Annotated in this window: 93 protein-coding genes; 52 read left to right on the top strand and 41 right to left on the bottom strand. The window is 67.7% G+C overall.

Features of this window, described 5'->3' with window-relative positions:
* Window positions 1–1,263, bottom strand: a 1,263-nt coding sequence (locus P3W75_RS20040; RefSeq protein ID WP_276229054.1) for a cation:proton antiporter, incomplete at its 3' end; no start/stop codon positions are given.
* Window positions 1,264–1,880: 617 nt separating this feature from the next.
* Between P3W75_RS20040 and P3W75_RS20035 the strand changes: the two genes are divergently transcribed.
* The gene (locus tag P3W75_RS20035; protein WP_276229053.1) at window positions 1,881–3,044 is read left to right on the top strand and encodes a type III PLP-dependent enzyme; all 1,164 of its coding nucleotides are present in this window, start codon (window positions 1,881–1,883) and stop codon (window positions 3,042–3,044) included.
* 248 nt (window positions 3,045–3,292) lie between these two features.
* On the opposite strand, the gene P3W75_RS20030 is transcribed toward P3W75_RS20035, so the two are convergent.
* The 3 genes from P3W75_RS20030 to P3W75_RS20020 all read right to left on the bottom strand — a co-directional run bounded on the left by P3W75_RS20030 (window position 3,293) and on the right by P3W75_RS20020 (window position 6,681).
* Window positions 3,293–5,089 carry a phosphoethanolamine transferase CptA gene (locus tag P3W75_RS20030; protein WP_276229052.1) on the bottom strand — a complete coding sequence of 599 codons (1,797 nt, stop codon included), beginning with the start codon at window positions 5,087–5,089 and terminating at the stop codon, window positions 3,293–3,295.
* Window positions 5,090–5,204: 115 nt separating this feature from the next.
* Window positions 5,205–5,999: a tetratricopeptide repeat protein gene (locus P3W75_RS20025; RefSeq protein WP_276229051.1), complete on the bottom strand. Its 795-nt coding sequence runs from the start codon at window positions 5,997–5,999 to the stop codon at window positions 5,205–5,207.
* A 1-nt stretch (window position 6,000) separates the two neighbouring features.
* Complete coding sequence (locus tag P3W75_RS20020) at window positions 6,001–6,681, bottom strand: Fe2+-dependent dioxygenase (RefSeq protein ID WP_276229050.1); 681 nt, start codon at window positions 6,679–6,681, stop codon at window positions 6,001–6,003.
* A gap of 203 nt (window positions 6,682–6,884) precedes the next feature.
* Between P3W75_RS20020 and P3W75_RS20015 the strand changes: the two genes are divergently transcribed.
* Together P3W75_RS20015 and P3W75_RS20010 are read left to right on the top strand one after the other, a co-directional pair.
* The gene (locus P3W75_RS20015) at window positions 6,885–9,125 is read left to right on the top strand and encodes a TonB-dependent receptor (RefSeq protein ID WP_276229049.1); all 2,241 of its coding nucleotides are present in this window, start codon (window positions 6,885–6,887) and stop codon (window positions 9,123–9,125) included.
* A gap of 90 nt (window positions 9,126–9,215) precedes the next feature.
* Entirely contained in the window at window positions 9,216–11,756 is a 2,541-nt protein-coding gene (locus tag P3W75_RS20010; protein ID WP_276229058.1) for a sulfite reductase flavoprotein subunit alpha, read from the top strand.
* A 154-nt stretch (window positions 11,757–11,910) separates the two neighbouring features.
* On the opposite strand, the gene lpxO is transcribed toward P3W75_RS20010, so the two are convergent.
* Window positions 11,911–12,810 carry a lipid A hydroxylase LpxO gene (gene lpxO / locus P3W75_RS20005; RefSeq protein WP_276229048.1) on the bottom strand — a complete coding sequence of 300 codons (900 nt, stop codon included), beginning with the start codon at window positions 12,808–12,810 and terminating at the stop codon, window positions 11,911–11,913.
* A gap of 145 nt (window positions 12,811–12,955) precedes the next feature.
* Here lpxO and P3W75_RS20000 point away from each other — a divergent pair, with 145 nt between their 5' ends.
* Genes P3W75_RS20000 through P3W75_RS19990 form a run of 3 tightly spaced genes read left to right on the top strand, consistent with a single transcriptional unit; the run spans window position 12,956 to window position 15,302 of the window.
* The gene (locus P3W75_RS20000) at window positions 12,956–13,711 is read left to right on the top strand and encodes a 5-oxoprolinase subunit PxpA (protein WP_276229047.1); all 756 of its coding nucleotides are present in this window, start codon (window positions 12,956–12,958) and stop codon (window positions 13,709–13,711) included.
* Window positions 13,708–14,385, top strand: a complete 678-nt coding sequence (gene pxpB / locus P3W75_RS19995; protein WP_276229046.1) for a 5-oxoprolinase subunit PxpB — start codon at window positions 13,708–13,710, stop codon at window positions 14,383–14,385. Before P3W75_RS20000 ends, pxpB begins: the two co-directional genes overlap by 4 nt.
* A complete protein-coding gene (locus tag P3W75_RS19990; protein ID WP_276229045.1) occupies window positions 14,382–15,302 on the top strand; it encodes a biotin-dependent carboxyltransferase family protein in 921 nt (306 codons plus the stop codon). Before pxpB ends, P3W75_RS19990 begins: the two co-directional genes overlap by 4 nt.
* On the opposite strand, the gene P3W75_RS19985 is transcribed toward P3W75_RS19990, so the two are convergent.
* Window positions 15,299–15,781 carry an Lrp/AsnC family transcriptional regulator gene (locus P3W75_RS19985; RefSeq protein ID WP_276229044.1) on the bottom strand — a complete coding sequence of 161 codons (483 nt, stop codon included), beginning with the start codon at window positions 15,779–15,781 and terminating at the stop codon, window positions 15,299–15,301. The two genes, P3W75_RS19990 and P3W75_RS19985, sit on opposite strands and share 4 nt — an antisense overlap.
* Window positions 15,782–15,918: 137 nt before the next feature.
* On the opposite strand from P3W75_RS19985, the gene P3W75_RS19980 reads away from it, so the two are divergent.
* Entirely contained in the window at window positions 15,919–16,545 is a 627-nt protein-coding gene (locus P3W75_RS19980; protein WP_276229043.1) for a LysE family translocator, read from the top strand.
* Between the two features lie 110 nt (window positions 16,546–16,655).
* Here P3W75_RS19980 and P3W75_RS19975 read toward each other — a convergent pair whose 3' ends face one another.
* The 8 genes from P3W75_RS19975 to P3W75_RS19940 all read right to left on the bottom strand — a co-directional run bounded on the left by P3W75_RS19975 (window position 16,656) and on the right by P3W75_RS19940 (window position 26,246).
* Entirely contained in the window at window positions 16,656–17,627 is a 972-nt protein-coding gene (locus P3W75_RS19975; protein ID WP_276229042.1) for a peptide ABC transporter ATP-binding protein, read from the bottom strand.
* Window positions 17,627–18,598, bottom strand: coding sequence for an ABC transporter ATP-binding protein (locus P3W75_RS19970; protein WP_276229041.1), 972 nt, complete (start codon window positions 18,596–18,598; stop codon window positions 17,627–17,629). Before P3W75_RS19970 ends, P3W75_RS19975 begins: the two co-directional genes overlap by 1 nt.
* 127 nt (window positions 18,599–18,725) lie before the next feature.
* Entirely contained in the window at window positions 18,726–19,637 is a 912-nt protein-coding gene (locus tag P3W75_RS19965; protein ID WP_276229040.1) for an ABC transporter permease subunit, read from the bottom strand.
* A 9-nt stretch (window positions 19,638–19,646) separates the two neighbouring features.
* Complete coding sequence (locus tag P3W75_RS19960) at window positions 19,647–20,657, bottom strand: ABC transporter permease subunit (RefSeq protein ID WP_276229039.1); 1,011 nt, start codon at window positions 20,655–20,657, stop codon at window positions 19,647–19,649.
* A gap of 63 nt (window positions 20,658–20,720) precedes the next feature.
* Window positions 20,721–22,307, bottom strand: coding sequence for an ABC transporter substrate-binding protein (locus tag P3W75_RS19955; RefSeq protein ID WP_276229038.1), 1,587 nt, complete (start codon window positions 22,305–22,307; stop codon window positions 20,721–20,723).
* A gap of 10 nt (window positions 22,308–22,317) precedes the next feature.
* Entirely contained in the window at window positions 22,318–23,694 is a 1,377-nt protein-coding gene (locus P3W75_RS19950) for an OprD family porin (protein ID WP_276229037.1), read from the bottom strand.
* Window positions 23,695–23,836: 142 nt separating this feature from the next.
* Complete coding sequence (locus P3W75_RS19945) at window positions 23,837–25,459, bottom strand: ABC transporter substrate-binding protein (RefSeq protein WP_276229036.1); 1,623 nt, start codon at window positions 25,457–25,459, stop codon at window positions 23,837–23,839.
* Between the two features lie 223 nt (window positions 25,460–25,682).
* Window positions 25,683–26,246, bottom strand: coding sequence for a helix-turn-helix domain-containing protein (locus P3W75_RS19940; protein ID WP_276229035.1), 564 nt, complete (start codon window positions 26,244–26,246; stop codon window positions 25,683–25,685).
* Window positions 26,247–26,397: 151 nt separating this feature from the next.
* Here P3W75_RS19940 and P3W75_RS19935 point away from each other — a divergent pair, with 151 nt between their 5' ends.
* Window positions 26,398–27,615, top strand: coding sequence for a M24 family metallopeptidase (locus P3W75_RS19935; protein WP_276229034.1), 1,218 nt, complete (start codon window positions 26,398–26,400; stop codon window positions 27,613–27,615).
* A 72-nt stretch (window positions 27,616–27,687) separates the two neighbouring features.
* Here the strand turns inward: P3W75_RS19935 and P3W75_RS19930 are convergent, their stop codons facing one another.
* From P3W75_RS19930 to P3W75_RS19915, 4 genes are all read right to left on the bottom strand, one after another.
* Entirely contained in the window at window positions 27,688–29,067 is a 1,380-nt protein-coding gene (locus P3W75_RS19930; RefSeq protein ID WP_276229033.1) for an OprD family outer membrane porin, read from the bottom strand.
* A gap of 360 nt (window positions 29,068–29,427) precedes the next feature.
* A complete protein-coding gene (locus P3W75_RS19925; protein ID WP_276229032.1) occupies window positions 29,428–31,026 on the bottom strand; it encodes an ABC transporter substrate-binding protein in 1,599 nt (532 codons plus the stop codon).
* A 60-nt stretch (window positions 31,027–31,086) separates the two neighbouring features.
* Entirely contained in the window at window positions 31,087–32,688 is a 1,602-nt protein-coding gene (locus P3W75_RS19920) for an ABC transporter substrate-binding protein (RefSeq protein ID WP_276229031.1), read from the bottom strand.
* A gap of 212 nt (window positions 32,689–32,900) precedes the next feature.
* Complete coding sequence (locus P3W75_RS19915) at window positions 32,901–33,614, bottom strand: SIMPL domain-containing protein (protein WP_276229030.1); 714 nt, start codon at window positions 33,612–33,614, stop codon at window positions 32,901–32,903.
* A gap of 194 nt (window positions 33,615–33,808) precedes the next feature.
* Between P3W75_RS19915 and P3W75_RS19910 the strand changes: the two genes are divergently transcribed.
* The 7 genes from P3W75_RS19910 to P3W75_RS19880 all read left to right on the top strand — a co-directional run bounded on the left by P3W75_RS19910 (window position 33,809) and on the right by P3W75_RS19880 (window position 40,538).
* Window positions 33,809–35,065 (top strand): ATP-binding protein, encoded by a 1,257-nt coding sequence (locus tag P3W75_RS19910; RefSeq protein ID WP_276229029.1) that lies wholly within the window; start codon window positions 33,809–33,811, stop codon window positions 35,063–35,065.
* Window positions 35,066–35,086: 21 nt separating this feature from the next.
* A complete protein-coding gene (locus P3W75_RS19905) occupies window positions 35,087–35,647 on the top strand; it encodes a response regulator transcription factor (protein WP_276229028.1) in 561 nt (186 codons plus the stop codon).
* Between the two features lie 208 nt (window positions 35,648–35,855).
* A complete protein-coding gene (locus P3W75_RS19900) occupies window positions 35,856–37,589 on the top strand; it encodes an ABC transporter ATP-binding protein/permease (protein WP_276229027.1) in 1,734 nt (577 codons plus the stop codon).
* Window positions 37,590–37,777: 188 nt separating this feature from the next.
* A complete protein-coding gene (locus P3W75_RS19895; RefSeq protein WP_276229026.1) occupies window positions 37,778–38,725 on the top strand; it encodes a M23 family metallopeptidase in 948 nt (315 codons plus the stop codon).
* Complete coding sequence (locus tag P3W75_RS19890; protein ID WP_276229025.1) at window positions 38,706–39,068, top strand: hypothetical protein; 363 nt, start codon at window positions 38,706–38,708, stop codon at window positions 39,066–39,068. Before P3W75_RS19895 ends, P3W75_RS19890 begins: the two co-directional genes overlap by 20 nt.
* A gap of 17 nt (window positions 39,069–39,085) precedes the next feature.
* Entirely contained in the window at window positions 39,086–39,523 is a 438-nt protein-coding gene (locus tag P3W75_RS19885) for a bactofilin family protein (RefSeq protein WP_276229024.1), read from the top strand.
* Window positions 39,524–39,596: 73 nt separating this feature from the next.
* Window positions 39,597–40,538: an AEC family transporter gene (locus P3W75_RS19880; protein ID WP_276229023.1), complete on the top strand. Its 942-nt coding sequence runs from the start codon at window positions 39,597–39,599 to the stop codon at window positions 40,536–40,538.
* A 6-nt stretch (window positions 40,539–40,544) separates the two neighbouring features.
* Here the strand turns inward: P3W75_RS19880 and P3W75_RS19875 are convergent, their stop codons facing one another.
* Window positions 40,545–40,898: a type II toxin-antitoxin system RelE/ParE family toxin gene (locus P3W75_RS19875; protein ID WP_276229022.1), complete on the bottom strand. Its 354-nt coding sequence runs from the start codon at window positions 40,896–40,898 to the stop codon at window positions 40,545–40,547.
* Window positions 40,895–41,185: a type II toxin-antitoxin system ParD family antitoxin gene (locus tag P3W75_RS19870; RefSeq protein WP_276229021.1), complete on the bottom strand. Its 291-nt coding sequence runs from the start codon at window positions 41,183–41,185 to the stop codon at window positions 40,895–40,897. The genes P3W75_RS19875 and P3W75_RS19870 overlap by 4 nt, the downstream gene beginning before the upstream one ends.
* Before the next feature lie 199 nt (window positions 41,186–41,384).
* On the opposite strand from P3W75_RS19870, the gene P3W75_RS19865 reads away from it, so the two are divergent.
* Genes P3W75_RS19865 through P3W75_RS19840 form a run of 6 tightly spaced genes read left to right on the top strand, consistent with a single transcriptional unit; the run spans window position 41,385 to window position 51,582 of the window.
* Entirely contained in the window at window positions 41,385–42,191 is an 807-nt protein-coding gene (locus tag P3W75_RS19865) for a YfaP family protein (protein ID WP_276229020.1), read from the top strand.
* Window positions 42,192–42,246: 55 nt separating this feature from the next.
* Window positions 42,247–43,980: a DUF2138 domain-containing protein gene (locus P3W75_RS19860; RefSeq protein ID WP_276229019.1), complete on the top strand. Its 1,734-nt coding sequence runs from the start codon at window positions 42,247–42,249 to the stop codon at window positions 43,978–43,980.
* On the top strand, window positions 43,965–44,609 hold the full coding sequence (locus P3W75_RS19855; protein WP_430765392.1) for a DUF1175 domain-containing protein: 645 nt from the start codon (window positions 43,965–43,967) through the stop codon (window positions 44,607–44,609). The genes P3W75_RS19860 and P3W75_RS19855 overlap by 16 nt, the downstream gene beginning before the upstream one ends.
* A complete protein-coding gene (locus P3W75_RS19850; RefSeq protein WP_276229018.1) occupies window positions 44,606–49,153 on the top strand; it encodes an alpha-2-macroglobulin family protein in 4,548 nt (1,515 codons plus the stop codon). The genes P3W75_RS19855 and P3W75_RS19850 overlap by 4 nt, the downstream gene beginning before the upstream one ends.
* Window positions 49,154–50,779: a DUF2300 domain-containing protein gene (locus P3W75_RS19845; protein WP_276229017.1), complete on the top strand. Its 1,626-nt coding sequence runs from the start codon at window positions 49,154–49,156 to the stop codon at window positions 50,777–50,779. It abuts the gene before it with no gap.
* Between the two features lie 5 nt (window positions 50,780–50,784).
* Window positions 50,785–51,582, top strand: coding sequence for a YfaP family protein (locus tag P3W75_RS19840; RefSeq protein WP_276229016.1), 798 nt, complete (start codon window positions 50,785–50,787; stop codon window positions 51,580–51,582).
* Between the two features lie 149 nt (window positions 51,583–51,731).
* Here P3W75_RS19840 and P3W75_RS19835 read toward each other — a convergent pair whose 3' ends face one another.
* The 5 genes from P3W75_RS19835 to gatC are packed head-to-tail and all read right to left on the bottom strand — an operon-like array spanning window position 51,732 to window position 55,780.
* Entirely contained in the window at window positions 51,732–52,118 is a 387-nt protein-coding gene (locus P3W75_RS19835; protein WP_276229015.1) for a carboxymuconolactone decarboxylase family protein, read from the bottom strand.
* A gap of 8 nt (window positions 52,119–52,126) precedes the next feature.
* Complete coding sequence (locus tag P3W75_RS19830; RefSeq protein WP_276229014.1) at window positions 52,127–52,504, bottom strand: septal ring lytic transglycosylase RlpA family protein; 378 nt, start codon at window positions 52,502–52,504, stop codon at window positions 52,127–52,129.
* 54 nt (window positions 52,505–52,558) lie between these two features.
* Window positions 52,559–54,004, bottom strand: coding sequence for an Asp-tRNA(Asn)/Glu-tRNA(Gln) amidotransferase subunit GatB (gene gatB, locus P3W75_RS19825; protein ID WP_276229013.1), 1,446 nt, complete (start codon window positions 54,002–54,004; stop codon window positions 52,559–52,561).
* 14 nt (window positions 54,005–54,018) lie between these two features.
* A complete protein-coding gene (gatA, locus tag P3W75_RS19820) occupies window positions 54,019–55,473 on the bottom strand; it encodes an Asp-tRNA(Asn)/Glu-tRNA(Gln) amidotransferase subunit GatA (RefSeq protein WP_276229012.1) in 1,455 nt (484 codons plus the stop codon).
* A gap of 19 nt (window positions 55,474–55,492) precedes the next feature.
* Window positions 55,493–55,780: an Asp-tRNA(Asn)/Glu-tRNA(Gln) amidotransferase subunit GatC gene (gatC, locus tag P3W75_RS19815; protein ID WP_276229011.1), complete on the bottom strand. Its 288-nt coding sequence runs from the start codon at window positions 55,778–55,780 to the stop codon at window positions 55,493–55,495.
* A 240-nt stretch (window positions 55,781–56,020) separates the two neighbouring features.
* Here gatC and mreB point away from each other — a divergent pair, with 240 nt between their 5' ends.
* The 8 genes from mreB to tldD all read left to right on the top strand — a co-directional run bounded on the left by mreB (window position 56,021) and on the right by tldD (window position 67,026).
* The gene (gene mreB, locus P3W75_RS19810; protein ID WP_276229010.1) at window positions 56,021–57,058 is read left to right on the top strand and encodes a rod shape-determining protein MreB; all 1,038 of its coding nucleotides are present in this window, start codon (window positions 56,021–56,023) and stop codon (window positions 57,056–57,058) included.
* Window positions 57,059–57,142: 84 nt separating this feature from the next.
* On the top strand, window positions 57,143–58,180 hold the full coding sequence (gene mreC, locus P3W75_RS19805; RefSeq protein WP_276229056.1) for a rod shape-determining protein MreC: 1,038 nt from the start codon (window positions 57,143–57,145) through the stop codon (window positions 58,178–58,180).
* On the top strand, window positions 58,180–58,668 hold the full coding sequence (gene mreD, locus P3W75_RS19800; protein ID WP_276229009.1) for a rod shape-determining protein MreD: 489 nt from the start codon (window positions 58,180–58,182) through the stop codon (window positions 58,666–58,668). Before mreC ends, mreD begins: the two co-directional genes overlap by 1 nt.
* A 75-nt stretch (window positions 58,669–58,743) precedes the next feature.
* Window positions 58,744–59,328 (top strand): Maf family protein, encoded by a 585-nt coding sequence (locus P3W75_RS19795; protein WP_276229008.1) that lies wholly within the window; start codon window positions 58,744–58,746, stop codon window positions 59,326–59,328.
* Window positions 59,329–59,378: 50 nt separating this feature from the next.
* On the top strand, window positions 59,379–60,836 hold the full coding sequence (rng, locus tag P3W75_RS19790; RefSeq protein ID WP_276229007.1) for a ribonuclease G: 1,458 nt from the start codon (window positions 59,379–59,381) through the stop codon (window positions 60,834–60,836).
* A 14-nt stretch (window positions 60,837–60,850) separates the two neighbouring features.
* A complete protein-coding gene (locus P3W75_RS19785; protein ID WP_276229006.1) occupies window positions 60,851–64,675 on the top strand; it encodes a YhdP family protein in 3,825 nt (1,274 codons plus the stop codon).
* Window positions 64,676–64,732: 57 nt separating this feature from the next.
* Window positions 64,733–65,581, top strand: coding sequence for a carbon-nitrogen hydrolase family protein (locus tag P3W75_RS19780; protein ID WP_276229005.1), 849 nt, complete (start codon window positions 64,733–64,735; stop codon window positions 65,579–65,581).
* Between the two features lie 2 nt (window positions 65,582–65,583).
* Entirely contained in the window at window positions 65,584–67,026 is a 1,443-nt protein-coding gene (tldD, locus tag P3W75_RS19775; RefSeq protein ID WP_276229004.1) for a metalloprotease TldD, read from the top strand.
* 159 nt (window positions 67,027–67,185) lie between these two features.
* Here tldD and yjgA read toward each other — a convergent pair whose 3' ends face one another.
* Entirely contained in the window at window positions 67,186–67,710 is a 525-nt protein-coding gene (yjgA, locus tag P3W75_RS19770; RefSeq protein WP_276229003.1) for a ribosome biogenesis factor YjgA, read from the bottom strand.
* A 119-nt stretch (window positions 67,711–67,829) separates the two neighbouring features.
* Between yjgA and pmbA the strand changes: the two genes are divergently transcribed.
* The 6 genes from pmbA (at window position 67,830) to P3W75_RS19740 (ending at window position 73,184) form a co-directional block, all read left to right on the top strand.
* Window positions 67,830–69,179, top strand: coding sequence for a metalloprotease PmbA (gene pmbA / locus P3W75_RS19765; protein WP_276229002.1), 1,350 nt, complete (start codon window positions 67,830–67,832; stop codon window positions 69,177–69,179).
* Between the two features lie 217 nt (window positions 69,180–69,396).
* Window positions 69,397–69,768: a FagA protein gene (locus P3W75_RS19760; protein WP_276229001.1), complete on the top strand. Its 372-nt coding sequence runs from the start codon at window positions 69,397–69,399 to the stop codon at window positions 69,766–69,768.
* Window positions 69,769–69,782: 14 nt separating this feature from the next.
* The gene (fumC, locus tag P3W75_RS19755; RefSeq protein ID WP_276229000.1) at window positions 69,783–71,159 is read left to right on the top strand and encodes a class II fumarate hydratase FumC; all 1,377 of its coding nucleotides are present in this window, start codon (window positions 69,783–69,785) and stop codon (window positions 71,157–71,159) included.
* Between the two features lie 27 nt (window positions 71,160–71,186).
* On the top strand, window positions 71,187–71,636 hold the full coding sequence (locus P3W75_RS19750) for a hypothetical protein (RefSeq protein ID WP_276228999.1): 450 nt from the start codon (window positions 71,187–71,189) through the stop codon (window positions 71,634–71,636).
* Window positions 71,637–71,644: 8 nt separating this feature from the next.
* Window positions 71,645–72,271, top strand: coding sequence for a superoxide dismutase (locus P3W75_RS19745; protein WP_276228998.1), 627 nt, complete (start codon window positions 71,645–71,647; stop codon window positions 72,269–72,271).
* 22 nt (window positions 72,272–72,293) lie between these two features.
* Complete coding sequence (locus P3W75_RS19740; protein WP_276228997.1) at window positions 72,294–73,184, top strand: ZIP family metal transporter; 891 nt, start codon at window positions 72,294–72,296, stop codon at window positions 73,182–73,184.
* A gap of 25 nt (window positions 73,185–73,209) precedes the next feature.
* Here P3W75_RS19740 and P3W75_RS19735 read toward each other — a convergent pair whose 3' ends face one another.
* The 10 genes from P3W75_RS19735 to P3W75_RS19690 form a co-directional block, all read right to left on the bottom strand.
* A complete protein-coding gene (locus tag P3W75_RS19735; protein ID WP_276228996.1) occupies window positions 73,210–73,482 on the bottom strand; it encodes an HPr family phosphocarrier protein in 273 nt (90 codons plus the stop codon).
* Between the two features lie 30 nt (window positions 73,483–73,512).
* Window positions 73,513–74,370, bottom strand: a complete 858-nt coding sequence (gene rapZ / locus P3W75_RS19730) for an RNase adapter RapZ (protein WP_276228995.1) — start codon at window positions 74,368–74,370, stop codon at window positions 73,513–73,515.
* Window positions 74,371–74,372: 2 nt separating this feature from the next.
* Window positions 74,373–74,837, bottom strand: a complete 465-nt coding sequence (gene ptsN, locus P3W75_RS19725) for a PTS IIA-like nitrogen regulatory protein PtsN (RefSeq protein WP_276228994.1) — start codon at window positions 74,835–74,837, stop codon at window positions 74,373–74,375.
* 12 nt (window positions 74,838–74,849) lie between these two features.
* A complete protein-coding gene (gene hpf, locus P3W75_RS19720) occupies window positions 74,850–75,158 on the bottom strand; it encodes a ribosome hibernation-promoting factor, HPF/YfiA family (RefSeq protein WP_089390615.1) in 309 nt (102 codons plus the stop codon).
* 76 nt (window positions 75,159–75,234) lie between these two features.
* On the bottom strand, window positions 75,235–76,734 hold the full coding sequence (locus P3W75_RS19715; RefSeq protein ID WP_276228993.1) for an RNA polymerase factor sigma-54: 1,500 nt from the start codon (window positions 76,732–76,734) through the stop codon (window positions 75,235–75,237).
* 213 nt (window positions 76,735–76,947) lie between these two features.
* Complete coding sequence (lptB, locus tag P3W75_RS19710; RefSeq protein WP_276228992.1) at window positions 76,948–77,673, bottom strand: LPS export ABC transporter ATP-binding protein; 726 nt, start codon at window positions 77,671–77,673, stop codon at window positions 76,948–76,950.
* Window positions 77,673–78,209, bottom strand: coding sequence for a lipopolysaccharide transport periplasmic protein LptA (gene lptA / locus P3W75_RS19705; RefSeq protein WP_276228991.1), 537 nt, complete (start codon window positions 78,207–78,209; stop codon window positions 77,673–77,675). The genes lptB and lptA overlap by 1 nt, the downstream gene beginning before the upstream one ends.
* The gene (gene lptC / locus P3W75_RS19700; RefSeq protein WP_276228990.1) at window positions 78,196–78,765 is read right to left on the bottom strand and encodes an LPS export ABC transporter periplasmic protein LptC; all 570 of its coding nucleotides are present in this window, start codon (window positions 78,763–78,765) and stop codon (window positions 78,196–78,198) included. Before lptC ends, lptA begins: the two co-directional genes overlap by 14 nt.
* Window positions 78,766–78,773: 8 nt before the next feature.
* Window positions 78,774–79,298 (bottom strand): KdsC family phosphatase, encoded by a 525-nt coding sequence (locus P3W75_RS19695; protein ID WP_276228989.1) that lies wholly within the window; start codon window positions 79,296–79,298, stop codon window positions 78,774–78,776.
* Window positions 79,298–80,272 (bottom strand): KpsF/GutQ family sugar-phosphate isomerase, encoded by a 975-nt coding sequence (locus tag P3W75_RS19690; protein ID WP_276228988.1) that lies wholly within the window; start codon window positions 80,270–80,272, stop codon window positions 79,298–79,300. The genes P3W75_RS19695 and P3W75_RS19690 overlap by 1 nt, the downstream gene beginning before the upstream one ends.
* A 244-nt stretch (window positions 80,273–80,516) precedes the next feature.
* On the opposite strand from P3W75_RS19690, the gene P3W75_RS19685 reads away from it, so the two are divergent.
* The 10 genes from P3W75_RS19685 to hisC all read left to right on the top strand — a co-directional run bounded on the left by P3W75_RS19685 (window position 80,517) and on the right by hisC (window position 88,425).
* Window positions 80,517–81,326, top strand: coding sequence for an ATP-binding cassette domain-containing protein (locus P3W75_RS19685; RefSeq protein ID WP_276228987.1), 810 nt, complete (start codon window positions 80,517–80,519; stop codon window positions 81,324–81,326).
* 1 nt (window position 81,327) lies between these two features.
* A complete protein-coding gene (mlaE, locus tag P3W75_RS19680; protein ID WP_276228986.1) occupies window positions 81,328–82,125 on the top strand; it encodes a lipid asymmetry maintenance ABC transporter permease subunit MlaE in 798 nt (265 codons plus the stop codon).
* Entirely contained in the window at window positions 82,125–82,604 is a 480-nt protein-coding gene (gene mlaD / locus P3W75_RS19675; protein WP_276228985.1) for an outer membrane lipid asymmetry maintenance protein MlaD, read from the top strand. The genes mlaE and mlaD overlap by 1 nt, the downstream gene beginning before the upstream one ends.
* Before the next feature lie 17 nt (window positions 82,605–82,621).
* On the top strand, window positions 82,622–83,275 hold the full coding sequence (locus tag P3W75_RS19670) for an MlaC/ttg2D family ABC transporter substrate-binding protein (protein WP_276228984.1): 654 nt from the start codon (window positions 82,622–82,624) through the stop codon (window positions 83,273–83,275).
* Complete coding sequence (locus P3W75_RS19665) at window positions 83,272–83,583, top strand: STAS domain-containing protein (protein WP_276228983.1); 312 nt, start codon at window positions 83,272–83,274, stop codon at window positions 83,581–83,583. The genes P3W75_RS19670 and P3W75_RS19665 overlap by 4 nt, the downstream gene beginning before the upstream one ends.
* A gap of 113 nt (window positions 83,584–83,696) precedes the next feature.
* The gene (locus P3W75_RS19660; protein WP_276228982.1) at window positions 83,697–83,936 is read left to right on the top strand and encodes a BolA family protein; all 240 of its coding nucleotides are present in this window, start codon (window positions 83,697–83,699) and stop codon (window positions 83,934–83,936) included.
* Window positions 83,937–83,957: 21 nt separating this feature from the next.
* Window positions 83,958–85,223 (top strand): UDP-N-acetylglucosamine 1-carboxyvinyltransferase, encoded by a 1,266-nt coding sequence (murA, locus tag P3W75_RS19655; protein WP_276228981.1) that lies wholly within the window; start codon window positions 83,958–83,960, stop codon window positions 85,221–85,223.
* Window positions 85,224–85,236: 13 nt separating this feature from the next.
* Window positions 85,237–85,872 carry an ATP phosphoribosyltransferase gene (gene hisG / locus P3W75_RS19650; protein WP_276228980.1) on the top strand — a complete coding sequence of 212 codons (636 nt, stop codon included), beginning with the start codon at window positions 85,237–85,239 and terminating at the stop codon, window positions 85,870–85,872.
* Window positions 85,873–85,996: 124 nt separating this feature from the next.
* Window positions 85,997–87,307 (top strand): histidinol dehydrogenase, encoded by a 1,311-nt coding sequence (gene hisD, locus P3W75_RS19645; RefSeq protein ID WP_276228979.1) that lies wholly within the window; start codon window positions 85,997–85,999, stop codon window positions 87,305–87,307.
* Between the two features lie 59 nt (window positions 87,308–87,366).
* Complete coding sequence (gene hisC, locus P3W75_RS19640; protein ID WP_276228978.1) at window positions 87,367–88,425, top strand: histidinol-phosphate transaminase; 1,059 nt, start codon at window positions 87,367–87,369, stop codon at window positions 88,423–88,425.
* Window positions 88,426–88,471: 46 nt separating this feature from the next.
* On the opposite strand, the gene algW is transcribed toward hisC, so the two are convergent.
* A complete protein-coding gene (gene algW / locus P3W75_RS19635) occupies window positions 88,472–89,647 on the bottom strand; it encodes a Do family serine endopeptidase AlgW (protein ID WP_276228977.1) in 1,176 nt (391 codons plus the stop codon).
* Window positions 89,648–89,759: 112 nt separating this feature from the next.
* Here algW and P3W75_RS19630 point away from each other — a divergent pair, with 112 nt between their 5' ends.
* Window positions 89,760–90,518, top strand: coding sequence for a Nif3-like dinuclear metal center hexameric protein (locus tag P3W75_RS19630; RefSeq protein WP_276228976.1), 759 nt, complete (start codon window positions 89,760–89,762; stop codon window positions 90,516–90,518).
* A 15-nt stretch (window positions 90,519–90,533) separates the two neighbouring features.
* On the opposite strand, the gene mltB is transcribed toward P3W75_RS19630, so the two are convergent.
* Window positions 90,534–91,625: a lytic murein transglycosylase B gene (gene mltB, locus P3W75_RS19625; protein ID WP_276228975.1), complete on the bottom strand. Its 1,092-nt coding sequence runs from the start codon at window positions 91,623–91,625 to the stop codon at window positions 90,534–90,536.
* A gap of 378 nt (window positions 91,626–92,003) precedes the next feature.
* Here mltB and cysD point away from each other — a divergent pair, with 378 nt between their 5' ends.
* Together cysD and cysN are read left to right on the top strand one after the other, a co-directional pair.
* Window positions 92,004–92,921 (top strand): sulfate adenylyltransferase subunit CysD, encoded by a 918-nt coding sequence (gene cysD, locus P3W75_RS19620; protein WP_276228974.1) that lies wholly within the window; start codon window positions 92,004–92,006, stop codon window positions 92,919–92,921.
* A 12-nt stretch (window positions 92,922–92,933) separates the two neighbouring features.
* Complete coding sequence (cysN, locus tag P3W75_RS19615) at window positions 92,934–94,835, top strand: sulfate adenylyltransferase subunit CysN (protein WP_276228973.1); 1,902 nt, start codon at window positions 92,934–92,936, stop codon at window positions 94,833–94,835.
* Window positions 94,836–95,097: 262 nt separating this feature from the next.
* Here cysN and P3W75_RS19610 read toward each other — a convergent pair whose 3' ends face one another.
* Window positions 95,098–95,541 carry a YhcB family protein gene (locus tag P3W75_RS19610; RefSeq protein ID WP_276228972.1) on the bottom strand — a complete coding sequence of 148 codons (444 nt, stop codon included), beginning with the start codon at window positions 95,539–95,541 and terminating at the stop codon, window positions 95,098–95,100.
* A gap of 139 nt (window positions 95,542–95,680) precedes the next feature.
* On the opposite strand from P3W75_RS19610, the gene P3W75_RS19605 reads away from it, so the two are divergent.
* The 3 genes from P3W75_RS19605 (at window position 95,681) to zapE (ending at window position 98,904) form a co-directional block, all read left to right on the top strand.
* Window positions 95,681–96,325: an alpha/beta hydrolase gene (locus P3W75_RS19605; protein ID WP_276228971.1), complete on the top strand. Its 645-nt coding sequence runs from the start codon at window positions 95,681–95,683 to the stop codon at window positions 96,323–96,325.
* Between the two features lie 42 nt (window positions 96,326–96,367).
* Complete coding sequence (locus tag P3W75_RS19600; RefSeq protein WP_276228970.1) at window positions 96,368–97,714, top strand: tryptophan--tRNA ligase; 1,347 nt, start codon at window positions 96,368–96,370, stop codon at window positions 97,712–97,714.
* A 95-nt stretch (window positions 97,715–97,809) separates the two neighbouring features.
* A complete protein-coding gene (zapE, locus tag P3W75_RS19595) occupies window positions 97,810–98,904 on the top strand; it encodes a cell division protein ZapE (protein WP_276228969.1) in 1,095 nt (364 codons plus the stop codon).
* 74 nt (window positions 98,905–98,978) lie between these two features.
* Here zapE and P3W75_RS19590 read toward each other — a convergent pair whose 3' ends face one another.
* Together P3W75_RS19590 and P3W75_RS19585 are read right to left on the bottom strand one after the other, a co-directional pair.
* On the bottom strand, window positions 98,979–99,938 hold the full coding sequence (locus P3W75_RS19590) for a hypothetical protein (RefSeq protein ID WP_276228968.1): 960 nt from the start codon (window positions 99,936–99,938) through the stop codon (window positions 98,979–98,981).
* A gap of 91 nt (window positions 99,939–100,029) precedes the next feature.
* Window positions 100,030–100,929, bottom strand: a complete 900-nt coding sequence (locus tag P3W75_RS19585; RefSeq protein ID WP_276229055.1) for a GlxA family transcriptional regulator — start codon at window positions 100,927–100,929, stop codon at window positions 100,030–100,032.
* 250 nt (window positions 100,930–101,179) lie between these two features.
* Between P3W75_RS19585 and P3W75_RS19580 the strand changes: the two genes are divergently transcribed.
* The coding region (locus tag P3W75_RS19580) for an acyl-CoA dehydrogenase family protein (RefSeq protein ID WP_276228967.1) at window positions 101,180–102,311 on the top strand (1,132 nt) is incomplete at its 3' end.

The following is a 102,311-nucleotide window of genomic DNA, read 5'->3' as shown; positions in this document are numbered from 1 at the left end:
GTCGTCGGCCACGGGCGTCGCGCCGCGGTAGAGGGTGCGTACCAGCGGGCCGATGGACAGCCCCTGGAGCAGGATGGACACCAGCACCACCACGTAGGTCAGGCTGAGGATCAGGTCGCGCTGCTCGCCCAGCGGCAGCGACAGCGCCAGGGCCACCGAGACGCCGCCGCGCAGGCCGCCCCAGACCAGGATGCGGATGGTCCCGCTCGGCACCTGGCGGCGCCCGGCCTCGGTCTGGCGCAGCACCAGGATCGCCGGGGCCACGGTGAGCAGGCGCGAGGCCAGCACCGCGCCGCCGAGGGCGAAGGCGGCCACCACGTGCAGCCAGTTGAACGGCAACAGCAGCAGTTCCAGACCGATCAGGGCGAACAGCAGGGCGTTGAGGATTTCGTCGATCAGCTCCCAGAACTTGTCGATGTAGCGCCGCGTCTCGTCGGACATGGCGTACCGGCGCGCCTGGTTGCCGATGATCAGCCCGGCCACCACCATGGCGATCGGCGCCGACACGTGCAGGCGCGCGGCCAGGGCGGCGCCGCCGATGACCAGGGCGAGGGTCAGCATCACTTCCACCTGGTACTGGTCGATGCCGCGCATCATCAGGAACACCCCGTAGCCCAGCACCGCGCCGAACAGCACGCCGCCCACCGCTTCCTGCAGGAACAGCCAGGCGGTGGCCGAGACGGTGGGCGTCTCGCCGGCCATGAGGATGCCCAGGAGGATGCTGAACACCACCACCGCGGTGCCGTCGTTGAACAGCGACTCGCCGACGATGGTCGTGGCCAGCGGCTTGGGCGCGCCGGCCGAGCGCAGGATGCCGAGCACGGCGATGGGGTCGGTGGGCGAGATGAGCGCGCCGAACAGCAGGCAATAGATGAAGTCCACGTGCCAGCCGAACAGGGCGAAGGTGTAGTAGGCCAGGTAGCCGATCACGGTGGTGGCGATCAGCACGCCGAAGGTCGCCAGCAGGCCGATCGGCCACTTGTAGTTGCGCAGGTCGCCGAGGTTCACGTGCAGGGCACCGGCGAACAGCAGCGCGGGCAGGAACCAGGTCATCAGCACTTCGGAGAAGTCGATGCGGCGGATGATCTGCTGCATCTCCACCTCCAGCACCGGATAGCCGGCCATCGACAGGCCCTGGGCGAGGAGCGAGAACACCAGCGCCGTGGCCATCACGCCGATGGTCGGCGGCAGCCGCACGAAGCGGTAGTTCACGTAGGTGAGCAGGGTGGTCAGCGTGATGAACGCCGCGGCGAGGTCGAGCATGTCGCAGGTACTCCTTGGCAAGGCAAGTGGGCCGGCCCCAGTGCCCAATCCCTGGGCGGGGGCGCGCGGAAAAGAGACCGGATGATAACCGGATATGGCGGGCATATTGCCGAGCGCCGGGGCTTCGTCCGACAGGACCGGGAAGTATGGGTCCCAGCCGTGGTTCGGGTTTCCGGGCTTGATGCGCGAGATTTCCGAAAAACCGGGTGGCTGGCGACGATAGGGCTGAACCCTCGCCGCTGTCCCCGGTCTGTCAAAAAGAAGGGGGATGATCGGGGCGTTCCGCGCCCCTGGAAGCCCCGTGCTGTGCGGTATTCCGTGCATTTTGTGGAGTATCTAGAACAGTCAACCGGCAAGGCGACAAAGGGTTTCGAGAAAGCGGCAATTTCTTGTTGAACTCGCCGACTTCAGGTCCTAAAGTTCGCGCCCGAACGTCCATGCTGGAAACGATCCATCCGGCTCAAGTACTGACGACGAGAGGTTTCCGGTATTCCATCAGGTACCGGTGATCCTCGGCGACATGCCTTGGGAAGTAGGCGAACCAAAGTGGGGAAACGGATTAGACGTTCAGCTTCAACCCTACGTATCCATGTGTTTTGCCATTGGGAGTCCCAACCATGTCCATCAAGGTCGAGGATTACTTCGCCCCTGAAACCTTCCAGCGCATGAAGGCCTTCGCCGACAAGCAGGAAACCCCCTTCGTCGTCATCGACAAGCAGACCATCGCCAACGCCTACGACCAGCTGACCCACTGCTTCCCGTTCGCCAAGGTGTACTACGCGGTCAAGGCCAACCCGGCCACCGAGATCACCGAACTGCTGCGCGACAAGGGCTCCAACTTCGACATCGCCTCGATCTACGAGCTGGACAAGGTGATGAAGACCGGCGTCGGCCCGGAGCGCATCAGCTACGGCAACACCATCAAGAAAGCCAAGGACATCCGCTACTTCTACGAGAAGGGCGTGCGCCTGTTCGCCACCGACTCCGAGGCCGACCTGCGCAACATCGCCAAGGCCGCCCCGGGCGCCAAGGTCTACGTGCGCATCCTCACCGAGGGTTCGACCACCGCCGACTGGCCGCTGTCGCGCAAGTTCGGCTGCCAGACCGACATGGCCATGGACCTGCTGATCCTGGCTCGCCAGCTGGGCCTGGTGCCCTACGGCATCTCCTTCCACGTCGGCTCGCAGCAGCGCGACATCTCCGTGTGGGACGCCGCCATCGCCAAGGTCAAGGTGATCTTCGAGCGCCTCAAGGAAGAAGACGGCATCACCCTGCAGATGATCAACATGGGTGGCGGCTTCCCGGCCAACTACATCGCCAAGACCAACGACCTGGAAACCTACGCCGAGGAGATCATCCGCTTCCTCAAGGAAGACTTCGGCGACGACCTGCCGGAGATCATCCTCGAGCCGGGCCGCTCGCTGATCGCCAACGCCGGCATCCTGGTCAGCGAAGTGGTGCTGGTCGCGCGCAAGTCGCGCACCGCCGTGGAGCGCTGGGTCTACGCCGACGTGGGCAAGTTCTCCGGGCTGATCGAAACCATGGACGAGTCGATCAAGTTCCCCATCTGGACCGAGAAGAAAGGCGAGATGGAAGAAGTGGTGATCGCCGGCCCGACCTGCGACAGCGCCGACATCATGTACGAGCACTACAAGTACGGCCTGCCGCTGAACCTGGCCGCCGGCGACCGCCTCTACTGGCTGTCCACCGGCGCCTACACCACCAGCTACAGCGCGGTGGAATTCAACGGCTTCCCGCCGCTGAAGGCCTTCTACCTGTAAGCCTCGCTTGAGTCGAAGAAGCCCCGCGAATGCGGGGCTTTTTCGTGCTGCGGTTGGCGCTCGTCGTCACGTCCCCGTAGGGCGAATAACGCGAAGCGTTATCCGCCGGCCGGAAGGTTCGTCACCCCATGTGCCCATGAGTGCAAGGCGACGGCGTATAACCGCGAACGGTTATACGCCCTACCTGTGACGCGACTGTCATGGAAACGCAAACGCCCCGCGGGGCGGGGCGTTTGCGTGGGGCGGGCTCAGCCCTCGTTGGGCTGGCTCGCCGGGCGCGCCTGGGCTGTCGCCGGCGCCTTGTTGTCCTTGGCGATCTCCTGCTCGCCCACCGCGTTCTCCGCCGGCAGCTTGTCGAACTCGTGCAGGCCGTTCTTCGCGTAGGGGTCGCCGATCCAGCGTGGCGCCGCCACGAAACGCTCGCCCACCAGGCTCTTGGCCGGCTCGTAGCCGTCGTAGCTCAGGCCGGCGAGGTCGGACAGGGTGTGGATCAGGTGCGAGCTGCTGTAGGGCCGCCCGCTGATCGCCTGCAGGTCGCGCGGGTGCGCCTGTTGCCAGCTCGGCGAGGTCCAGACCAGGAACGGGATGGTGTACATCGGCCGGGTCGGGTCGTTCTCGTTGCGCCCTAGGCGGTCGTGCTTGCCGGAGCTGAAGACCTCCTCGCCGTGGTCGGAGAGGTACACCAGGAAGCCGTTCGGGTCGGTGGCCGAATAGCGCTTGATCAGGTTGGCGACCACGAAGTCGTTGTGCAGCACCGCGTTGTCGTAGGCGTTGTAGGTTTCCACCTGGTCGTCCGAGAGGCCGGCGGGCACGCCCTGGCGGTCCTTGAAGCGCGCCGCGTCCTCGGGGTAGCGGTAGCGGTAGTCCATGTGCGTGCCCAGCAGGTGCACGACGATGAGCTTCTTCGGCGCCGGGTCCTTGAGCACCTGCTCGAAGGGCGCGAACACCACGTCGTCGTACTGGCGGGCGTTCTGGTTGCGCTGGTTGTTCAGGTAGAACTGCTCGTCCGTCTGCTGCGAGAAGGTGGTGAGCATGGTGTTGCGCTTGGTCATCGTCTGCTGGTTGGTGATCCAGAACGTCTTGTAGCCGGCCTGTTTCATCAGGTTGATCAGCGACGGATCGGTGAGGAAACGATCCGGATGGGTCTCGTCACCGAAGGTGAGGATCTGCTGCATCACCTCGATGGTGTAGGGGCGCGGCGAAACCACGTCCTTGAACACCGCCAGGTTGTGGTCGGCGGCGGCCAGGGCGTCGAGGTTCGGCGTGGTCGGGCGGCCGTAGCCGTACAGGTGCATGTGCTCGCGGGTGGTCGACTCGCCGAGTACCAGCACCAGGGTGCGTGGCGCTTCGCCGCTGCTGTCCTGCAGGTTCTTCAGCGGCGGCAGGGAGGCGTTGCGATCGAGCAGCTTCTGCATGTTGTCGAGCTGCTGGCGGTACTGCGCGTAGCCCACCACCAGTTGCCAGGGCACCGCCGGCTCCATGCGCTGCTGGACCTTCTCCATGGCCTCGTCGAAGCTGCGGTCCTGGGAAACCATCTGCTTGTAGAAGGGGTACGCCAGGTTCAGCAGCACCAGCAGCACGGCCAGCGGGATGCGTGCCAGCGCCGGCATCCGCACGGGGCGCAGGCGTTTCCAGAGGATCACGGCGACCGCCGTGTAGAGCAGCAGCGCCAGGCACAGCCAGACGCTGAAGTACTGGCTGAAGTACTCGCTGGCTTCGGCGGTGTTCGACTCGAACATCACGAAGATGACGCTCTGCGAGAACTCCTGGTGGTAGATGCCGAAGTAGCTCAGGCCGACCAGCGAGGCGCCCCACAGCACCAGGCCGATCAGCGCCGCCACGCCACGGGTGAAGCGCGGCAGCAGCAACACCGGCGCCAGCCACAGGCTGCTGAGGAAGAAGGCGTCGCGGAAGCCGGCGAAGCCGGTGGTGCCGCTGAGCAGGATCAGCGCCTGGGTGACGCCGGAGAAATACCAGAAGAACAGTAGCAGCCAGCCCAGGCCGGCCCAGTCCACCTTGCGGTGGGAGGGGGAAGAAGTCGACACGCTTTCCTCGCATTGCCAGAAACCACCGCGAAAGCGGGCGGTCAGTGGGCTGCGAGGCTATCGACAGGGGTGTGAAGCCGAGGGCAAGCGGACGTCAAAAGAATGTGAAGCGAGGCTACAGGCGTTTCAGTGCGGCGGCGTAGAGGTCGCCGTCGGGGGTTTCGCCGAGTTCCGCCGCGCGCCGGTAGTAGGCCAGGGCGAGCTCGCGCAGTTCCGGCTGTGGCGCATGCTCCAGTTGTTCGCGGGCCACCCGCAGGAAGTTCAGGTTGCCGCCTTCCAGCGCGCGCAGCAGCCAGTAGCGGGCGTCCTCCACCTGACCCTGCTCGGCCAGCGCCGCGGCGTGGCTGAACTGGCCACGGAAGTCGCCGGCCACCGCCGAGCGGCGGTACCAGTCGCGGGCCTGCCGCGTGTCCCGGGCCACGCACAGGCCTTCCTCGTAGTGGCGGCCGACCAGGTTCATCGACTTGGCGTGGCCGAGGTCGGCGGCGCGGCGGTACAGTGCCAGGGCGTGGGCCGCGTCGCGCGGCACGCCGCGCCCGGTGGCCAGCAGGTTGGCCAGGTTGTACAGGCCCCAGTCGAGGTCTTCGGCGGCGGCGTGGGCGTAGTGCTCGGCGGCCGCGGCCGGGTTGGCGGCGGTGCCCCAGCCGTGCTCCAGGCAACGGCCCAGCATGTTGCGCGCCATGCCGTGGCCGCGCTCGGCGGCGATGCGGAACCAGGTCAGCGCCAGCGCCGGGTCGCGCTCGATGCCCTGGCCGTCGAGGAGAATCTGCCCGAGCAGGGCCTGGGCTTCCAGCTCGCCCAGGCGCGCCGCTTCGAGGATGGCCGCCGCGGCCTGGCGCGGGTCGCTGGCCAGGCGCGTGCGCAGTTGGTCCACCGAGAGTTCTTCGCGGCGGCGCAGGACGAACGCCATGTCAGACCTCGACCCAGCGGCGCAGCAGGTTGTGGTAGGTGCCGGTCAGCTCGACCAGGGCCGGGTGCTCGGGCACGTCGGCGCTGAGCTTCTGGATCGCCTGGTCCATCTGGAACAGCAGCGCGCGCTGGCTGTCCTCGCGCACCAGGCTCTGGGTCCAGAAGAACGAGGCCAGGCGCGCGCCACGGGTCACCGGTTCGACCTTGTGCAGGCTGGTGCCGGGGTAGATCACCAGGTCGCCGGCCGGCAGCTTCACGCGCTGTTCGCCGTAGGTGTCCTGGATCACCAGCTCGCCGCCGTCGTAGTCCTCCGGGTCGCTGAAGAACAGCGTGGAGGAAACGTCGGTGCGCACCCGCTCGCGGCCACCGCGCACGTCGCGCACGGCGTTGTCGATGTGGAAGTCGAAGCTGCCGCCGCCGGTGTAGCAGTTGAACAGCGGCGGGAACACCTTGTGTGGCAGGGCGGCGGACATGAACAGCGGGTTCTGCCAGAGGCGCTGCAGCATGGCCTCGCCGATCTCGCGGGCCAGCGGATGGTCCTGGGGCAGCTGCAGGTTGTGCTTGGCCTTCGCCGACTGGTAGCCGGCGGTGACCTTGCCGTCGGCCCACTCGGCCTGTTCCAGGGCGGAGCGGATGCGGGTCACCTCGTCGCGGGTGAACAGGCCGGGAATGTGCAGCAGCATGGCGGGGCTCGGTCAGATGAAAATCCGCCGCCGATGATAGTCATTTGCATTGCCGCCGCCTAGCCGAGGTGGCGAACGGTCGCGGCGGGGAAAATGTAAATGTTGTAAATTAACTGCGTTTGAGAATTTTTACTAATTGATACGAATTCTTGTTTCGCTTAGATTTCGCGGCCTTCAGCAAGTCCCTGGGGAGGGAACTTACGATGTCGCGTCAATCCGCCGAAGCCGTCAGCGCGCCGCGCCTGCTGGTCTCCGCCGTCGGTGTGGCGATCACCGCCATGTCCGGCAGCCACTTCGCCCAGGCCGCCGAGAGCGCCGAGAAGAAGCCGGAACAGGAAGTCCTGTCGCTCGACGCCGATACCGTCGTCGGCCAGCAGAGCGAAGAGACCTACAACGTCCAGCAGTCGGCCTCGCAGAAGTACACCGCGCCGCTGCTCGATACGCCGAAGACCGTCACCGTGATCCCGCAGCAGGTGATCAAGGACACCGGCGCGCTGACCCTGGTCGACGCCCTGCGCACCACCCCCGGCATCACCTTCGGCGCCGGCGAGGGCGGTAACCCGGCGGGCGACCGTCCGTTCATCCGCGGCTTCAACGCCGAGAGCGACACCTTCCTCGACGGCATGCGCGACGTCGCCTCGCAGACCCGCGAAGTCTTCAACCTCGAGCAGATCGAAGTCAGCAAGGGCCCCGGTTCGGCCTACACCGGCGCCGGTTCCACCGGCGGCAGCCTGAACCTGGTGAGCAAGACCGCCAAGCTCGACGACTTCAATGACGCCAGCTTCACCTACGGTTCCGACCAGACCCGCCGCACCACCCTGGACGTCAACCACACCCTGGGCGACAACGCGGCCTTCCGCCTGAACCTGATGAAGCACGAAGCCAACGTCGCCGGTCGCGACGGCGTCAGCGTCAGCCGCTGGGGCGTGGCGCCGACCATCACCTTCGGCTTCAACACCCCGACCCGCGCGACCTTCTCGTACTACCACCTGGATACCGACGACATCCCCGACTACGGCCTGCCGCTTACCCTCGCCGGGCGCAGCAAGCACAACCCGAGCAAGCCGGTGTCGGTCGACCGTGACAACTTCTACGGCCTGACCCACCGCGACTACCGCAAGAGCACCACCGACAGCGGGACCTTCCGCATCGAGCACGACCTCAACGACGACCTGACGCTGTCCAACAGCTTCCGCATGGTCCGCACCACGCTCGACTACGTGGTGACCACACCGGACGACAGCAAGGGCAACGTCGCCAACGGCTACGTCTATCGCTCGGCGAAGAGCCGCAACTCGACGTCCAAGGGCTGGGTCAACCAGACCGACCTGAAGGCCAGCTTCGAGACCGGCTTCATCAAGCACAGCCTGGTGACCGGCCTGGAGTTCAGCTACGAGGACGTGCACAACCGTCCCTACTCCGTCACGCAGGGCGCCACCGGCAGCGTCTGCACCCCGGCGCTGCTGGCCAGCGGCGACTGCACCAGCCTGGCGAATCCGACGCCCAAGGACGACTGGACTGGCAGCATCACCGACGGCCTGGCCTACACCGATACCGATACCAAGACCAGTGCTGCCTACGTGTTCGACACCCTGGCTCTGAACGAGCAGTGGGACCTGAACCTGGGCCTGCGCTACGACGACTACAGCATCGAGCAGAGCGGCTACGCCACCCGCGCCCCGGTTGGCAACTTCAAGCGCGAGAACGACACCCACTTCTGGAACTACCAGACCGGCCTGGTCTATAAGCCGCTGCCCAACGGCAGCATCTACCTGGCCTGGTCCACCTCCAGCAACCCCAGCGGCGAGACCGCCGGCGAAGGCGGCCAGGAAATCAGTGCGGCCAACACCAACCTCGATCCGGAACGCAACCGCAACGTCGAGCTGGGCACCAAGTGGGACTTCTTCGACGAGGCCTTGTCGCTGAACGCCGCGGTGTTCCGTACCGACAAGACCAACGCCCGCGTCGCCGACCCGGACAACAGCAGCCTCCAGGTGCTCGACGGCGAGCAGCGCGTACAGGGCGTGGAGCTGGGCTTCAACGGCCAGCTGACGCCGAAGTGGAAGGTCTTCGGTGGCTACACCTACCTGGACAGCGAGATCCGCAAGTCGAGCACCAAGACCGACGAGGGCAACCGCATGCCCCAGGTGGCGCCGAACAACTTCACCCTGTGGAGCACCTACGAGCTGGTCAAGGACCTGACCATCGGCGGCGGCACCACCTACGTGGACAAGCAGTTCGGCAACACCGCGAACTCGACCTACATCCCGTCCTACTGGCGCTATGACGCCATGGCGAAATACAAGCTGAGCAAGAACGTCGACCTGCAGCTCAACGTGCAGAACCTGACCGACAAGCGTTACTTCGACCAGGTCTACAGCACCCACATGGCCCATGTGGCCCCGGGGCGCACGGCGCTGCTGGGGGTCAACCTGCACTTCTGATAGCGCGGTTTTCCGTGCACCCCGCCCGTTGCTCCTTCGGGCGGGGTTTTCTATGTTTGGCGCCCCACGACTCGAGGTAAGAGCAAGGTGTTGAAGAAAGTCTGGTTCCAGCTGCATTGGTTCTTCGGCATCACGGCCGGCCTGGTACTCGCCCTGATGGGCGTGACCGGGGCCACCCTGTCGTTCCAGGACGAGCTGCTGCGCGCCTTCAACCCCGCCAGCCTGACCGTGCAGGCGCAGCCATCGGGCACCCTGCCGATGGACGAACTGGTGCGCCGGGTGGAAGCGGCCGAACCGGGCAAGAAGGTGTCCTTCGTCTGGACCACCGTGGACGGCGACCAGGCCTCGCGGGTCTTCTACAGCCCGCCGCCGGGCCAGCGCCGTGGCGAATCGCGCTACGTCGACCCCTATACCGCAGCCTTCCTGCCGGCGCCGTCCGGGGAGGGCTTCTTCATGTTCGTCATGCAGTTGCACCGCTTCCTCGCCCTGGGCGAATTCGGCAAGCAGGTGACCGCCGCCTGCACCCTGATCCTCATCTATTTCTGCCTCTCCGGCCTGTACCTGCGCTGGCCGCGCAAGACGCTGAATTGGCGCGCCTGGCTGGCCCTGGACTGGCGCAAGAAGGGCCGCGCCTTCAACTGGGACCTGCACGCCGTGGCCGGTACCTGGTGCCTGGCGTTCTACCTGATGGCGGCGCTGAGCGGCCTGTACTGGTCCTATGACTGGTATCGCGGCGCGCTGTTCAAGCTGCTCGACGACGCCCCGGCCGGCCAGCAACGCCAGGGCCCGCGCGGCGGCAAGCGCGGCGAGACGCCCAAGGGCCCGCCGCTGGAAGCGGACATCGGCGCCATCTGGAACACCCTGAAGGCCACCGCCGGCCCCGAACTGGAAGCCTACAACCTGCGCCTGCCGCCGGTGGGCGGCCAGCCGGCGACGGTCTTCTACCGCTTGCACGGCGCCGCCCACGAGCGCGCCTTCAACGAAATGCGCATCGAGCCGAAGAGCGGCCGCCTGCTGGGCGACAGCCGCTACACCGACAGCAGCTTCGGCAAGCAGCTGCTGACCAGCGTCTACGCGCTGCACGTGGGCAGCTACTTCGGCCTGCCGGGGCGCATCCTGATGATGCTGGCGAGCCTGTCCATGCCGCTGTTCTTCATCACCGGCTGGCTGCTCTACCTCGACCGCCGGCGCAAGAAGAAGGCTGCGCAGGCGGCCCGCGTCGAGTTGGACGGCGCCGCCGCCGGCGACGCCTGGCTGGTCGGCTACGCCAGCCAGAGCGGCTTCGCCGAACAACTGGCCTGGCAGAGCGCCGGGCAACTCCAGGCCGCCGGCCACGCGGTGCGCGTCGAGCCCCTGGCGCGGCTGGATCGCCAGCAGCTGGAAGCGACCCGCAACGCGCTCTTCGTGGTCAGCACCTTCGGCGACGGCGAGGCGCCGGACAGCGCCCGCGGCTTCGAGCGCAAACTGCTCGGCGAAGCCGCCGGCCTCGGCCAGCTGCGCTTTGCCGTGCTGGCCCTGGGCGACCGCCAGTATCAGGCCTTCTGCGGCTTCGCCCGACGCCTGCAGGGCTGGCTGCAAGGGCAGGGCGCGCAGCCGCTGTTCGACGGCGTAGAGGTGGACAACGGCGACGCCGCTGCCTTGCGCGACTGGCAGCAACGCCTGGCGCAACTGACCGGCGTGGCCGCGCCCGCGCCCCAGGCGACGGCGCAGTTCGAACTGTGGAGCCTGGCCGGCCGTGAGCTCCTCAACCCCGGCAGCCAGGGCGAGTCCACCTGGCTGCTGCGCCTGCAGGCGCCAAGCGGCGGCGCCGACTGGCGCGCCGGCGACCTGGTGGAAATTCTCCCGCAGCACCCGCGCGAGCGCGTGCTCGGCTGGCTGGCGCGCCTGGGCGTGGACAGCATGGCCTGCGTCGAAGCCGAAGGTGGCCGCCTGTCGCTGGTAGACGCTCTGGCCGGTCGCGAGCTGCCGGCCAACCTCGGCCACCTGGTAGGCCTGCACTCGCAGGCGCTGTTCGACGCCCTGGTGCCGTTGGCGCCGCGTGAATACTCCATCGCCTCGCTGCCCAGCGACGGCGCCCTGGAACTGATCGTGCGCCAGGAACGCCACCCCGACGGCAGCCTGGGCGTGGGCTCCGGCTGGCTGACCGAATACCTGCAGCTCGGCGCCGGCCTGGCCCTGCGCCCGCGGCGCAACGCCGGCTTCCATCTGCCCGAGGAGGATCGCCCGCTGATCCTGGTCGGCAACGGCAGCGGCCTGGCCGGCCTGCGCGCATTGCTGCGCGCCAGCATCGGCGAAGGGCGCCAGCGCAACTGGCTGCTGTTCGGCGAGCGCAATCGCGAGCACGATTTCTACTGCCAGGAGGAACTCGAAGGCTACCTGGCGCGCGGCGAACTGCAGCGCCTGGACGTGGCCTTCTCCCGCGACCAGGCGCAGAAGGTCTACGTGCAGGACCGCCTGCGCGAACAGGCCGAGCGGCTTCGGCAGTGGCTGGAAGAGGGCGCGGCGATCTACGTCTGCGGCAGCCTCGAAGGCATGGCCGGCGGCGTCGATGCGGTGCTGCGCGAAGCCCTGGGCGAGCTGGCGGTGGAAGCGCTGCTGGAAGAGGGCCGCTACCGGCGCGACGTTTACTGACGCGCAGGGATAACGCCTCGGGCGTTATCCGCCGCATCGGCGCTCAGGCGTATCGCGGGTATGGCCCGCTGCTACGGGGCGCAGGTATGCCGGGGGTGTCGCCGGGAATGAAAAAGCCCCGCCTAGGCGGGGCTTTTTCGTGGCGCTGCGGGGGTCAGATCCAGAGGATGAACGCCAGGATCGCGCCGAAGAACGCCCACTTCTGCAGGTAGTACAGCTTGCGGTTGCGCTTCTTCAGGGCCTTGCCCTGCAGGCGGATCTTGTACAGCGTGCCGAAGGCGCGGTTGATCCCGCCGGTCTTGTCGCCGGCGTCGTTGGGCGAGGCGGCGGCGGCCATCACGCTGCGGCTGAACCAGCGGTTGAAGGCCTGGGCCCAGCGGTACTTCAGCGGCCGCTCGACGTCGCAGAAGAGGATCACGCGGTCGTGCTGGGTGGTGTTCTCGGCGTAGTGGATGTAGGTCTCGTCGAACACCACGGCCTCGCCGTCCTTCCACGAGTAGCGCTGGCCGTCCACTTCGATGTAGCAGCCTTCGTCGTTCGGCGTGAACAGCCCCAGGTGGTAGCGCAGCGAACCGGCGTAGGGGTCGCGGTGGCGTACCAGGCGCGAGCCCGGCGGCAGCTCGGCGAACATCGCCGCCTTCACCGAGGGGATTTCCCGCAGCAGCGCGGTGGTCTGCGGGCAGACCACGTCGGCCGAGGGGTGTGCGTCGTCGTACCATTTCAGGTAGAAACGCTTCCAGCCGGTCTTGAAGAAGGAGTTGAAGCCGACGTCGTTGTACTGGTCGGAGCGCTTGATGCTGCCGGCCTCGCGCAGGCGCAGGGCTTCGGCGCGGATGGTTTCCCAGTTCTCGGTGAGCTTGCGCATTTCCGGGAATTCGTCGGGAGACAGGTAGGGCGTGTTCGGTACCCGCGAGAACAGGTACATGAAGCAGTTCAGCGGGGCGAGGAAGCTGGAGTGGTCGCTCAGCTGCCGCGACAGCTTGTGGCGAACCTTGCCACGCACGTGCACATACGCGATGCAGGCCGCGTAGGCCGCCAGGATCAGGGCTTTCATCTTCGGATTCGACGGGTATCTGCGGACGGAGGCGGAGGATATTACTCCCCTGCGGCGGCTTGCGTAATGATTTGAGACTAATTGGCCATGCTCTGGTTTAACCTTTGAAGGTTTCCGAAAAGCTGTAGCGAAGTCGAGGCGAGCCATGACAGACCATTCCCCGCGCATCCTGCTCAACTGCGACATGGGCGAAAGCTACGGCGCCTGGCGCATGGGCGACGATGTCCACGCCATGCCGCTGATCGACCAGGCCAACCTGGCTTGCGGCTTCCACGCCGGCGACCCGCTGACCATCCAGCGCACCGTGCGCCTGGCGGTGGAACAGGGCGCGAGCATCGGCGCGCATCCGTCCTACCCGGACCTCGCGGGCTTCGGCCGCCGCCATATGAGCTGCTCGCCGGAGGAGGTGCAGGCCCTGGTGCTGTACCAGGTCGGCGCGTTGGACGCCTTCTGCCGCGCCCTCGGAACCCGCGTCGACTACGTGAAGCCCCACGGCGCGCTGTACAACGACCTGGTGCGTGACGACGCGCTGCTGAGCGCCGTGCTCGAAGCCTGCGCCGTCTACCGCAAGGGCCTGCCGCTGATGGTCCTGGCCCTGGCCGACAATAGCCGCGAGCTGGCCATGGCCGGCGCCGCGGATGTGCCGCTGATGTTCGAGGCCTTCGCCGACCGCGCCTACCTGCCCGATGGCCAACTGGCCCCCCGGCGCCTGGCCGGCGCGGTGCACCACGAGCCGCAACGCATCCTCGACCAGGCCCTGGCCATCGCCCGTGGCGAGCCCTTCCCGGACATCGACGGCAACCCGCTGCAACTGCGCGCCGACAGCCTCTGCGTGCACGGCGACAACCCCGAATCCCTGGCGGTGCTGCGGCGCCTGCGTGGCCTGCTGGACGCCGCATGATCCGCATCGAGCCGCTCGGCGCCGAGGCGCTGCTGCTGACGCTGGCAGAGCAACCCGACGCGCACCTGCCGCTGCGCATCGCCGCGCTCGCCGAGCGCCTGCGCCGGGAGCTGGGCGAGCACCTGAGCGACCTGGTGCCGGGCTGGACCACCCTGCTGCTGCACTACGACCTGCGCTACACCGACCACCTCGACCTGACGCGCCGCCTGGAGAGCCTGCTGGCCGACTGGCCGGGCCCGGCGCCGCGCGCCGACGCCGGTCGCCTGCACGAAATCGCGGTGTGGTACGCCGGTGAGGACCTCGACGAAGTGGCGCGCCTCTGCGGCCTGAGCCGCGCCCGGGTGATCGAGCTGCACAGCGGCCGCGACTACCGCGTCGGCGCCATCGGCTTCGCACCCGGCTTCGCCTACCTCGGCGAGCTGGACGAGCGCCTGGCCCTGCCGCGCCGGGCCAGCCCGCGCACCCGCGTGGCGGCCGGTAGCCTGGCCATTGCCGAACGGCAGACGGCGGTCTATCCACAGGCCTCGCCGGGCGGCTGGCACTTGCTGGGGCGCACCGCGCAGCGGCTGTTCGATCCCCATGACGAACCACCGTGTCCGCTGGCGCTGGGCGATCGGGTGCGTTTCCGGCCCATCGACGAAGTCGCCTTCCGCCGCGCCGGAGGCCAGCCGTGAGTGGCCTGCGGGTACTCAGGAGCGGGCCGCTGAGCCTGCTGCAGGACGCCGGCAGGTACGGCTGGCAACACCTCGGCGTGGCGCCGGGTGGGGCTGTGGATATCCACGCCGCGGCCTGGGCCAATCGCCTGCTCGGCAACCCCTGGGGCACGCCGCTGCTAGAGGTCGCCCTGGGCGGGCTGCGCCTGCGCGCGGAGCGGGATTGCTGGCTGGCGCTGTGCGGCGCCGCGCTGCCGGCCCAGGTGGACGGCGAGCTCCGCGCGGTCTGGTCGCGTTTCCCATTGCGCGCCGGGCAGGTGCTGGAGCTGGGCTTCGCCGCTAGCGGCCAGCGCGCCTACCTGGCGGTGGCTGGCGGCTTCCGCGCCAAGCCGGTGCTGGGCAGCGTCGCCACCCAGCGCCGTGAGGGGCTGGGCGGCCTGCACGGCGACGGCCGTGCGCTGGAGGAGGGCGACCTGCTGCCGTGCGCGGCGAGCGGCGAGGCGTTCACCCAGGGCGCCAGCGTGCCCTGGCCGTACATACCCGACTATCGTGAGACACCCAGGTTGCGTGTATTGCCCGGCGTCGACGCCTTCACCGACCGAGCACGAGAGCACTTCTTCGGTCAAACCTGGCGGCTCAGCCCGCAGTCCGACCGCATGGGCGCGCGCCTGCTCGGCGAGGCCGTGGCCGCGCCGCGTCGGCAATGGTCGCTGGGGGTGACCCGGGGCGCCATCCAGGTGCCGCCGGACGGCCAGCCGATCGTGCTGCTGGCCGACCACCAGAGCATGGGCGGCTACCCGCTGCTCGGCTGTGTCCACCCGCTCGACCTGGGGCGCCTGGGGCAGTGCCCGGCGCACGCCGAGGTGCGCTTTGTCGAGGCGTCGCTGGAGCAGGCCCAGGCCGAACTGCAGCGTTTCTACCGCTTCTTCCGCGGCTAGCCGGGCAGGTGCCGCAGCGGTAGCGGCGCCGACTCCTTGAGGGTGCTGATGGCGAAGTTGCTGCGGATGTCGCTGACCCCGGGCAGCTTGAGCAGGGTGCCGGTGAGGAAGCGCTCGTAGGCGCGCAGGTCCGGCACCACCACTTGCAGGAGGAAGTCCGACTCGCCGGAAACCAGGTGCACCGAGATCACCTCCGGCAGGTCGATCACCGCGTGGCGGAAGGCCTCGGCGTGCTCTTCGTGGTGGCGCTCGACCTTGATCCCGACGAACACCGTCAGGCCCAGGCCGACCTGGTCGCGGTCCAGGTCGGCGCCGTAGCGGCGGATCACTCCGGCTTCTTCCAGCAGGCGCACGCGCCGCAGGCAAGGCGAGGGCGACAGGCCGATCTCCTCGGCCAGCTGCACGTTGCTCAGGCGGCCGTCGCGCTGCAGGGCGGCGAGGATGCGGTGGTCGTAGGCGTCCAGCTTGTGGTTTGACATATCTGCTCGGATATCAGGCTCTGGATTGGTGGATCATGCCAAAACCAACCACATCGGCAAGCAGAATACGCAAGCACCTGCCCTGGCCTTCGGGCATAGAATCCTTGACCGGAATCCCCGACTGCGGAGTGCGAACCATGGATTTCGGTGTCTTCCTGCTGGCCCTGGCGATGGTCTACCTGCTGCCCGGGCCGGACATGCTCCTGCTACTGCATACCGGCGCCGCCCAGGGCGCCCGTCGCGCGCTGGTCACCGCCCTGGGCCTGGCGCTGGCGCGGGCCTGTCACGTGGCCCTTGCCGGTGCCGGCCTGGCCCTGCTGTTCCGCACGGTGCCCTGGACCTTCGACCTGGTGCGCCTGGCCGGTGCGGCCTACCTGGCCTGGCTGGGCCTGCGCATGCTGCTGGCGCGACCGCCCCTGCCGGGCACCGAGCAGCCGGCGCCGGCAGGCTCCGACGGTTGGCGGCGGGCCTTCGGCAACGGCCTGTTGACCAACCTGCTCAACCCCAAGGCGCTGCTGTTCTGCTCGGTGCTGTTGCCGCAGTTCCTGCGGCCGGACGCCGGGCCGCTGGCGTTGCAGTTCGCCGCGCTTGGCGCGCTGCTGGTGCTGGTGGGGATGGCCTTCGACAGCTTCTACGCGCTGAGCGGCGCGCGGCTGGGCCGCTGGCTGGAGCGGCACGCGCTGGCGCGGCGGGTGCAGCAGTGGACCTTTGCCACCCTGCTGATCGGCTTCGGCGCGCGCTTGGCGTTGCTGAGGGAGGTATAGGAGCGAGCTCGCTGGCGAATGGATTCCGCCCACGCGAGTGGCGTTGGGCGGGTTCGCGAGCAAGCTCGCTCCTACAAATGGGCTGTCCTGGTGTCGGGGCCCAGCCCCGGCTACCCAAGAAACTGCTCCGCATGGTGGCAAGCCACCTGCCGCTCATCCAGCACCCGCAGCTCCGGCACCTCCGCCGAACAACGCTCGGTGGCGTAGGGGCAGCGCTTGTGGAAGGCGCAGCCGCTGGGTGGGTTGAGCGGGTTGGGCAGTTCGCCCTGGATGCGGATCTTCGGCTTGCTCGGGTCCGGATGGATCGCCGGGGTGGCCGAGAGCAGGGCGCGGGTGTAGGGGTGCAGCGGGCGTTCGTAGAGCTTGTCCGCCGGGCCCATTTCCGCCGGGCGGCCGAGGTACATCACCAGCACGTCGTCGGCCACGTGGCGCACCACCGCCAGGTTGTGCGAGATGAACACGTAGGCGGTGCCGAACTCTTCCTGCAGGTCCATGAACAGGTTGAGCACCTGGGCCTGGATCGACACGTCGAGCGCCGAGGTCGGCTCGTCGGCCACCAGCACCTTGGGCTGCAGCATCATGGCGCGGGCCAGGGCGATGCGCTGGCGCTGGCCGCCGGAGAACATGTGCGGGTAGCGCTGGTAGTGCTCCGGGCGCAGGCCCACCTGCTGCATCATCGCCTGCACCCGCTCGCGGCGTTCGGCGCGCGACAGGCTGGTGTTGATCAGCAGCGGCTCGCCCAGCTGGTCGCCGATCTTCTGCCGCGGGTTGAGCGAGGCGTAGGGGTTCTGGAACACCATCTGCACGTCGCGGCGCAGTTGCTTGCGCTGCTCGGCGCTGGCGCCCTTCACCTCCTGGCCGGCGATGCGCAGGGAGCCGGCGGTGGGCTCCTCGATCAGGGTCAGGGCGCGGGCCAAGGTCGACTTGCCGCAGCCGGACTCGCCGACCACCGCCAGGGTCTTGCCGGCCTGCAGTTCGAAGGACACGCCGTTGAGGGCGCGGACCAGGGCGTGGGGTTTGAACAGCCCCTGGGCGATGTCGTAGTGGCGGGTCAGGTCGCGGGCGGTCAGTACGGCTTCCATCAGACCAGCTCCTTCAGGTTCAGCGGGTAGAAGCAGCGCACCGCGCCGCGTTCGTGGGCCTCCAGGGCCGGGCGCACGCTGCGGCAGTTGTCCCGCACATAGGGGCAGCGCGGCGACAGCAGGCAGCCCTGCGGCCGGTCGTAGCGGCCGGGGACGATGCCGGGCAGGGTGGCCAGGCGTTCTTCGCCGGCGCTGTGCTCGGGAATCGCCTTGAGCAGCGCTTCGGTATAGGGGTGGGTGGGCAGGTCGAACAGCGCCGGCACCTGGCCGATCTCCACCGCCTGCCCGGCGTACATCACGCAGACGCGCTGGGCGGTCTCGGCGACCACGGCGAGGTCGTGGGTGATCAGGATCAGCGCCATGCCCTGGTCGCGCTGCAGGTTCAGCAGCAGTTCCATGATCTGCGCCTGGATGGTCACGTCGAGCGCCGTGGTCGGTTCGTCGGCGATCAGCAGCTTGGGCTCGCCGGCGATGGCCATGGCGATCGCCACGCGCTGGCTCATGCCGCCGGAAAGCTGGTGCGGGTAGGCATCCAGGCGCTGCGCGGCGCCGGGAATCTCGACCTTCTCCAGCAGCTCCAGGGCGCGCTGGCGCGCCGCCTTGCCGCGCAGGCCCAGGTGCAGGTGCAGCACTTCCTCGATCTGGAAGCCCACGGTGTAGCTGGGGTTGAGCGCGGTCATCGGGTCCTGGAAGACCATGGCGATGTCCTTGCCGACGATGCGCCGGCGCTCGCGGCCCTTGAGCGTGAGCATGTCGCTGCCGTCGAAGCGCAGGGTGTCGGCGGTGATGCGGCCGGGGGCGTCGATCAGGCCCATCAGCGCCATCATGGTCACCGATTTGCCCGAGCCGGACTCGCCGACGATGGCCAGCACCTCGCCCTTGTCGACGTCGAGGTCGAGGCCGTCGACCACGGGCACGGCGTCGGCGCCGCCGAAGCGCACCGACAGGTTGCGGATTTCCAGGAGGCTCATACGGCGGTCTCCGGTGAGTCGTTCTTGTAGGAGCGAGCTTGCTCGCGAAGACGGGCGGCGGGAGGTTGCAGGTTCGCGAGCAAGCTCGCTCCTACGAAGGGCATGAGGGTCGTCATTCGCATTGTCCTCACGCCGCGCTCTTCAGTTTCGGGTCCAGCGCGTCGCGCAGGCCGTCGCCAACCAGGTTGATCGCCAGCACGCTGAGCAGGATGGCCAGGCCCGGCAGGCTCACCACCCACCAGGCGCGCTCGATGTAGTCGCGCGCCGAGGCCAGCATGGTGCCCCACTCCGGGGTCGGCGGCTGCACGCCGAGGCCGAGGAAGCCCAGGGCGGCGGCGTCGAGGATGGCCGAGGAGAAGCTCAGGGTGGCCTGCACGATCAGCGGCGCCATGCAGTTCGGCAGCACGGTGACGAACATCAGCCGCCAGGTGCCGGCGCCGACCAGGCGCGAGGCGGTGACGTAGTCGCGGTTGATCTCGCCGAGCACCGCGGCGCGGGTCAGGCGTACGTAGGACGGCAGCGAGACCACGGCGATGGCGATCACCGTGTTGATCAGCCCGGGGCCGAGCACCGCGACGATGGCCACCGCCAGCAGCAGCGAGGGCAGCGCCAGCATGATGTCCATCAGGCGCATGATCACCGGGCCCAGGCGGTTCGGCGAGAAGCCGGCGACCAGGCCCAGCACCAGCCCCGGCAGCAGCGAGATGACCACCGAGCTCAGGGCGATCATCAGCGACAGGCGCGCGCCGAAGATCAGCCGCGAGAGCATGTCGCGGCCGACCTCGTCGGTGCCCAGCAGGAACTGTCCGTTGCCGCCGGCCAGCCAGGCCGGCGGGGTGAGCAGGAAGTCGCGGAACTGCTCGCTGGGGTCGTGCGGCGCGACCCAGGGCGCGAACAGCGCGCAGAACACGATCAGCGCCATGAACAGCAGGCCGCCGACGGCGCCCTTGTTGTGCGCGAAGGCCTGCCAGAATTCTTTCAGCGGCGAGGGGTAGACCAGGCTCGGGTCGCCGGCGGGAGCGTTGTGCAGCGAAGTCATGGGGGCTCCTCAGCGCTGGTGGCGGATGCGCGGGTTGACCAGGCCGTAGAGGATGTCCACGACGAAGTTGACCAGGATGACCAGGGTGGCGACCAGCAGGATGCCGTTCTGCACCACCGGGTAGTCGCGGCGGCTGATGGCGTCGATCAGCCACTTGCCGATGCCCGGCCAGGAGAAGATGGTTTCGGTCAGCACCGCGCCGGCGAGCAGCGCGCCGACCTGCAGGCCGAACACCGTGAGCACCGGGATCATGGCGTTGCGCAGGGCGTGCACGAACACCACGCGGGCCGGCGACAGGCCCTTGGCGCGGGCGGTGCGCACGTAGTCCTCGCGTAGCACCTCGAGCATCGCCGAACGGGTCATGCGGGCGATCACCGCCAGCGGGATGGTGCCCAGCACGATGGCCGGCAGGATCAGGTGGTGCAGCGCGTCGAGGAAGGCCCCCGGCTCGTCGGCGAGCAGGGTGTCGATGAGCATGAAGCCGGTCTTCGGTTCGATGTCGTAGAGCAGGTCGAGGCGCCCGGACACCGGGGTCCAGCCCAGGGTCACGGAGAACAGCATGATGAGGATCAGGCCCCACCAGAAGATCGGCATCGAGTAGCCGGCGAGGGAGATGGTCATCACCCCGTGGTCGAAGATCGAGCCGCGCTTGAGCGCCGCGATCACCCCGGCCAGCAGGCCGAACACGCCGGCGAAGAGCAGCGCGGCGAGGGCCAGTTCCAGGGTCGCCGGGAACAGCGTGAGGAACTCGTGCCAGACGCTGTCGCGGGTCACCAGGGATTCGCCGAGGTTGCCCTGGGCGAGGTTGCCGATGTAGTCGAAATACTGCTGGTACAGCGGCTTGTCCAGGCCCAGGCGGTGCATGGCTTCGGCGTGCATCTGCGGGTCGACGCGGCGTTCGCCCATCATCACCTCGACCGGGTCGCCGGGGATCATGCGGATCAGCGCGAAGGTCAGCAGGGTGACGCCGAAGAAGGTGGGAATGAGCAGGCCGAAGCGGCGTGCGATAAAACTCAGCATGGTGATGGAGCACTCCTCATCGCGCGGCTGCCCGCCGGGTGGGGCGGACGCCGCTTTTTCTTGTTACTTCACCTGGATGGCGGTGAAGTTGTTGTTGCTCAGCGGGCTGATGGTGTAGCCCTCGATATTGCTGCGGCGCACATTGAACAGCTTAGGATGCGCCAGGGGAATCCAGGGGGCCTGTTCGTGGAATATCTTTGTCGCCTTTTCATAAAGTTCCTGCCGTTTCGACCGTTCGTCGGTGCGCCGGGCCTGCTGGATCAGCGCCTCGAAGCCCGCGTCGCACCAGCGCGCCTGGTTTTCCCCGGACTTCGCCGCCGCGCAGCTGAGGTTGGGGCTCAGGAAGTTGTCCGGGTCGCCGTTGTCGCCGGCCCAGCCGAGTAGCGAGAGATCGTGTTCGCCGGCCTTGGAGCGCTTGAGCAGCTCACCCCATTCCAGCGAACGGATCTGCAGCTCGATGCCGACCCTGGCCAGATCCGCCTGCAGCATCTGTGCCGCCAGCGCTGGGTTGGGAATGGTCGGCGAACTGCCGTTGCGGATGAACAGGGTCAGCTTCAGGCCGTCCACCCCGGCCTCCTTGAGCAGCGCCCTGGCCCGTTGCGGGTCGTGCGGCCAGTCCTGCAGCGCCTTGTTGTAGCCCAGTAGCGTGGCCGGGTAGGGGTTTACCGCCGGGGTCGCCGCGCCGGGGCCGAACACCGCGTCCAGCAGTGCCGGTTTGTCGATCGCCAGGTTGATGGCCTGGCGCACGCGGGCATCGTCCAGCGGCTTGTGCTGGGTATTGATGGCCACGTAGGTGGTCAGCAGGGCGTCGATGCTGTCCACCGCCAGGCCCGCTTCCTTCTGTAGCTGCGGCACGTCGGCGGGCTTGGGGTAGAGCGCGATCTGGCACTCGTTGCGGCGCAGCTTCTGCATCCGCACGTTGGGATCGAGGGTGATGGCGAACACCAGGTTGTCGATCGCCGGCTTGCCGGCGAAGTAGTCCGGGTTGGCCTTGAAGCGCACCTGGGCGTCACGCACGTAGCGGCTGAAAACGAAGGGCCCGGTGCCGATCGGCTGGCTGTTGAGCAGTTCCTGCTTGCCGGCCTTGAGCAACTGGTCGGCGTATTCGGCCGAGTAGATCGAGGCGAAGCCCATGGCCATGTCGGCGAGGAAAGGCGCCTCGGGGTGGTTGAGGGTGAAGCGCACGGTCAGGTCGTCGAGCTTGTCCACGGACTTGATCAGCTCGCCCATGCCCATGGCCTCGAAGTAAGCGTAGCCGCGCGGCGCCGAGGCGTGCCAGGGGTGTTTCGGGTCGAGCGCGCGCTGGAAGGTCCAGAGCACGTCGTCGGCGTTCAGTGTACGGCTGGGGGTGAAGTAGTCGGTGCTGTGAAACTTCACTCCGGGGCGCAGGTGGAAGCTGTAGGTCAGCCCGTCGGGGCTGACTTCCCAGCGCTCGGCCAGGCCGGGCACCAGCTCGGTGCTGCCCGGGCGGAACGCCACCAGGCGGTTGAAGACCGTCTCGGCGCTGGCGTCGGCGGTGACCGCGCCGGTGTACTGGACGATGTCGAAGCCCTCCGGGCTGGCTTCGGTGCAGACCACCAGGTTCTGCGCCAGCACGGGGCTGGCGCAGAGCGCCAGAAGCAGGGGCAGGCAAGGCATTCCGGCGCGCATGGCGGTGTCCTCAGAGCAGGTCGAAGGGGAAGGTGCTGACCAGGCGGACCTCGTCGAGGCTGCCATCGGCCTGATTCTGGCTGGCCAGGTGCTTCACGTACATCAGGCGAATCTTGCTGCGCTTGAGGGCGCCATCCTGCACCACATAGGTGCCGGTGAGGCCCAGTTCGTGATGCTTCTCACCATCCTGCGCGCGTACCTCGGCGTAGTTGCCATAGGCACCATTGCGGTCGCCGGCGTAGTGGGTGCCGTCGATGTCCCAGCCCTTGGCGTACCACACCGAGGTGCTCAGGCCGGGCATGCCGTAGGGGGCGAAGTCGGTGCTGTAGCGCAATTGCAGGGATTTCTCGTTGGGCCCGTTGTAGTCGGAGAACAGCGAGTTGGCCAGGTACATCGCCGAGGTCTCGTGGACGTAGTCGAAGTACTCGTTGCCCTCGACCTGTTGCCAGGCGAGCATCAGGGCGTGGGCGCCACGGCTGAGGGTGAAGGCCAGGCTCCAGGTGTCGTTGTCGATGTAGCCGGCCTCGCGGGTGCCGGTGTCGCGGGTGCTATAGAGGTTGAAACTGCTGTTCAGGGCCAGTTCCTGCGCGTCGCCCAGGTCGTGGGAGAAACCGAAGTAGTACTGGTTCCAGACATCCTCGAAATGCCCGCCGTAGGCGCTCAGCGAGAGGTTGTCGAGGGCCTTCCAGGTGCCGCCGAGGTAGCTGTAGCGGTCGCCCTTGGCCTGGCGCGTGCCGTACTCGGTGGTGAAGTCCTCGTCGCCGGCGCCGGTACGCGGGCTGGCGCGGGTGAAGCTGCCGCCCTGCAGCGACAGGCCCCTGAACTCCTCGCTGAGCAGGCCGATGCCATTGAAGCTGGAGGGCAGGGCGCGGTTATCGATGCTGTTGAACACCGGCGTCTCGACCTGGAAGCGCCCGGCCTTGAGCTCGGTGCTGGACACCCGCAGACGCAGGTTGGCGATGCCCAGTTTCGACCACTGCTCCAGCGCTTCGCCGTCGCTGTCGGTCAGGGTGCGGTTGCCGCCGCCGGCGATCGCGCCCTTGCCGCGCTCCAGGTTGATGGCGTTGAAGCCGGCCAGGTCCAGGCCGAAGCCGACCGTGCCCTGGGTATAGCCGGAGCTGTACTGGAGGATGTTGCCCTGCACCCAGGTATGGCGGTCGCGGGTGGGCTCCGAGCCGTCCGCTTTGGGGATGTGGAAGTAGAAGCTGTCGCGCTTGCGCTCGTTGGCGAAGAAATTGCGGGTGCTGAAGGTCAGCTTCTGGCCTTCGACGAAGCCGGTAGCGCCGGCCTGGCCACGTGGGTCGTCGTCTTCGGCGCAGGCCGGGAAGCTGAAGCCGGCGGTGAGGGCCAGGCCGAACAGGGCGGGGGTGAAATGCAGTCGGTTCATCGGGTGCTCCTTGGTCCTTCCGGAGACGAACGCGCGCGTGCGCGCCCGGCGGAACGCTGTGCTGAAGGGTTGGGTGGATGACGTCCGTTCTGCGACGGACTGATGCGCCTGCGGGCCGGCCGGCCCGCAGAGTCCGTCACGGCTAGGGCTGGTTGCTCACGCCGTCGAACGCGTTGCGCCCGAAGGGGCTGATCTGGAAGCCCTGCACCGACTGGCGCATGGGCTGGTACACGGTGGAGTGGGCGATGGGGCTGATCGGCACCTGCTCCGCCAGGCGTCGCTGGGCCCGCTGGTAGAGGGCGACACGCTCGGCGTGGTCGGTCGTGGCCTTGGCCTGCTTGACCAGCTTGTCGTAGTCCGGGTCGCACCAGTGGGCAGCGTTGCTGCCGCCGACCGAATCGCAGCCGTAGAGGGTGCCCAGCCAGTTGTCCGGGTCGCCGTTGTCGCCGGTCCAGCCGAGCAGGATGGCGTCGTGCTCGCCGGCGTGGGAGCGTTTGATGTACTCCCCCCATTCGTAGCTGACGATCTGTGCCTGGATGCCGACCTTGGCCCAGTCGGCCTGGATCATCTCGGCCATGCGCCGGGCGTTGGGGTTGTATGGGCGCTGCACGGGCATGGCCCAGAGGGTGATCCGCGTGCCCTCGGCGATGCCGGCCTGCTTGAGCAGCGCGCGAGCCCGCTCGGGGTCGTAGGCCTGGCCCTTGATGGATTCGTCGTAGGACCACTGGGTCGGCGGCATGGCGTTCACCGCCAGCTGCCCGGCGCCCTGGTAGATGGCGTCGATGATCGCCGGCTTGTTCACCGCCATGTCCAGCGCGCGGCGCACCTCGACACGGTCCAGCGGCGGGTGGGTGACGTTGAAGGCCAGGTAGCCGAGGTTGAAGCCCGGCTCCGAGGGCAGCTTCAGTTGCGGGTCGTTCTTCAGCGCCTGGAGGTCGGCCGGGCGCGGGTTGACGCTGACCTGGCATTCGCCGGCGCGCAGTTTCTGCATGCGCACCGAGGCATCGGTGTTGATGGCGAACACCAGCGTGTCCAGGCGTACGTCATCGGGCCGCCAGTAGTCCGGGTTGCCCTTGAAGCGCAACAGCGCGTCCTTCTGGTAGCGGGTGAGGATGAAGGGGCCGGTGCCGATGGGCTTCTGGTTGAGCTCGCTGGCCTGGCCGCGTTCGAGCAGGCGCCCGGCGTACTCGGCGGAGTGGATGGCCGCGAAGGGCATGGCGATGTTCTGGATGAAGGCGGCGTCGACGTCGTTGAGCACGAACCTGACCGTGTGCTCGTCGAGCTTCTCTACGCGGGCGATGGTGCGATCCAGGCCCATGTCGGTGAAGTAGGGGAACTCCGTGGGGTAGGCCTTGCGGAACGGATGCTCGCGGTCGAGCATGCGCTGGAAGGTGAAGAGCACGTCGTCGGCGTTGAAGTCGCGGGTCGGCGTGAAGTAGCCGGTGCTGTGGAACTTCACGCCGGGGCGCAGGTGGAAGGTCCAGGCCTTGCCGTCGGCGCTGGTTTCCCAGCGTTCGGCCAGGGCCGGCACCACTTCGGTGGCGCCGGGGCGGAACTGCGCCAGGCGGTTGAACAGCGGTTCCGAGGTGGCGTCGAAATCGGTGCCGGTGGTGTACTGGCCAGGGTCGAAGCCGGCCGGGCTGCCTTCGGAGCAGTACACCAGGCTGCCCTTGGCCAGGCAGGCCGCGCTGGCGGCGAGCAGCCCGGCGGCGAGCAGCCCGGCGGCGATCAGCGAATGCAGGTGGACTCGGCGTAGCGTACGCATGCGGTTCCCCTCTTTGTTGTTCTAGGCATCAGGGATGCGCGCCGGGGCTGGGCCACGGCGGCTCGGACTTCGCGTCTCGCGGTCGGGGTGCGAGACGGGTTTCGGGCTCGCTCACCGGAGTGAGCGGCGTGAAAGCGAAATTAAGTCCGACTGAAATCTAAGGGCAACCTGAAATCGGCTGAATCGCGAAAAACGGAAATTTCCTAATACCTAGGTTTCTGTTTCAGCTGCCGGGGTGCTCGCCGAACAGCGGCATGGTGGTCACCGTCAGCACTTCGGCACCCGCATCGCCGGCGTTGCGCAGGCTGTGCGACTTGCCGGCGTCGAAGTGCACCGAGTCGCCGGGGCCCAGCGGGTAGCTGTGGCCGTCGATGGTGTAGACGATGCTGCCGCTGAGCACGTAGGCGAATTCCGCGCCTTCGTGGACGCTGATTTCCGATTGGTAGCCGACGGGCATGTGCATCTTCACGGCATTCAGCTGGTTGCCGGGAAAGGCGCTGGACAGGCGCTCGTAGCCCAGCGACTGGCCCTCGATGGCGTAGCGCACGCGCTCGCCCTGGTGGGAGTCCGGCGCGGGTTGCAGTGGTTGTTCGAACAGGCTGTTGAGCGGCACGCCGAGCGAGCGCGCGATGCTCGCCAGGGACGACAGCGAGACCCCGGTGAGGTTGCGTTCGGCCTGGGACAGGAAGCTGGCGGTGAGCCCGGATTCGGCGGCCACCTGGTTGAGGGTTTTCTTCGCGGCGCGCCGGTAGCGGCGCAGGCGTTCTCCGATGCGATCTACGCTCATGGCTGAAACTCTTGACGGATTTCGCGAGTATACCGAGGAAGCCGGCACCTGCTGTGCAGGGTTTTTTCTGGGGCAACTATAACCATGGGCTTGGCGCGGTTTTTCAGTCCTGCTTAAATCCGAGCCTGGATCAATGACGTGGAGCGAGGCGATGACACTGGGCGTAGGGGGACGCACCCCGGAACAGGCGCTGGCGGGCCTGCGGGATATGACCGATGGCGTGGCGCCGATCGGCCTGGACGAGCACCGTGGCCGCGTGGCCGACCTGCAACGGCGCCTGCGCGAGCAGGGCCTGGCGGCGGCGTTCGTCGATGCCGGCAGCCACCTGCGCTATTTCAGCGGTCTGAAGTGGAGCCCCAGCGAGCGCCTGGTCGGCCTGTTGGTGCCCGCCGAGGGCGCGCCGCTGTACCTCGCGCCGGCCTTCGAGGACGGCACGGTGCGCGACCTGCAGGTGCTGCCGGGGGACGTGCGCACCTGGCAGGAGCATGAGAGCCCCTATCGCTTGCTGGTGGACACCCTGGTCGAGTTGGGCGTGCCGGCCAACGCCCGTGTCGGCCTGTGCCCGAGTCTGCCGTTCGGCATGGCCGAGCGTCTGCGCGAGGTGGCCGGTTCGCTGCGCCTGGTGGACGCGAGCCAGGCCGTGGAGCCGGGCCGGCAGCGCAAGTCGCGGGCCGAGCTGGCGCTGATGCAGCGGGCCAAGGACATGACCCTGGAGGTGCACAAGGCTGCCGCCAGTATCCTCCACGAGGGCATCACGCCCGGCGAGGTGACGCGTTTCATCGAGGCGGCGCACCGGCGTGCCGGCGCGCCCGGCTCGACCTTCTGCATCGTCCTGTTCGGCGAGGACAGCGCCTTCCCCCACGGCGTGCGCGAACCGCGCCCGCTGCGCGAGGGCGACATGGTGCTGATCGACACCGGCTGCCAACTGCACGGTTACAACTCCGATATCACCCGCAGCTACGTGTTCGGCACGCCGAGCGAGCGCCAGCGGCGCTTCTGGAACCTGGAAAAGGCCGCGCAGCAGGCCGCCTTCGACGCCGCCGCGCTGGGCCAACCCTGCCAGGCGGCGGACGCCGCCGCGCGGCGCTGCCTGGAGGCCGCCGGCCTGGGCCCGGACTACGCCCTGCCGGGCCTGCCGCACCGCACCGGCCACGGCATCGGCCTGGACATCCACGAGGGGCCTTACCTGGTGCGCGGCGACCAGACGCCGCTGGAGGTCGGCATGTGCTTCAGCAACGAGCCGATGATCTGCGTGCCCGGTGAGTTCGGCATTCGCCTGGAAGACCACTTCTACATGAGCGCCGAAGGGCCGCGCTGGTTCACCCGGCCGAGCCATTCGATAGACGATCCATTCGGGCTGGAAGCCTGACGGCGGAGCTCTGCAGGGGCTCCCGATCGGGCTTCTAGGCGCCACCGCCGGCGGGCGATGGCGCCGGGTGGGCTACAGCAGGTTGAAGGGCAGGGTGGTGATCAGGCGCAGGTCGTCGATGCTGCCGTCAGCCTGGTTCTGGCTAGCCCGGTGGCGCCGGTAGGTCAGCTTGACGCTGCTGCGCTTGAGCGGGCCGTCCTGGAACTTGTAGGCGACCGTCAGGCCCAGCTCGCGGTGCCTTTCACCGTCCTGCTTGCGCACTTCGGCGTAGCTGCCGTGGGCGCCGTTGCGGTCACCGGCGTAGCGGGTACCGTCGATGCCCCAACCCTTGGCGTACCACAGCGTGCTGCTCAGCCCCGGTATGCCGTAGGGCGCCCAGTCGGTGCCGAAGGCCAGCTGGGCGGACTTCTCGTTGGGGCCGTTGTAGTCGGACTGCAGGTAGTTCACCAGGTAGATGGCGGCGGTCTCGTTGACGTAGTCGAAGTACTCGTCGCCGTCGACCTGCTGCCAGCCCGCCATCAGGCTGTGGGCGCCGCGGGCGAGGGTGAAGGCCAGGCTCCAGGTGTCGTTGTCGATGTAGCCGGCCTTGCGGCTACCGCTGTCGCGCGTGCTGTAGCCATCGAAGCGGGTGTGCAGGGCCAGCACCTCGGGGTCGCCCAGGCGGTGGGCGAAGCCCAGGTAGTACTGCCGCCAGATATCCTCGAAGTCGCCGCCATAGGCAGTGAGCGCGAGGCGTTCGGTGGCCCGGTAGGTGCCGCCGAGGTAGCTGTAGCGGTCTCCCTTGGCCTTGCGGTCGCCGTAGCTGGTAGTGAGCTTCTCGTCGCCGGCGCCGGTGCGCGGGCTGATGCGATCGAAGCTGCCGGCCTGCAGCGCGAGCCCGTTCACCTCCTCGCTGGTCAGGCCGATGCCGCGCAATGTGGAGGGCAGGACGCGGTTGTCGTTGCTGGCCAGCACCGGCGTATCGATCCTGAAGCGGCCAGCGCGCAGTTCGCTGTTGGACATGCGCAGGCGCAGGTTGGCGATGCCGAGCTTGGACCACTCGTCCAGCGGGCGGCCGTCGCCGTCGGTCAGGGTACGATTGCTGCCGCCGGCGACCACGCCTTTGCCGCGCTCCAGGTTGAGGGCGTGGAAGGCGCCAAGATCGAGGCCGAAGCCGAGCGGGCCCTGGGTGTAGCCGGAGCTGTACTGCAGGATGCTGCCCTGGACCCAGGCGCGTCGGCTGTGGGTGGGCTCGTAGCCGTTGTCCTTGGGGATCTTGAAGACGAAGCGGCCATGCTTCTGTTCGCGGGAGGCGAAGTTGCGGGTGGAGAGGGTCAGGCTCTGGCCTTCGAGGAAGCCCTTGGCGGTGGCCTGGTCGTTGCGCTCGTCCTCTTCCAGCGCCCAGGCCGGGCAACTGCTGCCGACGGCCAGCGCCAGCCCTAGGGTGGCGGGACGGATACGTGACGGGATCATCTGATGCTCCTGGTTTCTCGTGCTGTGCGCGGCGGGCATGCGGGCATGCGCGCCGATGACGGCCGATATGGCCGGCGGCAAGGCGGAAACGTGGAGTGGGGATGTTGTCGGGGAAGGCGCCTGGCCGGTCCGGCTGGGCGCCTGGCCGCCCGTGGCGGTAGGCGGGCGTCGGGGGCGGCGCTGGCGGTTGGCTGCGCCGCGAAGGGCATGCGGCCGGGTAGGCCGGCATGCTGGCGAGGACGTTACGGCATGAACCGGCCGGCCACCACCTGAAAACGCCTCGCTGCTTCACTATGTCGCTTGCGCGAGGCCACGGAATAGACGCCGCCGGGCGCTACTGAGCCGCCGGTTGGCAGGGCCTCAGGGCGCCAGTTCGACATGGGTGAAGTTGTTCGAGCCCAACGGGCTCAGGGTGAAGCCCTTGACCCTGGGGCTGAGCACCACGAACTGCTTCGGGTAGGCCAGCGCTATCCACGGCGCCTCGCGCTGGAAGATCGCCAGGGCCTGGCGGTACAGCGCCGCGCGGGTGTCCTGGTCGGTGCTGGCGCGGGCCTGGCGGAGCAGGTCGTCGAACGCCTGGTTGCACCAGCCGGACATGTTCTCGCCGCTCTGCGCGGCGGCGCAGGACAGGTTCGGGGTGAGGAAGTTGTCCGGGTCGCCGTTGTCGCCGACCCAGCCCATGAACAGCAGGTCGTGCTCGCCGTGCTTGGCGCGGCGGATCAGCTCGCCCCACTCGTAGACACGGATGTCGGCGCGGATACCCAGCTTGCCCAGGTCGTCCTGCAGCATCTGCGCGCCGATGCCGGGGTTAGGGTTGGTCGGGCCGCCGCCGGGGCGGGTCCAGATGCTGAGTTTCTGCCCCGGCTGGATGCCGGCTTCGCCGAGCAGCTGGCGGGCGCGTGCGAGGTCGCGTGGCCAGCCCTTGAGTTCCGGGTCGGAGCCCCACAGTGTCGGCGGGTAGGGTGCCACCGCCGGGCTGGCGCCGCCCTCGCCGAACTGCGCCTTGCGGTAGGCGTCGCGGTCGAAGGCCAGGTTGATGGCCTGGCGCACGCGCACGTCGTCCAGCGGCTTGTGCCGGGTGTTGAGGGCGACATAGGCGACCAGCAGGGAATCCAGCTCATCGACCTTCAGCTGCGGGTCCTGGCGCAGCGCGGGGATGTCCGTGGGGCGCGGGTACACGGCGATCTGGCAGTCGCCGGCGCGCAGCTTCTGGATGCGCACGCTGGGGTCGGGGGTGATCGCCAGCAGCAGACGCTCGACCTTGGGTGCGCCGCCCCAGTAGTCGGGGTTGGCGGCGAAGCGCACCTGGGCGTCCTTCTGGTAGCGCTGGAAGACGAAGGGCCCGGTGCCCAGCGGCAGGTTGTTCAGTTGCTCGGTCTTGCCGGCGGCGAGCAGCAGGTTGGCGTACTCGGCCGAATAGATGGAGGTGAAGCCCATGGCCAGGTCGGCGAGGAACGGCGCCTCGGGGTGGCGCAGGGTGAAGCGCACGGTCAGCGGGTCGACTTTCTCGATGCGCTCGATCAGCCCCGGCAGGCCCATCGACTGGGCGTAGGGGAAGCCGCGCGGGGCCAGCTTGTTCCACGGGTGCGCCGGGTCGAGCTGGCGCTGGAAACTCCACAGCACGTCGTCGGCGTCGAACTCGCGGGTGGGGGTGAAGTAGTCGGTGCGCTGGAACTTCACGCCGGGCCGCAGGTGGAAGGTGTAGACCAGGCCGTCGGGGCTGATCTCCCAGCTCTGCGCCAGCGCGGGCACCACCCGGGTGCTGCCCGGAGCGAACTGCGCCAGGCGTTCGTAGACCGTCTCGGCCGAGGCGTCGGCGGTGGTGGCGGCGGTGTACTGGGCGATGTCGAAGCCTTCCGGGCTGGCCTCGGTGCACACCACCAGGGGCCGCGCCAGGCCCGGCGCGGCGGCGAACAGCAACGCCAGGGCCGCCCACGTGGAGCGACCCGGTCGTTGCATCAGGAGCGGCTGTAGCCTGCGCGGCATGGCGGAGCGGCCACCTCGCGGCGGCCACGGCCCTTACTTGCCGACGCCCACGCCGTAGAACGAGTTGAGTGCGAACGGGCTGATCTTGAAGTCCTCCACCGACTTGCGCATCGGCTGGTACACGGTGGAGTGGGCGATCGGGGTGATCGGCACCTGGTCCTTGAGGATGTGCTGGGCCTGCTTGTACAGCTCGGTGCGCTTGGCCTGGTCGGGGGTGCGCTTGGCCTCGTTGACCAGCTTGTCGTAATCCTTGTCGCACCACTTGGAGTAGTTGTTGCCGTCCACCGCGGCGCAGCTGTACAGGGTGCCCAGCCAGTTGTCCGGGTCGCCGTTGTCGCCGCTCCAGCCGATCAGGATGGCGTCGTGCTCACCCTTCTGCGCGCGCTTGATGTACTCGCCCCACTCGTAGGTGACGATCTTCGCCTTGATGCCGATCTTCGCCCAGTCGCTCTGCAGCATCTCGGCCATCAGCTTGGCGTTGGGGTTGTACGGGCGCTGTACCGGCATGGCCCACAGGGTGATCTCGGTGCCTTCGGCGACGCCGGCCTTCTTCAGCAGGGCCTTGGCCTTCTCGGGGTCGTAGGCCGGGTCCTTGATGCTGCTGTCGTAGGACCACTGGGTCGGCGGCATGCCGTTCACCGCCAGCTGCCCGGCGCCCTGGTAGACGGCGTCGATGATCGCCTTCTTGTTCACCGCCATGTCCAGCGCCTCGCGCACTTCGAGCTGGTCGAAGGGCTTGTGGGTGACGTTGTAGGCGATGTAGCCGAGGTTGAAGCCCGGCTGCGAAGGCATGTTCAGGCTGGCGTCTTTCTTCAGCGCGTCGAGGTCGGCCGGGCGCGGGTTGAGGGTGATCTGGCACTCGTTGGCCTTGAGCTTCTGCATGCGCACCGAGGCGTCGGTGTTGATGGCGAAGATCAGGTTGTCCAGCTTGACCTCACCGGGCACCCAGTAGTCCTTGTTGCCCTTGAAGCGGATCATCGCGTCCTTCTGGTAGCGGCTGAACACGAAGGGCCCGGTGCCGATCGGCTTCTGGTTGATGTCGCTGGCCTTGTTCTGCTTGAGCAACTGGTCGGCGTATTCGGCGGACTGGATCGAGGCGAAGCTCATCGCCAGGTTCTGGATGAAGGCGGCGTCGATCTCGTTGAGGGTGAACTTGACGGTGTAGTCGTCGACCTTCTCCACCTTGGCGATGTTGGCGTCCATGCCCATGTCGGTGAAGTAGGGGAATTCGGTGGGGTAGGCCTTGCGGAAGGCGTTGTTCTTGTCGAGCATGCGCTCGAAGGTGAACAGCACGTCGTCGGCGTTGAACTCGCGGCTCGGCTTGAAGTAGTCGGTGGTGTGGAACTTCACGCCATGGCGCAGGTGGAAGGTGTAGGTCTTGCCGTCATCGGCGACGTCCCATTTCTCCGCCAGCCCGGGGACCACCTGGGTGCCGCCGCGCTCGAACTGGGTCAGGCGGTTGAACACGGTTTCCGCCGCGGCGTCGAACTCGGTACCGGTGGTGTACTGCGCGGGGTCGAAGCCCGCGGGGCTGCCTTCGGAGCAGAACACCAGGTTGCCGGCGGCGTGGGCGAAGGGCGCGCTGGCGATCAGCCCGGCGGCGATCATGGAGCGGATGACGGCATTCTTACGCATGCTGACCTCTGTTTGTTGTGGTTGTCATCGAGGCACGTCCTTGTGGGTCGTGTCGACCTGAAGCTATGCACGGCACATGCCGGGCGCAAGGGGCGCATCCGCCACAGTGTAGAAGCTGCACGGAAGTCGTAAGGGAATGTCGCCTTGACGCAAGTGGACCGCCGGGTCACGCCGCGACGCCCGCGTCCGGGGCGGCGCGGCGGGGGGGCTAATCAGGGCATCTGCACTTCGATGGTGCCGTCGGCGCTGACGCTGACCTGGCTGGTGCCGGCCTCGATCTCCGGGGCCGCGGCGAAGCCGGCGTCGGCCTTCATCGCCGCCATCCGCATCATCGGCATCGGGCGCGGCGCGCCGGCGCTGTTGAGGCTTAGGCTGACCAGGCGGTAGCCCTTGCCGCCGAGCGAGTCGGTAAGCAGCTGGGCGCGCGCCTTGAACGCGGCCACGGCGTTCTTCATCAGGCTGTCCTCGTTTTGCTGGCGGGTGGCGTCGGCGATGCTGAAGCTCATGTTGCCCATCTTCAGCGAGCCCAGCAGGCTGGCGCTGAGCTTGGACAGCGCGGCGAAGTCGGCGCTTTCCAGGCGCAGCTCGGCGCGCTCGCGCCAGGCGGTGATCTTCTGCCCCTTGTCGTCGTATACCGGGTAGCTGTTGCGGCTGCCCAGGCTGACGGTCACTCCCTTGACCTTGCGCGCCTCGGTCACCGCGGCGTTGAGCGCGGCGGTGGTGTCGGCGGCGAGCTTGGCCGGGTCGCTGGCCTGGGCTTCGTTGTACAGGGTCACCTGCATCTGGTCATGGGCCACTTCCTGGCTGGCCTCGGCGTGCAGCGACACCAGGTTGTAGCGCGGCTCGTCGGCGTGGGCGGCGAAGGCGGTGGCGGCCAGGGCGACGGACGCGGCCAGGGCGGCGAGGTTTTTCTTCAGTGCGGACATGTTCAACTCCTTGGTCCTGAAATGAATCCCGGGTGCAGGGTAGACGAACCCCGCAAGCGGACAGTCAGACCCTTTGACGCAGGTCGGCGTTCAAACGGGTTAATTCGGGTTAGCCTTGGCACTATGCTGTGTCGCTTTGACGCACTGAGAGGGGAAGGGGCTTGGCTATACTCGCGCAAATTCCGGAATTCACCATGCGCACACCGGTTTTCCAGTTATCTGCCAGCCGGCAGAACCTGCTGCACCTGACGCTGATCCGCATTCTCGTGCTGGCCGCCCAGGCCGGCTCGGTCGGCATCGCCTACAAGGCCCAACTGATCCAGCTGCCCTGGGCGGCCCTGGGCGTGACCCTGGGCGTCTCCCTGGTGCTGTGCCTGGTCACCGCCCTGCGCCTGCGCGGGCCGTGGCCGGTGACCGAGCTCGAATACTCGGTGCAGCTGGGCTGCGACCTGATCATCCACAGCGTCCTGCTGTATTTCTCCGGCGGCTCGTCGAACCCCTTCGTCTCCTATTACCTGGTGCCGCTGACCATCGCCGCGGCGACCCTGCCGTGGCTCTACACCATCGTCCTCGCCGGCCTGGCGCTGGCCGCCTACACGCTGCTGCTGGTGTGGTTCCACCCGCTGGACATGGCCCCGGTGCAGCGCGACTACCTGCTGATCTACGGCATGTGGCTGAGCTTCGCCCTGGCCGCCGGGCTGATCACCTTCTTCGTCGCGCGCATGTCGCAGTCGCTGCGCCGCCAGGAGCAGATAGTCGCGCAGCGCCGCGAAGAGGGCATGCGCGACCAGCAACTGCTCGCCGTGGCCACCCAGGCCGCCGGCGCCGCCCATGAGCTGGGCACGCCGCTGGCGACCATGAGCGTGCTGCTCAAGGAGCTGCGCCAGGCGAACCCGAAGGACCCGCTGCTGCAGGAAGACCTGGCCCTGCTGCAGGAGCAGGTCAAGCTGTGCAAGGACACCCTGCAGCAACTGGTGCGCGCGGCCGAGGCCGACCGCCGCCAGGCCATCCAGGAGCAGGGTGTCAACGAATGGCTGGAAGCCGTGCTGCGCCGCTGGCACCTGATGCGCCCGGAAGCCACCTACCGCTACCAGAACCTCGGCCCGGGCAGCGCCCCGCGCCTGACCCCGCCGACCGACCTGACCCAGGCCCTGCTGAACCTGCTGAACAACGCCGCCGACGCCTGCCCGGACGACCTCGACATCAGCGTCGACTGGGACGCCACCGACATCTGCCTGAGCATCCGCGATCACGGTCCCGGCGTGCCCCTGGCGATCGCCGAGCAACTCGGCAAACCCTTCTTCACCACCAAGGGCAAGGGCTTCGGCCTCGGCCTGTTCCTCAGCCAGGCCAGCGTCACCCGCGCCGGCGGCACGGTGAAGTTGTATAACCATGAAGACGGCGGCACGCTTACCGAACTGCGCCTGCCGCGCAGTTACGGTGTGGTCTGACCCACGCGCGAGGAAGTACCCATGAGCGAAGAGAACCTTTTCGAAGGCGAAGAACAACCCCACCTGCTGCTGGTGGACGACGACGCCACCTTCACCCGCGTGATGGCGCGCGCCATGACCCGCCGTGGCCTGCGCGTATCGGTCGCCGGTTCCGCCGAGGAAGGCCTGGCGCTGGCCAAGGAAGACCTGCCCGACTACGCCGTGCTGGACCTGAAGATGGACGGCGACTCCGGCCTGGTGCTGCTGCCCAAGCTGCTGGAGCTGGACGCCGAGATGCGCGTGGTGATCCTCACCGGCTATTCGAGCATCGCCACTGCCGTGGAAGCCATCAAGCGCGGCGCCACCAACTACCTGTGCAAGCCGGCCGACGCCGACGACGTGCTGACCGCGCTACTCTCGCAGCACGCCGACCTGGACACCCTGGTGCCGGAAAACCCGATGTCGGTGGACCGCCTGCAGTGGGAGCACATCCAGCGCGTGCTGGCCGAGCACGACGGCAATATTTCCGCCACCGCGCGCGCCCTGGGGATGCACCGGCGCACGTTGCAGCGTAAGCTGCAGAAGCGCCCTGTAAGGCGTTAAGGAATTCATAAGAAGCTGCATCTACGATCTTGAGAGCTAGAGCAGAACAAGGCGACAACAGGCGAGGCAGCGCAGTTTGGTCCGCCAAATGAGCAGACTCGCCTGTTTTCAACGCAGTTCTGCCGACGCGCAGCAGATCGTAGACAGGTTCTAGACAGGGAGCGCCAACTGGGCGCTCTTTTTTTGTGCCCGTGCCGAGCCCGACCCGATGACCGAAAGCGCCGAGTACCGCGCCCCGAACGATGCCGTTCGCGGGCGATTTCTTTCCCAGGTGTGGCAACTGACAACGCCCTACTGGCGCAGCGAAGAGAAGGGCACGGCCTGGCTGCTGCTGATCGTGGTGATCGCCCTGTCGCTGGTGGTGGTGGCCCTGCAGGTGTGGCTCAACAGCTGGTACCGCGACTTCTACAACTCGCTGCAGAACAAGGACCTGAAGAGCTTCATCCACCTCATGTTCATGTTCTCGGGCATCGCCGCGGTGTTCATCCTCACCGCCGTGTACCGCCTGTACCTGACGCAGATGCTGACCATCCGCTGGCGGCGCTGGCTGACCGAGAAGCACTTCGCCGCCTGGCTGTCGCACAAGAACTACTACCTGCTGGAACAGCGCGGCTACACCGACAACCCCGACCAGCGCCTGACCGACGACCTCAAGGACTTCACCGACACCACCCTGAGCCTCGGCCTGGGGCTGATCAGCAATATCGTCAGCCTGGTGTCCTTCTCGGTGATCCTCTGGGGCGTGTCCGGCAGCATCCAGCTGTTCGGCGTCGACATCCCCGGCTACATGTTCTGGGCCGCGCTGGTCTACGCCCTGGTCGGCAGTTGGCTGACCCACCTGATCGCGCGTCGCCTGATCGGCCTGAGCAACCGCCAGCAACGCTACGAAGCCGACCTGCGCTTCGGCCTGGTGCGGGTTCGCGAGAACGCCGAAAGCATCGCCCAGTACGATGGTGACGAGAACGAGCGCAAGCGCCTCATGGGGCGTTTCGCCAACGTCTGGCACAACTTCCGCGAGCTGATGAACGTGCAGAAGCGCCTGACCTTCTTCTCCTCGGGCTACGCGCAGATCGCCACCGTGTTTCCCTTCATCGTCGCCTCGCCACGCTACTTCGCCGGCAAGATCCAGCTGGGCGAGCTCATGCAGATCAACTCCGCATTCGGCAACGTCCAGGACGGACTCAGCTGGTTCATCAACGCCTACGCCAGCCTGGCGGGTTGGCGCGCCACCTGCGACCGTCTGCTGAGCTTCCGCCGCGCGCTGGAAGAGAACCAGGCCGAGCACGGCGGCATCGAGGTGCGCGAGGACGGCGAGCGCCTGCAGCTCAAGCACCTGAGCCTGCGCCTGGCCGACGGCAGCGTCCTGCTGGAGCCCACCGACCTCAGCCTGCGTCCCGGCGAGCACACCCTCATCAGCGGCCCCTCGGGCGCCGGCAAGAGCACCCTGCTGCGGGCCATGAGCGGGCTCTGGCGCTTCGGCTCCGGGCAGGTGCTGATGCCGGCGGCGCGCACGCTGTTCCTGCCGCAGAAACCCTACCTGCCGATCGGCAGCCTGGCCGAGGCGCTGAGCTATCCGGAGCAAGCCGGCCGGCACAGCCCCGAGCGCCTGCGCGAAGTGCTGCGCCAGTGCCGCCTGGCGCACCTGGCCGAGCGCCTGGACGAAGCCCAGCACTGGCAGCGCCTGCTCTCGCCGGGCGAGCAGCAGCGCCTGGCCATCGCCCGCACGCTGCTCTACGCACCGGCCTGGCTGTTCCTCGACGAAGCCACCTCGGCGCTGGACGACAGCGACGAGGCGGCGCTCTACCAGGTACTGCTCGACCAGTTGCCCGGCGTGACCCTGGTCAGCATCGGCCACCGCGCCGACCTCAAGCGCTTCCACCCGCACCAGCTGCGCCTGGACGAGCGTCATCTGCGCGAAGTCGAGGCCGTTCTGCCGGCTTGATCCCGGCGTCGCGGGGCCTTGCTCCGCGACGCTGAAACATCTCGCCATCAGCTCGGTGGGGTGAGGTAGGAATATTCGTAAACAGTTGGCAGATTTGGTCATCGCTACAGCCTCTCTGACCCACTACCCGGTACCCTCGGCGGCTTTCCGTTAAAAGGCTCCATCGCTCAGTCGCCCTGGTACCGTTCATGCCCCTTCATTTGCCCAACTGGCAGGCGCTGACCCGCAACCGTCTGCGCCTGGTCGACCCGCGCCGCTGGCTGCTGGCCACCGCCGGCCTGGCGCTGCTGTTCGCCACCTGCACCTTCGCCGCCGGCCTGTGGCTTGGCCGCGTGAGCGCACCAGCCGCGCCAGTGGTCGAGGCCGTCACGCAGGAAACCCCCGAAGAGCGTTTCACCATGCAGCGCCTGGGCGAGCTGAACGGCCGTCTGCAGGTACTGGAGAAGGACGCCGCCTACCTGCTCAAGGTGGTCGACGGCCACGAGGCGATCGCGCGCAAGCTGGCGCGTATCGACCCGGCGCTGGTGCCCGGCGATCGCGCGGCGCCGCGCGGCGACGGCGAGGGTGGCCTGCTGCTGCCGCCACGGCCATGCCAGGCCGCGCCCCTGGTCGACCTGCGCCAGGGCACCGAGGCCGCGCGCTGCCTGCGCCGCCAGCTTGACCTGCTGCTCGACGCGGTAGCCCAGCGCAACGCCGACTTCCTCGCCATCCCCACCCATCGCCCGGTGGACCAGGCGCGCCTGGGCTCGGCCTTCGGCAACCGGGTGGACCCGTTCAACCGTCGCCTGGCCTTTCATTCCGGGCTCGACTTCAGCGCGCCGAGCGGCACCGAAATCCAGGCAGCCGCCGGCGGCCGGGTGATCGCCGCCGGCCCCTTCAGCTCCTATGGCAATCGCGTGGAGATCGACCACGGCAACGGTCTGGTGACCCGCTATGCGCACCTGTCGCGCGCCTACGTGAAGGTCGGCGAGGTGGTGATGCCCGGCCAGCGCATCGCCGCCATGGGCTCCACCGGCCGCTCCACCGGTTCGCACCTGCACTTCGAAGTGCTGTACCACGGCGACTTCGTCGACCCGCAGCACTTCCTCTCCCTCGGCAACATGGAGCAGGCCATCGATGCCCTGGCGCAGGACTAGGCCGCACTCCACCCGCGAACTGCTGCGCGCCGAGCACCGGCCGAGCGCGCGGTTGCCGCGCAACTACCGGCCGCTGCTGTGGGGCGCGCTGCTGCTCGCCGCCGCCTGCGCCTCCTGGTACGCCTGGCGCGGCCAGCAGCACGGCGAGGCGCAGCAGCACCTGGGCGCCCTGCAGGCGAGCAACGCCGAACTGGTCGCCGAGCTGCAGCGCCAGCGCCTGCTGGCGGCCGAGGCCCAGGCCACGCGCGAGCAGCTGGAGCGGCGTATCGCGGAGATGTCCGGGGAAATCAAGAAGCTCAAGACCGACCTGGCGTTCTACCGCCAGCAGAAACCCGCCAAGTGACCTTCAGGAGAAAGACGATGTTCGGCAACCACAAGAAGAAAGCCCCGCAAGTGGCGGTGGGCAGCTTTTCCAGCCTGCTCTCGGGCAGCCTGGCGCTGGTCGGCGACCTGGAGTTCGAGGAGGGCCTCAAGGTGCAGGGGCGCATTCACGGCAACGTCCGCCACAAGGCCGGCACCCAGAGCCTGCTGGCGCTTGGCGCGGAAGGGCGGATCGAGGGCAACGTGACCAGCTACGACGCGCTGATCGACGGCACCATCGTCGGCGACCTGCATGTCGAGCACCTGCTGGAGCTGCACTCCAATGCGCGCGTCGTCGGCAACATCCGCTACCGCCAGCTGAGCATGGAAAACGGTGCCAGCGTCGACGGCAAACTCACCCGCCTGGAGGACGACGGCCGCCCCCTGGAACTGCCCGCGCCGCAGCCGCGCGAGGCGTCCGACGAAGAGCCGGCCTGAGGCAAGTCGTTAGCACGCGAAGCACCTGCGCTTGCTATGATCGCCGCTGATATCCCGCCGGCGCTCCCGTCCCATGTTCGCATTGCTGTTCCAGACCCTCGGCATCACCGCGCCGGTGTTCTCCATGCTGTTCCTCGGCGTGCTGCTCAAGCGCGTCGGCTGGATCGACCAGGGTTTCATCCAGACCGCCTCGGCGCTGGTGTTCAACGCCACCATGCCGGTGATGCTGTTCCTCGGCATCTACCACTCCGACCTGCACCGCGCCGCCAGCCCGGCGGTGCTGCTGTTCTTCTGCGCGGCGACCCTGGGCGGCTTCCTGCTCGCCTGGGCCTGGGCGCTCTGGCGGGTGCCGCGGGCGGAGCGCGGTGTCTACGTGCAGGGGGCGTTTCGCGGCAACAACGGCATCGTCGGCCTGGCCCTGGCCACCAGCCTCTACGGCGAACACGGCCTGGCCCTGGGGTCGGTGCTCGCGGCCCTGGTGATCCTTTGCTACAACACCCTGGCCACGGTGGTGCTGGCGATCTACAGCCCGGTGCTCAAGTCCGACCCGCTGAGCATCGGCCGCCAGGTGCTGATGAACCCGCTGATCATCGGTGTGCTGGCGGCCTTCCCATTCGCCTGGTGGGGCATCCAGCTGCCGGCCTGGGCGCTCACCTCCGGCGACTATTTCGCGCAGATGACCCTGCCCCTGGCGCTGATCTGCATCGGCGGCACCCTGTCGCTGCCGGCGCTGCGCGACAGCGGCGCGCTGGCCCTGAGCGCGAGCCTGATGAAGATGGTCTGGTTGCCGACGCTGTGCACCGCCGCCGCCTGGTTCTGCGGCTTCCGTGGCGCCGAGCTGGGCGTGCTCTACCTCTACTTCGCCAGCCCCACGGCGGCCGCCAGCTACGTGATGGCCCGCGCCGCGCAAGGCAACGCCGAACTGGCCGCGTCGATCGTCGTGCTGACCACCCTGGTGGCGGCGCTGACCACCAACCTCGGGCTGTTCATCCTGCAGTGGGGCGGTTGGATCTAAGAGGCGTCAGCCCTTGGGCAGGTGCCGCTCAAGGTCCATGGATTCGTGCAGGACGCGAACGACTTCGACGGCCAGATCGTTACCCAGGCGGTAGAAGACGATGTGGCGCGGACGGGCGACTTTCGCCGTTCGAGCCTCGCTGCGGCAGTACGCCAGATGCAGGCTGCGCAGGCCGGCGCCGAGTTCTTCCCGGGCCTTGCTGCCAATCCTGGCCGGCTCCTGGATGAGGGCGCTGAAGGCGCCGAACAGCAGGCCCTGGTAACGGCCGCGCAGTGACGGGCCGAATCGCGATTCCGTGTAGCGCAGGACTTCGACTATGTCCTCCCGCGCGGCCAGGGAAAGGCGAAGGCTGCGCTTCATCCGTCTTTACTGTCCGTGCTGGCCTGTCGGCCGAGCTCATCGAGGTACTTGCCGACGTCTTCCGCCGTGCGGAGTTCGTCGAAGTCCCCGGCCTCGAGCTGCAGGATCCCGCTCGCGGTGGCGGACTTCAGTGCCTCCAGGCGCAGCGCCTGTTCGGCTTCCTGGTCGAAGAGCAGGCGCAGGCCGGCGCGGATCACTTCGCTGCGATTCTGGTAGCGCCCGGCCTTGAGCAGTTCCTCGATGTGCCGCTCCATCGGGTCGGGCAGGACCACGTTGCGCGTTGCCATGGCGGGGCTCCTGAAAAGTGTATGAATTGGCATTTTATGCCATGTCGGCGTTGACGCGAACAACCGTCGCCCGATGGTGTGCGCCCTAAGAGAAATCCGAATCCGTGGTAGGTCTCGCTTACCCCGCCCGAAGGCCATTTCAAAGGGGGTTTACAGACGGTTACACTGGCGACCTCCAACGCGCGACAAAGGATTGCTCATGCGTTTCAAGGATTCCGCCCGCAGCCTCGCGCTGCTGCTCGGCCTGCTCTGGCTGGCGACATCGTACGCCGGGCCGGGCGCCGAGCTGTCCAGCCCCGCCGCCGGCTGGCGCTATTCGGGGTTGCTGGACGACCTCGACAGCCCGCGCGTGGCCTATCCCACCCCGCCCATCGACCGTGGCGGCCAGCGCGGCCGCAGCCTGATCGAAGGCGACCTCAAGGCGCTCGCCGGCACCGACCGCGCCCAGCGCCTGGTGGTCAACGGCAACCCCTTGCCCCTCTACACCGACGCCCAGGGCCATTTCGTCCGCCCCTACGCCTTCGGCAGCGGTTCGAACAGCGTCGAGGTGGCCAGCGCCGATGGCCAGTCGCTCAAGCGCGTGCAGTTCTACGAGGCCAACGCCGGCCGCGTGCCGCCCCGGGTGCGCGTCGCCCTGGGCTGGGACGACCCCAAGGCCGAGCTGGACCTGCACATCGTCACCCCCGACGGCCAGCACGCCTTCTGGGCCCGCCCGCGGCTGAACAACGGCGGCGGGCTGGACCCGGACGGCGTCGACGGCCCCGGCCCGGAAATGTTCACCATGGCCGCACCGCTGCACGGCACCTACCTGGTCTACGTCAACTACTGGGGCAATTTCGGCGCCCAGGGCTATAACTTCCAGGCCGGCGCCAACCAGCAGGACGTCATCACCGCCCAGATCAACCTGGTGTTCAACGAGAACAGCGTCGACGAGAAGCGCGAGACCTTCGTGGTGCCGCTGCGCACCATCGGCGACCTGGTTCTGGTCAAGACCTTCACCTATTGACACCGACCCTATTGAAAGCCGCCCCCTGCCAGGGATGTAACAGGATCGAGCACGCATGAGCGACAACACGACTCCCAGCCCCTCCACACCTCCCGCCGGCGATGCGCCCGGCGTGCAGCGCTGGCCGCTGATCATCGGCGGCCTGGCGCTGGCGCTACTGGTCTTCGGCGGCCTGCTGGCGCGCTACGTCCTTCTGGCGCCGCCCAGCGGCCCCCTGGCGGGCCTGGAAGCACCGCCGGAAGGGGCTCCGGGGCGCGACATCCGCCACCCGGACGCGCTGATCGAAAGCGCCTCGCTCAGCCACCTGCCCAAGGAACTGCTGGAGGTGCCGCTGCTGCGCGACACCCTCACCGAGGACTTCGTCTTCTACTACGAGAACGACGGCGACCGCCTCGGCCTGGCCGGCAGCCTGCGGCGCATCGTCTACGAGCACGACCTGACGCTGAAGGACAACCTGATCGAGGAACTCCTCGACCAGCCGGCCCAGGTCGCCCTCTGGCGCGGCGCCGACGGCCGCCTGCGCGATTTCCTGGTGGTGCTCAAGCGCGGCGGCCTGGCCAAGCTGCTGGAGCCGTTGGCGCACCTGGCCGCCGACGATACCCAGCTGCGCAAGGTCGGCGAGCTGAAGGGCGGCGCCGGCGTCTACCGGCTGCGCTACAACGGCCAGAAGACCCTGCTGTTCGCCTCCAGCGGCGACTACCTGGTGCTGCTCTCCAACCCGAAGATGCTCTTCCCCCAGGCCAGCGACGATGCGCCCGGCGAGCCCGACGCCCGGGTCGCCGCCGACCTGACCGCGCTGCTCGGCGGTGAAGACGCCTTCCCCCGCGCCTTCGGCCTCGGTCCGCGCGGCGAACTGAGCCAGCGCATCAGCCTTGGCGCCGGCGTCCTGGCCATGGGCTACCAGCGTTTCATCCCGGCCTTCGCCGGGGTGCGCTTCGACAAGGGCGCCAAGGGCTGGACCAGCTACCTTGCGCTGAATCCGGTGGAGCGCCAGCCGGACCTGGACTTCACCCCGGTGTGGCAGGCCATGCCCATGGGCGCCAGCGCTTGCGTGGCCCTGCCGCTGACCCCCGGCCTGTACGACAGCCTGCTGGTGCGCCTGGGCGCCGAGCCGAAGATGGCCGCGGCCTTCTCCGAGCACCTCTCGGGCGCCGCCGGGCTGTGCTGGTACGCCGACTCGCGGCTGTACACGCCGCTGCTGGTGGCCAAGCTGAGCGCGCCGCCGGGCCCGGAACTGGACGCCGACCTGGGCAAGCTGTTCGACAGCCTGGTGGGCGCCTACGAAGGCAACGCCGAGGGCGGCAGCTTCCCGGTGGACGAACAGAGCCAGGGCGAGACCCACAAGTGGCTGCGCCAGGTCAGCTCGAACTTCGGCCAGTACGCGGCCGCCGACGCCGCCGACCCGGACGCCGTCAGTGGTCGCGGGTTCTTCCGCGTCGGCCTGGCGCGGCAGGGCGACACGCTGCTGTTCTCCCTCGACGACCAACTGCTCGACAAGGCCCTGGGCACCCTCGGCAAGCGCTTCCCGCCGCTGGCCGACGTGCTGCCCAAGGACGCCCTGGTGCCGGCCTACCTGGCGCCGCAGTCGCTGTCCACGCTGCTCCAGCGCGAGACCCTCGACAGCCTCCCGCAGGACATGGAGCCGGTGTTCCGCAACGCCGCCGACAGCCTGCTGCTGCCGCGCCTGAAGGCCCTCGCCGGGCACGGCGGCTACGCCCTCGGCCTGCCCGCCGACAGCCGCGCCGAACAGCCCTGGCAGTGGCTGCCGCTGCAGTGGCGCGCGCTGTGAAGCCAGGCGCGCTGCTGCTGGCGCTCGGCCTGTGGGCCGCCCAGGCGGTGCAGGCGAGCACGGCGTCGCTCGACCCGGAGCAATCCCAGGTGTTCCGCGCCTGGTTCGTGCGCATCGCCGAGGAACAGCTGCGCCAGGGCCCCAGCCCGCGCTGGCACCAGCAGGACTGCGCGGGCCTGGTGCGCTTCGCCGCCAACGAGGCGCTCAAGCCGCACGACGCCAAGTGGCTGCGCGCCAATGGCCTGTCCAACCGCTACCTGCCGCCGGAACTGGCGCTGAGCGATGAACAGCGCCAACTGGCGCAGACCTGGCGGCAGGGCGGCGGCCAGGTCGGCCCCTACGTCAACGCCATCAAGCTGATCCAGTACAACAGCACCCTTGTCGGCCGCGACCTCAACCAGGCGCGCCCCGGCGACCTGATCTTCTTCGACCAGGGCGACGACCAGCACCTGATGATCTGGATGGGCCGCAACATCGCCTACCACACCGGCACCAGCACGCCGAACGACAACGGCATGCGCTCGGTCAGCCTGCAACAACTCATGACATGGAAGGACACCCGATGGATACCCGACCCCGCCAACCCCAACTTCGTCGGCGTGTACCGCTTGTCGTTCCTCGCCCGATGAAGCTGCTCGCGTTGTGCGCCGGCCTGGCCCTGGGTGGCTTGCTGCTGGGTGCGCCGCAGGCGCTGCGGGCCGACGACGAGGTGCCGGCGAGCAACTACACACCGGTCAGCGGCGAGTCCTTCTTCCTGCTGGCCGACAGCAGCTTCGCCACCGACGAGGAAGCCCGCGTGCGCCTGGAAGCGCCGGGCCGCGACTACCGCCGCTACCGCATGGAGGCCTACGGCGGGGTGGACATGCGGGTGTACCGCATCGACCAGCCGCTGGACTTCCTCAAGCGCCAGAAGAACCTGCACCGGGTGCTGGCCGAGGGGCAGTTCAAGGGCGAGGGCCTGTCCAACACCCTGGCCTACCTGTGGGACAACTGGTACCGCAAGTCGCGGCGGGTGATGCAGCGCGCCTTCTCCTACGAATCGCGCAAGCAGGTCACCGAAGTGGTGCCCGAGCTGAAGATGGGCCAGGCCATGAACGCGCCCACGCCCTACGACGCGCCGCCGCAGTACGCGCCGATTCCCGGCCTGCCGATGGTCGAGCAGTTCCGCTACCCGCTGTGGGACGCCAAGCCCATCGAGCCGCCGAAGGACGTGGCGCTGGCGGGTTCCTCCAGCGAGTTCATCAACGTCTCGCCGGGCAACGTGTACATCCCCTTGGGCAAGCTCAAGCCGGGCCTGTACCTGGTCGAGGCGCTGGTGGGCAAGTACCGCGCCACCACCGTGGTGTTCGTCTCCAACACCGTGGCGGTGAGCAAGATCGCCGGCAACGAGCTGCTGGTGTGGTCGGCGCGCAAGCATGAAGGCACCCCGGTGCCCGACACCCAGGTGCTCTGGACCGACGGCCTGGGCGTGATGAGCAGCGGCCGCACCGACGCCGAGGGCCTGCTGCGCCTGCAGCACGCCAGCCCGGAGCGCTCGTTCGTGATCGGCGAGGACAAGGAGGGCGGGGTCTTCGTCTCGGAGAACTTCTACTACGACAGTGAAATCTACGACACCAAGCTCTACGCCTTCACCGACCGCCCGCTGTACCGCCCCGGCGACTGGGTGGCGCTGAAGATATACGGCCGCGAGTTCAAGAACGCCCGCGATTCCGCCGCGCCCCAGGCCGCCCCGGTGAAGCTCAGCGTGATCGACGCCGCCGGCACCACCCTGCAGACCCTCGACCTGCAACTGGATGCCAAGGCCGGCGCCAACGGCCGCTTCCAGCTGCCGGACAACGCCGTGGCCGGCGGCTACGAGCTGCGCTTCGATTACCGTGGGCAGACCTACAGCAGCGCCTTCCGCGTCGCCGAGTACATCAAGCCGCACTTCGAGATTTCCCTCGACCTGGCCAAGCCGGACTTCAAGACCGGCGAGCCGGTGAAGGGCAACCTGATCCTGCTCTACCCGGACGGCAAGCCGGTGGCCAACGCCAAGCTGCAACTGAGCCTGCGCGCCCAGCAGCTGTCGATGGTGGACAACGAGCTGCAGTACCTCGGCCAGTTCCCGGTGGAGCTCACCAGCGCCGAGCTCAGCACCGACGCGCAAGGCCGTGCGGCGCTCGACCTGCCGGCGGCGGAGAAGCCCAGCCGCTACCTGCTGACGGTGTTCGCCAGCGACGGCGCGGCCTACCGGGTCAAGACCAGCAAGGAAATCCTCATCGAACGCGGCGCCGCGCGTTACCGCCTGGCCGCGCCGCAGCGCTTCAGCGCGGTGGGCGACAAGGTCGAGTTCAGCTACGCGCCCGAACAACCCACCGAGCTCAAGCCGAAAAGCTATCGCTGGGTACGCCTTGAGGACCGCTCCACGGGCGACGGCGAGGCCGGTGACGGCACCTTCGCCATCGCCTTCGACAAGCCCGGCACCTACAGCATCGAGCTGCGCGACGCCCAGGGCCAGCTGCTCGGCGGCACCGGCCACTCGGTGAGCGGGGAGGGCGTCAAGGCGGTGCCCGGCACCGTGGAGATCGTCCTCGACAAGGCCGAATACCAGGCTGGCGAGGAAGCCCTGGCGCTGATCACCTTCCCCGAACCGGTGGACGACGCGCTGCTGTCGCTGGAGCGCGACAAGGTCGAGGCCACCGCGCTGCTGTCCAAGGGCGGCGACTGGCTCAAGCTGGAAAAGCTCAACCCCACCCAGTACCGCGCGCGCATCCCGGTGAAGCCGGACTTCTCGCCCAACCTGACCTTCTCGGTGCTCTACACCCGTGGTGGCGACTACAGCTTCCAGAACGCCGGCATCAAGGTAGCGGTGCCACAGGTGGAGATCGCCATCGCCACCGACAAGGAACGCTACGAGCCGGGCGACACCGTGACCGTCGACCTTTCCACCACCTACGCCGGCAAGCCGGTGTCCAGCCAGGTGGCGGTGGGCGTGGTGGACGAGATGATTTACGCGTTGCAGCCGGAAATCGCCCCGGGCATCGACCAGTTCTTCTACCACCCACGGCGCAACAACGTGCGCACCAGCGCCAGCCTCGCCTTCATCAGCTATGACGTGGCCCTGCCGGGCAGCGCCAGCGCGCCTGGCCGCAGCAACCGCAGCGAACGCGGGGTGAAGGTGCTGGAGCGGCCACGCCGCGAGGACGTCGACACCGCCGCCTGGGAGCCGAAGCTGGTCACCGGCGCCGACGGCAAGGCGCGCTTCAGCTTCCGCATGCCCGACTCGCTGACCCGCTGGCGCATCACCGCGCGGGCCATGGACGGCGATGGCCAGGTTGGCCAGAAGAAGCAGTTCATCCGCTCGGAGAAACCCCTGTACCTGAAGTGGAGCGGCCCGACCCGCTTCCGCGCCGGCGACAAGCCGGACCTCGGCCTGTTCGTCTTCAACCAGGGCGAGCAGGCGGTCAAGGCCGACCTGCTGGTGCGCTACGCCGGCCAGGAGCAGACCCAGGCGCTGGAACTGGCCAGGGGCGTGAACTACGTGCGCCTGCCGGCCCAGGCCCTGAGCGACGGCGAGTGGAGCGCCGAGCTGCGCCAGGACGGCCAGGCGCGCGACAGCCTCGGCGTGCGCTTCGCCCTGGCCGCCGACGGCTGGCAGGTGCTGCAGTCGCGCAACCTGCAACTGGCCGGGCAGAACAGCCCGCTGCAACTGCCGGCGGACGCCCGCGACATCCGCCTGCACCTGGACGACAGCGCCGCCGCGCTGTTCCGTGGCAGCCTCGACGACCTGCTGGCCTACCCCTACGGTTGCGTCGAGCAGACCGCCAGCCGCCTGCTGCCACTGAGCGTGGCCTACCCGCTGCTGGCCGGCGGCGAGCCGCGCGTGCGCGACCGCCTGCGCCTGATCATGCAGAACAGCCGGCTGCGCCTGGTGCAGATGGCCGGCCCGAACGCCTACTTCACCTGGTGGGGCGACAGCACCGACAGCGACGCCTTCCTCACCGCCTACGCCTACTACGCCGACTGGCACGCCAGCCGCGCGCTGGAGATCAGCCTGCCGGCGGAGCACTGGCAGCGCGTGCTCGACCTCTACGCCAAGCTCGCCGAACAGACGCCGCTGCTGCAGCGCGCGCTGATCCTCGGCTTCGCCCGCGACATGCAGCTGCCGGTGCAGACCCTGGTCGGCGGCCTGCTCGACGACCTGGCCAAGGCCGGGGAGGGCGAGGACGCCAAGCTGCCGGCCGACGCCGAGGTCAGCCTGGTGATGGCCGCGCCGGACTCCAGCCTCGGCCTGGCCGTGGCGCGGGTGCTGGCCGCGAGCCTGGCGCAGCAGGCCAAGGTGTCGCTGCCGGCGGCTTTCGCCAAGCAGCTGGACGGCGCGCGGCTGAAGGTCAACGCCAGCGAGCAGCCGTTCGCCCAGGCCGTGCAGCTGTCGCTGGCGCCGGCCGACGCCAACCGCGCCCGCGCCCTGCTGGCGCGCCTGGGGCCGCAGCAGTCGACCCTGGAACGCGCCCTGGCGCTGACCTGGCTGCAGCGCGCCCTGGCCCAGGCGCCGGCGGCCGAGCCGCTGAAACCGGGCAAGGACTGGAGCGAGCAGCAAGGTCCCAGCGGCGAACGCTACTGGCAGTGGCAGGGCCAGGGCGTGCCCGCCGAGCTGACCTTGCAAAGCCCGCCGGCGCGGCCGCTGAACGTCGCGCTCAGCTATCGCAGCGCCGAGGCGCCGGCCAGCCAGCTGCCGGTGAGCATCAGCCGCCGCCTGCTGCGCCTGGTGCCGGGGGCCAAGGCCTTCGAGTTCAAGGTCGAGGAACTGGGCGACAAGCCGCTGTCCAGCGACGAGCTGTACCTGGACGAAGTGACGGTGAAGAGCGAACAACCCACCGCGCTGCGCTACGGCATGCTGGAAGTGCCGCTGCCGCCGGGCGCCGACGTCGAGCGCACCACCTGGGGCATCCAGGTCAGCGGCCTGGGCGGTACCGAGGCGACCAGCCTGGAACGCGCGCGCAACGAGCCGGGCGACCTGCACTACGGCATCCCGGTGGACAGCCTCGCCGGCGAACTGCGCTTCCGCCACCTGGTGCGCTTCTCGCAGAAGGGCGAGTTCGCCCTGCCGCCGGTCCGCTTCCTGCGCCTGTACGCGCCGGCGGACCAGGCCCTGGAGCAGAACCCGGCACTGGCCAGGGTGAAGGTGCAGTAGATGCGCCGGCGCCTGGCCTGGCTGCTGCTTCTGCTGCCGCTTTGCGCGGCGGCGCAGCAGCCCGCGCAACTGGCCATGAACGGCCAGTTGCTGCGCCTGGACCGCCAGCAGGTGCTCGCCCGCGAGCCACTGCCGGCGGACCTGCGCACGCCCCTGGGCAGCCTGTGGAAGCTGTTCGTCTTCGCCTGGCTTGTGGATAACGACCGCCACGAGCCGGAATACGCCTGCAAGGGCCAGTCCCGCGAGGAGGTCTACTGCTGCAGCGCGGGGCAGAGCATCGGCCGCGACCAGGCCCTGGTGAAATCCTGCGGCCTCTACTACCAGCCCGCGCGGCTCGGCATCGACCCGGCGGACTGGCGCGGCTATTGGCAGGCGCACCAGGCGCCGGCCTGGCTGCAGGACCTGAAGTCGCTGCAACCGCAGACCGAAGTGCCGGTATCCGAACTGCTGGACAGCCTCGGCCGCCTGCCGGCGCAGACCGAAGCGCGGCGGGTGCTGCTCGACGTGGTGGTCAACGCCGACGAGGGGCGCGCCGTGGCCAGCCTTGGTGGACGCCTACGGGTGAAGACCTGGAGCTGGCTCGACGAACACGACCCGCAGGCCCGCCGGGGCGGCTTCGCCGGCTGGCTGGTGGATGGCACGCCGCTCTGGGCTTCCGGCCCCGGCACCAGCAAGACACTGCTGGCGCAGTACGCTGAAACCCTGGGCGCGGCCTTGCCGACACCCTGGCCCAGGGAGCCGGGGCGCTGCGTGGAAGTGGCGCTGTTCAGTCGCTATCCGCTGCGCGAAGTGCTCGACGGCCAGGGCCGCCCGGCCTCGGCGGGAGCATTGAACGGTGCCTTCAAGGCCCGCTTCGAGAACGGCAACGAACTGGATATCCACAGCGCCGGCGAGCTGTACCTGCAACGCGAGGCCAAGCCGCAACTGGTGGCCCGTCTGGATCGCGAGGAATACGTCGCCCGGGTGCTCCAGCGCGAAGCCTCGGCCACCCCGGTGGAAGCTTCCCGCGCGCTGGCGGTGACCATCCGCAGCTACCTGCTGCAGAACGCCGCGCAGCGCGGCGACTGCCTGAGCATCGACGACAGTAGCCAGCGCCAGCGCGTGGCGCCGCGCCCGGCCACGGCGGCGATGCGCGAGGTGGCGGCGTTCACCGACGGCCTGGTGCTGGCCGGCAGCCCGGTCACCTACCACGCCGAACAGGCCGGCCCGGCGAAACTCTCCTGGCAGGACGCCCAGGCCCAGGCCGGCGCCGGCCTGCGCTTCGACGCCATCCTCGCGCGCGCCTTCCCGCGCGCCAGCCTCAGCGCCTGGAGTAACCCGGTGGCGGCCTGCCAGCCATTGCCCGCTGCCGAGGACTGGCTGCGCAAGCAGCGCCGCGACTGGCGGGCGCAGCTGGACGGCGAGCCGGGCTACGAGGAGCTGCAACGCTTCGCCGTGTGCCAGCTGTCCTCCGGTCGTCCCTACGTCGATCGCGAGCGCCAGCGCATCTATGTGCGCGGCCTGTACACGCTGCAGGACCGCCTCGACCTCACCCACGAATACCTGCACCTGGCCTTCCAGGCGCACCCCAACGGCCAGGACGAGGACTTCGTCGAAAGCCTCGCCCGCCGTCTGATACTGGAATGACCGCCATGAAGCTGCGTCCCTACCTGCTCCTTTCCCTGCTCGCCGGGTTCGCCCAGGCCGCCGAACCGGGCATCCGCCTGGACGCCCCGCTGGGCGGCTGGCGCCCCGGCGACGGCGAGGGCGCCAACTTCCGCCAGAGCGTGAACTACCCGGCGGCCTCGGTGAACACCCCAGCCGACCAGGCCATGACCGCGCGGATCAAGGGCGAGATCGCCAACGCGGCGAAGGACAAGCCGGCCACCCTGGTGGTCAACGGCGTGTCGATGCCGCTGAAGATCGGCGAAGACGGCGGCTTCGACCGCCCCTACGCGTTCCCGGCCGGCAGCAACAGCGTCGAAGTCATCAGCGCCGACGGCCAGCAGCGCAAGCGCGTGCAGTTCTATCACGGCGGCGGAGGCGGCGAAGTGCCGGCCAAGCTGCGCGTGCTGCTGTCCTGGGACAGCGACAACACCGACCTCGACCTGCACCTGGTGACCCCGGACGGCGGCCACGTCTGGTACGGCAACCGCAGCCTGCCCAACGGCGCCACCCAGGACGTCGACGTGACCACCGGCTACGGCCCGGAAATCATCGCCACGCCGACTCCCCTGAAGGGCGCTTACCTGGTCTACGTGAACTACTTCGGCGGCGGCTACAGCCAGGATAGCGAGAGCGGTGAGGTGGAGGCCGCGCAGCCGCTGACCACGGCGCGGGTGACGATAGTCACGGAGGAGGGCACGCCGAACGAGAAACAGGAGAGCTTCCTGGTGCCGATGCGCCAGCCGGGGGAGCTGACGTTGGTGAAGCGGTTCAGTTACCCGTAGGGCGGATAACGCCCCAAACGTTATCCGCCGTTGGCCCCTGGCTCTGGCGTTCTGGCCGACGGCGGATAACCGCGAACGGTTATCCGCCCTACGGTTTCAGCGTGTAGGGCGGATAACGCCCCAAGCGTTATCCGCCGGTGCCCAGCGCCTCAGCCCTTCTGGTCGGCCTGCCACGCCTCGATCACTTCCTGCGCCGCGCGGAAGGCATCGATCGCCGCCGGCACCCCGGCGTAGACCGCGCAGTGCAGCAGCGCTTCGCGAATCTCTTCCACCGTGCAGCCGTTGTTCAGCGCGCCGCGCACGTGCCCTTTGAGCTCCTGCGGGCATTTCAGCGCGGTCAGCGCGGCCAGGGTGATCAGGCTGCGGGTCTTGCGCGGCAGGCCTTCGCGGTTCCACACGCCGCCCCAGGCGTGTTCGTTGACGAAGTCCTGCAGCGGCTGGGTGAAGTCGGTGGCGTTGTTCAGGGCGCGGTCGACGAAGGCGTCGCCCATCACTTCGCGGCGAACCTGTTCGCCGGCCTTGCGGTTGTCGCTCATATCAACTCCTAGTCGAGGGCTTCCAGGCGCACCGGCGCGGTGCCGCTGCGCAACATGTCGAGGCGCTCCGCCGCCGCGCGCGACAGGTCGATAAGCCGTCCGCGGCCGAATGGCCCGCGGTCGTTGACCCGCACCACCACGCTGCGGCCGTTGTCGAGGTTGGTCACCTTCAGCCGGGTGCCGAACGGCAGGCTGCGGTGGGCAGCGGTGAGCGCGTGCTGGTCGAAGCGTTCGCCGCTGGCGGTCTTCTTGCCGTGGTGCGCGCGCCCGTAGTACGAGGCCGTGCCCTCGGCGCGGTAGCCGCGCGCCGATTCACCGTCGTACGACGAGGTGGCGCAACCGGCCAGCAGGGCCAGGCCGGCGAACAGGGCGAGAGAACGCAGCATCGAACCTCCGGACGAAAAAACGCCGGGCAAGCCCGGCGTCATTGAAGTGTGGGCTCAGGCTTCGAGCTTCTTCTTCAGCAGTTCGTTCACTTGCGCCGGGTTGGCCTTGCCCTTGGCGGCTTTCATGGCCTGGCCGACGAAGAAGCCGAACATCTTGCCGCGCTTGGCTTCGTCGCTGGCGCGGTACTGTTCGACCTGCTCGGCGTTGGCCGCCAGCACGTCGTCCAGCAGCTTCTCGACGGCGCCGGAGTCGGTGTTCTGCACCAGGTCCTTGGCCTTGATGATCTCGTCCGGCGAACCTTCACCTTCGGCCAGCGCGGCGAACACAGTCTTCGCGGCCTTGCCGTTGATGGTGCCGTCCTTCAGGCGCAGGATCATTTCGCCCAGGTGCTGGGCGGAAACCGGCGACTGCTCGATTTCCAGTCCGTCCTTGTTGAGCAGGCTGGAGAGCTCGCCCATCACCCAGTTGGCGGCCAGCTTGGCGTCGCCGCAGATGCCCTGTACCTGCTCGAAGTAGTCGGCCATCTCGCGGCTGGCGGAGAGCACGCTGGCGTCGTAGGCCGACAGCCCGTACTGGCTCTCGAAGCGCTCGCGCTTCTGGTCCGGCAGTTCCGGCAGGCCGGCGCGCAGCGCTTCCAGGAAGCTGCGCTCGATCACCACCGGCAGCAGGTCCGGGCAGGGGAAGTAGCGGTAGTCGTTGGCTTCTTCCTTGCTGCGCATGGAGCGCGTCTCGTCCTTGTTCGGGTCGTACAGGCGGGTTTCCTGCACGACCTTGCCGCCGTCCTCGATCAGCTCGATCTGGCGCTGGACTTCATGGTTGATCGCTTTCTCGATGAAGCGGAAGGAGTTGACGTTCTTGATCTCGGCGCGGGTGCCGAACGCGGCCTGGCCTTTCGGCCGCACCGAGACGTTGCAGTCGCAGCGCAGCGAGCCTTCGGCCATGTTGCCGTCGCAGATGCCCAGGTAGCGCACCAGCGCGTGGATCGCCTTGACGTAGGCCACGGCTTCCTTGGCGCTGCGGATGTCCGGCTCGGAGACGATCTCCAGCAGCGGGGTGCCGGCGCGGTTCAGGTCGATGCCGCTCATGCCGTGGAAGTCTTCGTGCAGGCTCTTGCCGGCGTCCTCTTCCAAGTGCGCGCGGGTGATCCCCACGCGCTTCACGGTGCCGTCTTCCAGGGTGATGTCGAGGAAGCCCTTGCCGACCACCGGGTGGTCCATCTGGCTGGTCTGGTAGCCCTTGGGCAGGTCCGGGTAGAAGTAGTTCTTGCGCGCGAAGACGTTACGCTCGGCGATCTCGGCGTTGATCGCCAGGCCGAACTGACAGGCCATGCGCACGGCCTCGGCGTTCAGCACCGGCAGGGTGCCGGGCATCGCCAGGTCGACCAGGCTGGCCTGGGTGTTGGGCTCGGCGCCGAAGGTGGTGGCACTGCCGGAGAAGATCTTCGATTGGGTGGCGAGCTGCGCGTGGATTTCCAGCCCGATCACGGTTTCCCATTGCATGTCGTAATCCTTCCTCAGAATCCAGCCGGTGCTTGTTTGTGCCAGTCGGTCACCTGTTGGTACTGGTGCGCGACATTGAGCAGGCGGCCTTCCTGGAAGTACGGGGCGAGCAGCTGCACGCCCACCGGCAGGCCATCGACGAACCCGGCGGGCATGGACAGCCCGGGGATGCCGGCGAGGTTGGCGGTGATGGTGTAGATGTCTTCCAGGTACTGGGCGACCGGGTCGTCGTTCTTGGTGCCGAGCTTCCAGGCCGGGTTCGGCGTGGTCGGGCCGAGGATGACGTCGACATCGGCGAAGGCGCTGACGAAATCGTTCTTGATCAGTCGGCGAATCTTCTGAGCCTTCAGGTAGTAAGCGTCGTAGTAGCCGGCGGAAAGCGCGTAGGTGCCGACCATGATGCGGCGCTTCACTTCGGCGCCGAAGCCTTCGGCGCGGGAGCGCTTGTACAGGTCCTGGAGGTCCTTCGGGTCCTCGCAGCGGTAGCCGTAGCGCACGCCGTCGAAGCGCGACAGGTTGGAGCTGGCTTCCGCCGGGGCGATCACGTAGTACGCCGGGATGGCGTGCTGCATGTTCGGCAGGGAGATGTCCTTGACCACCGCGCCGAGCTGCTTGAGCTGCTCGACCACGGCCAGCACGGCGTCGGCGATGCGGCTGTCGAGGCCGGCGCCGAAGTATTCCTTCGGCAGGCCGATGCGCAGGCCGACCAGCGGCTTGCCGAGGGCGGCCAGGTAGTCGTCCAGCGGCTGGTCGACGCAGGTGGAGTCCTTGGGGTCGAATCCGGCCATGGCGCCGAGCATCAGCGCGCAGTCCTCGGCGGAGCGGGCCAGCGGGCCGGCCTGGTCGAGGCTGGAGGCGTAGGCGATCATGCCCCAGCGCGAGACGCGGCCGTAGGTCGGCTTGATCCCGGTGAGGTTGGTCAGCGCCGCCGGCTGGCGGATCGAGCCGCCGGTGTCGGTGCCGGTGGCGGCGGGGATCAGGCGCGCGGCCACGGCCGCGGCCGAGCCACCGGAGGAACCGCCGGGCACGCGGCTGGTGTCCCAGGGGTTCTTCACCGCGCCGTAGTGGCTGGATTCGTTGGCCGAGCCCATGGCGAACTCGTCCATGTTCAGCTTGCCCAGGCTCACGGCGCCGGCGGCGGCCAGGCGCTCGACGACGGTGGCGTCGTAGGGCGAGATGAAGTTGTCGAGAATCTTCGAGCCGCAGCTGGTGCGTACGCCCTTGGTGCAGAACAGGTCCTTGTGGGCGATGGGCGCGCCGAGCAGGGCGCCGCTTTCGCCGTTGGCGCGCCGTTGGTCGGCTGCGCGGGCCTGGGCCACGGCTTCGTCGGCGGTGACGCTGATGAAGCTGTTCAGCTGCGGGTCGAGCTGCTCGATGCGGCTCAACAGGGCACGGGTCAGCTCTTCGGCGGAGAACTGCTTGTCGGCGAGGCCGCGGGCGACTTCGGCGAGGGTCAGTTGGTGCAGCATGGGTCCGTGTCCTTCCTTATTACTCGATCACTTTCGGAACCAGGTACAGGCCGTCTTCCACGGCCGGTGCGATGGCCTGGTAGGCCTCGCGCTGGTTGCTTTCGGTCACCGCGTCGGCGCGCAGGCGCTGGGTCGCTTCCAGCGGGTGGGCCAGGGGTTCGACGCCGTCGGTGTTCACGGCTTGCATCTGGTCGACCAGGCCGAGGATATTGTTCAGGGTCTCGGTGGTCTTGGCGATTTCGGTTTCCGCCAGGCCCAGGCGGGCGAGGTGGGCGATTTTTTCCACGTCGGAGCGGTCAAGCGCCATCGGGGGGTCTCCAGGCTAGAGCTGCCAGCGTCGATCGGACGCATGGTCGGAAATACATGGGCGGGGGAACGGAACCCGCAGCGGGCGGTCTCAGGGCCGCAGGGGCAGGCCTTAAAGGCGCTGAAAGTCAAGCAATTTAACACAATGCCGCCTTGCCCAAAATCCCCGTCGTTGTTAGAGTTTGCCGCACTTTTTTACCCGCGCATTTTTCACCCACGCATCGTCCAGGGTTTCTTTTCCATGTTCAAAAAATTGCGTGGCATGTTCTCCAGCGATCTGTCGATCGACCTGGGTACTGCCAATACCCTTATTTATGTGCGCGAACGCGGCATTGTCCTCAACGAGCCGTCGGTGGTCGCCATCCGCAACCACGGCAACCAGAAGAGCGTCGTGGCCGTGGGCACCGAGGCCAAGCGCATGCTCGGCCGTACCCCGGGCAACATCTCCGCCATTCGTCCGATGAAGGACGGGGTGATCGCCGACTTCAGCGTCTGCGAGAAGATGCTCCAGTACTTCATCAACAAGGTGCACGAGAACAGCTTCCTGCAGCCCAGCCCGCGTGTGCTGATCTGCGTGCCGTGCAAGTCCACCCAGGTGGAACGCCGCGCCATCCGTGAGTCGGCCCTCGGCGCCGGCGCCCGCGAGGTGTACCTGATCGAAGAACCGATGGCCGCGGCCATCGGCGCCGGCCTGCCGGTGGAAGAGGCCCGTGGTTCCATGGTCGTCGACATCGGCGGCGGCACCACCGAGATCGCCCTGATCTCGCTGAACGGCGTGGTCTACGCGGAATCCGTACGGGTCGGCGGCGACCGCTTCGACGAAGCCATCGTCACCTACGTGCGCCGCAACTACGGCAGCCTGATCGGCGAATCCACCGCCGAGCGCATCAAGCAGGAGATCGGCACCGCCTTCTCCGGTGGCGAAGTCCGCGAAGTGGACGTCCGTGGCCGCAACCTGGCCGAAGGCGTACCGCGCAGCTTCACCCTGAACTCCAACGAGGTCCTGGAAGCGCTGCAGGAATCCCTGGCGACCATCGTCCAGGCGGTCAAGAGCGCCCTGGAGCAGTCCCCGCCGGAGCTGGCCTCGGACATCGCCGAGCGCGGCCTGGTGCTGACCGGTGGTGGCGCCCTGCTGCGCGACCTGGACAAGCTGCTGGCCCAGGAAACCGGCCTGCCGGTGATCGTCGCCGAAGACCCGCTGACCTGCGTGGCCCGTGGCGGCGGCAAGGCGCTGGAGATGATGGACCGTCACTCCATGGACCTGCTCTCCACCGAGTAAGGTGGGAGCCCCTGGCGGCGGTTGACGTTTTGTCGCGCACGGCGAAACATCAACCGCTTCCGAACGGCAGCTAGGGAGCTGGCCATCAAACCGCTATTCTCCAAAGGGCCCTCGCTGGGCGTGCGCCTGCTGGTGCTCGCCGTGCTGTCGGTGAGCCTGATGGTGGTCGACGCGCGCTTCGACTACCTCAAGCCCATGCGCAGCCAGATGGGGCTGGTGCTGACCCCCTTCTATGGCGTGGCCGATTTGCCGGTACGCGCGTGGGAAGGCGTGCGCGACCAGTTCACCAGCCGCAGCGAGCTGCTCGCCGAAAACGAACGACTGAAGGCCGAGTCGCTGCTGATGCAGCGCCGCCTGCAGAAACTCGCCGCGCTCACCGAGCAGAACGTGCGCCTGCGCGAACTGCTCAACTCCGCCGCCCTGGTGGACGACAAGGTGCTGGTCAGCGAGCTGATCGGCGTCGACCCCAACCCCTTCACCCAGCGCATCCTGATCGACAAGGGCGCCAAGGACGGGGTGTTCCAGGGCCAGCCGGTGCTCGACGCCAGCGGCCTGATGGGCCAGGTGGTCGAGGTCATGCCCTACACGGCGCGCGTCCTGTTGCTCACCGACACCACCCACAGCATCCCGGTGCAGGTCAACCGCAACGGCCTGCGCGCCATCGCCGTCGGCACCGGCAACCCGGAACGCCTGGAACTGCGCTTCGTCGCCGACACCGCGGACATCAAGGAAGGCGACCTGCTGGTCAGCTCCGGCCTCGGCCAGCGCTTCCCGGCCGGCTACCCGGTGGCGGTGGTCAAGGAAGTCATCCATGACTCCGGCCAGCCGTTCGCGGTGATCCGCGCCGTGCCCACCGCGAAGATGAACCGCAGCCGCTACGTGCTGCTGGTGTTCAGCGACAGCCGCACCCCCGAGCAGCGCGCCACCGACGCCGCCGAGGCCCAGGCCGAGGCCGACCGCAAGGCCGCCGAAGCCAACGGCCAGGCGCCCGCGCCCGCTGCTCCGGCGGCCCCGGCCGCTCCAGCCGTACCGGCTGCGCCGGCGCCAGCTCCTGCTGCGGCGCCGCACGCCACCCCGGCCGCCGCGCCGGCCCAGCCCGCGCCGCAAAGGAACCGTCACTGATGCCCGCCCAAGGACCGCGCAACGGCTGGCTGATCTGGGTCAGCCTGCTGCTGGCGCTGCTGCTCTCGGTGGCGCCGATGCCGAGCTTCACGGAAATCGGCCGGCCGCTGTGGCTGGCGCTGTTCCTCACCTTCTGGGTGCTGATGGTGCCGCAACGGGTCGGCATGGTCAGCGCCTGGGTCTGCGGCCTGGCCGAGGACGTGCTGTACGGCAGCCTGCTCGGGCAGAACGCCCTGATCCTCAGCCTGATCGTGTTCCTGGTCATGGCCCTGCAGCAGCGCCTGCGGCTGTTCCCGGTGTGGCAGCAGTGCCTGGTGCTGATGGTGGTCTACGGCCTGGCGCAGTTGGTGCAGTTGTGGCTCAACGCGCTGACCGGCAACCGTCCGCCGACCCTGGCGTTCCTGCTGCCGGCGTTGGTCAGCGGGCTGCTCTGGCCCTGGGTGGTGGGCCTGCTCAAGGGCCTGAGCCAGCGCCTGAAGGTCTACTAAACATTCGTCCGCAGTGCACTCCGCCGGCCATCGGCGCGGCCGGAGTGCGGCTGGAATCCTCTTCCGGAGTCGCTGATGCCTCAGCTTTACCTGGCCTCCAGTTCGCCGCGTCGTCGTGAGTTGCTGACGCAGATCGGCCTGTCCTTCCACCTGGTTTCCGGCAATATCGACGAGACACCCGAGGCCGGCGAGGCACCGCTCGCCTACGTCGAGCGCCTGGCGCGGGGCAAGGCCCTGGCCGGGCTGAACATGCTGGCGCAGCGCCCCGACGTCTGCGTGCTCGGCGCCGACACGGCCGTGGTGCTGGACGGCCGCATCCTCGGCAAGCCGGTGGACCGCGACGACGGCCTGGCCATGCTGCGCGCGCTGTCCGGCCGCCAGCACCAGGTGCTGACCGCCGTGGCGGTGGCCGAAGGCGGGCGCTGCCAGGTGCGCGTGGTGGTCAGCAACGTCACCTTCCGCACCATCGCCGAAGCCGAGGCGGAAGCCTACTGGGCCACCGGCGAACCACTGGACAAGGCGGGCGGCTACGCTATCCAGGGGCTGGCGGCGATCTTCGTCAGCCGCGTCGAGGGCAGCTACAGCGGCGTGGTCGGCCTGCCCCTGTGCGAAACCGCGGAACTGTTGGCTGACTTCGCGATCCCTTGCTGGCAGTCTTGAACACGAAGTAGCGCTGCAGACCCCCGGGCGCGATTAAGGAAGAAGGGCCCATGAGCGAAGAGATCCTGATCAATATCACGCCGATGGAATCGCGCGTGGCGGTGGTGGAAAACGGCGTCCTTCAGGAAGTCCATGTCGAGCGCACCCTGCGCCGCGGGATTGTCGGCAACATCTACAAGGGGCGTGTGGTCCGCGTGCTGCCGGGGATGCAGGCGGCCTTCGTGGACATCGGCCTGGATCGCGCGGCCTTCATCCACGCCGCGGAAATCTCCACCCGCGAGGGCAGTGCGGTGGAAAGCATCGGCGCCCTGGTCCACGAGGGCCAGAGCCTGGTGGTGCAGGTCACCAAGGACCCCATCGGCACCAAGGGCGCGCGCCTGACCACGCACCTGTCGATCCCTTCGCGCTACCTGGTGTACATGCCGCGCACCAGCCACGTCGGCATTTCCCTGAAGATCGAGGACGAGCAGGAGCGTGAACGCCTGAAGCAGGTGGTCGCCAAATGCGTCCAGCTCGAGGGCATCGTCGAGAAGGGTGGCTTCATCCTGCGCACCGCCGCCGAGGGCGCCGGGGAGGACGAAATCCTCGCCGACATCCGCTACCTGCGCCGGCTCTGGGACCAGATCGACGCGCAGATCCAGACGGTCGGCGCGCCGACCTTGATCTACGAAGACCTGTCCCTGGCCCTGCGCACCCTGCGCGACCTGGTCAACCCGCGCATCGAGAAGATCCGCGTCGACTCGCGGGAGAACTTCCAGAAGATCACCCAGTTCGTCGACGAGCTGATGCCGGAAATCGCCGACCGCCTGGAGCACTACCCCGGCGAACGGCCGATCTTCGACCTCTATGGCGTCGAGGACGAGATCCAGAAGGCCCTGGAGCGCAAGGTGCTGCTCAAGTCCGGCGGCTACCTGATCATCGACCCCACCGAGGCGATGACCACCATCGACGTCAACACCGGCGCCTTTGTCGGCCATCGCAACCTCGAAGAGACCATCTTCAAGACCAACCTCGAGGCGGCCACCGCGATCGCCCGCCAGATGCGCCTGCGCAACCTCGGCGGGATCATCATCATCGACTTCATCGACATGGAGGACGAGGAGCATCGCCGCCAGGTCCTGCGCACCCTGGAGAAGCAGCTGGAGCGCGACCACGCCAAGACCAACATCATCGGCATCACCGAGCTGGGCCTGGTGCAGATGACCCGCAAGCGCACCCGCGAAAGCCTGGTGCAGGTGCTCTGCGAGCCCTGCCCGAGCTGCCAGGGGCGCGGCATGCTGAAGACCCCGGAGACCATCTGCTACGAGATCTTCCGCGAGATCCTCCGCGAGGCGCGGGCCTACCAGGCGGACTCCTACGTGGTGCTGGCCAACCAGAAGGTGGTCGACCGCCTGCTCGACGAGGAGTCGGGCAACGTCGCCGACCTGGAGATGTTCATCGGCCGCACCATCAAGTTTCAGGTTGAGCCGATCTACTCCCAGGAACAGTATGACGTCGTCCTGCTCTGAGGCGTTTTACTGACATGGAATCCTTCGGCCGCCTGCTCGCGCGCCTGTTGCGCCTGGCGCTGGGGCTGTGCGCCCTGGGCCTGGTGCTGCTCGCCCTGTACGTCAGCCTCGGGCGCCAGCTGGCGCCGCTGGTGGCGGAGTACCGCGAGAGCCTGGCCGAGCAGGTCGAGGCGCGCCTGCATTTGCCGGTGCGCATCGGCGCGCTGGAGGGCAGCTGGCACGGCTTCAGCCCGATCATCACGGTGCGCGACGTGCAGCTGGGCGAGGGCGCCGACGCCCTGCGCCTGGAGCGCGTGCGCCTGACCCCGGACATTCCCGCCAGCCTGCTGGCGCGCCAGCCGCGCATCGACAGCCTGGAGCTGCAGGGCCTGCAACTGAGCCTGCGCGAGGCCGAGGATGGCCATTGGCAGGTCGAGGGCCTGCCTTCCAGCCCGCAGGGCAGCGACCCGCGCCAGCTCATCGACCTGCTGCTGACGCCGCGGCGCCTGTCGTTGCTGGACAGCCAGCTGACCCTGCTGCCGCGCGAAGGGCAGTCGCTGAACCTCACCTATTTCGGCCTGACCCTGCACAGCGGCGTGTTCGGCCAGCGCCTGGACGGCCGCTTCAACCTGCCCGACGGCCAGCCGGTGGCGCTGCGGGTGGACGCCCGGGTCAACCGCGACGACTGGAAACTCAGCTCCGCCGACGCCTACCTCAGCCTGCCGCAGAGCGACTGGGCGAAGTGGCTGCCGGCGGGCCTGACCCGGCAGTGGCGGGTCCAGCGCCTGCAAGCCGGCGGCGAGGTCTGGGCGAAGCTCGACAAGGGCGAGCCGCGCGCCGCCGTGGTGCGCCTCAACGCGCCCAAGGTGCAGGCTTCCTTCGACGGCCGCCAGCCGGTGAGCATCGCCGACCTTGGCGTGGGCCTGTACTTCCAGCGCCAGGGCGACGACCTGACGGTCCGGGTCAACGACCTGGCGGCGAACCTCGGCGACAAGCGCTGGGGCGAGGCCGAGCTCGAATTGACCCGGCAGACCAAGGGCGAGGAGCGCTGGAGCCTGCGCGCCGACCGCCTCGACCTCGGCCCGCTGCTGCCGGTGGTGGAAAGCCTGGCGCCGCTGCCGGACAAGGCCGTGGAATGGCTGAGCGGCCTGCAGCCCAAGGGCGTGCTGCACAACCTCAACCTCGACTACTGGCCGCAGCGCCAGGGCGCCGAGCGGCTGGCCTACGGCATGAACCTGGAGAAGGTCGGGGTCGCCGCCTTCCATGAAGTGCCGGCGGTGGAAAACGTCGACGGCACCTTCAGCGGCAACCTGCTGGGCGGCCAGCTGGACGCCTCCGCGCAGGATTTCATGCTCCACCTGGCCACCCTGTTCCCCGAGCCCTGGCGCTTCCGCAGCGCCAACGCGCGGCTGTTCTGGTCCTGGGACGACGAGGCGTTCACCCTCGGCAGCCACCTGATGAAGGTGGAAGGCGACGTCGGCCGCCTGGGCGGCGACATGCTGATCCGCCTGATGCACGACCATGACAAGGAAAGCTACATGGACCTGCGCGTCGGCCTGGTGGACGGCGACGGCAGCTACACCCCGATGTTCCTGCCGACCGTGCTGCCGGAAATGAGCAAGGACCTGGCCCACTGGCTGGCCACGGCGATCAAGGGTGGGCGCGTCGAGCAGGGCTACTTCCAGTGGCAGGGCTCGCTGAAGAAAGGCTCGGCGCCGGAAGACCACGCCATGAGCCTGTACTTCAAGGTCCACGACGGTCAGCTCGACTACCAGCCCGGCTGGCCGGCGCTGAGCCAGGCCGAGGGCGAGGTGCTGGTGGAGGACACCGGCGTGCGCATCCGCGCGCAGTCCGGGCGCATCCTGCAGAGCAAGGTCAGCAACGTCCAGGTCGACATTCCCCACGCGCCGCCGGGCGAGGTCGCCCACCTGCACGTCGATGGCGATATCGACAGCAACCTCGGCGACGGCATGAAAATCCTCCAGGAGTCGCCCCTGGGCGTGCAGCAGGTATTCGCCGGCTGGGAAGGCGAGGGGCCGTTGAACGGCCACCTGAACCTCGACATCCCGCTGGCCAAGGACCAGGCGAAGCAGTCGCGGGTGGTGGTGGACTTCGCCACCGAGGGCGCGCGCCTGAAGATCGCCAAGCCGACCCTGGAGCTGGCGCAGCTCAAGGGCGATTTCCGCTACGACACCAACAGCGGCCTGAGCGGCAAGGGCATCAGCGCCCAGGCCCTGGGTAGCCGCGTCACCGGCAGCATTCGCGCCGAAGGCAGCCCCGGCAAGCCGCGCCAGCGGGTGCTGGTCGGCGGCCAGGTGGCGCTGAAGAGCCTGCTCGACTGGGGCGGCATCACGCAGGCCGTGCCCGCCTCGGGGCGCCTGCCGTTCCAGCTCGACCTGTTGATCGATGGCAAGGACAGCCAGCTGCAGGTCAGCTCCAACCTCAAGGGCCTGACCGTCGACCTGCCGGCGCCGTTCGGCAAGGGCGCCGACGAAGTCCGCGCCAGTGACTGGCGCATGACCCTGGATGGCCCGGAGCGGCGCTACTGGGCCAACTACGACAAGGTCGCCAGCCTGGCCTACGCCGCTCCTGCTGATAAACCCCTGGCCGGACGTGGCGCGCTGCGCCTGGGCGGCGACCCGGCGTTGCTGCCGAACTGGAACGGCATACAGCTGCGCGGCAGCCTGGACAGCCTCGACGTCGACCAGTGGCAGGCGGTGCTGAAGAAGTACGGTATCGGCGGCGTGCCCAGCGGCACCCAGGGACTGTTGCGCGGCGCCGACCTGCAGATCGGCCATTTCCGCGGCTTCGGCGCCAGCCTGGAGAACCTCAAGCTCGACCTGCTCCGCGCCTCCGGCGGCTGGCAACTGGGCGTGAACAGCAGCCTGATGGCCGGCCAGGCGGTGTTCCCCGACAGTGGCCAGCGGCCGATCCAGATCAACCTGGACCGCCTCGACCTGCCGAAGAACCCGACCAACGACCTGGCCAACTCGCCGACCATCGCCCCCGACCCGCTGGAAAAGCTCGACCCGCGCAGCCTGCCGCCGATGGACGTGGCCATCCGCCAGATATCCCAGGGCGGCAAGCCGATCGGCGCCTGGAGCTTCAACCTGCGCTCGACCGCCAGCGGCGTCACCTTCAACGACGTCAATCTCGACCTGCGCGGCCTCAAGGTCGTCGGCGCCTTGCGCTGGGAAGGGCCGGTGGGCTCCACCCGCAGCACCTTCCAGGGCCGCCTGGAGGGCAAGAACCTGGCCGACGTGCTCAAGGCCTGGGACTTCGCGCCCACCGCCACCAGCGAGCGCTTCCGCCTCGACATCGACGGCAACTGGCCGGGTTCGCCGGCCTACATCAGCCTGCGGCGCTTCGGCGGGCGGCTGGAAGCCGACATGCGCAAGGGCCAGTTCGTCGACGTGGAAGGCAGCGCCCAGGCCCTGCGGGTGTTCGGCCTGCTCAATTTCAACGCGATCAACCGGCGCCTGCGCCTGGACTTCTCCGACCTGTTCGGCAAGGGCCTGAGCTACGACCGCGTGCAGGGCGTGCTGGGCGCCACCGACGGTGTCTACCTGACCCGCGAGCCGATCAAGCTCACCGGCCCTTCGAGCAACATCGAGATGAGCGGCACCCTGGACATGGCCCACGACCAGATCGACGCCAAGCTGCTGGTGACCCTGCCACTGACCAACAACCTGCCGCTGGCCGCGCTCATCGTCGGCGCGCCGGCGGTGGGCGGCGCGCTCTTCGTGGTGGACAAGCTGCTGGGCGACAAGGTCTCGCGCTTCGCCAGCGTGCAGTACAACGTCAAGGGTCCCTGGCAGAACCCCGACATCTCCTTCCAGAAGCCCTTCGAAAAACCCTAGCGAGCAGAGCTGGCGGGCATCGGTTAGGATGAACTGCATCTGTTGTCGGAGAAACGCATGTCCCTCGCCGTGATCCAGATGGTCAGCCAGGACGACGTCCCGGCCAACCTCGCCGCCGCCCGTCGCCTGCTCGAAGAAGCCGCCGAAGGTGGTGCGCGCCTCGCCGTGCTGCCGGAGAACTTCGCCGCCATGGGCCGCCGCGACCTGGCCGAGTTGGGCCGCGCCGAAGCACGCGGCGAAGGACCGATCCTGCCCTGGTTGAAAAGCGCGGCCCGCGACCTCAGGTTGTGGATAGTCGCCGGCACCCTGCCATTGCCGCCGGACGGCCAGCCCGAGGCCAAGGCCAACGCCTGCTCGCTGCTGATCGACGACGAGGGCCAGCGCGCGGCGCGCTATGACAAGTTGCACCTGTTCGACGTGGACGTGGCCGACAGTCGGGGGCGCTACCGCGAGTCCGACGACTACGCTTTCGGCGGCCAGGTGGTGGTGGCCGAGACGCCGGTCGGCCGGCTGGGCCTGACGGTGTGCTACGACCTGCGCTTCCCCGAGCTCTACACCCGGCTGCGCGAGGCCGGCGCCGAGCTGATCAGCGCGCCCTCGGCGTTCACCGCGGTGACCGGCCAGGCGCACTGGGAAGTGCTGATCCGCGCCCGCGCCATCGAAACCCAGTGCTATGTGCTGGCGGCGGGGCAGGGCGGCAGCCACCCGCGTGGTCGCGAGACCTGGGGCCAGTCGGCCATCGTCGACCCCTGGGGGCGCATCCTCGCCGAACGCGACAAGGGCGAAGCGGTGCTGCTGGCCGAGCGCGACAGCGAAGAACAAGCGGCGGTCCGGCAGCGCATGCCGGTGGTCCGCCATCGAAGATTCTACCCGCCGGCCGTTCCCGGACCGGCGCCTACGGAGTAGCCATGAGCGAGTTGTTGTCATCCGTCAGCCAGCACCTGCTGGCCCCAGGTGGCCTGGACATCGACGGCCTGCAGCCGATCCTGCACGAGCTGAGCGGCCCGGGCATCGATGCCGCCGACCTGTATTTCCAGAGCCAGGTCTCCGAGTCCTGGATGCTCGAGGACGGCATCGTCAAGGAAGGCAGCTTCCACATGGACCAGGGTGTGGGCGTGCGCGCCCAGTCCGGCGAGAAGACCGGCTTCGCCTACAGCAACGCGATCAACGCCGAGGCCCTGGGCCAGGCGGCGCTCGCCGCGCGCTCGATCTCCCGCGCCGGGCAGAACGGCACGGTGCAGGCGTTCAAGGCGGTCGCCCCGGTGCGCCTGTACGCCGGCGAGAACCCGCTGGACGTGCTCAGCCGCGCCGAGAAGGTGGACCTGCTGAAGAAGGTCGACGCCGCCACCCGCGCCCTCGACCCGCGCATCCAGCAGGTCACCGTGAGCCTGGCCGGCGTCTGGGAGCAGGTGCTGATCGCCGCCGCCGACGGCTCGCTGGCCGCCGACATCCGCCCGCTGGTGCGCTTCAACGTGAGCGTCATCGTCGAACAGAACGGTCGCCGTGAGCGCGGCGGCCACGGCGGTGGCGGGCGTACCGACTATCGCTATTTCCTCAGTGAAGACCGCGCCATGTCCTACGCCCGCGAGGCGCTGCGCCAGGCCCTGGTCAACCTCGAAGCGGTGCCCGCGCCGGCCGGCAGCCTGCCGGTGGTGATGGGCGCCGGCTGGTCCGGCGTGCTGCTGCACGAGGCGGTGGGCCACGGCCTGGAAGGCGACTTCAACCGCAAGGGCAGCTCGGCCTACAGTGGTCGCGTCGGCGAGAAGGTGGCCTCCAGCCTGTGCACCATCGTCGACGACGGCACCCTGGCGGCGCGCCGCGGCTCGCTGTCGGTGGACGACGAAGGCACCCCGACCCAGTACAACGTGCTGATCGAGAACGGCATCCTCAAGGGCTACATGCAGGACAAGCTCAACGCCCGCCTGATGGGCGTGGCGCGCACCGGCAACGGCCGCCGCGAGTCCTACGCGCACCTGCCGATGCCGCGCATGACCAACACCTACATGCTGGCCGGGCAGAGCGACCCGGCCGAGATCATCGCCTCGGTGGAGAAGGGCATCTACTGCGCCAACCTCGGCGGCGGGCAGGTGGACATCACCAGTGGCAAGTTCGTCTTCGCCACCAGCGAGGCCTACCTGATCGAGAACGGCAAGATCACCCGTCCGGTGAAGGGCGCGACCCTGATCGGCAACGGCCCGGAAGTGATGAGCCGGGTGTCCATGGTCGGCAACGACATGGCCCTGGACAGCGGCGTCGGCACCTGCGGCAAGGATGGCCAGTCGGTACCGGTGGGGGTTGGCCAGCCGACCCTGAAGATCGACGCCATCACCGTGGGCGGGACCGGCGCCTGAGGCGCCGGCAGCATTTGGAAAGTCTGCTCACGGCCTCGCGAGCTAGAGCAGAACAAGGCAAAAACAGGTGAGGAAGCGCAGTTTACTGATGCTAAACGAGCATTTCTCACCTGTTTTTAACGCAGTTCTGCCGACGCGTAGCAGGTCGTGGGCGGGCTTTCAGCGGAGGCCGCGCTTGAGTTCGTCCAGCTCGCGGATGTACTTGAAGATCTTCCGCGCCGCTGCCGGGGGCTTGTTGTGAGCGGCCTCGTGCTGGGCGTGGCGGATCAGTTGCAGCAGGTGCTGGCGATCGCTTTCCGGGTATTCGCCGAAGAAGCTCGAGAGGGCATCGTCGCCGCCGGTGATCAGGCGGTCGCGCCAGCGCTCCAGGGCGTGGAAGCGTTCGTTGTACTGGCGGGTCGAACTGTCGACCTGGTCGAGCAGGGCGACGATCGCCTCGATGTCCTGGTCGCGCAGCAGCTTGCCGATGAACTGCCGGTGGCGTTTGCGGGCGGCGTGGGCCTTGTGCTTGGGCGCCTCGTCGAGGGCGCGGCGCAGCGGGTCGGTCAGCGGCAGGCGGTCGAGCATGTCCGGCTTGAGCGTGGTCAGGCGCTCGCCGAGATCCTGCAAGGCGTGCATCTCGCGTTTTACTTGCGTCTTGCTCTTCTCTTCGAACAGCGAGTCGTCGTCTTGATAATCAGCCATGGCGGTGGTCCAGTGGAAAACGTCGCCATGATAACGAGTCGAGGGTCGCTTGTCCGGCCCGCCCGCGAAGCCACGGGGCCCGGAGCCCCGTCCGCGGAACAGAACAGGAGAGTTTGGCAATGAGCGAACAGGCCAAGGCAGTCGGCCCCGAGGCACTTCCGGCGCTGCGCGAGCAGGTCGAGCGGATCATCGCCGAGGCCAAGCGCCAGGGCGCCAGCGGTTGCGAGGTGGCGGTATCCCTGGAGCAGGGGCTGTCCACCAGCGTGCGCCAGCGCGAGGTGGAAACGGTCGAATTCAACCGCGACCAGGGCTTCGGCATCACCCTCTACGTCGGCCAGCGCAAGGGCTCGGCGAGCACGTCGGCGACCGGCGAGGACGCCATCCGCGAAACCGTGGCGGCGGCCCTGGCCATCGCCAAACATACCTCCGAGGACGATTGCTCCGGCCTCGCCGATCCGGCGCTGATGGCTCGCGAGCTGCCCGACCTGGACCTCTACCACGCCTGGTCGCTGACCCCGGAGCAGGCGGTGGAACGCGCCCTGGCCTGCGAAGCGGCGGCGTTCGACGCCGACCCGCGCGTGACCAAGGCCGACGGCACCACCCTGAACACCCACCAGGGCTGCCGCGTCTATGGCAACAGCCATGGCTTCATCGGCGGCTACGCCAGCACCCGGCAGAGCCTCAGCTGCGTGATGATCGCCGAAGGCGAAGGACAGATGCAGCGCGACTACTGGTACGACGTGAAGCGGCGCGGCGAGCTGCTGGACAGCCCCGAGAACATCGGTCGGCGCGCCGCCCTGCGTGCCGCCAGCCGCCTCGGCGCGCGCCCGGTGCCGACCGCTGAAGTGCCGGTGCTGTTCGCCCCCGAGGTCGCCGTGGGCCTGTTCGGCCACTTCCTCGGCGCCATCTCCGGCGGCAGCCTGTACCGCAAGTCGTCGTTCCTCGAAGGCACCCTGGGCCAGCGCCTGTTCCCCGAGTGGCTGACCCTCGACGAACGCCCGTTGCTGCCTGGCGCGCTGGGCAGCGCCGCGTTCGACAACGACGGCCTGGCCACCTACGCCAAGCCCTTCGTGGAGAACGGCACCCTGGTCTCCTACGTGCTCGGCACCTACTCCGGACGCAAGCTGGGCATGCCCAGCACGGCTAACGCCGGCGGCGTGCACAACCTCTTCGTCAGCCATGGCGACGAGGACCAGAAGGCCCTGTTGCGCCGCATGGGCCGTGGCCTGCTGGTGACCGAGCTGATGGGGCAGGGGGTCAACCTGGTCACCGGCGACTACTCCCGTGGCGCCGGCGGCTATTGGGTGGAGAACGGCGAAATCCAGTTCCCGGTGCAGGAAGTCACTATCGCCGCCAACCTCAAGGACCTGTTCGCCAGCATCCTGGCCATCGGCAACGATGTGGAGACCCGCGGCAACCTGCACACCGGCTCGGTGCTGGTGGAGCGCATGATGGTCGCCGGTAACTGATCCGCGCGGGCAGTCCCGCTGCCTGAATGAGAGAGCGCCGTTTCCCATCGAGGGAAGCGGCGTTGTTCTTTCCGCAATGGCTCTTCGTAGGAGCGAGCTTGCTCCTACGAAGAGCACCCGGCGCATACCACCCCCGATTTGTCCTGCTCCCTTGGTCTGACTTGTATTTTTCTTCTCTCGTAACGATAATCAATCTCATTATCGTTGGAGGTCAGCCATGTTCGTCGAAACCCACACCTCGCTGCTCGACCGCTGGCACCGCCTGGGCACTCGCATCCGTTGTGCGCTGGAGCCCGAGGAACCCCGCCTGCTGGAACTCTACCTGTTCGAGACGCGCTACCTGGTGGCCTGGGAGCCACTGCCGGCCTGGCAGCTGTTCGAGAAGAGCTACCAGCTGCTGCTCGATACCGCCGCCGACATCGCCCTGCCGTGGCACTGGCGCAACCTGTGCCTCGACCACGCCTATCGCCCCCTGCATGAGCTGCGCCGCCTCGCCAGCGACGCCGAACGCACCCTGCGCCTGCGGCAGCTGGCCGGCCGCCTGGCGGCCCAGCCGATGGCGCCCTCCCTGACGTACCACGACCTGTAAGCGAGAAAGCAGAAATGACTGACAGCCGTATCGAACGCGACAGCATGGGTGAACTGGCGGTGCCGGCCGAGGCGCTGTATGGCGCCCAGACCCAGCGTGCGGTGAACAACTTCCCGGTCAGCGGGCAGCGCATGCCGGCCGCCTTCATCCGCGCCCTGTTGCTGGCCAAGGCCGCCGCGGCGCGGGCCAACGTGGCTCTGGAGCAACTCGACGCCGAGACCGGCGCGGCCATAGTCGCGGCCTGCGAAGAACTGCTGGGCGGCGACTTCCTCCAGCACTTCCCGGTGGACGTGTTCCAGACCGGCTCCGGCACCAGCTCCAACATGAACGCCAACGAGGTGGTCGCGACCCTCGCCGGGCGCCGCCTGGGCCGCGCGGTCAATGCCAACGACCAGATCAATTGCGGGCAGAGCAGCAACGACATCATCCCCTCGACCATCCACATCAGCGCCGCCCTGGAAATCCACGAGCGCCTGCTGCCCGCCCTGCGCCACCTGCAGGCGACCATCGAGCGCAAGGCGGGCGAAGTGCAGCGCTACGTGAAGACCGGCCGTACCCACCTGATGGACGCCATGCCGGTGCGCCTGAGCCAGGTGCTCGGCGGCTGGGCCCAGCAGGTCCGCCAGGCCAGCGCCAACCTCGAAGCGCTGCAGCCGGCGCTGCAGCAACTGGCACAGGGCGGCACCGCCGTGGGCACCGGGGTCAACGCCCATCCGCAGTTCTCCGCGAGCTTCTGTCGGGAGCTCAATGGCCTGACCGGCCTGGCCTTCCGTCCCGGCGACGACTTCTTCGCGCTGATCGGCGCGCAGGACACCGCCGTGGCCGTGTCCGGCCAGCTCAAGACCCTGGCCGTGGCGCTGATGAAAGTCGCCAACGACCTGCGCTGGATGAACTCCGGCCCGCTCGCCGGCCTCGCCGAGATCGAGCTGGAAGCCCTGCAGCCGGGCTCCTCGATCATGCCCGGCAAGGTCAACCCGGTGATCCCGGAGGCCACCGCCATGGTCGCCGCCCAGGTGATCGGCAACGACGCCACCATCGCCGTGGCCGGGCAGTCCGGCAACTTCGAGCTGAACGTGATGCTGCCGGTGATCGCCGACAACCTGCTGCAGAGCATCCAGCTGCTGGGCAACGCCAGTCGCCTGCTGGCCGACAAGGCCATCGCCGGCTTCAAGGTCAACGAGGCGCGCCTGCGCGAGGCGCTGGCGCGCAACCCGATCCTGGTCACCGCGCTGAACCCGATCATCGGCTACCAGAAGGCCGCCGAGATCGCCAAGCAGGCCTACCGCGAAGGGCGGCCGATCATCGAGGTGGCGCTGGAGAACACCGAGCTGGGTCGCGAGCGCCTGGAGGCGCTGCTCGACCCGGAGAAACTCACCGCCGGCGGCCTCTGAGGTCGCCCCATCGTGGAGGTACGCGTCATGCGCCACTGGCAACAGACCATCGAAATGGGTAACCGCTGCTTCATCCGCAACGAGTTGATCGATGCCCGCGAGCACTACCTCCACGCCCTGGCCATGGCCCAGCTGCTGCTGGGCCGCTGGCATGACCCGGACGAGGCGGTGATGGCCTTCGTCATCTCCCATCACAACCTTGGCGACCTGCATGTACAGCTGGGCCAGCCGGAAGAGACCGCCGAGTACCTGTGCAACTGCCACGAGCGCCTGCAGGAGTTGAGCATCGATCCACGGCAGAGCCGCGAGATGCGCGAGGCCGCGCTGCGCCACAGCCGGCGCAGCTACCTCGAACTGCTGAATTTCATCGGTGAGCACGGCAACTACCCGCGCACCCGCGCGCTGCTGCACCAGCAGGGTGACGTGGAGCTGCGCCCGGGTCTCTTCGCCACCCCGCAATCCATGCGCTACCACTAGGAGCGATCATGCCTCACCGTCTTCCCGCCCTGCCTTACGCCTTCGACGCCCTGGAGCCGCACATCGATGCGCGGACCATGGAGATCCACCACAGCCGCCACCACCAGACCTACGTCAACAACCTCAACGCGGCGCTGGAAGGCACGCCCTTCGCCGAGCTGCCCGTCGAGGAGCTGTTGCAGCAACTGGACCGCCTGCCGGAGAAACTGCTCGGCGCGGTGATCAACAATGGCGGCGGTCACGCCAACCATTCGCTGTTCTGGCAAGTCATGTCGCCGAAGGGCGGCGGCGAGCCCGACGGTGCCCTGGCTCTTGCCATCGACATCGAGCTGGGTGGTTACGCGGCCTTCCGCGAGGCCTTCACCAAGGCCGCGCTGTCCCGCTTCGGCAGCGGCTGGGCGTGGCTCTGCGTCGACCGCCAGGGCCGCCTGAAGGTGGAGAGCAGCGCCAACCAGGACAGCCCGCTGATGCAGGACCTGATCCCGATCCTCGGCCTGGATGTCTGGGAGCACGCCTACTACCTGCAGTACCAGAACCGCCGGCCGGAATACATCGCCGCCTTCTATGAAGTCGTCGATTGGCCGGAGGTGGCGCGCCGCTATCGCCAGGCCCTGGAGCAACGGGGGCTCGCCTGATGCCAGCCGGGAAGATCGCAGCATGCGCGAACTAGCCGCGAACGCGCGCCAGGGCGGCCTGCGCTGGCTGCTCGGCCTGGGCATCGCGCTGCTGGGCAGCGGCCTGCTGCTCAACCACCTGATGCTGCTGGCGCGCCTGCAACTGCCCGGGCCGCTCTACCAGGCGCTGGTCGGTGGCCTGCTGTGCGCCCTGGGCACGGCGCTGGGGGCGGTACCGGTGCTGCTGATCCGCTCGATGCCGGCGCGGGTCGCCGATGGCCTGCTGGGCTTCGGCGCCGGGGTGATGCTGGCGGCCACGGCCTTCTCGCTGCTGCTGCCGGCCATCGAGTCGGTGGAGGCCGCCGGGCGTTCTTCGCTCTACGCCTCGCTGCTGGTCAGCCTCGGCATGGCTCTGGGCGCGCTCGGGCTGATGCTCTCCGGGCGGCTGCTGGACGACGCCCGGCACGACCTCGACGCCGGGCCGACACCGGCGATTCCCGCGCGCATCCTGCTGTTCGTCGCGGCCATCGTGCTGCACAACATACCCGAGGGCATGGCGGTTGGCGTCGCCGCCGGAGGGAGTGTGGAAGGGGCCAGCGGGTTGGCGCTCGGCATCGCCCTGCAGGACGTGCCCGAAGGCCTGGCGATCGCCCTGGTGCTCGCGGGCGCGGGGATGTCGCGGGGCAGGGCGGCGCTCGCTGGAGCGGCGTCCGGGCTGGTCGAGCCGCTGTTCGCGGTGCTCTGCGCGTGGCTGGTGGGTGTGTCGAGGATGCTGCTGCCCTGGGGCCTGGCCCTGGCGGCGGGCGCCATGCTCTATGTGGTGGCGCGGGAGATCATTCCCGAATCGCAGCGCCGCGGTTTCGCCGGGGAGGCGACCCTGGGGCTGATCGTCGGTTTCTGCCTGATGATGGTGTTGGATACGTCGCTGGGCTAGCGCCCGGAGTCGTGCGGAGCGACGATCACTCGCCTTCGTCGAAGTAGTCGTTGATCAGGTCGACGAGGGCTTGCAGGGCCTCGTCCGCCTGTTCGCCTTCGGCGTTCAGGTGCAGGTTGGTGCCCTTGCCCGCCGCCAGCATCATCACGGCCATGATGCTCTTGCCGTCCACCGTGCTTTCCGGGCTGCGACCGACGCGGATCTGGCAGGGAAAGCGTCCGGCCACGCCGACGAATTTGGCCGCGGCGCGGGCGTGCAGGCCGAGCTTGTTGATGATGGTGATTTCGAGGGCGGGCATCGCGAGGGGCTGTCCTTTTGTTATCTGCTGCTAGCTCAGGTCGCGGTGGCGAATCTGCACGTTCTTCAGGGTGTCTCGGAGGGTATTGCCGAGGCGCTCGGCGATGTAGACCGAACGATGATGGCCGCCCGTGCAGCCGATGGCAATGGTGACGTAGGCGCGGTTGCTGGCGGCGAAGCGCGGCAGCCACTTGTTCAGGTAGGCCAGGATGTCCTGGTACATCTCTTCCACGTCGGGCTGCTCGGCGAGGTATTCCTGCACGTCCTTGTCGAGGCCGGACTGCTCGCGCAGTTCAGGCTTCCAGTAGGGGTTGGGCAGGCAGCGCACGTCGAACACCAGGTCGGCGTCGATCGGCATGCCGCGCTTGAAGCCGAACGACTCGACGAGGAAGGCGGTGCCCGGCTCCGGTCGGTTCAGCAGGCGCAGCTTGATGACGTCGCGCAGCTGGTAGAGGTTGAGGTTGGTGGTGTTCAGCTTGAGGTCGGCGAGGTCGGCGATCGGGCTGAGCAGGTGCTCTTCGTCGGCGATGGCCTCGGCGAGGGAACGGGTGTCGGTGGTCAGCGGGTGGCGCCGGCGGGTCTCGGAGAAGCGCTTGAGCAGCGTCTCGTCGTCGGCGTCGAGGTACAGCACGTCGCAGTTGATGTGCTTGTCGCGGGCCTCCTGCAGCAGCTCGGGGAAGCGCTTGAGCTGGCTGGGCAGGTTGCGCGCGTCGATCGACACCGCCACCTGCGGGTGCATCAGCTCGGTGTGCAGCAGGGCGCGCTGGGCCAGGTCCGGCAGCAGGCTGGCCGGCAGGTTGTCGATGCAATAGAAACCGTTGTCCTCAAGAACGTTGAGGGCGGTGCTCTTGCCCGAGCCGGATCGGCCGCTGACGATTATCAGGCGCATGCTCAGTGCCCGTTCTGCACGTCCACGACTATCTGGTACAGCGCGTCGCCATCACGGGCGTGGCGCAGGCGCTCGCGCACCTCGGCTCGGTCGAGCATCGAGGCGATCTGGCGCAGCAGCTCCAGGTGCTCCTCGGTGGCCGCTTCCGGTACCAGCAGGACGAACACCAGGTCGACCGGAGCGCCGTCGAGGGCGTCGAAGTCCACCGGTGCATCAAGATGAAGGATGGCGCTGATCGGCGCCTTGCAGCCGTTCAGGCGGCAGTGCGGAATGGCGATGCCATTGCCGAAGCCGGTCGAGCCCAGGCGTTCGCGGGCCACCAGGCTTTCGAATATGCCTTGCGCGTCGAGGCCGAGCAGGTCCTTGGAGACCAGGTTGGCGATCTGTTCGAGTACGCGCTTCTTGCTGCCGCCCGGCACGTTCACCAGGGAACGGCCGGGGGACAGGATCTGCTCAAGTCGGATCATAGGGGAGGGGGGTTAGCGGACTCCAACGCCCTGTTGGCGTTCGAGGTACTTTTCCTTGTGTTTGATCAGTTGACGGTCGAGTTTGTCGGTCAGAAGGTCGATGGCCGCGTACATGTCTTCATGTTCCGCGCAAGCCACCACTTCGCCACCGGCGATGTGCAGGGTGGCTTCGATGCGCTGCTTCAGCTTCTCGACCTCCATGATGACCTGTACGTTGGTGATCTTGTCGAAGTGGCGCTCCAGTCGGCCGAGTTTTTCGCCGACATAGTCGCGCAGGGCGTCGGTCACATCCAGTTGATGTCCACTGATGTTGACTTGCATACCGCTTTCTCCTTGTTGCCCGTGTGTAAGTGGCAGGTTAGTTGGCCTACCGCCGGAACACTTTGGCTTGGGTCAATCAGACCAGTCGCTTGCGCTCACTGGAAGGAGCGATACCGAGGGACTCCCGGTACTTGGCGACGGTCCGACGTGCCACTTGAATGCCCTGTGCCTCCAGTAAACCAGCGATCTTGCTGTCGCTCAACGGCTTTTTCGGACTTTCTGCCGCGACCAGTTTCTTGATGATCGCGCGGATCGCGGTGGACGAGCATTCGCCGCCCTCGGAGGTGCTGACGTGGCTGGAGAAGAAGTATTTAAGTTCGAAGATGCCACGCGGGGTGTGCATGAATTTCTGCGTGGTGACCCGCGAGATGGTCGACTCGTGCATGCCCACCGCCTCGGCGATGTCGTGCAGGACCAGCGGCTTCATCGCCTCCTCGCCGTACTCGAGGAAGCCGCGCTGGTGTTCGACGATCTGCGTCGCCACCTTCATCAGCGTCTCGTTGCGGCTCTGCAGGCTCTTGATGAACCAGCGCGCTTCCTGCAGCTGGTTGCGCATGAAGGTGTTGTCCGCGCTGGAGTCGGCGCGACGCACCAGGCCGGCGTACTGCGAGTTGACCCGCAGGCGCGGCACCGCTTCCTGGTTGAGCTCAACCAGCCAGCGTTCGTTGTGCTTGCGCACGATGACGTCCGGGACCACGTACTCGGCTTCGCCGGATTCGATCTGGGTGCCCGGGCGCGGGTGCAGCGACTGGATCAGCTCGATGGTCTCGCGCAGATCGTCTTCCTTGAGCTTCATGCGGCGCATCAGTTGTGTGTAGTCGCGGCTGCCGAGCAGGTCGAGGTGGTCGCCCACCAGGCGCAGGGCCTCGGCCAGCAGGTAGGTGTCCTCGGGCATCTGGCGCAGTTGCAGCAGCAGGCACTCGCGCAGGTTGCGCGCGCCGACGCCGGCGGGCTCCATCTGCTGGATGCGCCGCAGCACCACTTCGACCTCGTCCATCTCGACGTCAAGTTCCGGGTCGATGGAGGCGAGGATGTCGTCCAGGGATTCTTCGAGGTAGCCGTCGTCGTTGATGCCGTCGATGATGCTGAGGGCGACCAGGCGATCGGTATCGGACATCGGCAGCAGGTTCAGTTGCCACAGCAGGTGGCTCTGCAGGCTTTCACCGGCGGAGGTGCGGGCGGTGAAGTCCCACTCGTCGTCGTCGTTGCTCGGCAGGCTGCTGGCGCTGGTCTGGTAGACGTCTTCCCAGGCGGTGTCGACTGGCAGCTCGTTGGGGATGCGCTCGGCCCACTGGTCCTCGTCCAGGCTGTCGGCGCTGGGCGTGGTGGTTTCCTGGTAGGTGTCGTTCTGGGTGCCGGCGCTGGAAGGGGTTTCCTCGCGGCCTTCGGCATAGGGGTCGCTGCCGTCGAAGTCTTCGCCTTCTTCCTGGCGTTCGAGCATCGGATTGGATTCAAGCGCTTCCTGGATCTCCTGTTGCAGATCCAGGGTGGAGAGTTGGAGCAGTCGGATGGCCTGTTGCAGCTGCGGGGTCATCGTCAGCTGCTGGCCCATCTTGAGGACAAGCGATGGTTTCATGGCAGGAACTTGCACCTTGTTCGCTGGCGTGTAGTGCGCCATATCCACGACTACGGGCGCTCGGGTCGAAGTTCCGGGCTGCCGCTAGGAAGCAAATTATATGCCTGAATTCTCTGGTTTTGCCTAGGGGCGTTTACGTATAAATCGCCGCCGTTCGCCCGGCGCAGAGAGGAATTTTCGCACCCCGGCCGGCGCCGGCCGGGGGCGAGGGGGTCACAGGCGGAACTCGTGCCCCAGGTAGACTTCCTTGACCAGGTCGTTGGCCATGATGCTCGCGGAGTCGCCTTCGGCGATCAGCTGGCCGTCGTTGACGATGTAGGCGGTCTCGCAGATGTCCAGGGTCTCGCGCACGTTGTGGTCGGTGATGAGCACACCGATGCCCTTGGCCTTGAGGTGGTGGATGATCTGCTTGATGTCGCCCACCGAGATCGGGTCCACGCCGGCGAAGGGTTCGTCGAGGAGGATGAACTTCGGCGAACTGGCCAGCGCGCGGGCGATTTCCACGCGGCGGCGCTCACCACCGGACAGGCTCATGCCGAGGTTGTCGCGGATGTGGTGGATGTGGAACTCCTCGAGCAGGCTCTCGAGGGCCTCCTTGCGGCCGTTGCGGTCCAGGTCCGCGCGGGTCTCGAGGATGGCGCCGATGTTGTCCGCCACCGACAGCTTGCGGAAGATCGAGGCTTCCTGCGGCAGGTAGCCGATGCCGGCGCGGGCGCGGCCGTGCATGGGCAGGTTGGTGACGTCCTGCTCGTCGATGCGGACCACGCCCTGATCGGCGCGGACCAGGCCGACGATCATGTAGAAGCAGGTGGTCTTGCCGGCGCCGTTGGGGCCGAGCAGGCCGACGATCTGCCCGCTGTCGATGCTCATGCTGACGTCGCGGACGACCTGGCGACCCTTGTAGCTCTTGGCGAGGTGCTGTGCGGTGAGCGTGGCCATTACTGGGCTTGATCCTGCTTCTTCTTGGGCTGGATGACCATGTCGATGCGCGGGCGCGGGGTGGTCACCTGGGTGCCGGTTGCGCGGCCGGCGTTGACGATCTGCCGTTCGGTGTCATAGACGACCTTCTCGCCTTCGAAGGTGTTGCCTTCCTGGATGACCTTGGCCTGGTCGATCAGGATCACCCGGTTCTGGGTGACGAAGTACTGGATGGTCAGGCCGTAGGCCTTGGTGATTTCCTTGTCCGGCGCCGGCTTCTGCTCGAAGTAGGCGGGCTTGCCGACCGAGGTGACCACCTCGATCTCGCCGTCCTTGTTCTGCTTCAGGGTGACGGTGTTGCCGGTCAGCTTCATGCTGCCCTGGGTGACCACCACGTCGCCGCGGTACACGGCCACGCCTTGCTTGTCGTCGAGCTCGGCGCTGTCGGCCTGCACGCGGATCGGCTGTTCGCGATCGGTCGGCAGCGCCCAGCTGGCGCTGCTACCCAGGCTGGCGACGAGGCCGAGGAGAAGGGGGAAGGTTTTAACGAACCTCATGCTGACCTCTTACGTTGGACAGCAGGGTCATCCGGCTGTCTTTCAGATACGCTTTCATGCCTACCGCCGTCGTCACCCCTTGGGGCTCGGTGATCTTAACGGGTTGACTGGTCTCGGCATAATCCTTGTCCGGGAACACCGTCATGCGCGTGGTGGTGAGCAGCAGCGTGCGGCTCTGCGCGTCGGTGCGCTTGACTCGTACGTCATCGATCAGTTCGATCTGCTTGCCTTCCGGGCCGACTTCGGCGCGCAGGCTCTGCACGTGCCAGGGCTGGGCCTCGCCTACGCGGAAGAAGTACATGTCGGGGTTGGTGACGTTGGTGATGTCGTTGGCCTTCATGTGCTCCAGGCGGTCGGCGGTGGCCTCGTAGGCGAGGCTGCCGTCGGCGCGGTACTGGATGCTGTGGGCGTTGGCCGCGTAGAAGTCGATGGCGTCGTTGCTCGCGGTGACCTGGCGCTCGTTGAAGTCCAGGCGCACGTTCCAGTAGTAGCCCAGGGCGACCAGCAGGACCGCGATCAGGGCGAGAAGAAGCTTCTGGCGAAGGGTTTTCGGCATGACTGGCCCTACAGGTAGGCGCTTTGCGCCGCCTCGAGGTTGCCCTGGGCGCGCAGGATGAGCTCGCAGAATTCACGGGCCGCGCCCTCGCCACCGCGCGCCACGGTCACGCCGTGGGCGTGCTGGCGAACGAAGGCGTCGGCGTTGGCCACCGCCATGCCCAGGCTGACCCGGCGGATCACCGGGAGGTCGGGCAGGTCGTCGCCCAGATAGGCGACTTGTTCATAGCCTAGCCCGAGTTCCGCGAGCAGTTGGTCTAGTACCGCCAGCTTGTCCTCGCGACCCTGGAACAGGTGCTGGATGCCGAGGTTCTGCGCGCGGCGCTCCACCACCGGGCTCTTGCGCCCGGTGATGATGGCGGTGCGCACGCCCGAGGCCATGAGCATCTTGATGCCCTGGCCGTCGAGGGTGTTGAAGGTCTTGAACTCGCCGCCGTCGGGCAGGAAGTAGAGCTTGCCGTCGGTCAGCACGCCATCGACGTCGAACACCGCCAGGCGCACGCCCTTGGCGCGGTTAAGCAGTTCTGCGGTCATCAGATGACTCCGGCGCGGGTCAGGTCGTGGACGTGGAGCACGCCGACCGGGTGGTCGTCGCCGTCGACCGCGACCAGCACGTTGATCTTGTGGTCGTCCATGATCTTCAGGGCCTCGGCGGCGAGCATGTCCGGGCGCACGGTCTTGCCGTGCACGGTCATCACCTGGTCGATGGTGGCGGTGCGCACGTCGATGCCCTTGTCCAGGGTGCGACGCAGGTCGCCGTCGGTGAAGACCCCGGCCAGGCGGCCGTCCTCGCCGAGAACGATGGTCATGCCCAGGCCCTTGCGGGTCATTTCCAGCAGCGCGCCGCTGAGCGAAGTGCCGGGCGAGACCTGCGGCAGTTCTTCACCCACGTGCATGATGTTTTCCACTTTCAGCAACAATCTGCGGCCCAGGGCACCGCCCGGATGCGAGAAGGCGAAGTCTTCGGCGGTGAAGCCGCGGGCTTCCAGCAGGGCCACGGCGAGGGCGTCGCCGAGCACCAGGGAAACCGTGGTGGAGGAGGTCGGCGCCAGGTTCAGCGAGCAGGCTTCGTGCTCGACGGCGGCGTCCAGGTTCACCGCGGCGGCCTTGGCCAGCGGCGATTCGGCGTTGCCGGTCATGCTCACCAGGGTGATGCCCAGGCGCGCGATCAGCGGCAGCAGCGTGATGATTTCGGCGGTGGAACCGGAGTTGGACAGGGCCAGGACCACGTCGTCCTGGGTGATCATGCCCATGTCGCCGTGGCTGGCCTCGGCCGGGTGCACGAAGAACGAAGGGGTGCCGGTGCTGGCCAGGGTGGCGGCGATCTTGCGGCCGATGTGGCCGGACTTGCCCATGCCGACCACCACCACGCGGCCCTTGCAGGCCAGGAGCAGCTCGCAGGCGCGGCTGAAATCGGCGCCGATGCGCGGCAGCAAAGCGTCCACGGCGTCACGTTCGAGGCCGATGGTGCGCTGTGCCGATTGGATGAAATCGTGTTTCTGGCTCATATTTCCGATCGGGTGGGGCGAAGTGAAGGGCGAGATTATAACGGTAAAGCGGCTCGGGCTTCACCCTGCCTATTTCGATCTTGCACACGCGAAGCTGAATCCCCGCTGAATCGCAGGCCGGCAACCCTTGGGCCACCGCGCGGGCCGGTGGTATAGTGCGCCGCCGTTCGGCCTGTCCCGCGTCACCGTGTTTCGACGGTCAGACGGGGCATTGCAGGGACAGGGCTGTCACGCAAGGAGTTCTATGAGCACCGATGAAAAATACGCTGTCGAGCTGAAGGGGTTGACCTTCAAGCGTGGCGCCCGCGCCATCTTCGACAACGTGGATATCCGTATTCCGCGCGGCAAGGTCACCGGCATCATGGGGCCTTCCGGTTGCGGCAAGACCACCCTGCTGCGCCTGATCGCCGCGCAGCTGCGGCCGGTCAGGGGCGAGGTCATCGTCAACGGGCAGAACCTGCCCAAGCTGGCCCGCGCCGATCTTTTCGACATGCGCAAGCAGTTCGGCGTGCTGTTCCAGAGCGGCGCGCTGTTCACCGACCTGGACGTCTTCGAGAACGTCGCCTTCCCGCTGCGGGTGCACACCGAGCTGCCGGAAGAGATGATCCGCGACATCGTCCTGATGAAGCTGCAGGCCGTGGGCCTGCGCGGCGCGGTGGAACTGATGCCGGACGAGCTGTCCGGTGGCATGAAGCGCCGCGTGGCGCTGGCCCGGGCGATCGCCCTGGACCCGCAGATACTCATGTACGACGAGCCCTTCGTCGGCCAGGACCCGATCGCCATGGGCGTACTGGTGCGCCTGATCCGCCTGCTCAACGACGCCCTGGGCATCACCAGCATCGTGGTCTCCCACGACCTGGCCGAAACCGCAAGCATCGCCGACTACATCTATATCGTCGGTGACGGCAAGGTGCTCGGCCAGGGCACGCCGGCCGAGCTCAAGGAACTCGACGACCCTCGCGTACGCCAGTTCATGAAGGGGATTCCGGACGGCCCGGTGCCGTTCCATTACCCCGCGCGCGACTATCGCGCCGACCTGTTGGGAGAACGCTGAGATGCGCAAGAAGTCACTGCTCGAGCGGATTCGCCTGCTCGGGCGGGCAGGCCTGGATGTGCTCGAGGCGCTCGGCCGTTCCACGCTGTTCCTGGTGCACGCCCTGCTCGGGCGCCGGGTGCCCGGCGGCATGGGTCACCTGCTGGTGAAGCAGCTGTACTCGGTGGGCGTGCTGTCGCTGGCGATCATCGTGGTTTCCGGCGTCTTCATCGGCATGGTGCTGGCCCTGCAGGGCTACAACATCCTCAAGGACTATGGCTCCGAGCAGGCGGTGGGGCAGATGGTCGCCCTGACGCTGCTGCGCGAGCTCGGCCCGGTGGTGACCGGCCTGCTCTTCGCCGGCCGCGCCGGCTCGGCGCTGGCCGCCGAGATCGGCAACATGAAATCCACCGAGCAGCTCTCCAGCCTGGAGATGATCGGCGTCGATCCGCTGCGTTACGTGATCGCGCCGCGCCTGTGGGCCGGTTTCATTTCCATGCCGCTGCTGGCGGCGATCTTCAGCGTGGTCGGCATCTGGGGCGGCGCCGCCGTCGCGGTCGACTGGCTGGGCGTCTATGAGGGATCCTTCTGGTCGAACATGCAGAACAGCGTGCATTTCGGCGAGGATGTGCTCAATGGCGTGATCAAGAGCGTGGTGTTCGCCTTCGTGGTGACCTGGATCGCCGTGTTCCAGGGCTACGACTGCGAGCCGACCTCCGAAGGGATCAGCCGCGCAACGACTCGAACCGTGGTCTACGCCTCCCTGGCGGTACTGGGGCTGGACTTCATTCTGACCGCTTTGATGTTTGGAGACTTCTGATGCAAACCCGCACCCTGGAAATCGGTGTAGGCCTGTTTCTTCTCGGCGGCCTGCTGGCCCTGCTGTTGCTGGCCCTGCGCGTCAGCGGCCTGACCATCGGCAATTCCAACGACACCTATCGCCTCTACGCCTACTTCGACAACATCGCCGGCGTGACCGTGCGCGGCAAGGTGACCATGGCTGGCGTGACCATCGGCAAGGTGGTCGCCGTGGACCTGGACCACGACAGCTACCGCGGCCGGGTGACCATGGAGATCAACAAGGACGTCAACAACCTGCCGGATGACTCCACCGCGTCTATCCTCACTGCTGGCCTGCTCGGCGAGAAATATATCGGTATCAGCGTCGGCGGCGACGACAAGATGCTCAAGAACGACGGGGTTATCCACGACACCCAGTCCGCCCTGGTGCTGGAGGACCTGATCGGCAAGTTCCTGCTGAACTCGGTCAACACCAACAAAGACGACACCAAGAAGTGATGATGAGGATGAACGCCATGCTGACTCTCCTGCGTCGTGGCCTGCTGGTCCTGCTCGCCGCGCTGCCCCTGTTCGCCAACGCCGCGCCCAATGCGCAGCAGGTCGTGCAGCAGACCGTCGATAGCCTGCTGTCCGACCTCAAGGCCAACAAGCCGGCCTACCGCGCCGATCCGAAGCAGTTCTACGCCGCCCTGGAGCGCATCCTCGGTCCGGTGGTGGACTCCGAAGGCATCGCCAAGGGCGTGATGACCGTCAAGTACTCGCGCCAGGCCACTCCGGAGCAGGTCAAGCGCTTCGAGAGCGTGTTCAAGAGCAGCCTGATGCAGTTCTACGGCAACGCCCTGCTCGAGTACGACAACCAGGACATCCGCGTGCTGCCCGCCAGCGGTACCCAGGACCCGGAGCGTACCCCGGTGAACATGGAGATCCGCGACAGCAAGGGCACCGTCTATCCGGTGCAGTACACCATGATCAACATGGGCGGCGAATGGCGCCTGCGTAACGTGATCATCAACGGCATCAACATTGGCAAGCTGTTCCGCGACCAGTTCGCCGACGCCATGCAGAAGAACCGCAACGACCTGGAGAAGACCATCTCCGGTTGGGACCAGGTGGTGGCCAACGCCAAGGAAGCCGCCAAGGGCCAGCACGACGACGGGTCGGGCGAATGACCAGCACCGCCAGCATCAGCGAAGGCGCGGCCGGCGAGTTGCGCCTGGCCGGCGTGCTCGACTACCGCAGCGGCCCGCAACTGCGCGAGCAGGGGCGCAGCCTGATCGTCGCGAGCAGCGCCCAGCAACTGGTGGTGGACTGTTCGGCGGTGGAGAAGTCCAGCAGCGTCGGCCTGTCGCTGCTGCTGGCCTACCTGCGCGACGCCCGCGGGGCCGGCAAGAGCCTGCAGGTGCGCGGCTTGCCGAAGGACATGCAGGATATCGCCCAGGTCAGCGACCTCGACGGCATCCTGCCGGTGCAGGGCTGATTCCGCGCAAAAAAGCCCCTCCGTCCGCGACTTCCCCTGGCGGGGTTCGCAGGCGAGGGGCTTTTTTGTATCATTGCCGACCCGCGCGCGTTGGGCGCCGATCGAGGTCGAGCATGCAGGCGATTGAAGTCAAGAACCTCCTGGAATCCAAACTTCCGGGAACCCAGGTTGAAGTGGAAGGCGAAGGCTGCAACTTCCAGTTGAACCTGATCAGCGACGAGCTGGCCGGCCTGGGCCCGGTGAAGCGTCAGCAGCAGATCTACGCCCACCTTAACGAATGGATCGCCAGTGGTGCCATTCACGCCGTGACCATGAAATTCTTCAGCCGTGCCGCCTGGGACGAACGTTCCTGAGCCGCCGGGGATATACCTGCAATGGATAAACTGATCATTACCGGCGGTTCCCGTCTCGACGGCGAAATCCGCATCTCCGGCGCCAAGAACTCCGCGCTGCCGATCCTCGCTGCCACCCTGCTGGCGGACACGCCGGTCACGGTGTGCAACCTGCCGCATCTGCACGACATCACCACCATGATCGAGCTCTTCGGTCGCATGGGCGTGCAGCCGGTGATCAACGAGAAGCTCAACGTCGAAGTCGACGCCAACAGCATCAAGACCCTGGTCGCGCCCTACGAACTGGTGAAAACCATGCGCGCCTCGATCCTGGTGCTCGGCCCGATGGTCGCGCGCTTCGGCGAGGCCGAAGTGGCCCTGCCCGGTGGCTGCGCCATCGGCTCGCGTCCGGTCGACCTGCACATCCGCGGCCTCGAGGCCATGGGCGCGCAGATCACCGTCGAAGGCGGCTACATCAAGGCCAAGGCTCCGGCCGGCGGCCTGCGCGGCGCGCACTTCTTCTTCGATACCGTGTCCGTGACCGGTACCGAGAACATCATGATGGCCGCGGCCCTGGCCAACGGCCGTACCGTGCTGGAAAACGCCGCGCGCGAACCGGAAGTGGTCGACCTGGCCAACTGCCTGATCGCCATGGGCGCGCAGATCCAGGGCGCCGGCACCGACACCATCACCATTGATGGCGTGAAGCGCCTGGGTGGCGCCAAGTACAACGTGCTGCCCGACCGCATCGAGACCGGCACCTACCTGGTCGCCGCCGCCGCCACCGGCGGTCGCGTCAAGCTCAAGGACACCGACCCGACCATCCTCGAGGCGGTGCTGCTGAAGCTGGAAGAAGCCGGCGCGCACATCAACACCGGCAACGACTGGATCGAGCTGGACATGAAGGGCAACCGGCCGAAGGCGGTAAACATCCGCACCGCGCCGTACCCGGCGTTCCCCACCGACATGCAGGCCCAGTTCATCTCGCTGAACGCCGTGGCCGAAGGCACCGGTGCGGTGATCGAGACCGTGTTCGAGAACCGCTTCATGCACGTCTACGAAATGAACCGCATGGGCGCGCAGATCCTGGTCGAAGGCAACACCGCCATCGTCACCGGCGTGCCGCAGCTCAAGGGCGCACCGGTCATGGCGACCGACCTGCGCGCATCGGCCAGCCTGGTGATCGCCGGCCTGGTGGCCGAGGGCGATACCCTGATCGACCGCATCTACCACATCGACCGTGGCTACGAGTGCATCGAAGAGAAGCTGCAGCTTCTCGGCGCCAAGATCCGCCGCGTACCGGGCTAGGGCTGAACCAGACATGCTGACCATCGCCCTGTCCAAGGGCCGGATCCTCGACGACACCCTGCCGCTGCTCGCAGCGGCGGGCATCGTGCCGACCGAGAACCCGGACAAGAGCCGCAAGCTGATCATCCCCACCAGCCTCGATGACGTGCGCCTGCTGATCGTCCGCGCCACCGACGTGCCGACCTATGTCGAGCACGGCGCCGCCGACCTCGGCGTGGCCGGCAAGGACGTGCTCATGGAGTACGGTGGCCAGGGCCTGTACGAGCCGCTGGACCTGAAGATCGCCAACTGCAAGCTGATGACCGCCGGCGCGGTCGGCGCGCCCGAACCCAAGGGCCGCCTGCGGGTGGCGACCAAGTTCGTCAACGTCGCCAAGCGCTACTACGCCGAACAGGGTCGCCAGGTGGACGTGATCAAGCTGTACGGCTCGATGGAGCTGGCGCCGCTGATCGGCCTGGCCGACAAGATCATCGACGTGGTCGATACCGGCAACACCCTGCGCGCCAACGGCCTGGAGCCCCAGGAGCTGATCGCCCACATCAGTTCGCGCCTGGTGGTCAACAAGGCCTCGATGAAGATGCAGCACGCCCGCATCCAGGCGCTGATCGACACCCTGCGCGAAGCGGTGGAGTCTCGACACCGGGCGTAATTCCCAGCGCGGCCTTCCCGCCGCGCCCGCCTATCCGTGTCATAGCCAATTTTCTCGGGTGCCCGCACGGCAGGCTTGCTAGTCTAGCGGCGCCCGAGATCACGCCAATTTTAAGAGGCCAGCTATGACCGCACCCTTCGCTATCCGTCGACTCAACGCCGCCGATCCGGACTTCGCGCGTCATCTGGACCATCTGCTCTCCTGGGAAAGCGTGTCCGACGACGCGGTGAACCAGCGCGTGCTGGACATCATCGCCGACGTGCGCAGCCGCGGCGACGCCGCCCTGGTCGAGTTCACCCAGCGCTTCGACGGCCTCGCGGTCGCCAGCATGGCCGACCTGATCCTGCCGCGCGAGCGCCTGGAACTGGCCTTGACCCGCATCACTCCGGCCCAGCGCGAGGCGCTGGAAACCGCCGCCGAGCGCGTGCGCAGCTACCACGAGAAGCAGAAGCAGGACTCCTGGCGCTACACCGAGGCCGACGGCACCGTGCTCGGCCAGCAGGTCACCCCGCTGGATCGCGCCGGCCTGTACGTGCCCGGCGGCAAGGCGTCCTACCCGTCCTCGGTGTTGATGAACGCCATCCCGGCGAAGGTCGCCGGTGTCGCCGAAGTGGTGATGGTGGTGCCGACCCCGCGTGGCGAGATCAACGAAATCGTCCTCGCCGCCGCCTGCATCGCCGGCGTCGACCGCGTCTTCACCATCGGCGGCGCCCAGGCCGTGGCCGCGCTGGCCTACGGTACCGAGAGCGTGCCGCAGGTGGACAAGATCGTCGGCCCGGGCAACATCTACGTAGCCACCGCCAAGCGTCACGTGTTCGGCCAGGTCGGCATCGACATGATCGCCGGCCCCTCGGAGATCCTCGTGGTCTGCGATGGCGGCACCGATCCGGACTGGATCGCCATGGACCTGTTCTCCCAGGCCGAGCACGACGAGGACGCCCAGTCGATCCTGGTCAGCCCGGACGCCGCGTTCCTCGACAAGGTCGCCGCCAGCATCGAGAAGCTGCTGCCGACCATGGGGCGCGCCGAGATCATCCGTACCTCGCTGAGCAACCGTGGCGCGCTGATCCTGGTCGCCGACCAGGAGCAGGCCTGCCAGGTCGCCAACCGCATCGCCCCGGAGCACCTGGAGCTTTCGGTCGCCGACCCGGAAAGCTGGCTGCCGAAGATTCGCCACGCCGGCGCCATCTTCATGGGCCGCTACACCGCCGAGGCGCTGGGCGACTACTGCGCGGGGCCGAACCACGTGCTGCCGACTTCCGGCACCGCGCGTTTCTCCTCGCCGCTGGGCGTGTACGACTTCCAGAAGCGCTCGTCGATCATCTTCTGCTCGGCCGATGGCGCTTCCAAGCTCGGCGGGACCGCCTCGGTCCTGGCCCGTGGCGAGTCGCTGACCGCCCACGCGCGCAGCGCCGAATACCGCATCAAGAACTGAACCCGTGCCGCCGCCCCGTGTGGGGCGGCCCCACCATCGATTTCGAGGAGAGAAGGGCGATGAGCAAGTTCTGGAGCCCCTTCGTCAAAGACCTGGTGCCCTACGTGCCGGGTGAGCAACCCAAGCTGGCCAAGCTGGTCAAACTCAACACCAACGAAAACCCCTACGGCCCGTCGCCCAAGGCGCTGGCCGCCATGCAGGGCGAACTGGGCGATGCCCTGCGCCTGTACCCGGACCCCAACGCCGACCGCCTCAAGCAGACCATCGCCGACTACTACGGCGTGCGTCCGAGCCAGGTGTTCGTCGGCAACGGTTCCGACGAGGTGCTGGCCCACGCCTTCCACGCGCTGTTCCAGCACGACGGCCGGCCGCTGCTGTTCCCCGACGTGAGCTACAGCTTCTACCCGGTGTACTGCGGCCTGTACCGCGTGCCTTTCGAAACCGTGGCGCTGGACGAGCAGTTCCAGATCCGCGTCGAGGACTACGCCAAGCCGAACGCCGGGATCATCTTCCCCAACCCGAACGCGCCGACCGGCTGCCTGTTGCCGCTGGAAGCCATCGAGCGCCTGCTGCTGGCCAACCCGGACAGCGTGGTGCTGGTGGATGAGGCCTACGTCGACTTCGGCGGCGAGACCGCGATCAGCCTGGTCGAACGCTACCCGAACCTGCTGGTGGCGCAGACCCTGTCCAAGTCGCGTTCCCTGGCGGGCCTGCGGGTCGGCCTGGCGGTTGGCCACGAGGACCTGATCGAGGCGCTGGAGCGGGTCAAGAACAGCTTCAACTCCTACCCGCTGGATCGCGTGGCCCAGGCTGGCGCGGTCGCCTCCTTCGAAGATCGCGAGTATTTCGAGCGCACCTGCCAGGCGGTGATCGCCAGCCGCGAGAAGCTGGTCGCCAGCCTGCGCGGCATGGGCTTCGAAGTGCTGCCATCGGCGGCCAACTTCATCTTCGCCCGCCACCCGGCGCACGACGCCGCCGAGCTGGCCGCCGGCCTGCGCGAGCAAGGGGTGATCGTCCGCCACTTCAAGCAGGAGCGCATCGCCCAGTTCCTGCGCATCAGCATCGGCACCGAAGAGCAGAACCAGGCCTTGCTGGATGCGCTGCAGCCGCGCGTCTGAGTCGACCTTGTGGAAATGAAAACGGCGCCTTCGGGCGCCGTTTTCGTTACTGCTGCGGTTGCTCTTCCGGCGGAGTCTGCGCCGCCGGCGCGGGCGGCGGGCGCAGGCCCACCTCCGCTTCCAGGGTTACCCGCTTGCCATTGCGCAGGACCACGATGCTGGTCTTCTCGCCGGGCTTGGTGCGGGCCACCTGGTTCATCGCGGTACGTCCGTCGCTGGCCTTCTTGCCGTCGATCTCGAGGATGACGTCGCTGGGCTGCATGCCGGCCTGGGCCGCCGGGCCGTCGCGGTAGACCCCGGCGACCACCACCCCACCCTGGTCCTGCAGGCCGAAGGACTCCGCCAGCTCCGGGGTCAGCGGCTGCACTTCGACGCCGAGCCAGCCACGGATGACCGAGCCGTGTTCGATGATCGACTGCATCACTTCCAGCGCCAGCTTGATCGGGATGGCGAAGCCAATGCCCTGGGAACCGCCGGACTTGGAGAAGATCGCGGTGTTGATGCCCACCAGGTTGCCGTTGGCGTCCACCAGGGCGCCGCCGGAGTTGCCCGGGTTGATCGCCGCGTCGGTCTGGATGAAGTCTTCGTAGGTGTTCAGGCCCAGCTGGTTGCGCCCGGTGGCGCTGATGATGCCCATGGTCACCGTCTGGCCGACGCCGAAGGGGTTGCCGATGGCCAGGCAGACGTCGCCGGTGCGGATGCCGTCGGAGCGACCGAGGGTCATCACCGGCAGGTCCTTGAGGTCTATCTTGAGCACTGCCAGGTCGGTTTCCGGGTCGCTGCCGACCAGGCGCGCGGTGGTCTCGCGGCCATCGCGCAGGGCCACGACGATCTGGTCGGCGCCGGAAGTGACGTGGTTGTTGGTCAGTAGGTAGCCCTCGGGGCTCATGATCACCGCCGAACCCAGGCTCGACTCCATGCGCTTCTGACGCGGCAGGTTGTCGCCGAAGAAACGGCGGAACAGCGGGTCGTCGAGCATCGAGTTGCCCGGACGGCTGACCATCTTGGTGGTGTACAGGTTGGCCACGGCCGGCGCCGCGCGGGTGACCGCGTCGGCGTAGCTCACCGGACCCTGCTGGATGCGGCTGAGCAGCGGCGCCTGCTGCAGGTGTACCTCCTGCTGCGGCAGGCCGACCCACTCGGGGTTACGCTGGATGATCAGCAGCGCCAGCAAGACGCCGACAAGCGCGGGCCAGCCGAGAAAACGCAGGGCCTTCAGCATCGGAAGTTCCTTGGGGGTTGTCCGGCCTGGGGAAGGCCGCTAGGGTGGCCGCCATTATACGGGCGGCGTGCCAAGAAAATAGCTGTCCACTCTGTAGCTTGGAGGATTTTCGATGGCGATCGATCTGAACCTGCTGGTCGAGGAATCCGACCGCTACCTGGACGCCGCGCGCATCCAGGATTACTGCCCCAACGGCCTGCAGGTGCAGGGTCGCCAGCAGGTGCGGCGCATCGTCAGCGGCGTCACCGCCAGCCAGGCGCTGCTGGACGCCGCGGTGGTCGACGGCGCCGACGCCGTGCTGGTGCACCATGGATACTTCTGGAAGGGCGAGAACCCCTGCGTGGTGGGCATGAAGCAGCGCCGTCTGAAGACCCTGCTGGCCCACGACATCAGCCTGATCGCCTACCACCTGCCGCTGGACCTGCACCCGCAGGTGGGTAACAACGTGCAGCTGGGCGAGCAGCTCGGCCTGACCATCGAGGGGCCGCTGGAGCCGGGCAACCCGCGCTCCATCGTGCTGCTCGGCGCGCCGGCCGAAGCGCTGGCGCCGGCCGACTTCACCGCCCACGTGGCCCGCGTACTGGGCCGCGAGCCGCTGCTGGTGGCGGGCGACCGGCCGATCCGGCGCATCGCCTGGTGTACCGGCGGCGCCCAGGGCTACATCGACCAGGCCATCGCCGCCGGCGTGGATTGCTACCTGACCGGCGAAGTGTCCGAGCAGACCGTGCACAGCGCGCGGGAGAACGGGATCAGCTTCATCGCCGCCGGCCACCACGCCACCGAGCGCTACGGCGTGCAGGCGCTGGGCCGCTACCTGGCCGAGCGTTTCGGCATCGAGCACCGCTTCATCGACTGCCCCAACCCGGCCTGAGCGCGCCGCGCGCCCTCACTGCAGGCGCGCGCGCTTCACCGCGTCGCCCAGCTGCCACACCGCCATCGCGTAGTGGGTGCTGTTGTTGTAGCGGGTGATGACATAGAAGTTCGGCAGGCCGTACCAGTACTGGTAGTTCCTGCCCATGTCCAGGCGCAGCAGGCTGGCGCTCTGGTGGCGTCCCAGCGGGTACTGCGGGCGCAGCCCGGCAGCCGCCAGGGCCTGGATCGAGTACTGGGTCTGGAAGCCGGTGTCCAGCGAGGGGGCCTGGCCGATGGCCGGGATGGCCACGCCGTCACCGTTGATCCAGCCGTGCTGGTGGAAGTAGTTGGCGACGCTGCCGATGGCGTCCTGCGGGTCCCAGAGGTCGACGTGCCCATCGTTGTCGAAGTCCACCGCGTAGCGCGCGAACGAGGTCGGCATGAACTGCCCGTAGCCCATGGCGCCGGCGTAGGAGCCGCGCAGGGCGGTCGGGTCGTCGCCTTCCTTGCGCGCCAGCAGGAGGAACTGCTCCAGTTCGCCGGCGAAATAGTCGGCGCGGCGCGGGTAGTCGAAGGCCAGGGTGGCCAGCGCGTCGATGATGCGGGTCTTGCCCATCACCCGGCCCCAGCGGGTTTCCACGCCGATGATGCCGACGATGATCTCCGGCGGCACGCCGTAGATCTGCGAGGCGCGCTGCAGGGCGCTCTCGTACTGGTTCCAGAAGGCCACGCCGTTCTGCACGTTGTCCGGGGTGATGAACTTCTTGCGGTAGCGCAGCCAGGCGCCGTTCGGGCCGCTCGGCCCCTGGTAGGTCGGCGCCTGGCGGTCCATCAGGCGGATCACCCAGTCCAGGCGCTCGGTGCGCGACAGCAGGTCATGCAGTTGCCGGCGGTCGAAGCCGTGGATATCCACCATCTTGTCGATGAAGCGCTGCGCGGCGGCGTTTTTGGCGAAGTCGCCGGTCAGCGGGGCGGCCTGCGGGATCGGCTGCAGGCCGGGGTAGCCGCGCGGCGCCAGGACCGTCTTGGCGGGCGCCGGCGCGGCGCTCACGGGCGGAGTGGTTGGCTTGCTACTGCACGCGGGAAGAAGAAGCAGAAACGGCAAAACGAGAACTAGGCGGCGCATCGGACATCTGCGGTGTGGTGGGTTGGCTGCTGGTATGGTAGCGCGCCCCGGGCCTCGCACAAGCGCGGTCGAGCCTTCCGCGCCGTCTCCGACCGCTCTGGCGGAAACGCCTCAAGGGCGGAGTACCCCAGGTTCGCGATGCGGAACCGCCCCCTGGCAAGTGCGCGGGGCACGTCCCGGCTCCCTTTGCAGCATCCCGTCGAATCTGCGCCAGGCCTTGTGGCGCGGTGCTTGGAGCGTATCGAGGACTGAGCGCGGATGGCTATATGAGTATATTTTTTCGGTATAAGTGGCTCGCCGGTTAGAGTTCGGCGTTGTGGTAGAGTGCGCCCTCGTCTACGGCCCGCCGGCCGTCCATAAGCAATTCCGTGAGTAGCCATGGTCGACAAACTGACGCATCTGAAACAGCTGGAAGCGGAAAGCATCCACATCATCCGCGAGGTCGCCGCCGAGTTCGACAACCCGGTGATGCTGTACTCGATCGGCAAGGACAGCGCGGTGATGCTGCACCTCGCGCGCAAGGCCTTCTTCCCCGGCAAGCTGCCGTTCCCGGTGATGCACGTCGACACCCGCTGGAAATTCCAGGAGATGTACCGTTTCCGCACCAAGATGGTCGAGGAACTGGGCCTGGACCTGATCACCCACATCAACCCCGATGGCGTGGCCCAGGACATCAACCCCTTCACCCACGGTAGCGCCAAGCACACCGACATCATGAAGACCGAAGGCCTCAAGCAGGCCCTCGACAAGTACGGTTTCGACGCCGCCTTCGGCGGTGCCCGCCGCGACGAGGAGAAGTCCCGCGCCAAGGAGCGGGTGTACTCGTTCCGCGACAGCAAGCACCGCTGGGACCCGAAGAACCAGCGTCCGGAGCTGTGGAACGTCTACAACGGCAAGGTGAAGAAGGGCGAGTCGATCCGCGTCTTCCCGCTGTCCAACTGGACCGAGCTGGACATCTGGCAATACATCTACCTGGAGCAGATCCCGATCGTCCCGCTGTACTTCGCCGAAGAGCGCGAAGTCATCGAGATGAACGGCTCGCTGATCATGATCGACGATGAGCGCATCCTCGAGCACCTTACGCCCGAGCAGAAGGCGAGCATCCAGAAGAAGATGGTGCGCTTCCGCACCCTGGGCTGCTACCCGCTGACCGGCGCGGTGGAGTCCACCGCTACCACGCTGCCGGAAATCATCCAGGAAATGCTGCTGACGCGGACTTCCGAACGCCAGGGCCGGGTCATCGACCACGACGCCGCCGGTTCGATGGAAGAAAAGAAACGTCAGGGCTACTTCTAAGGTTCTCGCACCATGTCGCATCAATCCGATCTGATCAGCGAGGACATCCTCGCCTACCTGGCCCAGCACGAGCGTAAAGAGCTGCTGCGCTTCCTCACCTGCGGCAACGTCGACGACGGCAAGAGCACCCTGATCGGGCGCCTGCTGCACGACTCGAAGATGATCTACGAAGACCATCTGGAAGCCATCACCAAGGATTCCAAGAAGGTCGGCACCACCGGCGACGAGGTCGACCTGGCGCTGCTGGTCGACGGCCTGCAGGCCGAGCGCGAGCAGGGCATCACCATCGACGTGGCGTACCGCTACTTCAGCACCTCCAAGCGCAAGTTCATCATCGCCGACACCCCCGGCCATGAGCAGTACACCCGCAACATGGCTACCGGCGCGTCCACCTGCGACCTGGCCATCATCCTGATCGACGCCCGTTACGGCGTGCAGACCCAGACCCGCCGGCACAGCTACATCGCCTCGCTGCTGGGCATCAAGCACATCGTCGTGGCCATCAACAAGATGGACCTGAAGGGCTTCGACCAGGGCGTGTTCGAGCAGATCAAGGCCGACTACCTGCAGTTCGCCGACAAGATCAACCTGAAGACCAATTCGCTGCACTTCGTGCCGATGTCGGCGCTCAAGGGCGACAACGTGGTCAACAAGTCCGAGCGTTCGCCCTGGTACACCGGGCAATCGCTGATGGAGATCCTCGAGACCGTCGAGATCGCCGGCGACCGCAACCTCGACGACATGCGCTTCCCGGTGCAGTACGTCAACCGCCCGAACCTGAACTTCCGTGGCTTCGCCGGTACCCTGGCGAGCGGCCTGGTACGCAAGGGCGACGAAGTCATCGCCCTGCCGTCGGGCAAGGGCAGCAAGGTGAAGTCCATCGTCACCTTCGAGGGTGAGCTGGAGCAGGCCGGCCCCGGCCAGGCCGTCACCCTGACCCTGGAAGACGAGATCGACGTCTCCCGTGGCGACATGCTGGTGCACGCGGACAACCGCCCGCAGGTCACCGACGGCTTCGAGGCCATGCTCGTGTGGATGGCCGAAGAGCCGATGCTGCCGGGCAAGAAATACGACATCAAGCGCGCCACCAGCTACGTGCCGGGCTCGATTCCGAGCATCACCCACAAGGTGGACGTGAACACCCTGGAAGAGACCGCCGCCAGCGAACTCAAGCTCAACGAGATCGCCCGCGTGAAGGTCAGCCTGGACGCGCCCATCGCTCTCGATGGTTACGACCAGAACCGCACCACCGGTGCCTTCATCGTCATCGACCGGCTGACCAACGGCACCGTCGGCGCCGGCATGATCATCGCCGCGCCGAAGGCCGGCCATGGCAGCGTCAGCCACCATGGCCAGGGCGCCCACGTGGCCCGTGAAGAGCGCGCCGCGCGCTTCGGCCAGCAGCCGGCCACCGTGCTGTTCAGCGGTCTCTCCGGCGCTGGCAAGAGCACCCTGGCCTACGCCGTGGAGCGCAAGCTGTTCGACATGGGCCGCGCGGTCTACGTACTGGACGGCCAGAACCTGCGCCACGACCTGAACAAGGGTCTGCCGCAGGATCGCGCCGGGCGCACCGAGAACTGGCTGCGTACCGCCCACGTCGCCCGCCAGTTCAACGAAGCCGGCCTGATCAGCCTGTGCGCCTTCGTCGCCCCCAGCGCCGAAGGCCGCGAGCAGGCCAAGGCGCTGATCGGCGCCGAGCGTCTGGTCACCGTCTACGTCCAGGCCTCGCCGCAAGCGTGCCGCGAGCGCGATCCGCAGGGCCTGTACGCCGCCGGCCAGGACAACATCCCGGGCGAGTCCTTCCCGTTCGACGTCCCGCTGGACGCCGACCTGGTGATCGACACCCAGTCCCAGTCGGTGGAAGACGGCGTCAAGGCGGTCCTCGACCTGCTGCGCCAGCGCGGCGCGATCTGATCGCGACAGCGCACTGAAAAAGCCCCGCCTCGGCGGGGCTTTTTCTTGGCTGACGTTCGGCGCACGCGGATCTCGTTACGGGCGTCGTAGGGCGTATAACCGTTCGCGGTTATACGCCGTCCCAATTGTCGAGATTGCATTGGGCCTCGCGTCAAACGGCGGATAACGTCGAACGTTATCCGCCCTACGCTGGGCGTTGGTGGCGGAGCGGCGGAAATGAAAAAGCCCCGCCGAGGCGGGGCTTTTCGTGGGGCTGCGACGCTTACAGCTTGCGCTTCAGGCCGTAGGCCTCGTCCAGGGTGCCGGGGCCTTCGCCGGTCTTCGGCGCGTAGTCCTTCGGCGCTTCCTGGCCGGCCGGCGGGGTCAGGCGTTCGCGACGCTCCGGGTAGTTGTCCTCGGCGTGGATGGCGGCCAGCAGGCGTTGCTTGGTCTGCTCGTCCAGAGCCAGGCGCTCGGCGCTTTCGGACAGGTGTTCCTGAACGTCCTGGTAGCTCTGGGTGAGTTTCTTCACCAGGTTGGCGGTGGTGCTGAAATGGGTAACCACTTCGCGCTGGTAGCTGTCGAAGCGATCCTGCAGGTCGTCCACTTGACGCTGCATCTTGTTGGGGGCGGCGTTGGGCAGAACGCGGGCGATCAGGAAGCCGATGGCGGCCCCTACGAGCAGAGCGATGACCGGGACCAACCAGGTGGTGAGGGACTGTTCCACGCGAATCCTTCCTCTATAGACGGCTTTGCTTTACGTTAGCGGCTTGCACTGGCGCTGTATACCACGAGGCGAGGCCTCGCCGATGGCGCCGGTATCGAGCTAGACGAGACGACCCGCCCCGGGGTCACGGAGTTGCCGTTTGTCCACCCGCGAAATACCCCTGTTCATCGAGGGGCCCGACGGGCCGCTGGAAGCCCTGCACCTGGATACCCCCGACGCCATCGGCGTCGCGCTGATCTGCCACCCGCACCCGCTGTTCGCCGGCACCATGCAGAACAAGGTGGTCGCTACCCTGCAACGCATCGCCCGCGACGCCGGCTACGCCACCCTGCGCTTCAACTTCCGTGGCGTCGGCCAGAGTGCCGGCAGCTACGCCGATGGTCGCGGCGAGATCGACGACGCCCTGGCCGCGGCGCGCTGGCTCGGCGAGCAGCACCCCGGCCTGCCGCTGACCCTGATGGGCTTCTCCTTTGGCTCCTGCGTCGCCGGCAACGCCGCCGCGCGCCTGGAAGGGCAGGGTGTGGCGCTGCGCCACCTGTTCATGCTGGCGCCGCCGGTGGAGCGCTTCACGGTCGACCTGCCGCGCGACTGCCCGATCACCGTGGTCCAGCCCGAGGACGATGAAGTGGTGACCCCGGCCCGCGTGTACGCCTGGAGCGAGTCGCTGACGCTGCCCCACGAGCTGCTCCGGGTGCCCGCGTGCAGCCACTTCTTCCACGGCAAGCTGATCGAGCTCAAGGACCTGCTGCAGCCCCGGCTCGCGCCGCCCGGCGCCGCGGGTTAACATCCAGGCCGCTCATTTTCCCGCGCTGAATTCTGGTATCCCATGAAGACCCGCATCCTCACCGGCATCACCACCACCGGCACCCCGCACCTGGGCAACTACGCCGGCGCCATCCGCCCGGCGATCGTCGCCAGCCGCGACCCGCAGGCCGATTCCTTCTACTTCCTGGCCGACTACCACGCGCTGATCAAGTGCGACGACCCGCTGCGCATCCAGCGCTCGCGCCTGGAGATCGCCGCCACCTGGCTGGCCTGCGGCCTGGACGCCGACAAGGCGACCTTCTATCGCCAGTCCGACATCCCCGAGATTCCCGAGCTGACCTGGCTGCTTACCTGCGTCTCGGCCAAGGGCATGCTCAACCGCGCCCACGCCTACAAGGCCTCGGTGGACAAGAACGTCGAGGCCGGCGAAGACCCGGACGCCGGCGTCACCATGGGCCTGTACAGCTACCCGGTGCTGATGGCCGCGGACATCCTGATGTTCAATGCGCACAAGGTGCCGGTCGGCCGCGACCAGATCCAGCACGTGGAGATGGCCCGCGACATCGGCCAGCGCTTCAACCACCTGTTCGGCAACGGCAAGGAACTGTTCACCCTGCCCGAGGTGGTGATCGAGGAAGAAGTGGCGACCCTGCCGGGCCTGGACGGTCGCAAGATGTCCAAGAGCTACGACAACACCATCCCGCTGTTCGGCAGCAGCAAGCAGCTCAAGGACGCCATCGCCCGCATCGTCACCGACTCGCGCGCCCCCGGCGAGCCGAAGGACCCGGACAACTCGCACCTGTTCACCCTCTACCAGGCCTTCGCCACTTCGGCGCAGCTGGCCGAGTTCCGCGCCGCGCTGCTCGACGGCCTGGCCTGGGGCGAAGCCAAACAGCGCCTGTACGAGCTGCTGGAAGGCGAGCTGGGCGAGGCCCGCGAGCGCTACCATACGCTGATCGCTCGCCCGGGTGATCTGGAAGACATCCTCCAGGCCGGCGCCGCCAAGGCCCGCCGCACCGCCACGCCGTTCCTCGGCGAACTGCGCGAGGCCGTTGGCCTGCGTTCGTTCCGCGAGCAGGTGCAGGTGGCCGGCGAAGGCAAGAAGAAGGCCGCCAAGAGCGCGCGCATCGTCAGCTTCCGCGAAGAAGACGGCAGCTTCCGCTTCCGCCTGCTGGACGCCGCCGGCGAGCAGTTGCTGCTGTCCAACGCCTTCGCCGACGGCAAGGCCGCTGGCGCGGTGAGCAAGCGCCTGCAGGCCGGCGAAGCGCTGGACCTGCGCGCCGAAGGCGACGCCTTCAGCCTGTGGCTGGACGGCGCAGCGGTGGCGCAGAGCCCCGCGTTCGCCGACGCCGCCGCCCGCGACGCTGCCATCGAGCGCGTGCGCGAGGCGCTGGCGCCCCAGGAGTAAGATCGCACTTGGCCATCCTCGACGGATGGCCGATTGCCAAGAAGCGGGGCCGTCGCTAAAGTGTCGGCCCCGTTTTCGTTGCCTTGCTACCGATCATGACGCCCCTACAGCGCTACCAGGAAGACCTCAAACGTCCCGATTTCTTCCACGACGCGGCCCAGGCCAACGCCGTGAAGCATCTGCAGCGGTTGTACGACGACCTGCTGGCGGCCGACCGCGCCAAGCCCGGGCTGTTCGGCAAGCTGCTCGGCAAGAAGTCCAACGAGCCGGTCAAGGGCCTGTACTTCTGGGGTGGCGTGGGCCGCGGCAAGACCTACCTGGTCGACACCTTCTTCGACGCGCTGCCGTTCAAGCAGAAGATGCGCACGCACTTCCACCGCTTCATGAAGCGCGTGCACGAGGAAATGAAGACCCTCAAGGGTGAGAAGAACCCGCTGACCATCATCGGCAAGCGTTTCGCCGACGAGGCCCGGGTGATCTGCTTCGACGAATTCTTCGTCTCCGACATCACCGACGCGATGATCCTCGCGACCCTGCTGGAAGAGCTGTTCAAGAACGGCGTCAGCCTGGTGGCGACTTCCAACATCGTGCCGGACGGCCTGTACAAGGATGGCCTGCAGCGCGCGCGCTTCCTGCCGGCCATCGCCCTGGTCAAGCAGTACACCGAAGTGGTCAACGTCGACAGCGGCGTGGACTACCGCCTGCGCGCCCTGGAGCAGGCCGAGCTGTACCACTGGCCGCTCAGCGAGCAGGCCGAGCAGGCCATGGCCCGCGACTTCCGCAAACTCACCCCGGAGTGCGCCGCCGCCACCCGCGATGACGTGCTGATGATCGAGAACCGCGCGATCCGCGCGCGCCTGACCTGCGACGACGTGGCCTGGTTCGACTACCGCGAACTGTGCGACGGCCCGCGCAGCCAGAACGACTACATCGAGCTGGCAAAGATCTTCCACGCGGTGCTGATCTCCAACGTCGAGCAGATGAACGTGGCGAAGGACGACATGGCCCGTCGCTTCATCAACCTGGTGGACGAGTTCTACGACCGCAACGTCAAGCTGATCCTCTCCGCCGAGGTCGAGCTGAAGGACCTGTACACCGGCGGTCGCCTGGAGTTCGAGTTCCAGCGCACCCTCAGCCGCCTGCTGGAAATGCAGTCCCACGAGTACCTGAGCCGCCCGCACCGTCCCTGATGGTGTGGCGCGGGTGCGAAAAGGGCTGCCAATGGCAGCCCTTTTTCGTTTCCGGCGCGCTCCAGCGGAAGCCTTCAGCGCTGCGCCGTCTGCGCCTCGGCCTTCTGCAGCAGCTGCCTGGCGCGCGCGACTTCCAGGGCTTCCATGGCGTTGATCGGCTGGATCGCCACCGCGGTCTTCAGCTGTTGCAGGGCCTTCTCCTGCTCGTCGTCGCCGTATACGTAGCCCAGCGAGTTGGCGTACTCGTAGTGGCCGATGGGCAGGTCGGCGCTGGCGCGGAAGGAGCGGGCGAAGTACTCCTCCATCTTGTCCGCGCTGACGCCGTAGGTCATGCGACCCACCAGCTTGCCGACCTTGCGGATCACCCCCGCCTCGTAGCCACCGTAGAGCGCCAGGGCGAACGGCTGGTTGGGCTGCTTGACGAGAATGGCGTCCAGTTCCTTGGGGATCTCGCCGGTGTAGCCGCGCTTGAGCACCACCGCCACCGGCAGTTCTTCGGCCAGGCGCGCCTTGGCGTAGACGCGGCCGAACTGGGCGATGGGGTCGGCGTTGATCAGCGGGCCGGCGTCGTCGGTGTAGCTGATCACTTCCTCCAGCAGGCGCTGCTTGTCCCCGGCCGGGGCCAGGAACATGGCGTAGAGCACCTGGGCGAACATCGCCGGCACCTGGCCGCCGACGCCCAGTGCCAGGCCATCCTGGCGGGCCTGGGCGAAGTCGCCACGAAACAGCTTGCGCCACACGTCCTGCAGCTTCTCGGCGTAGGCCTGGGCCTCTTCCGGCTTGCCGCTGAAGCCGGTGCCGGCGGCGACGGTCCTGGCCAGCGCGTCCGGATGGGCGGCGGCCATCCTGGTTACCCAGGCGGCGTCGGGGAAGGGGTAGCTGCCGAAACCGCGGGTCAGCTGCGGCCAGGCCGCGCGCAGCTTGTCGCCGGAGTAGTCGAAGGCGGTCTGGTCGTAGGGGAAGGGTTTCCAGTTCTCCGCGGCGAACGCGGGCAGGCAGAGGCTGACGAGCAGGGCGAGCAGTAGGCGGCGCATGGCGGTATCCCGTGTTCTTGTTCTGGAGGGGGCGTTCCCGATCATAGGGAGCCGCCCCGGAGCACGGGACCTATCCTACGGCTGGCGTGTTTCAGGCCTCTTTCCGCAGGTACTGGTTGCGGTAGTGGTTGGGCGACAGCTTGGTGTGCTGGCGGAACAGCCGGGCGAAGAAGCTGGCGTCGTCGTAGCCGACTTCGTAGCTGATGGTCTTGATGCTCTTGCGCGTGGTCGACAGCAGGCTGCGCGCCGTCTCGATGCGCAGGCGCTGCAGGTAGTGCAGCGGCTTGTCGCCGGTGGCGGTCTGGAAGCGCCGCATGAAGTTGCGGATGCTCATGCCGTGGTCGCGGGCCACGTCCTCGAAACGGAACTTGTCCGCGTAGTGCTCTTCCAGCCAGGTCTGCACCTGCAGGATGGCCGGGTCGTGGTGCAGCTTCTGGCCGCCGAAGCCGATGCGTCCGGGGGTGTAGCTGCGCTGCACCTCGAAGAGGATGTCGCGGGACACGCTCTGCGCCACGTTGGAGCCGCAGAAGCGTTCGATCAGGTACAGGTAGAGGTCACGGGAGGAGGTGACGCCGCTGGCGCTGTAGAGGTTGTCGGCGTCGGCGATGTGCTTCTCGCGGTTGAGCAGCACCCTGGGGTAGCGCGTGGCGAAGTCGTCGAAGAAGCGCCAGTAGGTGGTCGCCTCCTTGCCGTCGAGCAGGCCGGCCTCGGCCAGCCAGAACACCCCGGTGGCCTCGCTGCCGATGCAGCTGCCGGCGGCGTGGCGTTCGCGCAGCCAGGGGGTGATCTGCGGGTAGCGCGCGAGCAACTGGTCGAAGTCGCCCCAGAAGGCCGGCAGGATCACCAGGTCGGATTCGTCGAGGGCGCCGTCCACCGCCAGCGAGTCGCCGCTGAAGGCGCGCACCGGCTTGCCGTCGGGGCTGACGATGCGGCTCTGCAGCAGGGGCGTCAGGCCCAGGCCTTCCTGCCTGCCGAAGCGCAGGCTGGCCATGTGCAGGAAGTCTTTCGCCTGCATCAGGGTGGAGGCGAAGACGCCGTCGGTCGCAAGGATACTGACCCGATTCAACGGGGATACGGATTGTTCGGACATCATTCTTATCATTGTTGTTGGCGGGCCGGTTCGACGCTGAACCGGTCAAATGGCGGCTGGATCGTCTTATTTTTTGGCGCAAGTGTCCAGTAGGCGCCGCCCGACGGGCTGCCCTACATTCGGCCCTTCAGCGAAGCGCCAGGAGGCGAGCATGATCCCCAGAACCCTGTTCAGTTCCGACCACGAGCTGTTCCGCGACAGCGTGCGCAAGTTCCTCGAGCAGGAGGCGGTGCCCTTCCACGCGCAGTGGGAGAAGGACGGCCACATCGACCGCGCGCTGTGGAACAAGGCGGGCGAGGCGGGGATGCTCTGCTCGCACGTCCCCGAGGCCTACGGCGGCATGGGTGCAGACTTCCTCTACAGCGCCGTGGTGATCGAGGAGATCGGCCACTTCGGCCTGACCGGCATCGGCTTCTCGCTGCACTCGGACATAGTCGCGCCCTACATCCTGCATTACGGCAGCGAGGCGCAGAAGCAGCACTACCTGCCCAAGCTGATCTCCGGCGAGATGGTCGGCGCCATCGCCATGACCGAGCCGGGCGCCGGTTCCGACCTGCAGGGGGTGAAGACCACCGCCGTGCTGGATGGCGACGAGTACGTGATCAACGGCTCGAAGACCTTCATCACCAACGGCTACCTTGCCGACCTGGTGATAGTGGTGGCCAAGACCGATCCCAAGGCCGGCGCCAAGGGCACCAGCCTGTTCCTGGTCGAGGCCGGCACGCCGGGCTTCGACAAGGGCAAGCGCCTGGAGAAGGTCGGGATGAAGGCCCAGGACACCGCCGAACTGTTCTTCCAGGACGTCCGCGTGCCCAAGGAGGCGCTGCTCGGCCAGCCGGGGCAGGGCTTCATCTACCTGATGCAGGAACTGCCCCAGGAGCGCCTGACCGTGGCCCTGGGCGCCCTGGCCTCGGCCGAGGCGGCGCTGCAGTGGACCCTCGACTACACCCGCGACCGCAAGGCCTTCGGCAAGTCGGTGGCGGACTTCCAGAACACCCGCTTCAAGCTCGCCGAGATGGCCACCGAGATCCAGGTCGGCCGCACCTTCGTCGACCGCTGCCTGGAGCTGCACCTGGAGGGCAAGCTGGACGTGCCCACCGCGGCGATGGCCAAGTACTGGACCACCGACCTGCAATGCAAGGTGCTGGACGAGTGCGTGCAGCTGCACGGCGGCTACGGCTTCATGTGGGAGTACCCGGTGGCGCGCGCCTGGGCCGACGCGCGGGTGCAGCGCATCTACGCCGGCACCAACGAGATCATGAAGGAAATCATCGCCCGGGCGC

This window comes from Pseudomonas citronellolis (assembly GCF_029335315.1).
In the GTDB taxonomy this organism is placed as follows: Bacteria; Pseudomonadota; Gammaproteobacteria; order Pseudomonadales; family Pseudomonadaceae; genus Pseudomonas; species Pseudomonas citronellolis_A.
The sequence above is the reverse complement of the archived record's forward strand: the minus strand, read 5'-3'. Positions and strand labels throughout refer to the sequence as shown.

Coding starts and splice junctions, on each gene's coding strand:
- P3W75_RS20035 (WP_276229053.1), top strand. CDS start 1,881: ATGTCCATCAAGGTCGAGGATTACTTCGCCCCTGAAACCTTCCAGCGC.
- P3W75_RS20025 (WP_276229051.1), bottom strand. CDS start 5,999: ATGGCGTTCGTCCTGCGCCGCCGCGAAGAACTCTCGGTGGACCAACTG.
- P3W75_RS20020 (WP_276229050.1), bottom strand. CDS start 6,681: ATGCTGCTGCACATTCCCGGCCTGTTCACCCGCGACGAGGTGACCCGC.
- P3W75_RS20015 (WP_276229049.1), top strand. CDS start 6,885: ATGTCGCGTCAATCCGCCGAAGCCGTCAGCGCGCCGCGCCTGCTGGTC.
- lpxO (WP_276229048.1), bottom strand. CDS start 12,810: ATGAAAGCCCTGATCCTGGCGGCCTACGCGGCCTGCATCGCGTATGTG.
- P3W75_RS20000 (WP_276229047.1), top strand. CDS start 12,956: ATGACAGACCATTCCCCGCGCATCCTGCTCAACTGCGACATGGGCGAA.
- pxpB (WP_276229046.1), top strand. CDS start 13,708: ATGATCCGCATCGAGCCGCTCGGCGCCGAGGCGCTGCTGCTGACGCTG.
- P3W75_RS19985 (WP_276229044.1), bottom strand. CDS start 15,781: ATGTCAAACCACAAGCTGGACGCCTACGACCACCGCATCCTCGCCGCC.
- P3W75_RS19980 (WP_276229043.1), top strand. CDS start 15,919: ATGGATTTCGGTGTCTTCCTGCTGGCCCTGGCGATGGTCTACCTGCTG.
- P3W75_RS19975 (WP_276229042.1), bottom strand. CDS start 17,627: ATGGAAGCCGTACTGACCGCCCGCGACCTGACCCGCCACTACGACATC.
- P3W75_RS19970 (WP_276229041.1), bottom strand. CDS start 18,598: ATGAGCCTCCTGGAAATCCGCAACCTGTCGGTGCGCTTCGGCGGCGCC.
- P3W75_RS19965 (WP_276229040.1), bottom strand. CDS start 19,637: ATGACTTCGCTGCACAACGCTCCCGCCGGCGACCCGAGCCTGGTCTAC.
- P3W75_RS19960 (WP_276229039.1), bottom strand. CDS start 20,657: ATGCTGAGTTTTATCGCACGCCGCTTCGGCCTGCTCATTCCCACCTTC.
- P3W75_RS19955 (WP_276229038.1), bottom strand. CDS start 22,307: ATGCGCGCCGGAATGCCTTGCCTGCCCCTGCTTCTGGCGCTCTGCGCC.
- P3W75_RS19950 (WP_276229037.1), bottom strand. CDS start 23,694: ATGAACCGACTGCATTTCACCCCCGCCCTGTTCGGCCTGGCCCTCACC.
- P3W75_RS19945 (WP_276229036.1), bottom strand. CDS start 25,459: ATGCGTACGCTACGCCGAGTCCACCTGCATTCGCTGATCGCCGCCGGG.
- P3W75_RS19940 (WP_276229035.1), bottom strand. CDS start 26,246: ATGAGCGTAGATCGCATCGGAGAACGCCTGCGCCGCTACCGGCGCGCC.
- P3W75_RS19935 (WP_276229034.1), top strand. CDS start 26,398: ATGACACTGGGCGTAGGGGGACGCACCCCGGAACAGGCGCTGGCGGGC.
- P3W75_RS19930 (WP_276229033.1), bottom strand. CDS start 29,067: ATGATCCCGTCACGTATCCGTCCCGCCACCCTAGGGCTGGCGCTGGCC.
- P3W75_RS19925 (WP_276229032.1), bottom strand. CDS start 31,026: ATGCAACGACCGGGTCGCTCCACGTGGGCGGCCCTGGCGTTGCTGTTC.
- P3W75_RS19920 (WP_276229031.1), bottom strand. CDS start 32,688: ATGCGTAAGAATGCCGTCATCCGCTCCATGATCGCCGCCGGGCTGATC.
- P3W75_RS19915 (WP_276229030.1), bottom strand. CDS start 33,614: ATGTCCGCACTGAAGAAAAACCTCGCCGCCCTGGCCGCGTCCGTCGCC.
- P3W75_RS19910 (WP_276229029.1), top strand. CDS start 33,809: ATGCGCACACCGGTTTTCCAGTTATCTGCCAGCCGGCAGAACCTGCTG.
- P3W75_RS19905 (WP_276229028.1), top strand. CDS start 35,087: ATGAGCGAAGAGAACCTTTTCGAAGGCGAAGAACAACCCCACCTGCTG.
- P3W75_RS19900 (WP_276229027.1), top strand. CDS start 35,856: ATGACCGAAAGCGCCGAGTACCGCGCCCCGAACGATGCCGTTCGCGGG.
- P3W75_RS19895 (WP_276229026.1), top strand. CDS start 37,778: ATGCCCCTTCATTTGCCCAACTGGCAGGCGCTGACCCGCAACCGTCTG.
- P3W75_RS19890 (WP_276229025.1), top strand. CDS start 38,706: ATGCCCTGGCGCAGGACTAGGCCGCACTCCACCCGCGAACTGCTGCGC.
- P3W75_RS19885 (WP_276229024.1), top strand. CDS start 39,086: ATGTTCGGCAACCACAAGAAGAAAGCCCCGCAAGTGGCGGTGGGCAGC.
- P3W75_RS19880 (WP_276229023.1), top strand. CDS start 39,597: ATGTTCGCATTGCTGTTCCAGACCCTCGGCATCACCGCGCCGGTGTTC.
- P3W75_RS19875 (WP_276229022.1), bottom strand. CDS start 40,898: ATGAAGCGCAGCCTTCGCCTTTCCCTGGCCGCGCGGGAGGACATAGTC.
- P3W75_RS19870 (WP_276229021.1), bottom strand. CDS start 41,185: ATGGCAACGCGCAACGTGGTCCTGCCCGACCCGATGGAGCGGCACATC.
- P3W75_RS19865 (WP_276229020.1), top strand. CDS start 41,385: ATGCGTTTCAAGGATTCCGCCCGCAGCCTCGCGCTGCTGCTCGGCCTG.
- P3W75_RS19860 (WP_276229019.1), top strand. CDS start 42,247: ATGAGCGACAACACGACTCCCAGCCCCTCCACACCTCCCGCCGGCGAT.
- P3W75_RS19850 (WP_276229018.1), top strand. CDS start 44,606: ATGAAGCTGCTCGCGTTGTGCGCCGGCCTGGCCCTGGGTGGCTTGCTG.
- P3W75_RS19845 (WP_276229017.1), top strand. CDS start 49,154: ATGCGCCGGCGCCTGGCCTGGCTGCTGCTTCTGCTGCCGCTTTGCGCG.
- P3W75_RS19840 (WP_276229016.1), top strand. CDS start 50,785: ATGAAGCTGCGTCCCTACCTGCTCCTTTCCCTGCTCGCCGGGTTCGCC.
- P3W75_RS19835 (WP_276229015.1), bottom strand. CDS start 52,118: ATGAGCGACAACCGCAAGGCCGGCGAACAGGTTCGCCGCGAAGTGATG.
- P3W75_RS19830 (WP_276229014.1), bottom strand. CDS start 52,504: ATGCTGCGTTCTCTCGCCCTGTTCGCCGGCCTGGCCCTGCTGGCCGGT.
- gatB (WP_276229013.1), bottom strand. CDS start 54,004: ATGCAATGGGAAACCGTGATCGGGCTGGAAATCCACGCGCAGCTCGCC.
- gatA (WP_276229012.1), bottom strand. CDS start 55,473: ATGCTGCACCAACTGACCCTCGCCGAAGTCGCCCGCGGCCTCGCCGAC.
- gatC (WP_276229011.1), bottom strand. CDS start 55,780: ATGGCGCTTGACCGCTCCGACGTGGAAAAAATCGCCCACCTCGCCCGC.
- mreB (WP_276229010.1), top strand. CDS start 56,021: ATGTTCAAAAAATTGCGTGGCATGTTCTCCAGCGATCTGTCGATCGAC.
- mreD (WP_276229009.1), top strand. CDS start 58,180: ATGCCCGCCCAAGGACCGCGCAACGGCTGGCTGATCTGGGTCAGCCTG.
- P3W75_RS19795 (WP_276229008.1), top strand. CDS start 58,744: ATGCCTCAGCTTTACCTGGCCTCCAGTTCGCCGCGTCGTCGTGAGTTG.
- rng (WP_276229007.1), top strand. CDS start 59,379: ATGAGCGAAGAGATCCTGATCAATATCACGCCGATGGAATCGCGCGTG.
- P3W75_RS19785 (WP_276229006.1), top strand. CDS start 60,851: ATGGAATCCTTCGGCCGCCTGCTCGCGCGCCTGTTGCGCCTGGCGCTG.
- P3W75_RS19780 (WP_276229005.1), top strand. CDS start 64,733: ATGTCCCTCGCCGTGATCCAGATGGTCAGCCAGGACGACGTCCCGGCC.
- tldD (WP_276229004.1), top strand. CDS start 65,584: ATGAGCGAGTTGTTGTCATCCGTCAGCCAGCACCTGCTGGCCCCAGGT.
- yjgA (WP_276229003.1), bottom strand. CDS start 67,710: ATGGCTGATTATCAAGACGACGACTCGCTGTTCGAAGAGAAGAGCAAG.
- pmbA (WP_276229002.1), top strand. CDS start 67,830: ATGAGCGAACAGGCCAAGGCAGTCGGCCCCGAGGCACTTCCGGCGCTG.
- P3W75_RS19760 (WP_276229001.1), top strand. CDS start 69,397: ATGTTCGTCGAAACCCACACCTCGCTGCTCGACCGCTGGCACCGCCTG.
- fumC (WP_276229000.1), top strand. CDS start 69,783: ATGACTGACAGCCGTATCGAACGCGACAGCATGGGTGAACTGGCGGTG.
- P3W75_RS19750 (WP_276228999.1), top strand. CDS start 71,187: ATGCGCCACTGGCAACAGACCATCGAAATGGGTAACCGCTGCTTCATC.
- P3W75_RS19745 (WP_276228998.1), top strand. CDS start 71,645: ATGCCTCACCGTCTTCCCGCCCTGCCTTACGCCTTCGACGCCCTGGAG.
- P3W75_RS19740 (WP_276228997.1), top strand. CDS start 72,294: ATGCGCGAACTAGCCGCGAACGCGCGCCAGGGCGGCCTGCGCTGGCTG.
- P3W75_RS19735 (WP_276228996.1), bottom strand. CDS start 73,482: ATGCCCGCCCTCGAAATCACCATCATCAACAAGCTCGGCCTGCACGCC.
- rapZ (WP_276228995.1), bottom strand. CDS start 74,370: ATGCGCCTGATAATCGTCAGCGGCCGATCCGGCTCGGGCAAGAGCACC.
- ptsN (WP_276228994.1), bottom strand. CDS start 74,837: ATGATCCGACTTGAGCAGATCCTGTCCCCCGGCCGTTCCCTGGTGAAC.
- hpf (WP_089390615.1), bottom strand. CDS start 75,158: ATGCAAGTCAACATCAGTGGACATCAACTGGATGTGACCGACGCCCTG.
- P3W75_RS19715 (WP_276228993.1), bottom strand. CDS start 76,734: ATGAAACCATCGCTTGTCCTCAAGATGGGCCAGCAGCTGACGATGACC.
- lptB (WP_276228992.1), bottom strand. CDS start 77,673: ATGGCCACGCTCACCGCACAGCACCTCGCCAAGAGCTACAAGGGTCGC.
- lptA (WP_276228991.1), bottom strand. CDS start 78,209: ATGAGGTTCGTTAAAACCTTCCCCCTTCTCCTCGGCCTCGTCGCCAGC.
- lptC (WP_276228990.1), bottom strand. CDS start 78,765: ATGCCGAAAACCCTTCGCCAGAAGCTTCTTCTCGCCCTGATCGCGGTC.
- P3W75_RS19695 (WP_276228989.1), bottom strand. CDS start 79,298: ATGACCGCAGAACTGCTTAACCGCGCCAAGGGCGTGCGCCTGGCGGTG.
- P3W75_RS19690 (WP_276228988.1), bottom strand. CDS start 80,272: ATGAGCCAGAAACACGATTTCATCCAATCGGCACAGCGCACCATCGGC.
- P3W75_RS19685 (WP_276228987.1), top strand. CDS start 80,517: ATGAGCACCGATGAAAAATACGCTGTCGAGCTGAAGGGGTTGACCTTC.
- mlaE (WP_276228986.1), top strand. CDS start 81,328: ATGCGCAAGAAGTCACTGCTCGAGCGGATTCGCCTGCTCGGGCGGGCA.
- mlaD (WP_276228985.1), top strand. CDS start 82,125: ATGCAAACCCGCACCCTGGAAATCGGTGTAGGCCTGTTTCTTCTCGGC.
- P3W75_RS19670 (WP_276228984.1), top strand. CDS start 82,622: ATGCTGACTCTCCTGCGTCGTGGCCTGCTGGTCCTGCTCGCCGCGCTG.
- P3W75_RS19665 (WP_276228983.1), top strand. CDS start 83,272: ATGACCAGCACCGCCAGCATCAGCGAAGGCGCGGCCGGCGAGTTGCGC.
- P3W75_RS19660 (WP_276228982.1), top strand. CDS start 83,697: ATGCAGGCGATTGAAGTCAAGAACCTCCTGGAATCCAAACTTCCGGGA.
- murA (WP_276228981.1), top strand. CDS start 83,958: ATGGATAAACTGATCATTACCGGCGGTTCCCGTCTCGACGGCGAAATC.
- hisG (WP_276228980.1), top strand. CDS start 85,237: ATGCTGACCATCGCCCTGTCCAAGGGCCGGATCCTCGACGACACCCTG.
- hisD (WP_276228979.1), top strand. CDS start 85,997: ATGACCGCACCCTTCGCTATCCGTCGACTCAACGCCGCCGATCCGGAC.
- hisC (WP_276228978.1), top strand. CDS start 87,367: ATGAGCAAGTTCTGGAGCCCCTTCGTCAAAGACCTGGTGCCCTACGTG.
- algW (WP_276228977.1), bottom strand. CDS start 89,647: ATGCTGAAGGCCCTGCGTTTTCTCGGCTGGCCCGCGCTTGTCGGCGTC.
- P3W75_RS19630 (WP_276228976.1), top strand. CDS start 89,760: ATGGCGATCGATCTGAACCTGCTGGTCGAGGAATCCGACCGCTACCTG.
- mltB (WP_276228975.1), bottom strand. CDS start 91,625: ATGCGCCGCCTAGTTCTCGTTTTGCCGTTTCTGCTTCTTCTTCCCGCG.
- cysD (WP_276228974.1), top strand. CDS start 92,004: ATGGTCGACAAACTGACGCATCTGAAACAGCTGGAAGCGGAAAGCATC.
- cysN (WP_276228973.1), top strand. CDS start 92,934: ATGTCGCATCAATCCGATCTGATCAGCGAGGACATCCTCGCCTACCTG.
- P3W75_RS19600 (WP_276228970.1), top strand. CDS start 96,368: ATGAAGACCCGCATCCTCACCGGCATCACCACCACCGGCACCCCGCAC.
- zapE (WP_276228969.1), top strand. CDS start 97,810: ATGACGCCCCTACAGCGCTACCAGGAAGACCTCAAACGTCCCGATTTC.
- P3W75_RS19590 (WP_276228968.1), bottom strand. CDS start 99,938: ATGCGCCGCCTACTGCTCGCCCTGCTCGTCAGCCTCTGCCTGCCCGCG.
- P3W75_RS19585 (WP_276229055.1), bottom strand. CDS start 100,929: ATGGCCAGCCTGCGCTTCGGCAGGCAGGAAGGCCTGGGCCTGACGCCC.